Origin of the sequence: Ensifer sp. 1H6 (genome assembly GCF_001976035.1) — a bacterium.
GTDB classification, from domain to species: Bacteria; Pseudomonadota; Alphaproteobacteria; order Rhizobiales; family Rhizobiaceae; genus Ensifer; species Ensifer canadensis.
In genome coordinates this window covers 55,641-169,873 of record NZ_MOAI01000002.1, presented here as the reverse complement: position 1 = coordinate 169,873, position 114,233 = coordinate 55,641, and the positions used below count along the sequence as shown (strand labels likewise).

99 protein-coding genes, 7 pseudogenes and 1 riboswitch (2 of these 107 cut by a window edge) are annotated in these 114,233 nt (G+C 61.3%); of the genes and pseudogenes, 49 read left to right on the top strand and 57 right to left on the bottom strand.

All coding sequences use genetic code 11. The features are described from left to right. A protein-coding gene (locus BKP54_RS03680) for a PAS domain-containing sensor histidine kinase (protein WP_025427179.1) crosses the window boundary here: on the top strand, positions 1–1,567 show its 3' portion. The gene continues 1,058 nt to the left of window position 1, outside the view; the window shows 1,567 of its 2,625 coding nt (coding positions 1,059–2,625); its start codon lies off the left edge, out of view; the stop codon is at positions 1,565–1,567. Positions 1,568–1,709: 142 nt separating this feature from the next. On the opposite strand, the pseudogene BKP54_RS03675 reads toward BKP54_RS03680, so the two are convergent. Both BKP54_RS03675 and BKP54_RS03670 read right to left on the bottom strand, forming a co-directional pair. After that, positions 1,710–2,638 (bottom strand): annotated as a pseudogene (locus BKP54_RS03675) (pseudouridine-5'-phosphate glycosidase). A gap of 31 nt (positions 2,639–2,669) precedes the next feature. Then, the gene (locus tag BKP54_RS03670; RefSeq protein WP_057208681.1) at positions 2,670–3,617 is read right to left on the bottom strand and encodes a carbohydrate kinase family protein; all 948 of its coding nucleotides are present in this window, start codon (positions 3,615–3,617) and stop codon (positions 2,670–2,672) included. A 239-nt stretch (positions 3,618–3,856) separates the two neighbouring features. Here BKP54_RS03670 and recA point away from each other — a divergent pair, with 239 nt between their 5' ends. The 3 genes from recA to BKP54_RS03655 all read left to right on the top strand — a co-directional run bounded on the left by recA (position 3,857) and on the right by BKP54_RS03655 (position 8,954). Further along, a complete protein-coding gene (gene recA, locus BKP54_RS03665) occupies positions 3,857–4,945 on the top strand; it encodes a recombinase RecA (protein WP_025427176.1) in 1,089 nt (362 codons plus the stop codon). A gap of 229 nt (positions 4,946–5,174) precedes the next feature. Then, a complete protein-coding gene (alaS, locus tag BKP54_RS03660; protein WP_084814278.1) occupies positions 5,175–7,838 on the top strand; it encodes an alanine--tRNA ligase in 2,664 nt (887 codons plus the stop codon). A 264-nt stretch (positions 7,839–8,102) separates the two neighbouring features. After that, positions 8,103–8,954, top strand: a complete 852-nt coding sequence (locus BKP54_RS03655) for an AraC family transcriptional regulator (protein WP_025427174.1) — start codon at positions 8,103–8,105, stop codon at positions 8,952–8,954. 228 nt (positions 8,955–9,182) lie between these two features. Here BKP54_RS03655 and BKP54_RS03650 read toward each other — a convergent pair whose 3' ends face one another. Continuing rightward, positions 9,183–10,397 (bottom strand): NADP-dependent isocitrate dehydrogenase, encoded by a 1,215-nt coding sequence (locus BKP54_RS03650; RefSeq protein WP_084814277.1) that lies wholly within the window; start codon positions 10,395–10,397, stop codon positions 9,183–9,185. Between the two features lie 267 nt (positions 10,398–10,664). Between BKP54_RS03650 and BKP54_RS03645 the strand changes: the two genes are divergently transcribed. The 3 genes from BKP54_RS03645 to murI all read left to right on the top strand — a co-directional run bounded on the left by BKP54_RS03645 (position 10,665) and on the right by murI (position 14,420). Continuing rightward, the gene (locus tag BKP54_RS03645) at positions 10,665–12,653 is read left to right on the top strand and encodes an FUSC family protein (protein ID WP_057208679.1); all 1,989 of its coding nucleotides are present in this window, start codon (positions 10,665–10,667) and stop codon (positions 12,651–12,653) included. A gap of 89 nt (positions 12,654–12,742) precedes the next feature. Next, complete coding sequence (locus BKP54_RS03640; RefSeq protein ID WP_025427171.1) at positions 12,743–13,588, top strand: RNA methyltransferase; 846 nt, start codon at positions 12,743–12,745, stop codon at positions 13,586–13,588. Then, positions 13,575–14,420, top strand: a complete 846-nt coding sequence (gene murI / locus BKP54_RS03635) for a glutamate racemase (protein ID WP_025427170.1) — start codon at positions 13,575–13,577, stop codon at positions 14,418–14,420. The genes BKP54_RS03640 and murI overlap by 14 nt, the downstream gene beginning before the upstream one ends. On the opposite strand, the gene BKP54_RS35730 is transcribed toward murI, so the two are convergent. Next, on the bottom strand, positions 14,417–14,575 hold the full coding sequence (locus BKP54_RS35730; RefSeq protein WP_156407977.1) for a hypothetical protein: 159 nt from the start codon (positions 14,573–14,575) through the stop codon (positions 14,417–14,419). The two genes, murI and BKP54_RS35730, sit on opposite strands and share 4 nt — an antisense overlap. A 255-nt stretch (positions 14,576–14,830) precedes the next feature. On the opposite strand from BKP54_RS35730, the gene BKP54_RS03630 reads away from it, so the two are divergent. Next, complete coding sequence (locus BKP54_RS03630) at positions 14,831–16,345, top strand: ATP-binding protein (RefSeq protein ID WP_025427169.1); 1,515 nt, start codon at positions 14,831–14,833, stop codon at positions 16,343–16,345. A gap of 86 nt (positions 16,346–16,431) precedes the next feature. Here BKP54_RS03630 and BKP54_RS03625 read toward each other — a convergent pair whose 3' ends face one another. Continuing rightward, entirely contained in the window at positions 16,432–16,767 is a 336-nt protein-coding gene (locus BKP54_RS03625) for a cupin domain-containing protein (RefSeq protein WP_025427168.1), read from the bottom strand. Between the two features lie 113 nt (positions 16,768–16,880). Here BKP54_RS03625 and BKP54_RS03620 point away from each other — a divergent pair, with 113 nt between their 5' ends. The 5 genes from BKP54_RS03620 to BKP54_RS03600 all read left to right on the top strand — a co-directional run bounded on the left by BKP54_RS03620 (position 16,881) and on the right by BKP54_RS03600 (position 21,179). Next, the gene (locus BKP54_RS03620) at positions 16,881–17,408 is read left to right on the top strand and encodes a MarR family transcriptional regulator (protein ID WP_025427167.1); all 528 of its coding nucleotides are present in this window, start codon (positions 16,881–16,883) and stop codon (positions 17,406–17,408) included. 227 nt (positions 17,409–17,635) lie between these two features. Further along, positions 17,636–18,253 (top strand): 30S ribosomal protein S4, encoded by a 618-nt coding sequence (rpsD, locus tag BKP54_RS03615; RefSeq protein WP_025427166.1) that lies wholly within the window; start codon positions 17,636–17,638, stop codon positions 18,251–18,253. A gap of 161 nt (positions 18,254–18,414) precedes the next feature. Beyond that, the gene (locus BKP54_RS03610; protein ID WP_025427165.1) at positions 18,415–19,362 is read left to right on the top strand and encodes a glutaminase; all 948 of its coding nucleotides are present in this window, start codon (positions 18,415–18,417) and stop codon (positions 19,360–19,362) included. A 111-nt stretch (positions 19,363–19,473) separates the two neighbouring features. Next, on the top strand, positions 19,474–20,358 hold the full coding sequence (gene ttcA / locus BKP54_RS03605; protein WP_025427164.1) for a tRNA 2-thiocytidine(32) synthetase TtcA: 885 nt from the start codon (positions 19,474–19,476) through the stop codon (positions 20,356–20,358). Beyond that, positions 20,355–21,179: an inositol monophosphatase family protein gene (locus BKP54_RS03600; RefSeq protein WP_025427163.1), complete on the top strand. Its 825-nt coding sequence runs from the start codon at positions 20,355–20,357 to the stop codon at positions 21,177–21,179. Before ttcA ends, BKP54_RS03600 begins: the two co-directional genes overlap by 4 nt. A 72-nt stretch (positions 21,180–21,251) precedes the next feature. On the opposite strand, the gene BKP54_RS03595 is transcribed toward BKP54_RS03600, so the two are convergent. The 8 genes and pseudogenes from BKP54_RS03595 to BKP54_RS03560 form a co-directional block, all read right to left on the bottom strand. Next, the gene (locus BKP54_RS03595; RefSeq protein ID WP_025427162.1) at positions 21,252–22,544 is read right to left on the bottom strand and encodes a multidrug effflux MFS transporter; all 1,293 of its coding nucleotides are present in this window, start codon (positions 22,542–22,544) and stop codon (positions 21,252–21,254) included. A gap of 55 nt (positions 22,545–22,599) precedes the next feature. Beyond that, on the bottom strand, positions 22,600–23,835 hold the full coding sequence (locus BKP54_RS03590; RefSeq protein WP_025427161.1) for a multidrug effflux MFS transporter: 1,236 nt from the start codon (positions 23,833–23,835) through the stop codon (positions 22,600–22,602). Between the two features lie 392 nt (positions 23,836–24,227). Further along, the gene (grxD, locus tag BKP54_RS03585) at positions 24,228–24,566 is read right to left on the bottom strand and encodes a Grx4 family monothiol glutaredoxin (RefSeq protein WP_025427160.1); all 339 of its coding nucleotides are present in this window, start codon (positions 24,564–24,566) and stop codon (positions 24,228–24,230) included. A 135-nt stretch (positions 24,567–24,701) separates the two neighbouring features. Beyond that, positions 24,702–24,944 (bottom strand): hypothetical protein, encoded by a 243-nt coding sequence (locus tag BKP54_RS03580; protein WP_025427159.1) that lies wholly within the window; start codon positions 24,942–24,944, stop codon positions 24,702–24,704. Positions 24,945–24,951: 7 nt separating this feature from the next. Further along, positions 24,952–25,185: a BolA family transcriptional regulator gene (locus tag BKP54_RS03575; protein ID WP_025427158.1), complete on the bottom strand. Its 234-nt coding sequence runs from the start codon at positions 25,183–25,185 to the stop codon at positions 24,952–24,954. 19 nt (positions 25,186–25,204) lie between these two features. Further along, a complete protein-coding gene (purL, locus tag BKP54_RS03570; RefSeq protein ID WP_025427157.1) occupies positions 25,205–27,445 on the bottom strand; it encodes a phosphoribosylformylglycinamidine synthase subunit PurL in 2,241 nt (746 codons plus the stop codon). Between the two features lie 196 nt (positions 27,446–27,641). Continuing rightward, positions 27,642–27,782, bottom strand: a pseudogene (locus tag BKP54_RS36355) (acyloxyacyl hydrolase); the annotation flags it as partial. Positions 27,783–27,930: 148 nt separating this feature from the next. Then, positions 27,931–29,349, bottom strand: a complete 1,419-nt coding sequence (locus tag BKP54_RS03560) for a PLP-dependent aminotransferase family protein (protein WP_025427156.1) — start codon at positions 29,347–29,349, stop codon at positions 27,931–27,933. A gap of 31 nt (positions 29,350–29,380) precedes the next feature. On the opposite strand from BKP54_RS03560, the gene BKP54_RS03555 reads away from it, so the two are divergent. Further along, a complete protein-coding gene (locus BKP54_RS03555) occupies positions 29,381–29,686 on the top strand; it encodes a DUF1127 domain-containing protein (RefSeq protein WP_038576122.1) in 306 nt (101 codons plus the stop codon). 140 nt (positions 29,687–29,826) lie between these two features. On the opposite strand, the gene BKP54_RS03550 is transcribed toward BKP54_RS03555, so the two are convergent. The 4 genes from BKP54_RS03550 to purC all read right to left on the bottom strand — a co-directional run bounded on the left by BKP54_RS03550 (position 29,827) and on the right by purC (position 32,270). Next, entirely contained in the window at positions 29,827–30,234 is a 408-nt protein-coding gene (locus BKP54_RS03550; RefSeq protein ID WP_025427154.1) for a hypothetical protein, read from the bottom strand. A gap of 55 nt (positions 30,235–30,289) precedes the next feature. Next, complete coding sequence (gene purQ / locus BKP54_RS03545; RefSeq protein ID WP_025427153.1) at positions 30,290–30,961, bottom strand: phosphoribosylformylglycinamidine synthase subunit PurQ; 672 nt, start codon at positions 30,959–30,961, stop codon at positions 30,290–30,292. A gap of 269 nt (positions 30,962–31,230) precedes the next feature. After that, positions 31,231–31,473, bottom strand: a complete 243-nt coding sequence (gene purS / locus BKP54_RS03540; protein ID WP_025427152.1) for a phosphoribosylformylglycinamidine synthase subunit PurS — start codon at positions 31,471–31,473, stop codon at positions 31,231–31,233. Positions 31,474–31,505: 32 nt separating this feature from the next. Then, positions 31,506–32,270, bottom strand: coding sequence for a phosphoribosylaminoimidazolesuccinocarboxamide synthase (gene purC, locus BKP54_RS03535; RefSeq protein ID WP_025427151.1), 765 nt, complete (start codon positions 32,268–32,270; stop codon positions 31,506–31,508). A 335-nt stretch (positions 32,271–32,605) separates the two neighbouring features. Here purC and BKP54_RS03530 point away from each other — a divergent pair, with 335 nt between their 5' ends. After that, positions 32,606–32,920 (top strand): ATPase inhibitor subunit zeta, encoded by a 315-nt coding sequence (locus BKP54_RS03530; RefSeq protein ID WP_025427150.1) that lies wholly within the window; start codon positions 32,606–32,608, stop codon positions 32,918–32,920. Positions 32,921–32,977: 57 nt separating this feature from the next. Here BKP54_RS03530 and BKP54_RS03525 read toward each other — a convergent pair whose 3' ends face one another. Next, a complete protein-coding gene (locus BKP54_RS03525; RefSeq protein WP_051509167.1) occupies positions 32,978–35,530 on the bottom strand; it encodes an EAL domain-containing protein in 2,553 nt (850 codons plus the stop codon). A gap of 91 nt (positions 35,531–35,621) precedes the next feature. Next, positions 35,622–36,176 (bottom strand): alpha/beta hydrolase, encoded by a 555-nt coding sequence (locus BKP54_RS03520; RefSeq protein WP_025427148.1) that lies wholly within the window; start codon positions 36,174–36,176, stop codon positions 35,622–35,624. Positions 36,177–36,337: 161 nt separating this feature from the next. Here BKP54_RS03520 and BKP54_RS03515 point away from each other — a divergent pair, with 161 nt between their 5' ends. Next, on the top strand, positions 36,338–37,156 hold the full coding sequence (locus BKP54_RS03515; RefSeq protein WP_057208670.1) for a DUF2189 domain-containing protein: 819 nt from the start codon (positions 36,338–36,340) through the stop codon (positions 37,154–37,156). A 58-nt stretch (positions 37,157–37,214) separates the two neighbouring features. On the opposite strand, the gene BKP54_RS03510 is transcribed toward BKP54_RS03515, so the two are convergent. The 7 genes and pseudogenes from BKP54_RS03510 to BKP54_RS03480 form a co-directional block, all read right to left on the bottom strand. Then, positions 37,215–37,520, bottom strand: a complete 306-nt coding sequence (locus BKP54_RS03510; protein ID WP_025427146.1) for a PilZ domain-containing protein — start codon at positions 37,518–37,520, stop codon at positions 37,215–37,217. A 229-nt stretch (positions 37,521–37,749) separates the two neighbouring features. Further along, positions 37,750–39,050, bottom strand: a pseudogene (gene purB / locus BKP54_RS03505) (adenylosuccinate lyase). Positions 39,051–39,119: 69 nt separating this feature from the next. Continuing rightward, positions 39,120–39,674 carry a hypothetical protein gene (locus BKP54_RS03500; protein WP_051509166.1) on the bottom strand — a complete coding sequence of 185 codons (555 nt, stop codon included), beginning with the start codon at positions 39,672–39,674 and terminating at the stop codon, positions 39,120–39,122. Next, positions 39,671–40,414 (bottom strand): DUF2259 domain-containing protein, encoded by a 744-nt coding sequence (locus BKP54_RS03495; RefSeq protein WP_025427143.1) that lies wholly within the window; start codon positions 40,412–40,414, stop codon positions 39,671–39,673. The genes BKP54_RS03500 and BKP54_RS03495 overlap by 4 nt, the downstream gene beginning before the upstream one ends. Continuing rightward, entirely contained in the window at positions 40,414–41,088 is a 675-nt protein-coding gene (gene rpe / locus BKP54_RS03490) for a ribulose-phosphate 3-epimerase (RefSeq protein ID WP_025427142.1), read from the bottom strand. Before rpe ends, BKP54_RS03495 begins: the two co-directional genes overlap by 1 nt. A gap of 74 nt (positions 41,089–41,162) precedes the next feature. Beyond that, entirely contained in the window at positions 41,163–42,170 is a 1,008-nt protein-coding gene (locus BKP54_RS03485) for a P1 family peptidase (protein ID WP_084814276.1), read from the bottom strand. Further along, entirely contained in the window at positions 42,167–43,255 is a 1,089-nt protein-coding gene (locus BKP54_RS03480) for a branched-chain amino acid ABC transporter substrate-binding protein (RefSeq protein ID WP_057208667.1), read from the bottom strand. The genes BKP54_RS03485 and BKP54_RS03480 overlap by 4 nt, the downstream gene beginning before the upstream one ends. 339 nt (positions 43,256–43,594) lie before the next feature. Here BKP54_RS03480 and BKP54_RS03475 point away from each other — a divergent pair, with 339 nt between their 5' ends. The 7 genes from BKP54_RS03475 to BKP54_RS03445 all read left to right on the top strand — a co-directional run bounded on the left by BKP54_RS03475 (position 43,595) and on the right by BKP54_RS03445 (position 49,356). Next, positions 43,595–44,044 (top strand): flavin reductase family protein, encoded by a 450-nt coding sequence (locus BKP54_RS03475; protein WP_082523666.1) that lies wholly within the window; start codon positions 43,595–43,597, stop codon positions 44,042–44,044. Between the two features lie 122 nt (positions 44,045–44,166). Further along, positions 44,167–45,096: a MoxR family ATPase gene (locus tag BKP54_RS03470; RefSeq protein ID WP_057208662.1), complete on the top strand. Its 930-nt coding sequence runs from the start codon at positions 44,167–44,169 to the stop codon at positions 45,094–45,096. A gap of 2 nt (positions 45,097–45,098) precedes the next feature. Continuing rightward, positions 45,099–46,376, top strand: a complete 1,278-nt coding sequence (locus tag BKP54_RS03465) for a VWA domain-containing protein (protein ID WP_057208659.1) — start codon at positions 45,099–45,101, stop codon at positions 46,374–46,376. Between the two features lies 1 nt (position 46,377). Beyond that, positions 46,378–46,710, top strand: a complete 333-nt coding sequence (locus tag BKP54_RS03460) for an XdhC family protein (protein WP_057208657.1) — start codon at positions 46,378–46,380, stop codon at positions 46,708–46,710. A 3-nt stretch (positions 46,711–46,713) separates the two neighbouring features. After that, positions 46,714–47,421 carry an XdhC family protein gene (locus BKP54_RS03455; RefSeq protein ID WP_057208654.1) on the top strand — a complete coding sequence of 236 codons (708 nt, stop codon included), beginning with the start codon at positions 46,714–46,716 and terminating at the stop codon, positions 47,419–47,421. Then, complete coding sequence (locus BKP54_RS03450) at positions 47,418–49,034, top strand: NTP transferase domain-containing protein (protein ID WP_057208650.1); 1,617 nt, start codon at positions 47,418–47,420, stop codon at positions 49,032–49,034. The genes BKP54_RS03455 and BKP54_RS03450 overlap by 4 nt, the downstream gene beginning before the upstream one ends. Positions 49,035–49,038: 4 nt before the next feature. Further along, the gene (locus tag BKP54_RS03445) at positions 49,039–49,356 is read left to right on the top strand and encodes a TfoX/Sxy family protein (RefSeq protein ID WP_025427133.1); all 318 of its coding nucleotides are present in this window, start codon (positions 49,039–49,041) and stop codon (positions 49,354–49,356) included. Between the two features lie 15 nt (positions 49,357–49,371). Here BKP54_RS03445 and BKP54_RS03440 read toward each other — a convergent pair whose 3' ends face one another. The 5 genes from BKP54_RS03440 to BKP54_RS03420 form a co-directional block, all read right to left on the bottom strand. Then, entirely contained in the window at positions 49,372–49,809 is a 438-nt protein-coding gene (locus BKP54_RS03440; RefSeq protein ID WP_025427132.1) for an NUDIX domain-containing protein, read from the bottom strand. An 8-nt stretch (positions 49,810–49,817) separates the two neighbouring features. Continuing rightward, positions 49,818–51,329 (bottom strand): DEAD/DEAH box helicase, encoded by a 1,512-nt coding sequence (locus tag BKP54_RS03435; protein WP_025427131.1) that lies wholly within the window; start codon positions 51,327–51,329, stop codon positions 49,818–49,820. A gap of 198 nt (positions 51,330–51,527) precedes the next feature. Continuing rightward, positions 51,528–52,859: a M23 family metallopeptidase gene (locus tag BKP54_RS03430; RefSeq protein ID WP_245317791.1), complete on the bottom strand. Its 1,332-nt coding sequence runs from the start codon at positions 52,857–52,859 to the stop codon at positions 51,528–51,530. 48 nt (positions 52,860–52,907) lie between these two features. Continuing rightward, positions 52,908–53,777 carry a ferritin-like domain-containing protein gene (locus BKP54_RS03425; RefSeq protein WP_057208648.1) on the bottom strand — a complete coding sequence of 290 codons (870 nt, stop codon included), beginning with the start codon at positions 53,775–53,777 and terminating at the stop codon, positions 52,908–52,910. A 20-nt stretch (positions 53,778–53,797) separates the two neighbouring features. After that, positions 53,798–54,265, bottom strand: coding sequence for a peroxiredoxin (locus tag BKP54_RS03420; RefSeq protein ID WP_025427128.1), 468 nt, complete (start codon positions 54,263–54,265; stop codon positions 53,798–53,800). 320 nt (positions 54,266–54,585) lie between these two features. On the opposite strand from BKP54_RS03420, the gene BKP54_RS03415 reads away from it, so the two are divergent. Further along, a complete protein-coding gene (locus tag BKP54_RS03415) occupies positions 54,586–57,981 on the top strand; it encodes a DUF3971 domain-containing protein (RefSeq protein WP_084814275.1) in 3,396 nt (1,131 codons plus the stop codon). Positions 57,982–58,031: 50 nt separating this feature from the next. Here BKP54_RS03415 and tyrS read toward each other — a convergent pair whose 3' ends face one another. Further along, on the bottom strand, positions 58,032–59,285 hold the full coding sequence (gene tyrS / locus BKP54_RS03410; RefSeq protein WP_057208646.1) for a tyrosine--tRNA ligase: 1,254 nt from the start codon (positions 59,283–59,285) through the stop codon (positions 58,032–58,034). A 124-nt stretch (positions 59,286–59,409) separates the two neighbouring features. On the opposite strand from tyrS, the pseudogene BKP54_RS03405 reads away from it, so the two are divergent. After that, positions 59,410–60,545 (top strand): annotated as a pseudogene (locus BKP54_RS03405) (anhydro-N-acetylmuramic acid kinase). Positions 60,546–60,682: 137 nt separating this feature from the next. Then, positions 60,683–61,882: a GGDEF domain-containing protein gene (locus BKP54_RS03400; protein WP_057208642.1), complete on the top strand. Its 1,200-nt coding sequence runs from the start codon at positions 60,683–60,685 to the stop codon at positions 61,880–61,882. 18 nt (positions 61,883–61,900) lie between these two features. Here BKP54_RS03400 and BKP54_RS03395 read toward each other — a convergent pair whose 3' ends face one another. Continuing rightward, positions 61,901–62,578 (bottom strand): alpha/beta hydrolase, encoded by a 678-nt coding sequence (locus tag BKP54_RS03395; protein WP_025427123.1) that lies wholly within the window; start codon positions 62,576–62,578, stop codon positions 61,901–61,903. Between the two features lie 224 nt (positions 62,579–62,802). On the opposite strand from BKP54_RS03395, the gene BKP54_RS03390 reads away from it, so the two are divergent. The 9 genes from BKP54_RS03390 (at position 62,803) to BKP54_RS03350 (ending at position 71,973) form a co-directional block, all read left to right on the top strand. Further along, a complete protein-coding gene (locus BKP54_RS03390) occupies positions 62,803–63,969 on the top strand; it encodes a cysteine desulfurase family protein (RefSeq protein WP_084814274.1) in 1,167 nt (388 codons plus the stop codon). 152 nt (positions 63,970–64,121) lie between these two features. Continuing rightward, positions 64,122–65,591, top strand: a complete 1,470-nt coding sequence (gene sufB / locus BKP54_RS03385; RefSeq protein WP_025427121.1) for a Fe-S cluster assembly protein SufB — start codon at positions 64,122–64,124, stop codon at positions 65,589–65,591. Between the two features lie 77 nt (positions 65,592–65,668). Then, positions 65,669–66,424, top strand: coding sequence for a Fe-S cluster assembly ATPase SufC (sufC, locus tag BKP54_RS03380; protein WP_025427120.1), 756 nt, complete (start codon positions 65,669–65,671; stop codon positions 66,422–66,424). Between the two features lie 22 nt (positions 66,425–66,446). Then, entirely contained in the window at positions 66,447–67,724 is a 1,278-nt protein-coding gene (sufD, locus tag BKP54_RS03375) for a Fe-S cluster assembly protein SufD (protein ID WP_025427119.1), read from the top strand. Between the two features lie 27 nt (positions 67,725–67,751). After that, a complete protein-coding gene (locus BKP54_RS03370) occupies positions 67,752–68,993 on the top strand; it encodes a cysteine desulfurase (protein ID WP_057208634.1) in 1,242 nt (413 codons plus the stop codon). Between the two features lie 71 nt (positions 68,994–69,064). Further along, positions 69,065–69,445 carry an SUF system Fe-S cluster assembly protein gene (locus BKP54_RS03365; RefSeq protein WP_025427117.1) on the top strand — a complete coding sequence of 127 codons (381 nt, stop codon included), beginning with the start codon at positions 69,065–69,067 and terminating at the stop codon, positions 69,443–69,445. A 98-nt stretch (positions 69,446–69,543) separates the two neighbouring features. Next, a complete protein-coding gene (sufA, locus tag BKP54_RS03360; RefSeq protein WP_025427116.1) occupies positions 69,544–69,936 on the top strand; it encodes a Fe-S cluster assembly scaffold SufA in 393 nt (130 codons plus the stop codon). A 92-nt stretch (positions 69,937–70,028) separates the two neighbouring features. Then, a complete protein-coding gene (locus tag BKP54_RS03355) occupies positions 70,029–71,534 on the top strand; it encodes an ATP-binding protein (protein ID WP_158071672.1) in 1,506 nt (501 codons plus the stop codon). Between the two features lie 10 nt (positions 71,535–71,544). Then, on the top strand, positions 71,545–71,973 hold the full coding sequence (locus BKP54_RS03350) for a response regulator (RefSeq protein ID WP_025427114.1): 429 nt from the start codon (positions 71,545–71,547) through the stop codon (positions 71,971–71,973). 46 nt (positions 71,974–72,019) lie between these two features. Here BKP54_RS03350 and gcvP read toward each other — a convergent pair whose 3' ends face one another. Genes gcvP through gcvT form a run of 3 tightly spaced genes read right to left on the bottom strand, consistent with a single transcriptional unit; the run spans position 72,020 to position 76,402 of the window. Beyond that, the gene (gcvP, locus tag BKP54_RS03345) at positions 72,020–74,884 is read right to left on the bottom strand and encodes an aminomethyl-transferring glycine dehydrogenase (protein ID WP_025427113.1); all 2,865 of its coding nucleotides are present in this window, start codon (positions 74,882–74,884) and stop codon (positions 72,020–72,022) included. Continuing rightward, entirely contained in the window at positions 74,884–75,246 is a 363-nt protein-coding gene (gene gcvH / locus BKP54_RS03340) for a glycine cleavage system protein GcvH (RefSeq protein WP_025427112.1), read from the bottom strand. The genes gcvP and gcvH overlap by 1 nt, the downstream gene beginning before the upstream one ends. A 16-nt stretch (positions 75,247–75,262) precedes the next feature. Beyond that, entirely contained in the window at positions 75,263–76,402 is a 1,140-nt protein-coding gene (gene gcvT / locus BKP54_RS03335) for a glycine cleavage system aminomethyltransferase GcvT (RefSeq protein WP_025427111.1), read from the bottom strand. Positions 76,403–76,548: 146 nt separating this feature from the next. Beyond that, a riboswitch (glycine riboswitch) is annotated at positions 76,549–76,636 on the bottom strand. 161 nt (positions 76,637–76,797) lie between these two features. Between gcvT and BKP54_RS03330 the strand changes: the two genes are divergently transcribed. Together BKP54_RS03330 and BKP54_RS03325 are read left to right on the top strand one after the other, a co-directional pair. Then, complete coding sequence (locus tag BKP54_RS03330; protein ID WP_057208627.1) at positions 76,798–77,181, top strand: hypothetical protein; 384 nt, start codon at positions 76,798–76,800, stop codon at positions 77,179–77,181. A 95-nt stretch (positions 77,182–77,276) separates the two neighbouring features. Then, positions 77,277–78,263, top strand: coding sequence for a copper chaperone PCu(A)C (locus tag BKP54_RS03325; RefSeq protein ID WP_025427109.1), 987 nt, complete (start codon positions 77,277–77,279; stop codon positions 78,261–78,263). A 28-nt stretch (positions 78,264–78,291) separates the two neighbouring features. On the opposite strand, the gene BKP54_RS03320 is transcribed toward BKP54_RS03325, so the two are convergent. Continuing rightward, on the bottom strand, positions 78,292–78,648 hold the full coding sequence (locus BKP54_RS03320; protein WP_025427108.1) for a hypothetical protein: 357 nt from the start codon (positions 78,646–78,648) through the stop codon (positions 78,292–78,294). Between the two features lie 432 nt (positions 78,649–79,080). On the opposite strand from BKP54_RS03320, the gene BKP54_RS03315 reads away from it, so the two are divergent. After that, positions 79,081–79,548, top strand: a complete 468-nt coding sequence (locus BKP54_RS03315) for a nuclear transport factor 2 family protein (protein ID WP_025427107.1) — start codon at positions 79,081–79,083, stop codon at positions 79,546–79,548. Here BKP54_RS03315 and BKP54_RS03310 read toward each other — a convergent pair. Further along, the gene (locus tag BKP54_RS03310) at positions 79,512–79,826 is read right to left on the bottom strand and encodes a chaperone modulator CbpM (protein ID WP_057208621.1); all 315 of its coding nucleotides are present in this window, start codon (positions 79,824–79,826) and stop codon (positions 79,512–79,514) included. The genes BKP54_RS03315 and BKP54_RS03310 overlap by 37 nt on opposite strands. After that, a pseudogene (locus tag BKP54_RS03305) lies at positions 79,823–80,744 on the bottom strand (J domain-containing protein). Before BKP54_RS03305 ends, BKP54_RS03310 begins: the two are co-directional and overlap by 4 nt. A 253-nt stretch (positions 80,745–80,997) precedes the next feature. Between BKP54_RS03305 and BKP54_RS03300 the strand changes: the two are divergent. Both BKP54_RS03300 and BKP54_RS37070 read left to right on the top strand, forming a co-directional pair. Beyond that, the gene (locus BKP54_RS03300) at positions 80,998–81,240 is read left to right on the top strand and encodes a hypothetical protein (protein WP_025427105.1); all 243 of its coding nucleotides are present in this window, start codon (positions 80,998–81,000) and stop codon (positions 81,238–81,240) included. Between the two features lie 393 nt (positions 81,241–81,633). Continuing rightward, the gene (locus BKP54_RS37070; RefSeq protein ID WP_255569869.1) at positions 81,634–81,762 is read left to right on the top strand and encodes a hypothetical protein; all 129 of its coding nucleotides are present in this window, start codon (positions 81,634–81,636) and stop codon (positions 81,760–81,762) included. A 225-nt stretch (positions 81,763–81,987) separates the two neighbouring features. On the opposite strand, the gene BKP54_RS03295 is transcribed toward BKP54_RS37070, so the two are convergent. From BKP54_RS03295 to uvrA, 5 genes and pseudogenes are all read right to left on the bottom strand, one after another. Beyond that, the gene (locus BKP54_RS03295) at positions 81,988–82,422 is read right to left on the bottom strand and encodes a GNAT family N-acetyltransferase (protein WP_025427104.1); all 435 of its coding nucleotides are present in this window, start codon (positions 82,420–82,422) and stop codon (positions 81,988–81,990) included. A 716-nt stretch (positions 82,423–83,138) separates the two neighbouring features. After that, positions 83,139–86,941, bottom strand: a pseudogene (locus BKP54_RS03290) (vitamin B12-dependent ribonucleotide reductase). A 684-nt stretch (positions 86,942–87,625) separates the two neighbouring features. Continuing rightward, positions 87,626–88,429 (bottom strand): DUF72 domain-containing protein, encoded by an 804-nt coding sequence (locus tag BKP54_RS03285; RefSeq protein ID WP_025427102.1) that lies wholly within the window; start codon positions 88,427–88,429, stop codon positions 87,626–87,628. Positions 88,430–88,464: 35 nt separating this feature from the next. After that, positions 88,465–88,938, bottom strand: a complete 474-nt coding sequence (locus BKP54_RS03280) for a GNAT family N-acetyltransferase (protein WP_057208748.1) — start codon at positions 88,936–88,938, stop codon at positions 88,465–88,467. A 44-nt stretch (positions 88,939–88,982) separates the two neighbouring features. Further along, entirely contained in the window at positions 88,983–91,904 is a 2,922-nt protein-coding gene (uvrA, locus tag BKP54_RS03275; RefSeq protein ID WP_025427100.1) for an excinuclease ABC subunit UvrA, read from the bottom strand. A gap of 280 nt (positions 91,905–92,184) precedes the next feature. On the opposite strand from uvrA, the gene BKP54_RS03270 reads away from it, so the two are divergent. Next, positions 92,185–92,733 carry a single-stranded DNA-binding protein gene (locus BKP54_RS03270; RefSeq protein ID WP_025427099.1) on the top strand — a complete coding sequence of 183 codons (549 nt, stop codon included), beginning with the start codon at positions 92,185–92,187 and terminating at the stop codon, positions 92,731–92,733. A 261-nt stretch (positions 92,734–92,994) separates the two neighbouring features. On the opposite strand, the gene BKP54_RS03265 is transcribed toward BKP54_RS03270, so the two are convergent. Continuing rightward, positions 92,995–93,624, bottom strand: coding sequence for a MarC family protein (locus BKP54_RS03265; protein ID WP_025427098.1), 630 nt, complete (start codon positions 93,622–93,624; stop codon positions 92,995–92,997). A gap of 334 nt (positions 93,625–93,958) precedes the next feature. Here BKP54_RS03265 and gyrA point away from each other — a divergent pair. Further along, positions 93,959–96,731: pseudogene (gene gyrA / locus BKP54_RS03260) on the top strand (DNA gyrase subunit A). A gap of 46 nt (positions 96,732–96,777) precedes the next feature. On the opposite strand, the gene BKP54_RS03255 reads toward gyrA, so the two are convergent. Continuing rightward, the gene (locus BKP54_RS03255; protein WP_025427096.1) at positions 96,778–97,692 is read right to left on the bottom strand and encodes a LysR family transcriptional regulator; all 915 of its coding nucleotides are present in this window, start codon (positions 97,690–97,692) and stop codon (positions 96,778–96,780) included. A 94-nt stretch (positions 97,693–97,786) separates the two neighbouring features. On the opposite strand from BKP54_RS03255, the gene BKP54_RS03250 reads away from it, so the two are divergent. After that, a complete protein-coding gene (locus tag BKP54_RS03250) occupies positions 97,787–98,821 on the top strand; it encodes an NAD(P)H-binding protein (protein ID WP_025427095.1) in 1,035 nt (344 codons plus the stop codon). Here BKP54_RS03250 and BKP54_RS03245 read toward each other — a convergent pair. Together BKP54_RS03245 and BKP54_RS03240 are read right to left on the bottom strand one after the other, a co-directional pair. Further along, positions 98,811–99,692, bottom strand: a complete 882-nt coding sequence (locus tag BKP54_RS03245) for a lytic transglycosylase domain-containing protein (protein WP_234907880.1) — start codon at positions 99,690–99,692, stop codon at positions 98,811–98,813. The genes BKP54_RS03250 and BKP54_RS03245 overlap by 11 nt on opposite strands. 151 nt (positions 99,693–99,843) lie before the next feature. Next, positions 99,844–100,353 carry a GNAT family N-acetyltransferase gene (locus tag BKP54_RS03240; RefSeq protein ID WP_025427093.1) on the bottom strand — a complete coding sequence of 170 codons (510 nt, stop codon included), beginning with the start codon at positions 100,351–100,353 and terminating at the stop codon, positions 99,844–99,846. 36 nt (positions 100,354–100,389) lie between these two features. Here BKP54_RS03240 and BKP54_RS03235 point away from each other — a divergent pair, with 36 nt between their 5' ends. Further along, a complete protein-coding gene (locus tag BKP54_RS03235; RefSeq protein WP_025427092.1) occupies positions 100,390–100,959 on the top strand; it encodes an XRE family transcriptional regulator in 570 nt (189 codons plus the stop codon). 2 nt (positions 100,960–100,961) lie between these two features. Here BKP54_RS03235 and BKP54_RS03230 read toward each other — a convergent pair whose 3' ends face one another. The 5 genes from BKP54_RS03230 to trxB all read right to left on the bottom strand — a co-directional run bounded on the left by BKP54_RS03230 (position 100,962) and on the right by trxB (position 105,887). Continuing rightward, a complete protein-coding gene (locus BKP54_RS03230; RefSeq protein WP_025427091.1) occupies positions 100,962–101,762 on the bottom strand; it encodes an aminoglycoside phosphotransferase family protein in 801 nt (266 codons plus the stop codon). Between the two features lie 68 nt (positions 101,763–101,830). Further along, positions 101,831–102,952: an alkene reductase gene (locus tag BKP54_RS03225; protein WP_025427090.1), complete on the bottom strand. Its 1,122-nt coding sequence runs from the start codon at positions 102,950–102,952 to the stop codon at positions 101,831–101,833. A gap of 41 nt (positions 102,953–102,993) precedes the next feature. Further along, positions 102,994–103,284 (bottom strand): metalloregulator ArsR/SmtB family transcription factor, encoded by a 291-nt coding sequence (locus BKP54_RS03220; protein WP_025427089.1) that lies wholly within the window; start codon positions 103,282–103,284, stop codon positions 102,994–102,996. A gap of 616 nt (positions 103,285–103,900) precedes the next feature. Further along, on the bottom strand, positions 103,901–104,797 hold the full coding sequence (locus BKP54_RS03215) for a LysR family transcriptional regulator VtlR (RefSeq protein WP_038577011.1): 897 nt from the start codon (positions 104,795–104,797) through the stop codon (positions 103,901–103,903). A gap of 115 nt (positions 104,798–104,912) precedes the next feature. After that, on the bottom strand, positions 104,913–105,887 hold the full coding sequence (trxB, locus tag BKP54_RS03210; RefSeq protein ID WP_025427087.1) for a thioredoxin-disulfide reductase: 975 nt from the start codon (positions 105,885–105,887) through the stop codon (positions 104,913–104,915). Positions 105,888–106,732: 845 nt separating this feature from the next. On the opposite strand from trxB, the gene BKP54_RS03205 reads away from it, so the two are divergent. From BKP54_RS03205 to BKP54_RS03190, 4 genes are all read left to right on the top strand, one after another. Continuing rightward, positions 106,733–107,203 (top strand): Lrp/AsnC family transcriptional regulator, encoded by a 471-nt coding sequence (locus BKP54_RS03205; RefSeq protein ID WP_025427086.1) that lies wholly within the window; start codon positions 106,733–106,735, stop codon positions 107,201–107,203. Between the two features lie 83 nt (positions 107,204–107,286). Next, on the top strand, positions 107,287–108,096 hold the full coding sequence (locus BKP54_RS03200; protein ID WP_025427085.1) for a glycosyltransferase family 2 protein: 810 nt from the start codon (positions 107,287–107,289) through the stop codon (positions 108,094–108,096). Between the two features lie 18 nt (positions 108,097–108,114). Beyond that, on the top strand, positions 108,115–109,146 hold the full coding sequence (locus BKP54_RS03195) for a glycosyltransferase (RefSeq protein WP_025427084.1): 1,032 nt from the start codon (positions 108,115–108,117) through the stop codon (positions 109,144–109,146). After that, positions 109,143–110,165, top strand: a complete 1,023-nt coding sequence (locus BKP54_RS03190; protein ID WP_057214353.1) for a glycosyltransferase — start codon at positions 109,143–109,145, stop codon at positions 110,163–110,165. Before BKP54_RS03195 ends, BKP54_RS03190 begins: the two co-directional genes overlap by 4 nt. Positions 110,166–110,188: 23 nt before the next feature. Here the strand turns inward: BKP54_RS03190 and BKP54_RS03185 are convergent, their stop codons facing one another. Both BKP54_RS03185 and greA read right to left on the bottom strand, forming a co-directional pair. After that, on the bottom strand, positions 110,189–111,244 hold the full coding sequence (locus tag BKP54_RS03185; protein WP_025427082.1) for a glycosyltransferase family 4 protein: 1,056 nt from the start codon (positions 111,242–111,244) through the stop codon (positions 110,189–110,191). A gap of 87 nt (positions 111,245–111,331) precedes the next feature. Next, complete coding sequence (gene greA, locus BKP54_RS03180; RefSeq protein ID WP_025427081.1) at positions 111,332–111,808, bottom strand: transcription elongation factor GreA; 477 nt, start codon at positions 111,806–111,808, stop codon at positions 111,332–111,334. A 295-nt stretch (positions 111,809–112,103) separates the two neighbouring features. On the opposite strand from greA, the gene BKP54_RS03175 reads away from it, so the two are divergent. Beyond that, positions 112,104–113,594, top strand: a complete 1,491-nt coding sequence (locus BKP54_RS03175) for an MFS transporter (protein WP_084814273.1) — start codon at positions 112,104–112,106, stop codon at positions 113,592–113,594. On the opposite strand, the gene BKP54_RS03170 is transcribed toward BKP54_RS03175, so the two are convergent. Beyond that, positions 113,595–113,915 (bottom strand): hypothetical protein, encoded by a 321-nt coding sequence (locus BKP54_RS03170; RefSeq protein WP_038576103.1) that lies wholly within the window; start codon positions 113,913–113,915, stop codon positions 113,595–113,597. A 209-nt stretch (positions 113,916–114,124) separates the two neighbouring features. Further along, a protein-coding gene (carB, locus tag BKP54_RS03165; protein ID WP_025427078.1) for a carbamoyl-phosphate synthase large subunit crosses the window boundary here: on the bottom strand, positions 114,125–114,233 show its 3' portion. Its footprint extends 3,383 nt past the window's final position; 109 of the gene's 3,492 nt are visible here — the last part of the coding sequence; its start codon lies beyond the right edge, outside the window; it ends in the stop codon at positions 114,125–114,127.

The following is a 114,233-nucleotide window of genomic DNA, read 5'->3' as shown; positions in this document are numbered from 1 at the left end:
CTTCAACAATACGCCGATGGCCATCGCCTCGGTCGACGGCAACGGTCGCATCCTTCGCACCAATGCGCCGTTCCTCAAGCTGTTTTCCGGCCTTGTCTCCCAGGACGATGTCGAGCGTGGCGCGCTGATCGAAACGGTGGTGCATCCGACGGAAAAGGGCCGTCTGCATGAGGCGCTTGCCGCCGCCAAGGATCGCCAGGGCGATATCGCGCCGATCGACGCCTTGCACCCGGCCGATGGCGAGCGGCATTTCCGCTTCTATATCAATGCCGTCATCGACCAGAGCGATCAGGCTCCGGAAGAGGCAGCGATCATCTACGCGCTGGAGATTACCGAGCAGAAGGCGCTCGAAAACCAGATGGCGCAGACGCAGAAGATGAATGCGGTCGGCACGCTTGCGGGCGGCATCGCGCACGATTTCAACAACGTGCTGACGGCGATCCTGCTGTCCTCCGACCACCTGCTTTTGTCGGCGCGACCGGCCGATGCGAGCTTTGCCGATCTGATGGAGATCAAGCGCAACGCCAATCGTGCGGCGGTGCTCGTCAGGCAGTTGCTCGCCTTCTCGCGCAAGCAGACCATGCGGCCGACAGTGCTGAGCATGACCGACGTGATCGGCGACCTGCGCATGCTCGTCGATCGCATGACCGGGACCAACGTCAAGGTCGAAGTCGACTACGGGCGCGATCTCTGGCCGGTGCGCACGGATCTCGGCCAGTTCGAGCAGGTGCTGCTCAACCTTGCCGTCAATGCGCGCGATGCCATGCCGTCAGGCGGCATCATCACGCTTCGCACGCGCAATCTGCCGGCAACGGAAATCGCGGCCATTGGCCGGCGCGAACTGCCGGAGGAAGATTTCGTCATGGTGGAGGTTTCCGACCAGGGAACCGGTATTCCGCCAGAAATTCTCGACAAGATCTTCGAGCCCTTCTTCACCACCAAGGAAGTCGGCAAGGGCACGGGCCTTGGTCTTTCGATGGTCTACGGCATCGTCAAGCAATCCGGCGGCTACATCTATCCGGAATCCGAAGTCGGCAAGGGAACCACCTTCCGCATCCTGCTGCCGCGCCATATCGACATTCCGGAAGCCGCGGGTGAACCGACGCAGGGCGCATCCAATGGGGCGGTGACGCTGCCGCCGGCTGAAGCTGTCGCCAAGCCAGTCGCCAAGACCGAGGAACCGACCGATCTCACCGGTGATTCAGCCGTCGTCCTCCTGGTAGAGGACGAAGAAGCGGTCCGCCGCGGCGGCAAGCGCATGCTCGAGACCCGCGGCTATACCGTGCACGAGGCAGGCTCTGGCGTCGAAGCACTCGAGATCATGGAGGAGCTCGATGGCGCCGTCGATATCGTCGTTTCGGACGTGGTGATGCCGGAAATGGACGGGCCGACACTCTTGACGGAGCTGCGCAAGAAGTACCCGGACCTGAAGTTCATCTTCGTCTCGGGTTACGCGGAAGATGCCTTCGCCCGCAATCTTCCTGCCGACGCCAAATTCGGCTTCCTTCCGAAACCGTTCTCGCTGAAGCAACTGGCCGTGGCCGTGCGCGAGATGCTGGACTCCTGAGGCGTGCGCGAAACTGCGCAGTGCATTGAGCGAATCTGAGAAATCGCGGCGCGCATTTCGGCGCTCGCCAAGAATTGCAGTCCAACAAAAAGCCCGACGCTTTCGCGCCGGGCTTTTCTCTTATGATCTTAATGTCAGTCGACTACTTCGCGGTCAGCGCCACAGCGATTTCGCCGGCGAGGCGGGCATTGTTCTCGACCAGCGCTATGTTGGTTTCGAGGCTGCGGCCCTCGGTCATGTGGAAGAGGTTGTCGAGCAGGTACGGGGTGACCTCCTTGCCGGAAATCTCATCGCGTTCGGCGTTGTCGAGCGCGCGGCCGATGTAGATTTCCATCTCCTCGCGCGCGATCTCGCTTTCGGCCGGAACCGGGTTCGCGATCAGCATGCCGCCATCGACGCCGAGCAGTTCGCGCATGTTCTGGAAGTTGGCGATTGCCGCTGGGCTGTTGAGCATCAGCGGGCTCTTGAGGCCCGAATCGCGCGACCAGAAGGCCGGGAACACGTCGCTGTCATAGGTCACAACAGGCACGCCGCGGGTTTCGAGGACCTCGAGCGTCTTCGGAATGTCGAGGATGGCTTTCGCGCCGGCGCAAACGACGATGACGGCCGTGCGTGCCAGTTCGTCGAGGTCGGCGGAGATGTCGAAGCTCAGCTCGGCGCCGCGGTGCACGCCGCCGATGCCGCCGGTCGCAAAGACGCGGATGCCGGCGCGGCAGCGGCGATCATGGTGGCGGCAACGGTCGTCGCGCCGGTGCGGCGCTCGGCGATGGCAAAGGCGAGATCGGCGCGCGATACCTTCATCGCGCCTTCGGTCTTGGCCAGCTCTTCCAGCTTCGCATCGTCAAGGCCGATATGCAGAACGCCGTGAATGACGGCGATCGTCGCCGGAACGGCACCCTGGTCGCGGATGATCGCTTCGACGCTGCGGGCCATGTTGAGGTTGCCCGGATAGGGCATGCCATGGGTGATGATCGTCGATTCCAGTGCCACGATCGGCGCGCCGCGTGCCTTGGCGGCTGCAACCTCGTCGGAATATTCCATCGGCAGGAAGGGGGAAGCGGGTTTGGTCATGGTTTTTCCTTGGGAGTTCGGCTGGCGGCGTTCATGCCAGCATTTGAGGTGCCGGCACAAGGGCCAGTGCCTGTTCGAGGTTGGCCTGCGACATTTGTTCCGAGGCGGCCAAGGGAGAGCGAAGCGTAATGCCGGCGGCGGCAATGCCGCGCCGCAGGCATTCCGACAGATCATGGCCGGCAAGACGGGCGGTGAGGAAGCCTGATGCCAGGGCATCGCCGGCGCCGGTAACATCGGCGAGCTCCGGCAGGGCCGGCGGCGTCGCGACGCAGACGGTTTCGCGATCGAAGGCGACGACCGCTCTGCCGCCTCGGGTAACGACGCCGCCATTGAGCCCGGCGGCGCGCAAAAGCGGCGGCCAACCCTCAGCATCCGCCGCATCCTTGCCGGTGAGCGCCCGCGCCTCGGCCTCGTTCATGAACAGGAAGCTGAGCCTGACCAGGCTCGGCTGGAATCGGATCACCTTTGCCGGCGATACGGCGATACCGGCGACAATGCGCCCATCCGTCGACGCCGCCGCTACGAGGGCGGCGATGGTTTCTTCGGGCAGGTTCGCATCGGTCAGCACCAGCCGGCTGTCGGCGATGGCATCGCGCAATGCGCGCCGCTGCAACTGGCGCGGCGAGAACATCCGGTAGAGATCCATGTCGGCAAGGGCGATCACCAGGTTGCCGTCATTTTCAATGATCGCAGTGTAGCTCGGCGTCTGGCGGTCGAGAAAGGTGAGGGGATTGTCGATGACGCCGGCAGCCGCTGCGGCCGCCGTCACGATGTCGCCAGCAGCGTCACCACCGCGCGTGCTGATCATCCGGACGCTATGACCCAGTCGTGCCAGGTTGCGCGCAGCGTTGAAGCCGCCGCCACCTGCCTCTTCGAACCAGGTGCCGGGGTTGCTCGAACCGGGTGCGGTCGTGCCCGAGATGCGGCCGCGCCGATCGATATGAGCGCCGCCGAAGACGGCGATTTCGCCTTCCTTCATGAATGTTCCTCTGCTGTCTATCGGCCGAATCGGATCGGGAGGGTTCATCGTCTCAGGGTGCGCCTGGCGCTGCCAAAAAAATTACGCAGCAAAGCGTGAACATGAATCGAACACAATCCGAATAATTCCTATTTTTCAATGTCTTGTCCTGCTCTTGCAAAAACGGAACAAAACATGTACAAAAACTCGTGCGGCGGCTTCATTGCCTCGGTAGCTTCAATAACCTAAAGGTGGACCAAATGGCACAAAACTCTTTGCGGCTCGTAGAGGACAAATCGGTGGATAAAAGCAAGGCACTTGAAGCGGCACTTTCCCAGATCGAACGGTCGTTCGGCAAGGGATCGATCATGAAGCTCGGTGGGAAGGACAGCATCATCGAGATCGAGACGGTTTCGACCGGCTCTCTCAGCCTGGACATCGCACTCGGCATTGGTGGCTTGCCGAAGGGCCGCATCGTCGAAATCTATGGTCCGGAAAGCTCGGGCAAGACGACGCTGGCGCTGCAGACCATCGCAGAAGCACAGAAGAAGGGCGGCATCTGCGCCTTCGTCGACGCCGAACACGCACTCGACCCGGTTTATGCGCGCAAGCTGGGCGTCGATCTCGAAAACCTGCTGATCTCGCAGCCCGATACCGGCGAACAGGCGCTCGAAATCACCGATACGCTGGTACGCTCCGGGGCGATCGACGTTCTCGTCATCGACTCCGTCGCAGCGCTCGTGCCGCGCGCCGAAATCGAAGGCGAAATGGGCGACAGCCTGCCGGGCATGCAGGCCCGTCTGATGAGCCAGGCGCTGCGCAAGTTGACCGCCTCGATCTCGAAGTCGAACTGCATGGTGGTCTTCATCAACCAGATCCGCATGAAGATCGGCGTCATGTTCGGTTCGCCGGAAACGACGACGGGCGGCAATGCGCTGAAGTTCTACGCCTCCGTTCGCCTCGACATCCGCCGTATCGGTTCCGTCAAGGAGCGCGAAGAAGTCGTCGGCAACCAGACGCGCGTCAAGGTCGTCAAGAACAAGATGGCGCCTCCCTTCAAGCAGGTCGAATTCGACATCATGTATGGCGAAGGCGTCTCGAAAACCGGCGAACTCGTCGATCTCGGCGTCAAGGCTGGTATCGTCGAGAAGTCCGGTGCCTGGTTCTCCTATAACAGCCAGCGCCTCGGCCAGGGTCGCGAGAACGCCAAGTCGTTCCTCAGGGACAATCCGGACCTGTCGCGCGAGATCGAGACGGCTCTGCGTCAGAACGCCGGCCTGATCGCCGACCGGTTCCTCGAGAATGGTGGTCCGGAACCCGACGACGGCGACGACGCTGCCGAAGCATAAGCAGCGAGCCGAGCTTCAAGCTTTCAAAACCGGTCGCCTTCATCGGCGGCCGGTTTTTTGCTGCCGTCTGGACAGCATGATACGCGAACGATAAAAGCCTGTGGTTCCGGCGACCGAGGGCGTTGGAGGGCGCAGCCGTCAGCGATGGCCGCGGGGTCGAAGGATAACGGCGAGTGGCGCGGCAGATGCCGGGGCCTGGGCCTGAATTGGTGCACAGATAGGACGCAAGATGAGCGGCGTGAATGAAATCCGGTCGACGTTTCTCGACTATTTCCGCAGGAATGGTCATGAGGTGGTGTCGTCGAGCCCGTTGGTACCGCGCAACGACCCGACGCTGATGTTCACCAATGCCGGCATGGTCCAGTTCAAGAACGTCTTCACCGGGCTTGAGCAGCGTCCCTATTCGACGGCCGTGACGGCGCAGAAATGCGTGCGCGCCGGCGGCAAGCACAACGACCTCGACAATGTCGGCTACACCGCGCGCCACCACACCTTCTTCGAGATGCTCGGCAATTTCTCCTTTGGCGATTACTTCAAGGAAAACGCTATCGAGCTTGCCTGGAACCTGATCACCAGGGAATATGGCCTCGACGCCAAGCGCCTGCTGGTCACGGTCTATCACACCGACGACGAAGCCTTTGGCCTTTGGAAAAAGATCGCCGGCCTTTCCGACGACCGCATCATCCGCATCCCGACCAGCGACAATTTCTGGGCCATGGGCGATACCGGCCCTTGCGGTCCTTGCTCGGAAATCTTTTACGACCACGGCGACAAGATCTGGGGCGGGCCTCCTGGTTCTGCCGATGAGGACGGCGACCGCTTCATCGAGATCTGGAACCTCGTCTTCATGCAGTACGAGCAGATCACCAAGGAAGAGCGCGTCAACCTGCCGCGTCCGTCGATCGACACCGGCATGGGCCTCGAGCGCCTGGCAGCCGTGCTGCAGGGCCAGCACGACAACTACGAAATCGATCTCTTCCGCGCATTGATTGCCGCGTCTGAAGAAGCAACCGGCGTCAAGGCCGAAGGCGACCAGCGCGCCAGCCATCGCGTCATTGCCGACCACCTGCGTTCGTCCGCCTTCCTGATCGCCGATGGCGTGCTGCCGTCGAACGAGGGCCGTGGTTATGTGCTGCGCCGTATCATGCGCCGCGCCATGCGCCACGCGCAGCTGCTCGGTGCCCGCGATCCCTTGATGTGGAAGCTGCTGCCGGCGCTCGTCGGCCAGATGGGCCGCGCCTATCCGGAACTGATGCGCGCCGAGGCGCTGATCTCGGAGACGCTGAAGCTCGAGGAAACCCGCTTCCGCAAGACGCTGGAGCGTGGCTTGAACCTCCTGTCCGAAGCCTCGGCCGACCTTTCCGAAGGCGATCAGTTCAATGGCGAAACCGCCTTCAAGCTCTACGATACCTACGGCTTCCCCCTCGACCTGACCCAGGATGCGCTGCGCGCCAAGGGCATCAGCGTCGACACCGACGCCTTTACGACCGCCATGGAGCGGCAGAAGGCCGAAGCCCGCGCCAATTGGGCAGGCTCCGGCGAAGCGGCAACCGAAACCATCTGGTTCGAGCTGCGCGAAAAGCACGGCGCGACCGAGTTCCTCGGTTACGATACGGAAGTTGCCGAAGGCGTCGTCCAGGCGATCTTGCGCGATGGCGCTGTCGCTCAGTCGGCCACCAAGGGTGAAGCCGTCCAGATCGTCCTCAACCAGACGCCGTTCTACGGCGAATCGGGTGGACAGATGGGCGATACGGGGACGATCACCACCGACGGCGGCAAGCTTGTTGTGACCGACACGCAGAAGCGCGGCGAGGGCCTGTTCGTTCATTTCGGCGTCGTTGCCGAAGGCACGATCAAGACCGGCGACGCGGCCCAGCTCGAAGTCGATCATGCCCGCCGTTCGCGCCTTCGCGCCAACCATTCGGCCACCCATCTGCTGCATGAGGCGCTTCGCGAGGTGCTCGGCACCCATGTGGCGCAGAAGGGCTCGCTGGTTGCGCCCGAGCGCCTGCGCTTCGACGTATCGCATCCGAAGCCGATGACGGCCGAGGAGCTGAAGATCGTCGAGGAGATGGCAAACGAGATCATCGTTCAGAATACGCCGGTCACCACGCGCCTGATGAGCGTCGACGATGCGATTGCCGAAGGCGCCATGGCGCTCTTTGGCGAGAAATACGGTGACGAAGTGCGGGTCGTGTCCATGGGGCAGGGCATTCACGGCTCCAAGGCCAACCGTGCCTATTCGGTCGAACTCTGCGGCGGCACCCACGTTTCGGCAACCGGCGACATCGGTCTGGTGCGCGTCGTTTCCGAAAGTGCCGTTGGCGCCGGCGTGCGCCGCGTCGAGGCGCTGACGGGCGAGGCAGCCCGTGCCTATCTCAACGAGCAGGACGAGCGGGTGAAGACGCTTGCCAACACGCTCAAGGTTCAGCCGGGCGACGTGCTCGGCCGCGTCGAGGCACTGCTCGACGAGCGCCGCAAGCTGGAGCGCGAACTGACGGAAGCCAAGAAGAAGCTGGCGCTCGGTGGCGGCGGTCAGGCCGGATCGACCGATGCCGCGCGCGACATCGCCGGCATGCGTTTCCTCGGCAAGGTCGTTTCCGGTGTCGAACCAAAGGATCTGAAGAGCCTGGCCGATGACGGCAAGAAGAGCCTCGGCTCCGGCGTCGTCGCCTTCGTCGGCGTTTCCGGCGATGGCAAGGCAAGCGCAGTCGTGGCTGTCACCGACGATCTGACTTCCAAGGTCAGCGCAGTCGATCTCGTGCGTATCGCCTCGGCCGCCCTTGGCGGCAAGGGCGGCGGCGGCCGCCCTGATATGGCGCAGGCCGGCGGCCCTGACGGCGAGAAGGCAGCCGACGCGATCGAGGCCGTTGCCGTTGCATTGGCCGGCTAAGGACACTGCATAATTCCTCAAATCGGATGCGATTGGAGGATAAAATTATGCAGCAAGTTTAAGGTGTTACAGTGCCATTTGCGCGTCATACTTGATGCGCGGCGCTGTAGGCGCAGAAACGTGAAATTGAAAAGGGCGCCGGTTTCGGGCGTCCTTTTTTGTGATTGCGATTGCCCCCTCTGCATGCTCGCCGCAAAACTCCGCAGGATTTGTCAAAGTCGTCTATGGTCTACCGATCCGTGAGCAAAGCGCGAAGGGCTAGACATGGACGAGCGGGCGACCTGGGCAAGCTACGAAAGACGGCTGCACAGGGTGAGCGACTACATTTACGGCCATCTCAACGAGGAGCTCGATCTCGACCGTCTCGCTGAAATCGCCTGCCTGTCGCCACACCACTGGCACCGAATCTACAGGGCCGTCCACGGCGAGACGTTGGCGGCAACGGTCAAGCGGCTACGGCTGCAGAAGGCCGCCGCCGATCTCGTGCAGTCCGATCTTCCTGTCGAAGCGATCGCGCAGCGCTCTGGCTACCCCAATATTCAATCCTTCAACCGCACCTTCAAGGCCGTCTATGGACTGCCGCCGGCGCGGTATCGGAGGGAGGGCAGCCACAAAACCTTCGAAACCGCTTCATCGGAAGGAATTGCGGATATGTATGAAGTCACCCTCAAGGAGATCGACGGCTTCGATCTCGTCGGCGTCGCCCACTCCGGCTCTTATATGGGCATCGGCAAGGCATTCGAGACGCTCTACGGCACACTGATTTCGCGCAATCTTTATCGTCCGGACATGGAGATGATCGGCATCTATCTGGATGATCCGGAACTGGTGCCGGCGGACAGGCTGCGCTCCTTTGCCTGCGTCACCGCCAAGGAGACCCTGCCTGCCGATGCACCGCTGACACCCCAGACGCTCGAGGGCGGACGCTATGCCGTTCTGCGCCACAAAGGCCCCTATGCGGACATGCCCTTGGCCTATCAATGGCTTTACGGCACGTGGCTGCCGCAATCCGGCCGCGAGGTGCGCGACAGCCTGATGTTCGAGAAGTATCTCAACAATCCGCGCGACGTGCCGCCGACCGAGCTCTTGAGCGAGATCTATCTGCCGCTGAAATGACCCGCTCGACTTCTCTCGTCATCCTCGGGCTTGCCCCGAGGATCCACCTGAGCCGTCGCCAACGCACAGATGTCCTTGGGCTCAAGAGGCTTGGCCTGGATGCTCGGGTCAAGCCCGAGCATGACAGAGGGAATGGGTCGCCAGAGGTTCTTGGAACTGCGGCTATCCAACCAAAAAGAAACCCGGCACAAGGCCGGGTTTCGCATTCGGGTCGATGGCGTGTGCCGATCAGGCAGCCATTGCCTTCTTCAGGTTCTCGTCGATCTTGTCGAGGAAGCCGGTGGTCGAGAGCCACGGCTGGTCGGGGCCGATCAGGAGCGCCAGGTCCTTGGTCATGAAGCCGGCTTCGACGGTATCGACGCAGACCTTTTCCAGTGTTTCGGAGAAGCGGGCGAGTTCGGCATTGCCGTCGAGCTTGGCACGATGGGCAAGGCCACGGGTCCAGGCGAAGATCGAAGCGATCGAGTTGGTCGAGGTCTCTTCGCCCTTCTCGTGCTGGCGGTAGTGACGGGTCACGGTGCCGTGGGCCGCTTCTGCTTCGACCGTCTTGCCGTCCGGCGTCATCAGAACCGAGGTCATCAGGCCGAGCGAGCCGAAGCCCTGAGCCACGATGTCGGACTGGACGTCGCCGTCGTAGTTCTTGCACGCCCAGACGTAGCCGCCGGACCACTTCAGCGCCGAAGCGACCATGTCGTCGATCAGGCGGTGTTCGTACCAGATCTTCAGTTCCTTGAACTTCTCGGCGAATTCTTCCTCGAAGACCTTCTGGAAGATGTCCTTGAAGCGGCCGTCATAGACCTTGAGGATGGTGTTCTTGGTCGAGAGGTAGACCGGAACCTTACGCTGGATGCCGTAGTTGAACGAAGCGCGGGCGAATTCGGTGATCGAATCGTCGAGGTTGTACATGCCCATGGCAACACCGGCCGACGGTGCGTCGAAGACGTCGTATTCGATTTCCTTGCCGTCTTCGCCGACGAACTTCATCGTCAGCCTGCCCTTGCCGGGGAACTTGAAGTCGGTGGCGCGGTACTGGTCGCCGAAGGCGTGACGGCCGACGATGATCGGCTTGGTCCAGCCCGGAACCAGACGAGGCACGTTCTTGCAGATGATCGGCTCGCGGAAGATGACTCCGCCGAGGATGTTGCGGATGGTGCCGTTCGGCGACTTCCACATCTTCTTGAGCTTGAATTCTTCGACGCGGGCTTCGTCCGGGGTGATCGTGGCGCACTTGACGCCGACGCCGTGCTTCTTGATGGCGTTGGCTGCATCGATCGTCACCTGGTCGTCGGTGGCGTCGCGGTTTTCCATGCCGAGGTCATAATACTCAAGATCGACGTCGAGGTAGGGATGGATCAGCTTGTCCTTGATGAACTGCCAGATGATGCGGGTCATCTCATCGCCGTCGAGTTCGACGACCGGATTGGCGACCTTGATCTTTGCCATGAATATGCCTCGTAGCTTAGCGGGACAACGGGAGCGATGTCCCTTCCTCTTTAGAAAAATCCAGAGCCCTATAGCATTGTGAAACGGCAAGGCAAAGCATGCTTGGCTGAAACTTTGGGTGGAGACTCGATCGACCGGCGGGCAGGGGCCGAGGATGGGTTTTGGACTGGTTTAAGCCGGCCTGCGCCTTGAAAAGATCGGAGGCAGCGTTAATCAAGAAGAAGCGGTGACGCGTCGATGGTCACCGTAGCAGGCAAAAGGCATCCGATGGAAATTCGCTCCCGCGTGCGCGACTGGCTTCTCGCCAATGATCCTGCCTTTTCCCGGCTGCGCCAGGCGACGCGCATCACCGCGACGATCGTTTCGTCGGTTTGCCTGCTGATGGCCTTCCACTATCTCGTGGCGCCATTGCCGCCGGCAGCCTACGGCCTTGCCGTTTCGCTCTCGATCGAAGGCGGCCTTGCCGTCCGCGACCGCACGCACGGCGAACAGCTCGTGACCCGTATAATCGCCGTCATCGTTGGCGTCTCGATGGTCGCGCTGGCCTCGGTGCTGGAGAGCCACCGCTACGTCTCCGATGTCGTTTTCCTGTCGATCATCTTCCTGGCGGTCTATTGTCGCTCCTTCGGGCCGAGATGGTTTGCCGTCGGCATGTTCGCCTTCATGTCCTATTTCATCGGAGCTTATCTGCGTCCGACGATTGACCAGTTGCCCGCACTGGTCTTCGGTGCAGCGGTTTCGGCCATGGTCGCCCACCTGGTCCGCACCGTGCTTCTGCCCGACCACCGCTATCGCGACCTCATGCGCGCTGCGGCCAGCGTCCAGCAGCGCGTCGACCAGATGCTGGAGGAGCTGGTCGATGTCGCACGCAAACCGACCCTGATCGAGACGGATCGCACCCGGCTGCACCGGAGGGAAGAGCGCCTCAAGGAGGCGGTGCTGATGGCGGAAAGTTTCATTCCGACCGAGAACCGACGCCCGGAACCCGAGCCCGGCCTTGCCTCGTCGGATGTGGTGATCAACCTTTTCGACCTGCATCTGGCGGCAGAAAGCGTCATCGTGCTGAGCCTTCAGGCCATGCCTCCGGTCGCATTGGTCGAAGCGATGCTTACGCGCAACTCCGCCGAGATCGAAGCGGAGACGGCGCGCATCGACCGCACGAACGAGCGGCTTGTCGAGACCGTCAAGGCGCTCTCGTGGCTGCGCAATGTTCGCCAGCGCCTCGCCCATAGCCTGGAAAAACTCGACGCGCATGATCTCGAGGATCCGGTGGAGCGAGCCGTTGCCCCGGCGTCCACGCGTCCAAAGCTGACAGTGTCTAATCCGGCGCTCAAAACGGCCATCCAGATCACGCTCGCCGCCGGCATCGCCATGGTGTTCGGGCTGATGCTGTCGCGCGACCGATGGTTCTGGGCGGTGCTGGCTGCCTTTCTCGTTTTTACCAACACCCGCTCGCGCGGCGATACGGCGGTCAAGGCGCTACAGCGCTCGGCCGGTACGCTATTTGGCATCGTGGTCGGCATCGTCGCCGGCACGCTGGTTGCCGGAAACATCTATTTGGTGCTGCCGCTGAGTGCGCTCTGCATCTTTCTCGCGTTCTATTTCCTCGCAGTTTCCTATGCGTCGATGACCTTCTTCGTCTCTATCGTGCTGTCGCTGCTCTACAGCCTGATGGGCGTGCTGACCCCACAGCTGCTGCAGCTGCGGCTGGAGGAAACCCTGATCGGCTCCATCGCCGGTACTGTGGTTGCCTTCGTGGTTTTCCCGACCCGTACGCGAACATCGCTTGATCTCGCGATCAAGGCCTGGTGTGGCGAACTGACAGGACTGCTGCAAGCGGCGAAGGAGGGCGCCTCCGGCATGGCGCTGATTGCGCGGTCGCAGTCCGTCGACCGCGCCTACCGCGAGCTTGCCGCGGCGGCCAAGCCCCTTGGCGTTTCCTGGCAGCTTGTCACGCGCCCCGGCCACGTCAGGCAGACGCTGGCGATCTTCATGGGGTGCACCTATTGGGCGCGCGTGTTTGCCCGTCGCGTTGCCGACGAGGCCGACGCCGTCGGCTCCACGTTCCACACCGACATCGACGAAAATCTGACATTGGTTCGCTCGATCGCGGAGAAAGGGGCCGGCTATTTCTACGACGGCGGCCGCGTCGCCGGGCCAGTCAGCCGACATCTGCCGATATCGAAGGACGATGCGGAACTGGGGCTGGAGATGATCGGCATCTCCCTCAGCCGTCTGCATCCGGCAACACCGTGATGCCCGCAGTCCTCAGCATGTCGGCCGGACTTTAATTTTCCGGTCTTTTGTGCGAGGGAAGCGCCGAACAGAAGGCGAAGGCGAAAGACATGGCAGGCACCAACAGCGAACGAGAACTCCTGACCGAAGGACCGGCGATCATTCTCGCCTATCCGCAGCTCGGCGAGAATATCGGCATGGTTGCCCGCGCCATGGCCAATTTCGGCCTGTCTGAACTGCGCCTCGTCAACCCGCGCGATGGCTGGCCGAACGAAAAGGCGCAGTCTGCCGCCAGCCGCGCCGACCACGTCATCGAAGGCGCCAAGCTCTACGACACGCTGGAAGAGGCGATCGCCGACCTCAACTTCGTCTATGCGACAACGGCGCGCGACCGTTACGGCTACAAGCCGGTTCGCTCGCCGATAGTGGCGGCGCGCACGCTGAGACAGCGCTTCGTAGCCGGCGAGGCGACCGGCATCATCTTCGGCCGCGAGCGCACCGGATTGACGAACGAGGAAGTGGCGCTTGCCGACGAGATTGTGACGTTCCCCGTCAATCCGGCTTTCGCTTCGCTCAATCTCGCCCAGGCGGTGCTGCTAATGTCCTACGAGTGGCTGAAGACGGGCATGGAAAGCGAAGACCAGACGTCGTTCCAGGCACTGGAGCAGCGTCCGGCGAAGAAAGACGATCTGCAGGGCCTGTTCGATCACCTCGAGGATGCGCTGGAAGCGCGCAACTATTTCCGCTCCGCCGACAAAAAGCCGAAATTGGTCGAAAATCTGCGCACAGTTCTGACCAGACCAGCCTTTACCGAAACGGAAATCCGGGTGCTGCGCGGCGTGATTTCGTCGCTCGATCGGTTTTCGCGTGAACATCCCCGAGGTTCCGGCGCTCCCGTTGATCACAGCAGGGCCGAGCACAACAAGAAAGTATCAGACAGCGGTGACAGCGACTGAACTGAAACCCATTCTCGTCTTCGACAGCGGCATCGGCGGGCTCACGGTGCTGCGCGAGGCGAGGGTGCTGATGCCGGAGCGGCATTTCATCTATATCGCCGACGATGCCGGCTTCCCCTATGGCGGCTGGGAGGAAGAGGCCTTGCGCGCCCATGTCATCGCGCTCTTTGGCCGGCTGCTGGCCGAGCACGATCCCGAAATCTGCGTGATTGCCTGCAACACCGCATTCACCCTCGTCGGTGCCGATCTGCGCGCCGCCTTTCCGCAGATGACCTTCGTTGGCACCGTGCCGGCGATCAAGCCGGCGGCCGAGCGCACGCGCTCGGGGCTGGTTTCCGTGCTTGCGACACCAGGCACGGTCAAGCGCGCCTATACGCGCGACCTCATCCAGTCCTTCGCCAGCCAATGCCATGTCCGCCTGGTCGGATCGGAGAACCTCGCCAAGATGGCCGAGGCCTATATTCGCGGCGAAAAGCTCGATGATGCGGAGGTATTGGCCGAGATCACCCCGTGCTTCATCGAGATGGATGGCCGCAAGACCGATATCGTCGTTCTCGCCTGCACGCATTATCCCTTTCTGGCCAATCTGTTCCGCAAGCTGGCGCCCTGGCCGGTCGACTGGTTGGATCCAGCCGAGGCCATCGCCCGGCGGGCCCGCTCGCTCGTGCCGCTGCCCGACGGCTTTGAGCCGTTGAACGGCGAGGACCCGGCGATCTTCACTTCGGGAAATCCCGATTTTTCCACACGCCGGCTGATGCAGGGCTTCGGCCTGACCGTCATGTCGAACGTCACTACCCCCGAACAGACGGCCGCCAGCGAAACGATCGGCTAGAAGAAGATCGCCAGCAGGACGCCAATCGACGCGGCGAGCGCAATCGCAATCAGGAAGTTCGCGCGGCCTGATTGCGCGGATTCCTTTTTCGAGACGATGCGTTGACCATCCTCGTAGTTCATCTGGAAGTGGTTTTCGGTCTCGTTCTGATCCATTCGTGGCCCGGAAATCCCGGTCGCTCAAAGACGTATGGGCCGGGGCAGGCGCTTGTTAAAGATGTATCAATAGGTTTATTCAACGTTTCCGCGCAAACAACCGGGTGAACTGGCCGATCTTTCCATGGTCCACAACGCGGTATTCCCTGTGGGTTTTCTGCAGCGGTTGCATGACCGCCGGCAAAACCGTGCTAGGTGTCGCTCGTTTGGCGAACTCAGCATGGTCGCGAATCAATCCAAAATGAAGAGGTGGAAATGAAGGTCGGCATCGACATGGGAGCGACGTCCGAAGGGACCTCGGCCTCGCTCGATATCGAAGAGCTTCTGGCCACCCGTCTTCTGGTGCAGGGCAATTCCGGTTCGGGAAAATCGCACCTTCTAAGAAGGTTGCTGGAGCAGTCTGCGCCATGGGTGCAGCAATGCATCATCGACCCCGAGGGCGATTTCGTCACACTTGCCGACAAGTTCGGCCATGTGGTCGTCGAGGGTGAGCGCACGGACGCTGAGCTGATCGGCATTGCCACGCGCATTCGTCAGCACCGAGTTTCCTGCGTGCTTTCGCTCGAAGGTCTCGACATCGAACAGCAGATGCGCAGCGCCGGCGTCTTCTTGAACGCCATGTTCGATGCGGATCGGGAATACTGGTATCCCGTACTCGTGGTGGTCGACGAAGCGCAGATGTTTGCGCCGTCGGTCGCTGGTGACGTCACCGAAGAAGTCCGCAAGATCTCGCTCGGCGCGATGACCAACCTCATGTGCCGTGGCCGAAAGCGTGGACTTGCCGGCGTCATCGCCACGCAGCGCCTGGCAAAACTTGCCAAGAACGTGGCGGCGGAGGCGTCCAACTTCCTGATGGGCCGCACATTCCTTGATATCGACATGCTGCGCGCTGCCGACCTGCTCGGCATGGATCGCCGCACGGCCGAAATGTTCCGCGATCTGAAGCGCGGCTCCTTCGTCGCCCTTGGCCCGGCGCTGTCGCGCCGGCCGCTGAAGGTGACGATCGGTGCCGTCGAGACTTCAGCACGCTCGACGAGCCCGAAGCTGATGCCGCTGCCGGAAGCGCCGCAGGACGTGGAAGACCTGATCTTCACGCCTGACGCCGACGAACTGACGCGGCCGATCATGCGCCGTGCCGTACCGCCGCCGCGCCCGGCAACCGATATTCTCGCGGAGCTTTCCCGGCCGCGCCCCGAACCGGTCGCCCCGGTGGAAACCAGGCCAGCCCAGCCGGAAATGTCGGCGGAGGAGCGCGGTGCGCTGCTGGACGGTCTGTTTACCGAGATTCTCGCCAATCCCGATGCCGCGTTCCGGCCGGATGCCGAACTGTTCCAGGATTTCCTCGTGCGCTGCCGGATTCGCCGCGTGCCGGGAGCAGCCCTGTCCTTGAGCGCATTTCGGCGCAAGATGGCAATTGCCCGCTCCGGCGTCGACACTGAGACTGCGGCGACAGAGGCCTGGGCGTCGGCGCTCCGGCTTGCCGATCGCGTCACCGAGGACCTGCAGGGCGTGTTCCTGATGATGGCGCAGGCGGCCGTGCGCGGCCTTGCCTGTCCGTCGGACGCGATGATCGCGCGCGCCTACGGCACCCATTCCGCACGACGCGCCAGACGCCTGCTCGGCTATTTCGAGGAGAATGGGCTCGTTGTCGTCCATGCCGATTTCACCGGCAAGCGTATAGTCGCCTTTCCGGACCTCGGCCACGAAACGGCGCCGGGCGACGCCAACGGGCCGGATGCAATGGATCCGTCCGCCGCTGCAGCTGAATAGGCACGTCCTCCGCCCGAGGCTTCAATTCCAAGTATTTGAAGACGAGACGGTACCGATGCACAACGCCACCCGTCGCTTGCGGGGCGTCAAACCCACTCCTGAATCACGCGGTCGGACGCGTGGATGCAGGTCATCTCAAGCCGGGTGTTGCCGCTGTTGACGAAACGGTGCGGCGTGCTGGGATCGACGATGATGATGTCGCCGGCCTTGCCGATGAGCGTCTGCTCACCGACCGTGAACTCCGCCTCGCCCGAATGAATGAGCCAGGTCTCCGGATAGGGGTGAACGTGAAGCGCCGGCCCTTGGCCAGGCTCCGCATCCATCAGGAAAAGCGAAACCGGCGTGCCGTACTGCCCCCCTTCAAAGAGGATCGTCCGGTTGGGGCTCTGTTTCTGCTCTGCACGGGGAATGACATGAAACATGCTGGCCTCCATCGGGGTTGGTTTACCGGTTCGAATGAATTATCTTGACGAGAAGATATTATGTAAAAATATCTTCTCGTCAAGATATATTGCCAAACACCGCGGAGTTGATAATGCAGCATGAGCAAGAGGAGAGGGACCACGTCGACCGGTTGCGCGCGCAATGGGATCGCGAATTGCCGGATCTCGATACGGAGCCAATGACCATCCTCGGGCGGGCCTATCGGCTTTCTAATCTCGTGCGTCCGTCGATCGAGGAAACCTTTGCCTCCTTCGGTCTCGACCGCGGCGAATTCGACGTGATCTCAACACTCCGGCGCTCCGGCCCACCGTATCGCCTCACGCCGACCGACCTTTATACATTGCTGATGATTTCGTCAGGCGGACTGACACATCGACTCGATCGATTACAAAAGGCGGGGCTGATCCTGCGCGAGCGCTCGGTATCGGATGGACGCAGCAGCGTGGTTGGGTTGACGGAGAAGGGCATAGCGCTTGCCGAAGCCGCGTTTCGGGCTGACATGGCGAGCGAGGCGCGCTATATCGCAGGTCTGAAGCCGGAGGAACGCGCAGCACTGGCAGCGCTATTGAAAACGCTGCTTGTTTCCTTGGAAAACCAACAGGCTGGCGACCCTGCCTGAAATGGTGCCGAATACGGTGATTTCGTTTGACAATGGCGGCTGGAAGCCCTAAAGCCGCCCCAACGCCGGGCAGAAATGTCCGGTGTTTCATTTGACATGTCCCGTGGTTTCTCCGGCAGCGTGATCGTGAGAATCCTGTCAGAACTCTCAAAATGGGTTCAGAGGAGGGCGTGTTTCCTTGATCCGGTTTGGCAACAGACCGGTGTAACCGACTGAAAGGAAATGCGATGAGCAAGCGCGAATCGTCCAAGTACAAAATTGACCGCCGTATGGGCGAAAACATCTGGGGCCGTCCGAAGTCGCCGGTTAACCGCCGCGAATACGGCCCGGGCCAGCACGGCCAGCGTCGCAAGTCCAAGCTTTCGGACTTCGGTGTGCAGCTGCGCGCCAAGCAGAAGCTCAAGGGCTACTACGGCGACATCCGCGAAAAGCAGTTCCGTGCGATCTTCGCCGAAGCTGACCGCCGCAAGGGCGACACCCCGGAGAACCTGATCGGCCTGCTCGAATCGCGTCTCGACGCGATCGTCTACCGCGCAAAGTTCGTTCCGACCGTTTTCGCCGCACGTCAGTTCGTCAACCATGGCCACGTCAAGGTTAACGGCGTTCGCGTCAACATCGGTTCCTACCGTTGCAAGCCGGGCGACGTCATCGAAGTCAAGGAAAAGTCCAAGCAGCTCGTTACGGTTCTCGAAGCCGTTCAGCTCGCTGAGCGCGACGTTCCGGATTACATCGAAGTCGACCACAACAAGATGGTTGCAACCTTCGTCCGCGTTCCGGTTCTCTCCGACGTGCCTTACGCCGTCGTCATGGAACCGCACCTCGTCGTCGAATTCTATTCGCGTTAATCCGAGGCTCTGGCCTTGTGAACGATCGAAACCGCCCGGAAACGGGCGGTTTTTTTGTCTCTTCAGATACGTGGCTGTTTGATCTGCCGCGCGTCTTGTTCCGCGACGGGGACTTGGTCGCCTCGGCGGGACAATGGCTCGCGCGACGAAGGGGAAATCGCATGCCGGAGCAGAAGACGCCGCAGGACCTGCAGGCGATCATCGAGGACATTTACCGCGAGCTGACGCCACGGCTCGGCGAGGGCAAGGTCGCCGACTACATCCCACAGCTTGCGCGCGTTTCTCCGAAACACTTCGGAATGGCAATCGTCACCACCGACGGGCAGGTGCACCGGGTCGGCGACGCCGAGGTGCCGTTCTCCATCCAGAGCGTCTCCAAGGTATTCACCCTGACGCTGGCGCTCGGCAAGCACGGTGAGACCATCTGGCACCGCGTCGGCCGCGAACCTTCAGGCTCGGCCTTCAACTCGATCGTCCAGCTCGAGCAGGAAGGCGGCAAGCCGCGCAACCCGTTCATCAATGCCGGCGCGATCACCATCAGCGACCTGATCCTTGCCGGCCACACGCCGCGCGAACTGATCGGCGAGATCGTCCAGTTCGTTCGTTATCTCGCAGATGACGATGCCATCGTCATAGACCACGAGGTCGCGCGCTCCGAGACGGCGACCGGCTTCCGTAATTTCGCGCTTGCCAACTTCATGCGCTCCTTCGGCCGGCTCGATCACCCGGTCGAGCATGTGCTCGGCGTCTATTTCCACCATTGCGCTCTGGCAATGACCTGCAGCCAGCTCGCCAAGGCGGGCCTGTTTCTGGCAGCCGGCGGCACCAACCCGCTGACCGGCCATTCCGTCGTATCGCGCCAGCGGGCCCGACGTATCAACGCGCTGATGCTGACCTGCGGCCACTATGACGGCTCGGGCGATTTCGCCTATCGCGTCGGTCTGCCCGGCAAGAGCGGTGTTGGCGGCGGCATTCTCGCGGTCGCACCCGGCAAGGCCTCCGTCGCCGTCTGGTCGCCGGGCCTGAACGAGAACGGCAATTCGCTGTTGGGATCGCTGGCGCTGGAGATGTTGGCCGCCCGCACCGGTTGGTCGGTGTTTGGCTCCTGATTTCGGACGAAGGGCCGTTTTCCCTTGATCTTGCGGATGGAACGGGGCAAGTGCTGGCCGTGACGTGCCGTGCGCTCTCCTTCCCGAGCCGGCCATTCCAGGATCGTTGCCATGGATCATTCGCCAGCCCTTTCGCCTGACGCAATCGACAATGCCGTTGAAGACGGCGATATCGAGACGGGTCTTCATCCGATCTTCGAACGCATGCCGTCGTCGGTCTCCTTCAACAAGCTGCGCAAGCGGCTCTTGCGGCAGACGCGCCAGGCGCTCGACGATTTCGGCATGCTGAAGGGCGCCAAGCGCTGGCTGGTCGGGATTTCAGGCGGCAAGGACAGCTATAGCCTGCTGGCACTGCTGATGGACCTGCAATGGCGCGGGCTGCTGCCCGTCGAGCTTGTCGCCTGCAACCTCGATCAGGGGCAGCCGAATTTTCCGAAGCATATCCTGCCGGAATACCTGGCCTCGATCGGCGTTAAGCACCGTATCGAGTATCGCGACACCTATTCGATCGTGAAGGAAAAGGTGCCGACAGGCGCCACCTATTGCTCGCTCTGTTCGCGGCTGCGCCGCGGCAATCTTTACCGGATCGCGCGCGAAGAGGGCTGCGATGCGCTGGTGCTCGGCCATCACCGCGAGGATATTCTGGAGACGTTCTTCATGAATTTCTTCCACGGCGGCAGGCTCGCCTCGATGCCGGCGAAGCTTCTGAACGACGAAGGCGACCTGATGCTGCTGCGGCCGCTGGCCTATGCGGCAGAGGACGACTTGGCGAAATTTGCCACTGCCATGGAATTTCCGATCATTCCCTGCGACCTCTGCGGCTCGCAGGACGGCCTTGAGCGCAATGCCATGAAGGCAATGCTTGCCGACCTCGAACGACGCATGCCGGGCCGCAAGGACACGATGCTGCGGGCGCTCGGCCATGTGAACCCCTCGCATCTGCTCGACCCCAAGCTTTTCGACTTCCAGTCCCTCTCGCCGGAGCCCAAAGAATGAGCCATTCCGTCGACATCGCCGCCCTTGCCAATCTGCTGCAGGAGGCTGCGGTCAAAGAAATCCTGCCGCGGTTTCGTAATCTCGGCGCGGGCGATGTCCGGATGAAGTCGGAAGCGATCGATCTCGTCACCGAGGGCGACGAGGCAGCCGAGCGCCTGATCAAGGCACGCATGGATGAGATTGCGCCAGGCGCCGTGTTCATCGGCGAAGAATCCGTTGCTGCCGATCCGGCGCTGCTCGACAAGCTGGCAGACGCCGATCTCGCCGTCGTCGTCGATCCGATCGACGGCACCTTTAACTTCGCAGCCGGCCTGCCGCTGTTCGGCGTCATGGCGAGCGTCGTGTCCAAGGGCGAGACCGTTGCCGGCATCATCTACGACCCGCTTGGCAACGACTGGGTAATCGCCGAGAAGGGCTCCGGCGCCTGGATGTGCCGTCCTGACGGCTCGCAGGAGCGCATGTCGGTGACTGCAGGCGTTCCGCTTGAAAGCATGGTCGGCGGCGCCTCGACGGGCTTCTACAGCCAAGAGGCGCGGCGCGAAGTCATGGCCAACTTGGCCAAGGTCCGTATTGCGACCAGCTACCGGTGCGCCGCGCACGAGTATCGCATCCTTGCCGGCGGCTACATCCACTTCTTGATGTACCAGAAGCTGATGCCCTGGGATCATCTGGCCGGCACACTGATCGCGCAGGAGGCGGGTGCCTATGCCGCACGCTTCGACGGCGCGCCCTATCTGCCTGCCCACCTCAATGGCGGCCTGCTGCTGACGACCGACAAGGACAGCTGGGAAACGCTGCGTCGCGAAGTCTTCACCATCTAAACACCGACATCGTCGAAACAGAAAAGCCCGCCTGGAGCGATCCAGGCGGGCTTTTTGTTGGTGAGGTCGATATCACATATGGCCGCCGCCGTGGTCGAGCGAGACATCCTTGTCGCCGGGATGGGTGAAGAGCTTGCCCTTTTCGGCCCAAAGGGTGGCCAGGATCGTCACGAGCCCGAAGAGGGCAAAGCCCCCGAGCAACGGCTGCAGCGTGCCATTGAACAACTGGCCGACGGCGCCACCGAGCAGTGCGCCGCCGGTCGTCGAGACGAAACCGGTGATCGCGGTCGCCGTTCCGGCAAGGTGACCCATCGGCTCCAGGCTGATCGCGGTGAAGTTGGTGGCGATGACAGCGAAGAACATCAGAAGAACCGAGAACATCAGGTAGCTGATGACGAATGCCGGCGTGCCCCAGAGCGACATGGCAAAGCCGATCACGGAAATCAGCGTGAACAGGATCATCGACACGTGCGAGATGCGGCGCATGCCGAAGCTGCGCACGAAGAAGCCGTTGGCGAAATTGGCAACGGCGATGCCGCCGGCAGTGCCGGCAAAGGCGATCGGCAGCCACTCGCCGAGGCCATAGACCTCGCCGAAGATCTGCTGGACGGTGACGATGTAGGCGCAGATGACCGCGGTGAACATCGTCATGCCGATCATGTAGCCGCAGGTGATGCGGTTGGTCAGCACCGTCTTGAAGCCGGATGCGACCGATGAGACGGAAAGCGGCAGGCGCTCTTCCTTCGGCAGCGATTCCTTCATGCGGGCCAGTGCCCAGACGAAGAGGACAGCGCCGACGATGCCGATCAGGATGAAGATCCAGTGCCAGTTGGCGTAGAGGATGACGAGCTGACCGATCGACGGTGCGACGATCGGAACGATCATGAAAACGATCATGACGTAGGACATCACCCGCGCCATCTCGCGACCACCGAAGCAGTCACGCACGATCGCCATGGTGGTGATGCGCACGGCGGCAGCGCCGATGCCCTGGACGAAGCGCAGGACCAGCAGCATTTCGAAACTCTGGGTCAGGGCGGCGGCAAACATCGACACGGTGAAGAAGGCAAGGCCGCCGAGCAGCACGGCGCGACGTCCGAACGTATCGGAAAGGCTGCCGAAGAAGATCTGCGAAAGCCCGAAGCCAAGGAAGAACACGCCGATGACGAGCTGGGTGTCGTTGGAGTTGGCGACGCTCAGCGACTGGCCGATGCTCGGTAATGCCGGCAGCATGCTGTCGATGGCGATTGCCACGCTCGCCGTCATGACGGCAATGGTGATGATGAATTCGACGAGGCCCATATTGAGGCGGGCCGCGCCCGAAACCCCGTCGACATGTTCGGATTGTGTGGTGATCGTGGTCATTGTGCGAACCCGTGAAGAGCAGATCTGGGAGGAATAATCGGCCGGCAGGCTATCGTCAGCCTGCCGGATTGTGTGCCTTGAACAGCTTTCCGCGTTCGGCGATGAGGACGAAGACGACGCCGATCGCCGCGACGGTGAAGTAGCCGATCGCGAGCGGTGTCGCCGTCCCATCGAAAGCCTGGCCGATGAAGGCGCCGATGACGCCGCCGCCGATGGTCTGGGTGAAGCCGAGCACCGAGGAGGCCGTGCCGGCGACGTGGCCGAGCGGCTCCATCGCCATCGCATTGAAGTTCGACGCGATCAGCCCGAACTGGAACATGGCGGCGCCATAGAGCACCACGAACAGCGGGAAGGGCACCGGACCATAAAGCGACGCCGCCATCCAGAGGAAGCTCGCCAGCGTGAAGCCGAGTAGGGCAGCATGCGACAGCGCCCGCATGCCGAAGCGCCGAACGAGCTGCGAATTAGTGAAGGACGCGACCGCCATCATCCCGGCAAATGCCGCAAACACGACCGGAAACCACAGGCCCAGCCCATAGACCCCGACCAGGATCTGCTGGGCAGAGTTGATGAAGCCGAAGAGCGCCCCGAGGATAACGGATGTCGCCAGCGTATAGAACAGCGACAGCCGGTTCGTCAGGACGATCTTGAAGCCGCTGAGGATGACCGAAGGGGTAAAGGCGCGGCGATGATCCGGGTTCAGCGTTTCCTGAAGCCGGAACACCACAAGCGTTGCGATCGTGAAGGCAAAGAGCGCGATGACGACGAAGATCATGTGCCATTCGGCAAAGATCATGATCAACTGGCCGACGCTCGGCGCTATGACCGGCACGATCATGAACACCATCATGATCAGCGACATCACTTCAGCCATGCGACGGCCGCCATAGACGTCGCGAACGATCGACACGGTAATAACACGGGTCGCGGCTGCACCGATGCCCTGGACGAAGCGCAACGCCAGCAGCGCGCCGAAGGTCGGCACGATGACGATTGCGATCGCGCAGACACCATAAATGCCGAGGCCGACGAGCAGCGGCGCCTTGCGGCCGAATCGATCAGACAACGGGCCGAAGAAAAGCTGCGCCACGCCCATACCGATAAGATAGGCGGTGATGACATATTGCCGATGGTTTTCGTCGGTTACACCAAGGCTGGCGCCGATCTCCTGCAGGCCGGGCAACATGATATCGATCGACACGGCATTGACCGCCATCAGCATCGCCATCAAGGCGATGAACTGAAATTTGCTGAGGCCGGGAGCGGCCGCTTCGTCTGTCATGCTCGTCATAGGCAAAATCCTTGCGGCGCGCCGGACGCAACCGAAATAGGTCAAGACCGGAGTTTGTTCCGGAAAGAGGCGACGTCGGCTGGCAAAATGCCGGTCGGCATGTCGAGAACAGTTGAGGGGACGGGCCTGGTCCGGCGCAGCGGTGCAGGCGGCATCCGATGTGAAGCGAAAGGGACTATCGGCGATGGGCAGCCGGGCCAAGCCGGAGCATGGGAACGGGCGAACGCCCTTTCAGGCTGCTTATGCCGCTTTATCGCGACCACTTCATGACAGAGCGTGAGTGTGCTCCGCCTAGTAAAGAACAACGAAAATTAGACGATCCGGATTTAATTCCGGAATCAAAAAAGGCGGTCACCCGCCTTTTCCGACCAGATCGGAGTTGGCGGCCTGACTTAGGCAGCGGCGCCCTTGACCGAGATTCCCTGTTCCTGCAGGTGCGACTGGAGCTCGCCAGCCTGGAACATTTCGCGGACGATGTCGCAACCGCCGACGAATTCACCCTTCACGTAAAGCTGTGGGATGGTCGGCCAGCTCGAATAGTCCTTGATGCCCTGACGCAGGTCCGCGTCGGCAAGGACATTGATGCCCTTGTAGTCGACGCCGATGTAATCGAGAATCTGGACCACCTGGCCGGAGAACCCACACTGTGGGAACTGCGGCGTACCCTTCATGAAGAGCACCACGTCGTTGGTCTTGACTTCGTTCGCGATGAATTCGTGAATTCCGCTCATCTTTTCATCCTTCCTGCGCCCGGTTTCAAGGACCGGATATCGATTGGGCCTTAGATAGCATGCATATCGGTGATTTTCATCACCCAAGTGCAACAAATATTGATGGGCCTCAAGATGTGGTTTTAATACAACTGCTCAGGCCGAACGGCGACGGGTCTTGCTGCGTGCGCTGGCGGTTCGCCGCCGGCTCACCTGTTTCTTGGCCGGCTTTCCGATGGCGGCTTCCAGGATATCCCCTAGAATGCCACCCGTCGCCGCCTTGCGCGTCCGGCGCTTGGTCCGCTTCGTCGCGGTCCGCTTGACGCCGGTCTTCTTCAGGATTTCCTTCAGCGCGCTGTCGACAACGCCACTGACCAGTTCCTTGATCAGGTCGGCCATTCCAGCCTTACTCCGGCGCGCTGGTCTGAAGGGCAAGGGCGTGCAGAACGCCGCCCATGTTGCCCTTCAATGCGTTGTAGACCATCTGGTGCTGCTGCACGCGGGTCTTTCCGCGAAAGACTTCGGCCACGACTTCGGCGGCATAGTGGTCGCCGTCACCGGCCAAATCGCGGATCGTGACCTTGGCGCCGGGAATTCCTGCCTTGATCATGTCTTCGATGTCGCCTGGTGCCATGGGCATGATATGCCAACTCCCTTTATTATTCTGCGGCAGCAGCAGCGTTGCTGGAGCCGTCCATAAAGTCAGGGAACCACGATTCATGGGCCGAGCGCAATTGCTGAATTGCGACGGCGCGCGCTGCACCGAGCTTGACGGCATCGCCGCCGGTCTTGCCGATTTCCGGCAGGGCAACGCCTGCCTTTTCCGCACGGGCGCGAACGGCAGCGACGTTACCGGCCGCAACCGTCAGCACGTAGCGTCCCTGGTCTTCGCCATAGAAAACAGCAATCGGATCATGACCTTCGACCACATCCACGGTCGCGCCGATATCCGAAGCCATCGCCATTTCGGCAACGGCGAGAGCCAGGCCGCCGGACGAGCAGTCATGAACTGATGTCGCCAGACCGTCGACGATCAGCCCACGGACGAAGTCACCGACCTTGCGCTCATGTGCGAGGTCGACATGCGGCGCCGGACCGTCAGTGCGGCCATGGACGTCGCGCATGTAGACCGACTGGGCGATGTGCGAACCGAGGCCTTCCGGCGCGCCGGCAAGCAGGATCGTTTCGCCGGCAGCGGCAAACCGGATGCGCGCCATCTTCGACCAGTCCTTGATCAGGCCGACGCCGCCGATGGTGGGGGTCGGCAGGATTCCCTGGCCGTTGGTCTCGTTGTAGAGCGAGACGTTGCCGGAAACGATCGGGAAATCAAGCGCGGTGCAGGCCTCACCGATGCCCTTGATGGCATGGACCAGCTGGCTCATGATCTCAGGACGTTCCGGGTTGCCGAAATTGAGATTGTCGGTTGCTGCCAGCGGCAGCGCGCCGGTTGCCGTCAGGTTGCGCCAGCATTCGGCAACCGCCTGTTTGCCGCCTTCGAACGGATCCGCCTCGACATAACGCGGCGTCACGTCGGAGGAGAAGGCCAGCGCCTTGCTCTGGTGACCCTCGACGCGCACAACGCCGGCGTCGCCGCCCGGCAGCTGCAGCGAGTTGCCCTGGATCAGCGTGTCGTATTGTTCGTAGACCCAGCGGCGCGAGGAATTGTTGGCCGAACCGACCAATTGCACGAGCGCATCAGCAACGTCCGTCTGCGGGATGTCGTTGGTCGCAAGCGCGGTCGGGACCTTGGCCGGGGTCCAGGGACGGTCGTATTCCGGCGCTTCGTCGCCCAGTTCCTTGATCGGCAGGTTCGCCACTTCTTCGCCCTGATGCAGAATGCGGAAACGCAGGTCGTCCGTGGTCTTGCCGACGATCGCGAAATCGAGGCCCCACTTGACGAAGATCGCCTTGGCGACTTCTTCCTTGGCCGGCTCAAGCACCATGAGCATGCGCTCCTGGCTTTCCGAAAGCATCATTTCGTAAGCGGTCATGCGCTCTTCGCGCACCGGCACGGTGTCGAGGTTAAGCTCGATGCCGAGGTCGCCCTTGGCGCCCATTTCGACGGCCGAGCAGGTGAGGCCGGCTGCACCCATGTCCTGGATGGCGATGACGGCACCCGTCTGCATCAGCTCGAGGCAGGCTTCGAGCAGGCACTTTTCGGTGAAGGGGTCGCCGACCTGCACGGTCGGGCGCTTTTCCTCGATCGATTCGTCGAACTCGGCCGAGGCCATGGTCGCGCCGCCGACGCCGTCACGGCCGGTCTTGGCGCCGAGATAGACGACCGGGAGGCCGACGCCTTCGGCCTTGGAGTAGAAGATCGCATCGCTTTTGGCGAGACCGGCGGCAAAGGCGTTGACGAGGATGTTGCCGTTATAGCGGGCATCGAACTCGACTTCGCCGCCGACGGTCGGAACACCGAAGGAATTGCCGTAGCCGCCGACGCCGGCAACGACGCCGGAAACGAGGTGGCGGGTCTTCGGGTGATCCGGCGAGCCGAAGCGCAGGGCGTTCATCGCCGCAACCGGACGGGCGCCCATGGTGAAGACGTCGCGCAGGATGCCGCCGACGCCGGTCGCAGCACCCTGGTAGGGCTCGATATAGGACGGATGGTTGTGGCTCTCCATCTTGAAGACGACGCAGTCGCCATCATCGATGTCGACGACGCCGGCGTTTTCACCCGGACCCTGGATGACGCGCGGGCCCTTGGTCGGCAGCGTGCGAAGCCACTTCTTGGAAGACTTGTAGGAGCAGTGCTCGTTCCACATCGCCGAAAAAATGCCGAGCTCGGTAAAGGTCGGCTCGCGTCCGATCAGGCCGAGAATGCGCTCGTATTCGTCGGGCTTGAGCCCGTGCGAGGCGATGAGTTCCGGGGTGATGGGGCGGGTGTTGGAAATCGTCATCGTCGACCGTCAAATCCTTCGGGCGGCGCGCAATCCTTCCACGGGATATGGCGCGTGCGAACCGCAACAGACACAGGGGGCGCTTTGCCGCTTCTTTAGCGTATGCTGCGGCGCGGCGCGACAGAAAAATACGGGCGATCAACAACGGTTGCCGCCCTTTTTGATGCCCTCACGCGCCTCAGGTGGTGCCGACCTGTCAGAACTTGTAGCCGAGTGCGAGATCGGCACGGGTCGAGCCATCGTTGGGGCCGCCGCAAAGTTCGGCATGCGAGGCATGCGCCACCGTTGCCGACAGGTTCCAATGCTCGTTTAATCTGAATCCGGCTGCGGCATATTCGCAGGCGCTGTCGAAAGCAAACTGACGAGAACAAGCGACGATGTCGCGAGGCGGTGGGATGAACGAAGAAAAAGCAATGCTGGCATGCCGAATTGTTGAGGCGAATCGATCTACACAAGACTGCTAAAACATACGGGACACCGGGTTATCAGTCGAAACTGTCGTAACCCACTCGTCCGCTGTCGAGCAACCGCCGCAAAGTCTGGAAGCCGTTGCGCACTTCGGCACGGTCGGCCGGTGAGGAAAAGCCGATACGGATACGGTGAAAGACGCGGTCCGCCCGGCCGGCCTTGAATTCGTCCTCGTCGTCGACGAGCACGCCTTCCTGCAGTGCAGCCTGCTTGAATGTGCCGGAAAGCCACGGTTCCGGCAGCTTCATCCAGAGGAAGGGAACGCACGGATGCGAGCTGAACTCGATGCCATCGAACACTTCGCGGGCAATCGCCTCGCGCGCCCGGATCTCTTCGATACCCTTGCCGCGCAGAATAGTGGCCGCTCCGGAAAGCACCAGCCGCGAACACAGCTCCGCCAGGATGAACGGCAGGCCGCCACTGACCATCTTGTGGGCAATGCGAATGCGCTGGCTGAAATGGGGAGGGCAGGCAACCCAGCCGCCGCGCACACCGGCAGCAACAGACTTTGAAAGACCACCAACCAGGAAGGTCCGCTCAGGTGCAAGCTCCGCTAAAGGCGGCGTCGGATCGCCGGTCATGGCGCCGTAGAGATCGTCCTCCACCAGCCAGACACCGTACTTGCGGGCGATATCGGCAATCGCCTGACGCCGGGCGAGCGGCATGACGGCAACGGTCGGATTCTGCGCGCTTGGCATAAGGAAGGCGAGCTTGGGATGCTGCTGCGCGCAGACCCGCTCGAAATCCTCGGGAATCAGGCCGAATTCATCCGATTCCATCAGGGTCGTGCGGCGCCCGATCAAGCCGGCGCTGCGGCTGACCTGGGAATAGGTCAAGGTCTCGAAGGCGATACGATCGCCGGGCGAGGTGACTGCCGCGATCACGGCAATGACAGCCGCGTGCGCTCCGAGCGTCGGCACGATCGTTTCAGGCGAGGGACGAAAGCCGCCGCGCGCCAGCCATTGGCATCCGGCCTCAAACCAGTGATCCGGGAAATTGCGCGCGTAGCTGGCAATGTCGGCGTGGTGATCGCGGCTGATCTCGCTCAAGAGCTCACTCAGGACAAAGCCCTGGCCGATGTCCGGCGCCGCGGTGCTGTCGAAGCGCAATTTGCCGGCGGGTGCAATCAGCGGCCGGGTGCCGGCCAAGGATGTGGTCAGCGGATCGGCCTGCTCGGGCGGGCGGCTTTCCTGGTGATCGAGAACATAGGTTCCGCGCCCGACCTCGCCGCTGACGAGGCCGCGTTCGCGCACGATATTGTAGGCGCGTCCAATGGTACCAATGGTGACACCAATGTCATAGGCGAGATTGCGCTGCGGCGGCAATTTTGCGCCGACGGGCAGGGCGCCTTCGCCAATTGCCTGTTCGATCTGGTCGGCGATCCGCGCATAAAGCGGACCATGACCCTGCTGAATGTCCGGGAGCCAATTTGTCATAGTGACAATTACCTAGATTACACAGCGAAATATGTCAATTATCACCAATGCAATGATAGCAATCGATGCATTGGAGCCTACAATGAGTACAATTGATACAATTTGCTCGGCAGTCGTGAAAAAGGCCCCTCGCGCGCGTCGCAAGATCGGGTTTGATGTCGAAATCTCGGGGAGTGCTAAGAACGCGCTTCAACGTCTCTGGCGGCTCTATTGTTTCCTGGCCGCCAAGAGACGCAGCCGGTTAGCTCTCGAAGAGATGAGCGATTGGCAACTGATCGATATCGGGGTCTGCGAGAAGGATGCCCGGCGGGAATCGTCCGTGGCGTTCTGGCGTTAACGGGCATCACACAAAGCGTGCGGTGGTTTTGCGATAGCGGCATGCGAACAAAGCGCCGTATGCCCTAGAGATTGCGACGCGCATCAGCGAACGCTGAGGGCACCAGCCAACAGCGTCCGAACTCTCAACCGGTGCCTGGATTAATTGCAGCCCTGGCCGCCAGCGGCCCAACGCCGGATATCTGCACTCATGCGGGTGGCGACCGGTTCGCTCATGAGCGGTCCGAACGCCTGCAACCGCGCCGGCTGGCCTTCCGCCTGGATGACGGCAAGCGGCCGTGCTTCCGGCGACTTGCGCGGCACGATCAGGATGCGGGGACGTCCGGAGAAGGAATTGAGTTCAGGGGCAAGCCGGTAGTTCTTGAAGGCAGCATCGCCCGATTTGAACCAGCAGCTGTTGGCGCCGAGCGCCACGCGTTCCATTGTCGGCAGGGCTGCCGAGCTTGCCGTCGGCGCCGGCGGGCGCGATGTTTGGCAGGACGCCAGAAGCGTCAGGGCGAACGCCGCGCAAGCAGGGCCGGTCAGGCGTCTAGAAAACATGGAAGGCATCGACGGTCTCGCTTGCGTTACGGGGATGGTCGGATGCCTTCTATCAGCGCGACGGTTAAGCGGCGATTACTTCGAGAGCCGAAGCGAAGATGCCGCGACCATCGGCGCCGCCATGAGCCGCCTCGATCAGGTTTTCCGGATGCGGCATCATGCCGAGCACGTTGCCGGCCGTGTTCATCACGCCGGCAATATCGCCCATCGAGCCATTCGGATTGGTGCCTTCGGCGTAGCGGAACACGACCTGGCCGTTGCCTTCGATCGTCTTCAGGGTCTCCGCGTCGGCGAAGTAGTTGCCGTCGTGGTGCGCAACCGGGCTGCGGATGATCTGTCCCTTGGAATAGGCGCGGGTAAAGTCGGTGTCGGCGTTGACGACTTCGAGCTTGACCTCGCGGCAGACGAACTTGAGCGATGCGTTGCGCATCAGCGCGCCCGGGAGCAGACCGGCCTCGACCAGGATCTGGAAACCGTTGCAGACGCCGAGGACCTTCACGCCCTTTTCGGCCTTCGCCTTGATCGCCTGCATGACCGGCATGCGCGCGGCAATCGCGCCGCAGCGCAGATAGTCACCGTAGGAGAAACCGCCGGGGATGACGATCAGGTCGACATCAGGGATCTCCGTTTCGGTCTGCCAGACGGTTACGGGCGCCTTGCCGGAGATCTTGGTGAGGGCAGCGATCATGTCGCGATCGCGGTTGAGGCCTGGAAGCTGGACGACGGCTGACTTCATGGTGCGGTTCAAACCCTGCCTGCGCCTCTTGAAGCTCATGCAATTCGAGGCGGTTTCCGATGCGGCCGAAGCGCAATTTGACGCGCTCGGGCCGATATTGGATGCACTGCGCATCCTGCTATTTCGAAACCATCGAGCCGCGGACAGTATGCCCCTTCGATGTCGTTTCGGCTGATCTGCGTGAGGATGGCCCATGTCAGATGGGCCTCCTCATTATTTCCAGATCACGCCGGCCTTCACGTCAGGCCATCCGCGGCACTCCGCCGCCATCAGGCGAGGGAGATGGTGTAGTTTTCAATCACTGTGTTGGCGAGCAGCTTTTCGCACATCGCCTTGAGGTCGGCCTCGGCCTTGGCTTTGTCGCCGGTTTCGATCTGTAGATCGAAGACCTTGCCCTGGCGGACCTGGCCGATGCCGTCGAAGCCGAGTGCGCCGAGCGCACCTTCAATTGCCTTGCCCTGCGGATCGAGAACGCCATTCTTCAGCGTCACGGTTACACGTGCCTTGATCACTTTCACTTTCCCCGAACTAACTTGACCAGAAATTACTTGACCAGAACGGGGCCGGTGCCGCGCACAGGCTCGTTCTCGTTCATGATGCCGAGACGGCGAGCCACTTCCTGATAGGCCTCGACCAGCCCGCCCAAATCACGGCGGAAGCGGTCCTTGTCGAGCTTTTCCTTGGTCTCGATGTCCCACAGACGGCAGCTATCCGGCGAAATCTCGTCCGCCAGGATGATGCGCATCATGTCGCCTTCGAACAGGCGGCCACACTCGATCTTGAAATCGACGAGCTGGATGCCGACGCCGAGGAACAGGCCGGTCAGGAAGTCGTTGATGCGGATGGCAAGCGCCATGACGTCATCGAGTTCCTGCGGGCTTGCCCAACCGAATGCGGTGATGTGCTCTTCGGAGACCATCGGGTCATCAAGAGCATCGGCCTTGTAGTAGAATTCGATGATCGAGCGGGGGAGGACGGTGCCTTCCTCGATGCCGAGGCGCTTTGCCAGCGAGCCGGCAGCAACGTTGCGCACGACGATCTCAAGGGGGATGATCTCGACTTCCTTGATCAACTGCTCGCGCATGTTCAGGCGGCGAATGAAGTGCGTCGGAATGCCGATACGGTTCAGATGCGTGAAGATATACTCGGAAATCCGGTTGTTCAGCACACCCTTGCCGTCGATGACGTCATGCTTTTTCTTGTTGAAGGCGGTCGCGTCGTCCTTGAAAAACTGGATCAGCGTGCCCGGCTCGGGACCCTCATAGAGGATCTTTGCCTTGCCCTCGTAGATACGGCGGCGACGATTCATGGATATTGTCTCTGTGGTTGTTGGCGCACTTGGGTCGCGCTAGTGGAGTCTTCTCACGGCGTCCATAGCTGAAAAGAACGCGTTTCACAATCGGCGTATCTTCCCTTCCCCTGATTTACCTAAAGCGTGTCGCAACCTTTCAGATTCGCTCCTTGCGCATCCGTTCTTTGGTTTTTCGCATGCCGTTGTCGCAAAACCGCTGCGCACTTTTGCGCGACATGCTTACGGTACCACGAAAGTCACGAAACGAGAAAACTTCGCATTGCACTTTGACCACTGTTTTGGTTTATGGCCATAACTATTTCCGGCATGGAATTCTCACGGGAGATCAATTGATGACGACGATGCAGGATCGCGAAAAGGCCTTCGAAGCAAAGTTTGCGCTGGACGAGGAACTGAGGTTCAAGTCTGAGGCGCGCCGCAACAAGCTTCTTGGTCTCTGGGCTGCCGGCTTGCTCGGCAAGAGCGACCCAGAGGCCTATGCGAAGGAAGTCGTTGTGGCCGATTTCGAAGAGGCCGGCCACGAGGACGTTGTGCGCAAGATCAAGGCCGATTTCGACGCTGCCGGCGTTGCCCAGAGCGAAGAGCAGATCCGTGTGCGCATGCTCGAGCTTCTCGGCGTCGCCATCGAGCAAGTCCAGAGCAGCTGATCTTCGAGGCTATCATACGCCCATGATATCGCCGCTCGGCCTCAGGTCGGGCGGTTTTTATTTGACCGCCTTGTAGCGACGCCCTTTTTCCGGCGGCGCATCCGCGTTCGGTGACAGTTTCCAGCCGCTCTTGATGCGCTGTTCGAAATCGAGGCGGCTCATCGGCTTTGCCAGGGCGTAGCCCTGCAGAATATCACAGCCAAGCTCCCTCAGTATCGCCGCGTGCTCCCACGTTTCCACACCTTCGGCCACCACCTTGATATTGAGCGAATGCCCGATGTCGATGATGGCACGAACGAGCTTTGCCTGCTTGGCGCTTTCGTTGATCGGCCCCACCAGCGCCCGGTCGATCTTCAGGCGGGCCGGGTTCAGGTTGAGCAGGCCGATAATCGAGGCATGGCCGGTGCCGAAGTCGTCAATTTCGATCTCGATACCGAGCGTGTTGAGCGCGGCGATCGTCGCGGCAATCTCGTCTTCGAGATCGTCAAGAAAGATGGATTCCAAGAGCTCGAAAGACATGACACCAGGCGGGATGTTCATGGCGCGAAGGTCTGAAATCAGGCTCGGGTCCCGCAGTCTGCGCGAGGAGACATTGACCGAGATCTTGGGGACGGTCAGACCGGCACGCCCCCAGGCCGCAAAATCGGCATAGGCCATCTCGACGATGTTCCTGTCGATCGCGGGCAGGGCGTTGATCTCTTCAGCTACCTTCAGAAAGTGGCTCGGAGGAAGAATTCCGCGTTCCGGGTGGTCCCATCGCACCAGAGTTTCGACGCCGGTGAGCTCCAGCGAGTGGGCGTCGAACTGCGGCTGATAGTAGGGCACGAACTGGCCTTCTTCGATCGCCTGACGGATATCGTCGCCGGTGCGTTTGGCGCTGAGGATCTGGTTCTGGATCTGCTCGGAAAACACCTCGAAGCGATCGCGGCCGAGGCTCTTGGCCCGGTAGAGCGCGATATCTGCATTCATCAGCAGTTGCTTGGGATCCGTCTCGACCTCGCCCCTCCAGGCAATGCCGATGCTGGCCCCGAGCCGGCAAAGCTGGCCGTCATAGGGAATGGGCCGGCGGAAGGCATGGACGATGCGGGCGGCCAGATCTCCAAGCTCGTCCATCCCGCGGCCGCGCCGACAGAGGATCACGAATTCGTCGCCGCCGATGCGGGCGATGAAATCGTCCTGGTCGGCATGAGACCGCAGGATTGCGGCTGCATGGGTCAGCATCGCATCGCCGGCCTGATGCCCGAGCGTGTCGTTGATCTGCTTGAAGCGATCAAGATCGAGGTGGAGGATAGCGTTGAGCGTCGGATCGTCCGCCAGTATCTGGTCGAGATAGCGCCTGTTCGGCAGGTCCGTCAGGTAGTCGTGCAACGCGTTGTATTCGATACGGATGCGCGCTTCCTCAAGCTCGCGGTTGCGGGCCTCGGTTGCGGCCTTGGCCTTGCGCAGTTCCTCCTGCAGCGCGATGTCTTCGGTTACGTCCCAGTTCGCGCCGATCAGTTTGCGGGTGCCATCGCGGTCGACATAGAACGCCGTGTTGGCGCGAATGTGCCGGATTTCTCCATTCGCCAGGACGATGCGGAACGCATTGGTGAAGGGTGCACCCGCGGCGACGCCGTCATTGACGCGGGCGATCGCCTTTTCGCGGTCGTCGGGGTGGAGCATATCTTCCCAACTGCGGCCGCTGGGCGCGCCGGCTTTGGGGTCAAGCCCATAAATACCGAGGATACGTTCGTCCCAAAGCGTCTCCTGGGTTTCAAGGTTATGGTCGAAGACCCCGATCTTCGATACGTCGAGGGCAAGTCTCAGGCGCCGCGAGATTTCCTCCAGCCGCGCCTCGGCCTCCTTGCGCGGCGTAATGTCGGTGTCGGTGCCGATGATGCGAGTGGGCTTGCCGTCCGGCCCATAGGCGACGGATGCGCCGCGGCTTTCGATCCAGACCCAGTGTCCGTCCGCATGGCGTTCGCGGTACTGGAAGGTGTTGTACGTGACCTCTCCAGAATCCTGGCGTCCGATCGAGGCCATGACATGCGCGCGGTCGTCCGGATGCACATTCTCGATCCAGCGATCGAGCGCGCCATCGACCTCGGCGTCATCAGCCAGACCACGCAGGCGCTTCCAGGTGGCGGAATAGAAGAGGTTTCCGGTCGAAAAATCGTGATCCCAGACGCCTTCAAGTGCGCTTTCCAGCGCATACTTCCACCGCGTCTCGTCGTTGCGAAGCCCCGCGATCTCGGCGATCAAGTGGTCGACCGGCAGCATCAGCAGCATGCGACCGTCCGCCATTGCATAGGAAGTGCAGACCACCGAAACGATATCGGCTGCTCCATGCAAGCGGATCGTCTGGGCGGACGCGGAAGATCGCACCGTCCCGGTCGGCCTCAGCAGGTGATGGTCGTCGGGGTGAACAAGGTCACGAAGAGAACGGTTGAGCAACTCTGCCGGCGGAAGACGCAGAAGCTCGCTGGCATAGGGGTTTACCGAAACGATTGACGCTTGTTCATTGAAAACGAGCGCCGCCACCGGCAGCTGGTCCAGCGCCGCTTGCGTCACGATATTCAGCTTCGCCGGCGCGCGGCGTTCGCTCCTGATGGGATCTTTCGGTCCGGTCACGTATCCCACGATCCAGCATTTGTTGCCGGCAGATGATGATCGCGGACCATGAACTTCGGATTAATGCCGAGTCGTCTTATTCGCAGTGCGATCAGGGTTGGAGGCGGCTGAGGAACTGCGCAAAGACCATCGTGCCTTCCGGCCAGGGGCCATGCCCGGACTCGGTGTTGAGGTGGCCGGATTCCCCCGCATCCACCAACAGCGAGCCCCAGGACTTGGCGATTTCGTCGGCATGCTCATAGGAGCCGAACGGATCGTTGCGGCTTGCGATCAACAGCGACGGGAACGGCAGCGGATCGCGGGGATAGGGGCCGAATGTCATGAGATGCTTCGGACGGATCGCGGCATTGGCCACGTCAGGCGGAGCCACCAGGAAGGCGCCGGCGATCTTCTTTTCGATGTGGGGCAGGGCATGGACCGCGGTCGCGACGCCGAGGGAGTGGGCGACGATGACCACCGGCTTTTCAGCGGCATTGACCTCCTCGACCATGCGCGCCACCCAATCCTCGCGCACGGGCTTGGCCCATTCGGCCTGCTCCACGCGGCGGGCGGTGGACATTTTTCTCTCCCAGCGTGACTGCCAATGGTCAGGGCCGGAGTTGGTGTAGCCGGGAACGATGAGGATATGGGCGTCGGAAAGTTTCATAATGGCCGCGATGTGGCGTCGAAAATCGTCGAAGTCAAGGCGTAGGCGACAGAGGCATCATTTTATGTATAATCGACACTGCAGGTCGCGGTCGATGCGGCTCGAGTTTTGCCGTTGTCGCTGGTCCGGGACCGCTCTGTAGTGGTTGAGGAGTGTGAGCCATGACAACATTCCATGTTCTGTCGGGACCGGACGCCAGCGTCGCCCATCCCGGAATAAAAAAGATCGGCCTGGCTGACGTGATGGACGCGTTGCGCCTCGGGTTCAACGACTTTCGCGAAAAGCCGTCTCACTATGTTTTTCTCTGCTTGATCTACCCCATCGCCGGTGCCGTGCTCATGACGTGGAGCGCGGGCGCCAACATGCTGCCGCTGCTCTATCCGCTCGCGTCCGGCTTTGCCCTTATCGGGCCGGTCGCCGCCATCGGACTCTATGAAATCAGCAGGCGCCGCGAACTTGGCATGGACACGTCCTGGCCTCACGCCTTCCGCCTGCATCGATCTCCGGCACTGCCCTCGATCGTGGCTGTCGCAGCGATGCTATTCGTCATCTTCATTGCCTGGCTCCTGGTGGCACAGGCGCTCTATATCAGGATCTTCGGCGCCGAACCGCCGGCATCGATCGCCGCCTTCTGGAACGGCATCGTCAACACGGAGCAGGGCTGGAACCTGATCCTGGTCGGCAACGCCGTCGGGTTCGTCTTCGCCGCGATCGTGCTGTCGATCAGCGTAGTGTCGTTCCCGTTGCTGATCGATCGTGACGTCGGTGCTGTGGCTGCCGTCGAAACCTCGATACGCGCAACTCTCGTCAATCCCATCCCGGTTGCCTTCTGGGGGCTGATCGTTGCGGCCGGCCTGCTGATCGGGTCGATCCCGGTCTTCGTCGGCCTTGCCGTCATCATGCCGATCCTCGGTCACGCGACATGGCACATGTATCGCAAGATGGTTGAGCCCGGTGCTCGCAGCAGCCGTATGCGATAACGACAAAACGGCCAGCCTCCCGGAGGCTGGCCGCTTCCTCCTGTGAGGATCGTCCGACCTACTTGAAAAATTTGTAGTAGGACGAAATCTGGGCGGCGGTGTTGGACGAAAGATTGAGCTTGATGCCGATCTTGTCACCGCGATACCAGCGGACCATGCCGGTCAGAAATCCGAGTTCTTCGCTGCGGATCGTCACTTCCTGTCCGGTGCGTGCATTGATGTCGAAATAGAGCTGAAAGCAGATGCCTTCTGCGGAAAGATCCGTAACGATGCCGTTGCTCGCACCCGTCTTGCAGGTCACCGTTCCGGTAATCTTCGTCTGCGTGCGCGCTGCCGTGCGCTGAACACTGTCCTTGTAGGCCATGTGAACCCTCGATCTGAATTGATCAGCCTCGATCATCTCACGCAAAGATTGAATTCCTCGCTAACAAAAATGCCCGCATTCGAGCAAACTGCATCAAATGCGGGCATAATAGCGCAATACCACAGAAACGTGCTTCGCTCTGACACGAACCGGGCGGCTATCGCGCCCGGCCCTTATTGCTTGCGCATGTCGTTATCGCAAAAGCGCTACGCACTTTTGCGCGGCGGCGTCAGCCAAAGACCCGGCCGAAAATCGTGTCGACGTGCTTGGTGTGGTAGCCGAGATCGAACTTTTCGCGGATGTCGGCTTCCGACAGGGCCGCGCGAACCTCCGTGTCGGCAAGCAACTCCTCAAGGAAGTCCTTGCCCTCTTCCCAGACCTTCATCGCATTGCGCTGAACGAGGCGATAGGCGTCCTCACGCGAAACACCGGCCTGCGTCAGAGCGAGCAGGACACGCTGCGAGTGAACGAGACCGCGGAACTTGTTCATGTTCTTGGTCATGTTGTCGGGATAGACGAGCAACTTGTCGATCACGTTGGTCAGGCGGGCAAGCGCGAAGTCGAGCGTCACCGTCGCATCAGGGCCGATCATGCGCTCGACCGAGGAATGCGAGATATCGCGCTCGTGCCAGAGGGCTACGTTCTCCATCGCCGGAATGGCGAAGGCGCGAACCATGCGGGCAAGACCCGTGAGGTTCTCCGTCAGCACCGGGTTGCGCTTGTGCGGCATGGCCGACGAGCCCTTCTGTCCCGGCGAGAAGTATTCTTCCGCTTCCAGGACTTCGGTGCGCTGTAGGTGGCGGATTTCGGTTGCCAGCCGCTCGATCGACGAGGCGACGACGCCAAGAGTGGCGAAATACATCGCATGGCGGTCGCGCGGAATGACCTGGGTGGAAACCGGCTCCGGCTTCAGGCCAAGCGCCTTGGCGACGTGTTCCTCGACGCGCGGGTCGATATTGGCGAAGGTGCCGACGGCGCCGGAGATGGCGCAGGTCGCGACTTCTTCACGGGCCGCGATAAGGCGCTGCTTGCAGCGATCGAACTCGGCATAGGCAAGCGCCAGCTTGACGCCGAAGGTCGTCGGTTCGGCATGAATGCCGTGCGAGCGGCCGATCGTCACCGTATCCTTGTGCTCAAAGGCGCGGCGCTTCAGTGCTTCGAGCAGCTTGTCGATATCAGCAAGCAAAAGGTCGGTTGCGCGCACGAGCTGTACGTTGAAGCAGGTGTCGAGCACGTCGGAGGATGTCATGCCCTGGTGGATGAAGCGGCTGTCGGGGCCGACGAACTCTGCCAGATGCGTCAGGAACGCGATGACGTCATGCTTTGTGACGGCCTCGATTTCGTCGATCCGGTCGACGTCGAATTTGGCGGCGCGCCTTTTTCCCAGATCGTCTTTGCGGCATCCTTCGGGATCACGCCGATTTCGGCCAGCGCATCGCAGGCATGGGCCTCGATCTCGAACCAGATGCGGAACTTGGTTTCCGGCGACCAGATGGCCACCATTTCCGGTCGGGAATAACGGGGGATCATGGGCTCTCAGCTTTCGTCATCAGTGGAGGATGGCTGTGCCTCTAGCAAAGATGCCCGACAAGCTCAACGTTATTGACGGCCTCGCGAACCTGCAAGCCACAGGCTGGCGGCCAGAAGTGCGGCGCCGCCAACCGGAAGATAGAGCCGAACGCCCAGCACAAGGAACTGGTAGAAGGCGACAAGCGAGGTAAAGGCGAACTGGTAGAACCAGGTCCGGGTACCGGTATTGGCATGCCAGCGGGCGTAAAAGACGCGATAGTCGAGTGCGAAGAGCATTGCCGTCACGGCGATCGTGCCGAGCGAAAGGCAGAGCAGATAGGCCGCAAACCGCGTCTCGGCAGGGCGGCCAAGCGTAGAAAACCGTGCGAGGAACAGGGCAGCTGGCCAGGCCAGCATGCCGCCCAGACCATACATCACCAGCAGTTCCACCAGGTGGAAGGTCAGGGCGCCCTCGCGCAGCCAGAGCGCGACCCAGGCGGAAGCGACCATCACCAGCCCCCAGGCTGGCGTGCCGAAGACAAGTTCCGCCGCGGACGGAAACGCCCGCAGGAATCGCGAGCGCTTGAGGGAGGGCGCGGAAGCATATGCTGATTTCACTTCCGCCCCGGCGCCCGTTTCGTTCATTTTGCGATCCGCGTCGGAACCGCAATCCATCGTCCGTCAGTCGTGCCCTCGAACCCGAGCGATTTGACGAGCACCATCACAACGTGGGTTTGCGTGCCGTCGTCATTCATGTGCGTTACCGCACCGCCGATGCGATAGCCCGTCGGGCAACGGCGGCTTTCCGGCACACGGGTATCGTCCTGCAGCACGTCGCTTGCAGGCTTGCCCGCCTTCATCGTCATCGACAGGCGGAAGCCTTTGACCTCCTTCAGGAAGTCCTTGCAGAGCCCACCTGGTTCGAAGCTCTTTTCTTCGAGCGTCAGGCCGTAGGTCTGGCGGAAGGCATCGTCGGCGGCAAAGGCATCGTAAGTGAGGGCCAATGGCGTTGCATTGGCTTCGGTAATCGGATTGTAGGCCGCCAGCAATCCCGGCGCCTCGGCAAGCCTGTAGGCGTCGATCAGCGGAGCGGCGCGCCGATGCGCCTCATGTCTCATCCGGTGCAGGGGGGCGCCATCTTCGCGACCGACTGCGCGCACCGGCGCACCCGGCAGAAAAGTGTCGTTGCGGGTATCGATGACGTAGATCGTGGAATAGGGAAAACCCGAGCCGTCCTGGACACCGTATTCCTCGAACGCAAAGACATATCCATCGGAGGAAAAGCCGATCGGCTGGAATGCGGCATAGTCACCCGCCGATGCCTGCGAGGCGACAAATGTCACCGCCAGGAGGAGGAGCCCTGGCGCTGCCGGGCGCGAGATCATCAGCGGGCCTGTTCGGCAGGCGCTCGGATCGCCTGGATGGCGGAGCGATAGGCATCGACCCAACCACCCTTGAAGATCGCCGAACCGGCGACCAGCACGTTTGCGCCGGCGCCGGCTGCAATCGCCGCCGTTTCAGGCGCAATGCCGCCGTCGACTTCGATCTCGATCGGCCGGTCGCCGATCATCGCCTTGATCCGGCGGATCTTTTCCGCGGTCGCGTCGATGAACTTCTGGCCGCCGAAGCCCGGGTTGACCGTCATCACCAGCACCAGATCGACGGTGTCGAGCACATATTCGATGGCGCTTTCGGGTGTTGCCGGGTTGAGCGAGACGCCGGCCTTCTTGCCGAGCGACCGGACAGTCTGCAGCGAGCGGTGCAGGTGCGGCCCGGCTTCGGCGTGAACCGTCAGGATATCGCAGCCGGCCTTTGCGAAGGCTTCGAGAAAGCCGTCGGCGGGCGAGATCATCAGATGGCAGTCGAAGGTCGCTTCGGTGTAGGGGCGCAGCGACTTGATCACGTCGGGCCCAAACGTGATGTTCGGGACGAAATGGCCGTCCATGACATCGAGATGGATCCAATCCGCGCCGGCATCGACGACATCGCGGACTTCCTGTCCGAGCTTCGAGAAATCGGCCGCCAGGATCGACGGGGCAATGCGGATGGGATGGGTCATGAGAGGCTCCGGCTGTTTCCCGCGCAATAGCACTCCGCAGCCGCGCAAACAACATGCGCGGTGCTAATCGCGCTTTAGTCGCGGCTCGACCATGACGGCACGGGATCGTTTTCGGCAGGTGTGGCGTCGTGGACGCCGCGGGCGATCGCGCGCGCCATCGTCGCGGCGGCGGCAGCACCCAGCTCGAGGAAGTCTGCGAGCTCCAGCGTCCGGCCGCTTGCGCCGGTGGCAAGGGCGAAAATGAGGTCGCCGTCGAGCGGCGTGTGCGCCGGCCATATTGCCCGCGAGAAGCCATCATGCGCGGCGATCGCCAGGCGCTTGGCCTCGGCCTTGGTCAACACCGCATCTGTGGCGATGACCGCAATCGTGGTGTTGGCGGCGGCCGACAAGTTTGCGCCCATTTTCGTGCGGACCTCGGATGCATTCGCCGGCATGGGGTGGGGAAGGCCGAGCCCACCGAACTCGTCCTGTTTCTCGTGAGGGGCGGCCCAGAAGTGCCGGGTGCTGCCGACAGTCGCAGAACCCAAAGCATTGACGGCCACGAGCGCGCCGACGGTAATGCCGTTCGGCAGCACGATTGAGGCGGAGCCAAGGCCACCCTTGAAGGTCGCGGTCAAGGCGCCAGTGCCGGCACCGACCGAGCCGGTGGCAAAATCAGCGTCAGCCTTTTGTACAGCCTCATACCCAAGTTCGCGGTAGGGCGGAAACTGCCCCCAATCCTTGTCGCCGCCATTGATCAGGTCGAACAGGATGGCGGTCGGGACGATCGGCACACGGTGCGGGCCGATCACAAACCCACGTCCCATTTCCCTGAGCGCCGCCTGCGCCCCGGAGGCGGCATCCAGCCCAAACGCTGACCCGCCGGACAGAATGATACCATCGACTGTCTGCACGGTGTTGTGCGGTTCGAGAAGATCCGTTTCGCGCGTGCCGGGCGCGCCGCCGAGCACCTGGACGGCGGCCGTTGCCGGCGGATCGCAGACGATGGCAGTCACGCCCGATTTCAAGCGATGATCTTCGGCATTGCCGACGGAAAGGCCGGCGACGTCGGTGATAAGGTTGCGTGGACCAGGCAGCATCATTGCACTCCGGCGGCGTCGGCAACCGGCACGAAGCGGCCGCTCTGCCATTGCATCAAGCGATAGGGGTTGTCGGCGCGTTCATGCCCCGCATTGAAAGCAATCGGCCCAAGAACCGTCTGGTATGGCCCCTTGAGCAGGGCCTCTGTCAACGGCTTTTCATCCTTCTCGGCCTGGTCCTTGGCCTGCTCGAGAACAGACATGGCGCCGAAGGCCTGAAGCACATAGCCATCGGGCTCGATGCCGGCGGCACGCATCGCCTCGGCTATGGGCTTTCCTTCGGGCGACCGCGCCGCATCGGGCAACGTCAGCGCCAGGACACCATCGGTGAGCGGCTCGGCCACGTCGGCTGCATTCAGCGTGTCACCGCCGAGCAAGGTGAGGTTCGCGCCTTCCTCCTGCGCGTCGCGCGCGATCACGGCAGTATCCTGCCGGTCGCCGCCGGTGAAAACGTGGGTGGCGCCGCTCTTGACGAGCCGCCGTACAAGATTGATCTGCTGTTCCTGGGCCGGCCGATAGGTGTCGGTAAAGACCGGGGTCAATCCGATTTCGCCGAGCGCTGCGCGCACGCTCTCGACCAGTTCGCGGCTATGGATCGTGCCGTCGTCGATCAAGGCGATCGGCTTGTCCTTCCAACGCGCGGTGATCGCAGCAACGACGGCTGCCGATTCGGCCTTGCCACTCGGCGCCAGGCGGAACAGCGGCCAATGCTTCTTGAGTACGTCTTCCATCAGGATGTCGGACCGTACGCTCAACGTCACCGCCGGTATATTGGCCTCGGCGAGGGCGGGCAGTGTCGCGTCGAGGCTCTCGACGCAGAGGAAGCCGATGGCCGCCTCTGCAGCTGCTGCCACAAGCGCCTTGGTCAGCGCTTCTGCACCGGCCGCGTCGCATGTTTCCGGGATGACGACGATTTCGCTGCCGCGATCGCCGGCCTGGAAAGAGGCGCCATCGATGATCTGTTTGCCGAGAAGGGCAAATGGCCCTTCAACGGGGGCAACGACCGCGACCTTGACGCCGGCAGCGGCGGCAGGTGCGGCTTGCGCCATTCCCGCTACGATGAGGCTCAAAACGATCGATCGAAGCATGCAATTCCCCGCTACTGCATAATTCCCAAGCTCGGATTGGTTTCAAGGAAAGATTATGCAGCGAGTCCAAAAATGCTACCGCAATCCTTGGCATGAACTCAATCACCCGCAGCGCTGTAGTGGCCGCATGTTTTAAGGATGTGGCCACCGGCGTCAAAGGAAAAGATGCGAGTGGAAACAACGGGCATCCGATCCGCGCCATGGCCATGTCGCGGATCTGCAAGAATCTCCAGCCGGCGGGTTTCATAATTTACGCCAGCGTCTATATGTGCCTGACCTCGCCCGGAGAGAGATGTGTTGGAGAGAACCCGACTGGACCCGATAAGTTATCGCGACGCCATGAGCCGCCTGGCCGGCCACGTGCAGCTCATCACCGCTGCCAGTGGCGGCGAGCGCCGCGGCGTCACGGTCACTGCTTCCTGCTCGGTTTCCGACAGTCCGCCGACCGTTCTCGTTTGCCTGAACGGCGCCAACCCGCGCAACGACATCTTCGTGCGCGGCGACAGCTTTGCGCTGAACCTGCTCGGTGACGAACACCGTGCGCTCGCCCACGCCTTTTCCGGCCGTGACCAGCTCGACATGGATCGTCGCTTTGCGCTTGGCCAATGGAGGCAGCTGGCAACCGGTTCGCCGATCCTCGTCAATGCGACGGCCGCGTTCGATTGCCGGCTGATCGAGGTCAAGACCATTGCGACCCATCTGGTGCTGTTCGGCGAGGTCGTGGACGTCGCGCTTGGCCCGCCGCGCCCGCCGCTCATTTATGTAGACCGCGGATATCACTCGCTGTAGGTTTTCACGAGGCGTAATTCACTCTCTGCGCTTGATTGAGAAAACGCCTGCAACTTGCTGATATAAAGGCATTACTTCAACCGAAATAGCTTACAACTGAAACTGGCCGTGGCGGAGGATGCATGACGGCACCGGCGACAGGCGTATTGCCCCAATCCATCGATGAAACGATGGCGATGCTGGAGGCACAGGATTATCTCGCCGGCACGGCGCTTGCGACCGTGCTGTTTCTCGCGTTGCGGATGAAACGCCCGCTCTTTCTCGAGGGCGAGGCCGGTGTCGGCAAGACCGAGATTGCCAAGGTGCTGGCTCGTGCCCTCGATCGGCCTTTGATCCGCCTGCAGTGCTACGAGGGGCTCGACGTCGCCTCCGCCGTCTATGAGTGGAACTACCCTGCGCAGATGCTGGAGATCCGGTTGTCGGAAGCGGCCGGAGCGGTCGACCGACGCAGGGTCGAAAGCGACATCTTCTCCGAACGATTTCTCATTCGACGCCCGGTACTTCAGGCGATTTCCGCTGAGAACGGGCGGGCGCCGGTGTTCCTGATCGACGAACTCGATCGCACGGATGAAGCCTTCGAAGCGTTCCTGCTCGAAGTCCTCTCGGATTTCCAGGTCACCATTCCTGAACTCGGCACCATCCGTGCCATTGAGCCGCCTATCGTCATCATCACCACCAATCGCACGCGCGAGATCCACGACGCCTTGAAGCGGCGCTGCCTCTATCATTGGGTCGACTATCCGAAGGCAACACAGGAACTCGAAATCATCCGCCGCAAGGTTCCGGGCTGCAACGCCGCCCTGTCGCGCGAAATCATCGCCTATGTGCAGCGGCTTCGCACCATCGCTCTCTTCAAGAACCCGGGTGTCGCCGAGACGATTGACTGGGCAACGGCCCTGACCGAGCTCGACCGGCTCGCGCTCGACCCCGAAACGATCGCCGATACGCTCGGCACCTTGCTCAAATACCAGGACGACATCGCCAGGATCGACGGAGCCGAGGGGCGCAAGCTGCTCGCCGAGGTCAAGGCCGAATTGCTGGCGGCCGGTTGACGATGGAGCCGGGAGAACATTCGCCTGACGGTGCCATTCTCCCGCCGATCCCGCCCGGTGACGGAAAGCTCGCCGACAACATCGTGTACTTTGCCCGCGCCCTGCGACGCGCCGGGATAAAGATCGGACCCGGGGCGGTGGCCGACGCCATCGACGCGGTGACCCTGATCGGCATCGGCGCCCGCGAGGAATTCTACGCCGCCCTTCAGTGCATCTTCGTCAAGCGCCACGAGGACCAGCCCGTGTTCGACGAGGCGTTTCGCCTGTTCTGGCGCTCGCGCGGCCTCGTCGAGAAAATGATTGCGATGATGTCTCCGCTCGCGCCGCAACGCGAGAGCGAGCGCCAGCGCCGACAGGCCGGCGAGACGCGCGTCAGCGACGCACTGATGTCCGGCCACGATGACACCCGGCCGCCACGTGACGAACCCGAGATCGAGGTCGATGCGCGCTATACGGTTTCGGGGCGGGAGCTGTTCCGCAAAGCCGATTTCGCCCAGATGACGGCTGCCGAGATTACCGAAGCAAGGCGGGCGCTATCGTCTTTGGTGCTGCCGCTCGATCGGGTTCGTACGCGTCGGTACCGCGCTTCGGCGCGGCAAATCCGGATCGACCCGCGCGCGACGATGCGCGATGCGATGCGCTTCGGCGGCGAACTGATCTTGCCGCGCTTTCGCGAACGGCGTCTCGTTCATCCGCCGCTGGTCGTGCTTGCCGATATTTCCGGCTCGATGAGCCAATACACCCGCATCTTCCTACACTTTCTCCATGCCCTGAGCGAAAAGCGCCAGCGCGTTCACACCTTCCTCTTCGGCACGCGGCTGACCAATGTTTCGCGACCGATGCGAAACCGCGACCCGGATGTCGCGCTCGACGAATGCATCTCCGCGGTCAAGGACTGGTCGGGTGGCACGCGCATCGGCGAAACCCTGCATGAGTTCAACCGACGCTGGTCGCGGCGCGTCCTGGGGCAGGGCGCCATCGTGCTCTTGATTACTGACGGGCTCGAGCGGGACGATACAACTGAGCTTGAGCAGGAGATCGATCGCCTGCATCGATCCTGCCGTCGGTTGATCTGGCTTAATCCGCTGTTGCGGTTCGACGGCTTCGAGGCGCGGGCGCGCGGCGTCAAGGCGATGCTGCCGCATGTTGACGAATTCCGTGCCGTGCACAATCTTGAGTCCGTGGGCGAGCTGGTCAGATCGCTGTCGGGTCAAAGGTCCGGAGAGGCCGACCCTCGACGGTTCATGAGCGAGCATCGCGCCTTGCTGGGAGGCAAGTAAAATGCAGGTATCAGCTGACGTCCTCGATCCGCTCGCCGTCGCCGAAGTCTGGGCTGGCGAGGGCCGCCAAGTAGCGATTGCAACGGTGATCGAAACCTGGGGGTCTGCGCCGCGGCCGGTCGGCAGTCATCTGGTGATTGACGGTGCCGGCAATTTCGAAGGTTCCGTTTCCGGCGGATGCGTCGAAGGTGCTGTCATCAGCGAAGCCGCTGATATCATTGAGACGGGAAATCCGAGGATCCTGGAATTCGGCGTAGCCGACGAGACGGCATGGCGTGTCGGTCTTTCCTGTGGCGGCCGGATCCGGGTGCTTGTCGAGCGGGTTGACGGCTGAGCCATGGACCTCACAACCCTTCAGGCATTGAATGCAGCCCGGACGCGGCGGCAAGCGGCTGTTGTCTTCAGCGATCTCGAGACCGGCCAAAGCGTGCTCTGCGTCGCAGGCGAGCGCTGTCCGGCCGAATGGACCGAGGCGATGGCGGCAGCACTTCGCTCCGGCAAGCCCGGAATGATCGTCGTAGGTGAGCGGTCCTTTTTCCTCAATGTCTACCTGCCGCCACCGCGCATCCTGGTTGTCGGCGCCGTCCATATCTCCCAGGCGCTCGCGCGCATGGCGCCCATCGCAGGCTTCGACCTTACTATCATCGATCCACGCACGGCCTTTGCGACGGCCGAGCGCTTTGCTGGCGTAGAGCTGATAGCGGAGTGGCCCGAAGATGTTCTCAACGTCCGGCCGCTTGATCGGTTCACGGCCATGGTCGCCCTCACGCATGATCCGAAGATCGATGACGAACCGATCCGGGCGGCCCTTGATGCCGGCTGTTTCTATGTCGGTGCGCTTGGCAGCAGAAAGACCCATGCAGGCCGCGTCGAACGCCTGCGTCGCCTGGGGCTAACCGACGATGCGATCGCGCGGATCAGGGCGCCAATCGGCCTCGACATCGGCGCGGCGAGCCCAGCGGAGATCGCCCTTGCTATCCTTGCCGAAATCATCGAAGCGCTCAGGCGCCGGGATATCATGCCCGGCAGCGAGGAGCATCGATGAGATTTGGGAGCCTCAGTGTTTCAGCGGCCGAAGGCACCGTGCTTGCGCACGCGGTCAAGATTGGCGATCTTCGATTGCCGAAGGGGCACGTCCTGACCTCAGCCGATATTGCTGCATTGGTTCAGGCGGGCACCGACGAAGTTATCGTCGCCCAGCCGGATCGGGGCGATCTGCTGGAGGATGAAGCGGCGGCCCGGATCGCTGCGGCGATCGCGCCCGACCATCTGCGGTTCTCGGCAGCGGCAACCGGCCGCGTAAACATCTATTCCCGCGTACACGGACTGTTCGTCGCCACCCGCGACACCGTCGACCGGTTGAACCGCATCGACCCGGCCATCACGCTCGCCTGTCTTGCAGATCATGTGCCGGTGCAGCCCGGCGACATGGTGGCGACGATCAAGATCATCCCGCTTGCGGTGGCAGGCTCGCTCGTGGCGAAGGCGGAAACGCTGCTACGCCAACACACAACCTTCGAGGTCAAACCCTTCGCCCCGCGCGACGCGGCACTAATAGCAACCGAGTTGCCATCGCTGAAGCGCCAGGTCATGGACAAGACCCATGCCGTGCTGGCTGCGCGCCTGCGGCAATCCGCAAGCCGGCTAACGACCGAGCGGCGCGTCGCCCATACGGAAGACGCCGTGGCTGCAGCCATCGGCGATTTGAAGGCAGACCACGACCTCATCGTCGTCTTCGGCGCGTCGGCGGTTGCCGATTCGGATGATGTCATTCCGGCCGCCATCCGCCTTGCGGGCGGCACTGTCGATCATGTCGGCATGCCCGTTGATCCCGGCAATCTCATCGTGCTCGGCCGCGTCGGCACGGTGCCGGTGGTCGGAGCGCCCGGCTGTGCGCGGAGCCCGCGTGAAAACGGCTTCGATTGGGTGCTCGATCGCATCCTCGCCGGCGAATGGCCAAGCCCGCATGACATTACCGGGCTCGGCGTCGGCGGCCTGCTGAAGGAGATACCCACCCGCCCGCAGCCGCGAGAGCCCGTTGCCTCCAAAGCTCTGGGCCCGGTGGAAACCGTCGTGCTGGCAGCGGGTCGTGCAAGCCGCATGGGGCCGGAGGGCGGCCACAAGCTGCTCGCGACCTTCGGTGGCGTGCCCCTCATCCGTCGCACCGTCGTCAGCGCGCTTGCAGCCGATATCGGCCGGGTGATCGTTGTCACCGGCCATCGGGAGGCCGAAATCCGCGCTGCACTCGGCGATTTGCCGGTGACGCTCGTTTCCAATCCCGATTACATGTCCGGTATGGCATCGTCGCTGACATCAGGGCTTTCGGCACTCGATCAAGGAGCGGGCGGCATGCTGGTGATGCTCGCCGACATGCCCGGGATAACGGCAGGCGATCTGCGCCGGCTCGTCGATACATTTACCGCTGAAGGCGGGCGGGCAGTGATTCGAGCAACGGCCGATGGCCAGCGCGGCAACCCGGTTATCCTGCCGCGCCAGACATTTGCTGCCATCAGCCAGCTGGTTGGCGATGTCGGCGCAAGGCATATCGTCGAGAGATGTGGCCTGCCGGTGGTCGACGTCGAGCTTGGAGCAGCTGCGCGTCTCGACCTCGACACACCGGAGCAGATCATCGCTGCCGGCGGCATATTGGAGGAGTGACAGCATGGACAATGCGGCAATCGAAGAGATGTTCGAAACGCTTGGGGCCGTGACCATCAAACGCATGTTCGGCGGCAAGGGCGTCTATTTCGAAGGCATCATCTTCGCGCTTGAAGTCGATGGCGAAATATTGCTGAAGGGCGACGACAGGACAGGCCCGACCTTCGAAGCGGCCGGATCCAGACAATGGGCCTATGACGGCAAGGGGAAAACGGTGAAGATGCCCTATTGGAGCATCCCGGAAGAAGCGTACGACGATCCGGACGAAATGGCGCGGTGGGTCAGGCTTGCCTATGAGGCGTCGCTGCGGGCCAAAAAATAGAATCGACGACGGAGTTTAATTGGCGTCAACCAGCGCCTTCGTCTGCACGCGAATGGCACGGACGGCGTCGGCGGCAAACCGCGAAAGCGGCTGGGGCAGGGCATCGAGATCGTACCAGCCGATGTCGGAAAGCTTGTCCGGTTCGGTCAGTTGCGGTTCGCCCGAAAAGTCGTCGGTCACGTAGATCATCGAGATCCAGTGCTGACGATCTGCTTCGATCAGTTGTTCGCTGAGGCAGAGAAAGCGGGTCGAGCGGATAGACAGGCCGCTTTCCTCTTCCGCCTCACGGCGCGCAGCAAGCTCGCTGCGCTCCATGTGATCGACCTTGCCGCCCACGATATTCCAGTGGCCGGCCTCGGGCGCCTTCAAACGCTTGCACAACAACAGCTTGCCATCGCGCATGATCGCTAGTCCGCAACCGAAGCCCGGAAAGTCGATGCCTGGCCGACCCATTGATAGGATCAGGCCTTGCCGGCGATCAGCATGAATGCGGGGATTTCGTCGCCGAAACCGACAGGTGTCGGGCCGTCGTCGTGATCGCGACGGTGGCGGCTGCGGCGATCGCGGTTGTCGTCATTGGCAGGGTTTGCCGCGCGGACCGGACGTTCCGGACGGTGGCCGTTGCTCTGCTTCGTCTCTGCGTTGCGTGCCGGTTTCACCGATTCTACCCTTTCCACGACTGCTTCAATTTCGGCCTCACTATCGGCACGAACCGTATCGGTTTTGTGATCGGAACGGCCACGTGGCGCCCGGTCCCCATCTTTTTTATTACGGTCCCTGCGACCGTCACGACCGCGTTCACGGCGACCGGTGTCGTGGCTTTCCATCGGCTCGGGAAGGTTCGACAGATCACCGTTCAGCCACTCGACCTTCTGGCCGATCAGCTTCTCGATGGCGTCGGAGAACTTCGTGTCGCGCTTGGTCACCAGCGTGAAGGACGCGCCGGAGCGGCCAGCACGGCCGGTACGGCCGATGCGGTGAACATAGTCTTCCGCATGGATCGGCACGTCGAAATTGAAGACATGGCTGACATCGGGGATGTCGAGGCCGCGGGCAGCAACATCGGATGCGACCAGCAATGTGATGTTGTTGTCCTTGAAGCCGGCAAGCATGGCCATGCGCGAGCGCTGGTCCATGTCGCCATGCAGAGCACCAACCGAGAAGCCATGACGCTCGAGCGACCGGAAGAGGTCGGCGACATCCTTCTTGCGATTGCAAAAGATGATGGCGTTCTTCAGCTCGTCCTGGGCGCGGATCAGATCGCGCAGCACGGCGCGCTTCTCGTAATCCTTCGCGTGCGTCGCGACGAAGCGCTGCGTCACCGTCTGTGCCGTCGATGCCGGACGGGCAACTTCGACCCGTTCCGGGTTCTGCAGGAAGCGGTCGGCAAGCTTCTGGATCTCCGGCGGCATGGTTGCCGAGAAGAACAGCGTCTGGCGCGTGAACGGGATCATCTTGGCGATGCGCTCGATATCAGGAATGAAGCCCATGTCGAGCATGCGGTCAGCTTCGTCGATGACCAGGATTTCGACGCCGCTCATCAAAAGCTTGCCACGCTCGAAATGGTCGAGCAGGCGGCCGGGCGTGCAGATCAGCACATCGGCGCCGCGCTCCAGCTTGCGGTCCTGTTCGTCGAACGAGACGCCGCCGATCAGAAGTGCGATGTTGAGCTTGTGGTTCTTGCCGTACTTGTCGAAGTTCTCTGCAACCTGGGCCGCCAGTTCGCGCGTCGGCTCCAGAATCAGCGTGCGCGGCATGCGCGCACGTGCACGACCCTTTTCGAGCAGGGTCAGCATCGGCAACACGAAGGATGCCGTCTTGCCTGTTCCCGTCTGCGCGATGCCGAGGATATCACGGCGCTGCAGTGCCGGGGGAATGGCACCAGCCTGGATCGGGGTCGGGATTGTGTAGCCCGCATCGGTAACTGCGGAGAGAACTTTTTGGCTAAGGCCAAGGTCAGCAAAATTGGTCAAAGGGAAATCTGTTTCCGTTCCGGTTCGGGAAGAACACTGCTCGATCGGTGGAAAACACACCACCGCGTGGCCGGGCTCTTAAGCCGAATGCCGTCGAAAGTCAAGAAATCCAGCACGTTGAAGCTGGAAAAGGTTGATGGCAACGAATCTGTTGCGTTTCTTGTCAAGTAGCACGGGCCGAGCGGGTCGGCATGATGCTCATTTCATGTAGCTCGCGAGCTTGCTGCTGGCGTTGAGAAACCGCATGGGGTCGACTGCCTGACCGTTCAGCCTGACCTCATAGTGCAGGTGCGGGCCTGTCGAACGACCGGTGTTGCCGGACTTGGCAACGACATCACCGGCCTTGATCCGGTCGCCGACCTTGACGAGCACCGTCGAGAGATGGGCATAGCGACTGGAAACGCCATTGCCATGATCGATCTCGACCATGTTTCCATAGCCACCCGTCAGCCCGGCAGTCGTCACGGTGCCCGGAGCCGTCGCGCGGATGCGGGTGCCGACGGTGGCGCGAAAGTCTATGCCCGCATGCAGCGCCAACCGCCCGAGAAAGGGATCGAGCCTGTTGCCGAAGTCGCTGGTGATATCACTTGCGGGCGACGGGTTGCCGAATGGCAACTCCCGGACCTGTGCGCGCGTCCGCTCGAGCTCGACAAGCGCCGAGTCAAGCGCGGCAAGCGATCGACCGAAGCCATCGTTATTGACGGGCTCTACGAAAGGTCCGCCGATCGCGCTATCTATGGAACCGGTGGTTTCATCTGAGGGCGGCAATTCGGCGACGTCATTTTCTGGTAGGGCAACACCTGTGCGACCGACGATCTTGCGGATCGCCTCGGACGTTTTGGCGGCTCCGTCGGTCAGTTGCTCAAGCCGCAACATCTGGTCGCGCTCAACATCCTTCAGCGAGAGCGTCACTTTCGAAAAAAGCCGATCGGCGCGATCGGAGGTGCTTTCAACCGTGGCAGGCCGGGCATAGGCGAGGGCCGCAACTCGGGCGGGCGCGGCACCCTGTGTGCCGCTCAGCCCCATCAGTTTTTCGATTGCCTGCACACCGCCCGTGGCATCGGCACGTTCTTCGTAGGCGAGGGGTTCGACCGGTGCAGGTTGGGTGAAATCGGTCGACAGACCAGAATTTTCAGCCCGTTCGATCAGCGCGCCGAGTTTGCCGTTTCGAGAAGAAAGCGCCTGCTGCTGCTGAAGCAGCTTTTCGACTTTCTCTTCGACCACCTGTTGATCGAGTAACTGCCGGCTCGTAACGCGATCGACCTGCGCTCGCAACGCGGTGATTCGATCTTCGTATTCGTGCTGCATGCGCGCTTGGCGGGCGATCGTGCCACCGATGAGGTCGTCGCGAAGAACAAGGTAGGATGTGGCGGCGAGGTAACCGATGCTGAACACACCGGCTGCAGAAACGGCAAGGGCCGCCATCCAAGGACGCACGGTCATGTGACGAACCTTGTCGCCGCTCGCCAGGATCAGGACGTGATTCTGCGCGCGATTTCCGAAGGTGCGATTTGCCGAACGTTCAGACACTCCACCGCTCCCGCCATGTGCGAATTGTCTCGCATTGCTTGACGGGCATTACACTTCGTTAGGGTTAATATTTGGTTGAGTGCTCGCGCTACGAGAGGTTGTGGAAGCCGTCATCGAGCGATAGAACGATGGCGTCAACCCGGCTTCGGCGCGGGCGATATCGTTGAATGGCGCCTTGAGGGGACCTCGAAAATTGGCGCGAACGAGCTGCTGGAAAGTCGCTGCCGGATCTTTCCGCTCCCGCGCGCACAGGAAACGAAACCATTTGGCACCGACGGCCACATGGCCTTTCTCGTCTTCGTAGATGACGTCGAGTACCGCGGCAGTCTCGAAGTCTCCGGTCTCGCGCATGCGCGCCTGCAGCGCCGGCGTCACGTCGAGCCCGCGCGCCTCGAGGATAAGCGGGACGACGGCCAGCCTGGCGGTCAGATCGTTGCGGGTGTCGTGCGCCGCCTGCCAGAGCCCGTCATGCGCGGGCAGGTCGCCATAGTCGGCGCCAAGGTCGTTCAGGCGCTGCCGAACCATGCGGAAATGCTTGGCCTCCTCGAATGCAACCTTCATCCAGCCGTCGAAAAACGAATTCGGCACCGATTCGGACGCAAAGCGGGCGACGATATCGAGCGCGAGATCGACGGCGTTGAGTTCGATATGGGCGATCGAATGCAAGAGCGCGATCCGGCCCTTGAGCGAGCCGAGCGAGCGCTTCTTCACCTGCGTGGGTGGCGTCAGAACAGGCCTTTCCGGCCGACCCGGACGCAGAGGAACGGGGCGATCCAGCGGCGAACGCAGCGACAGCGCACGGCGCTGCCAGCGCCGTGCCGCTTCCTGGGCCAGTTCCGTCTTGACGGTCAGGTCGGCAGCACTGATCGCCTCAACGGCAGCGCCGCGTAGACTGTGAAAGTTGGGAAGCGTCTTCATTGCGGCCTCGTCGTTTTGACTTAGAGCGCCTTGGCGGCCTCGAGCACTTCATTGGCGTGGCCATTGACCTTGACCTTCTCCCAAACGCGCGCAATCCGGCCGTCGGCGGCAATCAGGAAGGTGGTGCGTTCGACGCCCATATATTTGCGCCCGTAGAGGCTCTTTTCCACCCATAGACCATAGGCGTTGACGACGGATCTTTCCTCGTCGGCAGCAAGCGTGACTGCCAGATCATATTTCTTCGCAAAGCGATCGTGACGTTTCACCGAATCGGGCGAGAGCCCGATCAACTCAACGCCTGCAGCGGCAAACTCGGAGGCGAGTTCGGTGAAGGAAATCGCTTCCAAGGTGCAACTTTTCGTGTCGTCCTTGGGGTAGAAGAACAAGACGACCGGACGCCCGCGCAAGGCAGAAAGCGAAATCGTGCCGCCGCCGTCACGGGGAAGCGTGAAGTCGGGAGCGAGATCTCCGGGGGTGAGGCTTGCCATGAATAAACCTTCCTTGCGCCAAGTTTTGTGAACAATCGCCGGCTAGGGCATATCGAGAATCGGCGACCGCAGTCCAGCGGATTTGTGCTAGATTTGACAGGTTCCGGACGGGTTGCGTCGATAGGACCCTTTGCCCGGCATTCGCGCACACGAAACCCACGGATGTGTGAATGCTTTCCACAGCATGGTCGGCCAGACGTGATGACACCGTCCGGCCAGATGTGGTCTACGTGACGGCAATGATCCGTCGACCCGCTGCCGCATGATGCGTCGACGGGAGAGGCGGGCTTTCCCGTATGAACTGGAGGGCGTCCGCGCCGATGAGTGAGATCCGCGGCGAAAAAGTCGGCTTTCGCAAGAAAGACATCGTCGCGTTGCATGCGTTGCCCTCGGCGCAGGCACACGAACCCGTCATCGTGCATGCCCCGCACAAACGCGGGCTCTTGCGCTTTCTCAGCAAGATTGCCCTTTGCGGCTTACTGCTCGCCTTCATCACTGCGGCCAGCCTCATCGCCGTCGTCGAGAGCGGGGCGATCGACAGCACACTGAACGCGCGCGCCCGCACGGCGCTGAACGCGGCACTCGGCGGCGCCTATCGCGCTGAGGTCGGTAGCACCGTCGTTCGCATGACCTCGAACGGCGCGCTGGCGCTCAAGGCGCGGGAAGTGGCGCTGAGCGAAGCCACGTCCGGCCAACCTGTCGCAAAGTTGAGTTCGATATCCATTGCCCTCGACCCTCTGGCGCTGTTGACGGGCAGGATTTCGGTTTCACGTCTTGAAGCCGAAGGTGGCGACTTCGACACCGGCCTCCTGCCACGCGGCGAGCCGGTCGATCTGACGAAGATCAAGATCGCCGATGTCGGCGACGCACTGGAGCAGCTTTTTGCCCATGTCGACCGCATGTCGAAGATGGCGGCAGGGCGTGGCGACCAGACGGTGTTGCTTTCCAACTTTTCTTTCACAGTCGCCGGTGCACGTAACCGTGTCGTGCCGGTCGATGCCAAGGAGCTGGAGTTCAATCGTGATGCCGATGGCTCCATGCACGTCAAAGGCAGCGTGACCGTCGATGGAGTCGATGTCGATCTCAGCGCCAACGCTCTTGGTGCAAAGGGTCATATGTCCGGCTTCGAAGCGGCAATCTCGAACATTCCGCTGAAGCCCTTCTTCTATCACGGCCCCTTCGGCAAGGAGGCCGCCTTCGGCATCGATGCGACCGCGGGGCTGACCCTCACGGCGACACGCGCCGCCGAAGGCGCCAAGCCCGACCTTCGCGTGGCCGTCAGGACGTCGGAAGGTGCATTCCACGCCGGTGGGCTGGTTTCGACGATCAATCCCTCCCAGATGGATATCGCCTATGACTTTGAGCGGGCTGCCGTCGAGGTGCTGCCGTCGACGGTCAATATCGGTCGCTCGATCTTCCCGTTTACCGGTGCAGTGAAAGACCTCGACAGAACAGCAGGCGCAACCGATCAGGGTTTTGCCATCGATCTTTTGTTCAGGAATGCAAGTTCCGCGCCGGAGGACATTACCGAACGTCCCTTGATCTTCGATGCGAAGGCAAGCGGCCGCTTCACCTCGGATGCGCGCCACCGCCTGATCTTCGATCAGCTCGCCGTTTCCAGCCCGCTCGGCTCGATGTTCGGTTCGCTTTCGGTCGCCTTCGGCAAGACTTCGCCGCAGGTCAGCTTTGCCGCCGTCAGCGACCAGATGCAACCGACGGCCGTCAAGCAGCTTTGGCCCTGGTGGATCGCCAAGGGCGCGCGCCGCTGGGCGATCCGCAATCTCTTCGGCGGCACGGTCACTGATGCGCGCATCGAGGTTTCGGTGGCAGAGGGGCGGATCGCCCAGAACGAAGGCGAGCTGAAGCTCGACGAGAAAGAACTGAACATCACGTTCAACATCGACGAAACGCGGATCAACATTGCTGGTGAGATACCGCCGTTGCGCGACACATCGGGCACGTTCAAGCTGAGCGGCCAGCGCATGGAAGTGGGCGTAAAGCAGGGGGCGGCCTTTTTTCCCTCCGGCCGGTCCGTCGCGCTCAATGGCGGCGATTTCATCATTCCCGATGTCTACACCAAGCCGTTGATCGCGGAAATGAAGATCGAAGTTGGCGGCGAGGCAGACGCGATCGCCGAGCTCGTCACCTACAAGCCGATTCAGGCGCTGCAAAAGACACCGTTTGTCCCAGGCGACTTTACCGGCCCGCTAACCGCACAGGTCGGAGCGCGGTTTGGCCTTGTCACCGACCAGCACCCGCCACCGCCGCTCTGGCAAGTGGAGATGCAGCTTGAGGACGTCACCGTCACGCGCCCGATCGCCGGACGCGGCGTCTCCAATCTTTCCGGCACGTTCCGGGTCGACAACGAGCAAGCGGTTCTCGATGCCGATGCGGTTGTTGAAGGCGCAAAGGTCAAGATCGCGCTCACCGAACCGGTCGACAGCAAATCGAAGGTCAAACGCAAACGCGAAATCAGCGGCACACTCGATGCGGCAGCCCGGGAGAAGCTGACCCCCGGCCTGTCGAAGATCATCTTCGGGCCGATGGACGTCGATCTGGTGATCGACGAGGCTGATGTTCAGCACGTTACCGTCGATCTGACCAAGGCCAGGCTCTCGCTTCCCTGGATCGGCTGGAACAAAGGTGCAGGCATACCAGCCGAGGTGCGCTTCACATCCGACATCAACGACAGCGTTACAACCATCAAGGACTTTGCAATCGCCGGTGACGGTTTCGGCGCACGCGGTAATCTGCAGGTCGATGGCGCCGGCATCGTTAATGCAAAGCTCAGCAATGTCCGTCTGGCGCAGGGCGACGATTTCAACGTTGCCATCGATCGCCGCAAAGGCATCCATGTCGTGACGCTGAGCGGTGCCGCGGCAGACATTCGTCCGATCCTTGCCCAGATGAAGAGCGGCTCGAACGGCGACGGTGGCGCCGGTGACGACATCACCATCCAGGGTCAGCTCGGTCGCGTCGCCGGCTTCAACGGCGAAGTGCTTTCGAATGTGAACCTGGTCTATTCGGAGCGTGGCCAACAGATCGAAGACATCAATCTGTCGGCAGTCACCGGAAGCGGCCAGGCAGTAGTGGCGCGGCTCGCCAAATCCGGTGCCGACAACATTCTTGAACTGACCACCGGCGACGCCGGCTCGCTTGCTCGGTTCGCCGACATCTATAGCAACATGCGCGGTGGTCTGTTGAACATGAAGTTGCGTGATCGTGGCGGCCGGTCATGGCGCGGCTCGATCGACATCCGCAAGTTCCAGCTGGTCGGCGAGCAACGGCTGCAGTCGATGGTGTCGACGCCGGCTGGACAGGACGGACGGAGCCTCAACCAGGCGGTAAAGCGCGACATCGATGTCAGCACGGCGCGATTCGAGCGCGGTTTTGCCCAGCTTGCCCTCGACCGCAGCGCCATTCGGGTCGATGGCGGCGTCCTCAGGGGAACCGATGTCGGCGCGACTTTCCAGGGAACAGTGCGTGACGGCAACGGCATCATGGATATGACGGGTACCTTCATGCCCGCCTACGGTTTGAACCGAATTTTTGGCGAACTGCCGTTGATCGGCGTCTTGCTCGGCAATGGCCGCGACCGTGGCCTGCTCGGTATCACCTTCAAACTCAATGGCCCATTCAACCAGCCGAAGCTGACGATCAACCCGCTTTCGATCATCGCGCCCGGCGTCTTCCGCAGCATCTTCGAGTTTCAATAATAAGGCCGGCACAATGGCCGGCCTTCGAGATTCTCTAGGAGTGCACCGGCTTATGCGGGGCGAACGAGGATATGCTTCTTCTTGCCGAGCGACAGCTTGACGATGCCATCCGAGGTCACATCGCCACTGCCGATCAGGCGGCGCTCATCGCTGACGGCCTCGTCATTGATGCGCACGGCGCCGCCCTGAACGTGACGGCGGGCTTCGCCGTTGGACGAGGCAAGCCCCGCACGTACGACAAGCGTCAGCAGGCCGATGCCGGCTTCGAGTTCCGACGCAGGCACGTCGACCGACGGCAGGTTTTCGGAGACTGCCCCTTCCTCGAAGGTCTTGCGGGCGGTCTCAGCAGCTTCCTCCGCTGCCTGCCGTCCGTGCAAGATTGCGGTCACTTCCGTTGCCAGAATCTTCTTGGCATCGTTGATCTCCGATCCGCCTAAGGCAGCGAGACGATTTATTTCGGCCATGGGAAGAGTGGTGAACAATTTCATGAAGCGGATGACATCGGCATCCTCGGTATTGCGCCAATACTGCCAGAAGTCATAGATCGGCAGCAGGTCCTTGTTGAGCCAAACAGCGCCATTGACCGACTTGCCCATCTTCGCACCGGACGACGTCGTCAGAAGCGGCGAGGTGAGGGCGTAAAGCTGGGTCGTTCCCATGCGGTGGCCCAGGTCGATACCATTGATGATGTTGCCCCACTGATCCGAGCCGCCCATCTGCAATCGGCAGCCGGTGCGCTTGTGCAGTTCGACGAAGTCGTAGGCCTGCAGGATCATGTAGTTGAACTCGAGAAACGACAGCGACTGCTCGCGATCAAGCCGGGTCTTGACGCTGTCGAACGACAGCATGCGGTTGACCGAGAAATGGCGGCCAACGTCACGCAGGAATTCAAGGTAGTTAAGCCCGCGCAACCACTCAGCATTGTTGATCATCAGTGCCGGGGTCTCGGACTTGTCGTAGTCGAGGTAGTTGGCGAAGACATGCTTGAGAGAGGCAATATTGTCCTCAATTATCTCAACGGTCATCAGCTTGCGCGCCTCTTCCTTAAAGGAAGGGTCGCCAACCATGCCTGTACCGCCGCCCATCAGCGAAATCGGCTGATGGCCGGTTGCCTGGAACCAGTGCAGCAACATGATCTGTGTCAGGTGGCCAACATGCAGGCTCGAAGCGGTCGGATCGTAGCCGATATAGGCAGTCACGGTTTCCTTGCGCAGCAGTTCGTCCAAACCAGATTCGTCGGAAATCTGATGAATGAAACCGCGCTCGCTGAGGGTGTGGAGGAAATCGGACTTGAACTCGGACATGACCTGTCTCTTTCGGCTGGGTAGAACGTCTGCGCGCGGCGTTTAGCACTGTTTGGGCAAAAGTGCACGTCTTTGCTTGGCCGATGTTTTTGCTATGTAGATGGGCAACGCCTTGGAGGAATGCATGGGCAAGATCATGACCGCGATCGGCTTGATGAGCGGGACAAGCATGGACGGGATCGACGTGGCGCTGCTGCGCACCGACGGCGATGCGATCGTCGAGCAGGGACCTTCGGCGGGATACGCCTATGAGGCACGCTTCCGCGACCGGCTGAAACAGGGTCTCGAAGACGCAAAGTCGATCGCCAGCCGCGAGGAACGGCCAGGAATTTTGGCCGATCTCGAGCGGGAACTGACGCTCAGGCATGTCGAAGCGGTTCAGGCATTTCTCCGGCAGAACAACATCTTGCGCGAAAGTGTTGATGTTATCGGGTTTCACGGCCAGACCGTGCTTCACCGGCCAGACGATGCCCTGACCGTCCAGATCGGCGACGGGGCGCTGCTTGCCCGCGAAACGGGCATCGATGTCGTCTATGACATGCGCGCCAACGACATGGAGCATGGTGGCCAGGGCGCACCGCTCATTCCGGCCTATCATGCAGCACTCGCCCGGAACGCCGCAGCGAATGGCGAACTGGTTCAGCCGGTCGTTTTCGTCAACATCGGCGGCATCTCCAATCTGACATTCATCGGCGCGACGTCGGACTGGTTGCCTACGACAGCGGGCCCGGCAACACGCTGATCGATCAATGGGTGGAGGCACATGCCGGCATTCCCTTTGACCAGGGCGGCATGATTGCCAGCGAAGGCAGCGTGCTGCCGGATCTTGCCGAACGCTATCTGCTCAATCCCTTCTTCTCCTCGGACAGGCGCCGTTCGCTCGATCGCAACGATTTCGCACCGCCAAAGGGAAAGGACGCCAATCTCGAAGACGGAGCGCGAACGCTCGCCTATGTGACGGCGGCTGCGATCATCAAATCGGCCAGTCATCTGCCAGCAGCGCCCCGAACCTACATCGTGTGCGGCGGCGGCCGGCTCAATCCGGTGATCATGCGGGATCTGGCATCGGAGGCGACAGCCCATGGTGCAAACGTGCTTGCGGCCGAAGCGGTCGGCTTCAACGGTGATTCGATGGAGGCAGAGGCCTGGGCCTATCTCGCGGTGCGTGCGCAGCGGGGGTTGCCGCTCACCTATCCCGGCACAACCGGGGTGCGCCAACCGGTCACCGGCGGCAAATTCGCATCCCGCACCGCAGGCTGACGGCAGGTACCGCCTGCCGCGATTCCCTTTGCCCGATTAATCAAATTTTCGCCTGCCACCGATAGTATCGTCCGGTGCTGCCACATGAGGTGGCACAAAGCGGCCCTGCCGTGGCAACAGACAATTCGGGTTCGTCGATGGGTGGTGCGATTTCTCTGCTGGCTGTGAACTTCGTTATCGCCCAGATATTCACTGCAGCATTTCTTGTCATTGCCGCCAAGAGCCGGTCCAGAAGGGCCGCGCTCTTTTGCGCCGGCGGCTTTGCCGTTGCCTCGCTCGCGGCGGTATTCGAAACCGTCGTGCCCTTCACATCCTTTCCCCGTTTTTTTGCCATCGGTGCATTTGCGAGCGTGCTTGCCGGTTTCTGTCTGCTGCGCTTCGGCCTTGGTCTGTTCTATCGCGTGCCAGCCAACTGGCAGGTGCTTGTCGCCTTCTTCCTGGCCTCGGTGACGCTCGACCTCGCGATCTATGATCTTCCTAGGGGAACGCTGCAGCATGCCGCCCCCTACCAGTTGCCATTCTTTGTCATCCAGGCGTGGTCGGCCTCCGTCGTCATCCGCTCCAAACGGCGCTCGGCGGCGGACTGGATCCTGCTCTCGCTGCTGGTACTGACCTCTGGCTACTATCTCCTGAAAATCTACGCGGCCGTCGCGGCCGGTTCCGGGGCAACCGCGCAGGATTATGTATCGAGCCCGTTCGCGCTGATTTCCCAGGCGCTTGGCGCCGTGCTGATCGTCAGCACCGGTCTTGCGATGCTCGGCGTCATGGTCAAGGAGATCGTCGATGATGCCCGCGCACGCTCGGAAATAGACCTCTTGTCCGGGCTCTATAACAGGCGTGGCTTCACCGAACGCGTCATCCCTATGCTCCAGCTGCGCGAGGGCCGTCAGCCGGGCACCTTGATTCTGGCCGACCTCGACCGTTTCAAACTGGTGAATGACAGCTACGGACACCACACAGGTGACGAGGTGATCCGCCAGTTTGCGCGCGTCCTGAAAGATGTCATGCCCAACCGCGCAGTTGCCGGTCGTCTTGGCGGCGAGGAGTTTGTGGTTTTCCTGCCCTCCACAGATCTGGAGGAGGCGCGGGTGGTGGCGCACGGAATGCGCGCTGCGATGATGTCGCAAAAGATCGACGGTCTTGCGGAGCAGGCGAGAGTGACGTCAAGCTTCGGCGTTGCGGCGATTGCCAAGGGTGAACCGCTCGAACAGGCGATGCAGCGGGCCGACAAGGCTCTCTATGCGGCAAAAGAAAACGGGCGCAATCGTGTGGAATGCGCCGAGGCGCTACAAAATGTGGTCAACCCATTGCCCCCACAATGGATCGGGCGGCCTTAAGAGCCGCCCGCATCGGTATCAGCGGATGCGCTTGGCAGCCGGCTCCGGCGTCAGTTCGCCGTTGAGGCGGCGGTCGAGATAATCCTCGCATTCCGCCATCAGGCCTTCGACCTGGCCGTTGAAGAAGTGGTTGGCTCCCGGCACGGTCTTGTGGGTGATGAGAATACCCTTCTGCGCCTTCAGCTTTTCGACAAGTCCGTTCACGTCCTTCTCGGGTGCCACCTTGTCCGAATCACCATTGATGATGAGGCCGGAGGACGGGCAGGGCGCCAGGAACGAGAAGTCATAGGTGTTCGGCTGCGGGGCGACGGCCATGAAGCCTTCGATTTCCGGACGGCGCATCAGGAGCTGCATGCCGATCCAGGCGCCGAAGGAATAACCGGCAACCCAACAGCTCTTCGAATCGGGATGCAGGCTCTGCACCCAGTCGAGCGCAGATGCGGCATCCGAAAGCTCGCCGGCGCCATGGTCGAACTCGCCCTGGCTACGGCCGATGCCCCGGAAGTTGAAACGCAGCGTCGTAAAGCCGCGCTTCTGGAACATGTAGAAAAGCTGGTAGACGATCTGGTTGTTCATCGTGCCGCCGAACTGTGGGTGCGGGTGCAGGATGATGGCGATCGGGGCGCTCTTCTGCTTCGAAGGCTGATAGCGGCCTTCGAGGCGGCCGGCAGGTCCGTTGAAGATAATTTCGGGCATTGGCTCTCCGGGGGTGTTCCTGGTTCGAATCTTGGTTTCGGATCGCGATGAGTCTTGACGAAAGCACTCAGCTTTTCTAAAACCTAGTTTAGAACCGTTCAAAACTTCTGTGCGGGCATTCCGCCGTGTGCTTCGTCTCATAAGGCAAGCGGTGCGGAAAATTCAAGGAAAATGCATCGTCGGTGGTTGTCGGCGGTGAGCCTATTGTTCTAGCGAAGGAAATTATGTCGACCTCGCGCATCTATATGGACTGGAACGCCACGGCGCCGCTTCTTGCCGAAGCGCGCGACGCGTGCCTGTCTGCGCTCGATCTGGTCGGCAATCCTTCCTCCGTCCATGGCGAGGGCCGGACGATCCGCACGCTGATCGAAAATGCCCGCCGCGGCGTGGGCGCGCTTTGCGGCGCCAAGGCGGCAAGCGTGATCTTCACCAGCGGCGCGACCGAAGCGGCCAACATGGTGCTGACGCCCGATTTCCGCATGGGCCGCACGCCGCTGAAGATTGGCCGACTCTATGCCTCGGCGATCGAGCATCCTGCATTGCGCGAAGGCGGGCGGTTTGCGCGCGAGAACGTTTCGGAAATCCCGGTGACGACCGCCGGTGTCGTCGATCTCGAGGCCCTGCGTGCGCTTCTCGACACCCACGACCGCGAAAGCGGCCTGCCGATGGTCGCGGTGATGCTGGTCAACAACGAAACCGGCATCATTCAGCCGATCTCCGAGATTGCCGCGATCGTTCGCACCCATGGCGGTATTCTCCTCGTCGACGCCGTACAGGCGGCCGGTCGGCTGCCGCTATCTATCGAAGAACTGGGTGCGGATTTTCTCATCATCTCCTCGCACAAGATCGGCGGCCCCAAGGGCGCTGGCGCGCTTGTCGCCCGGGGTGAGATCATGATGCCGGCACCGTTGATCCGGGGCGGCGGCCAGGAAAAGGGCCATCGCTCAGGTACCGAGAACGCGGTTGCGATCGCAGGCTTTGCTGCAGCGGCGCGCAAGGCTGCCGACAACCTCGATGATCGCATGGCATCGGTCGCAGCGCTTCGCGATCGGCTGGAACAGGATATGCAGACCTCGGCGCCGGATGTGGTGATCCATGGCCGCGACGTTTCGCGCGTTGGCAACACCATCTTCTTCACGCTTCCTGGCATGAAAGCGGAAACCGGACAGATCGCCTTCGACCTCGAGGGTGTCGCACTTTCGGCGGGTTCCGCCTGCTCATCCGGCAAGGTCGGTCAGAGCCACGTGCTGACTGCAATGGGTTACGACCCCCGTCAGGGGGCACTGCGCATCTCGATCGGCCCGGCCACCACGGAGGCCGAGATCGAGCGTTGCGCGGCGGTGTTCGCCAAGGTCGCCGCAAGGCGCCGAACGACAGGTCAGGCCGCGTGAGAACGCGCGGTTGAACGAAATTGCGGAAAAGCAATTTTCCGCTTGGCAAACGGGGTGAAAAGCGCCTTTTAGCCATTACATAAGCGGTGCGCCAAGTTCGCATCGTGTTGACAAGCTACCGGACCTTGGATCCGGCAAGATTGGAGAACGACATGCCTGCCGTGCAGGAGACCATTGATCAGGTCCGTCAGATCGACGTGGACCAGTACAAATACGGGTTTGAAACCACCATCGAAGTCGAAAAGGCGCCGAAGGGCCTTTCCGAAGATATCATCCGTTTCATCTCTGCCAAGAAGAGCGAGCCGGAATGGATGCTGGAATGGCGTCTTGAGGCCTATCGCCGTTGGCTGACGATGGACGAGCCGACTTGGGCGCGCGTCAACTATCCGAAAATCGACTTCAACGACATCTATTACTACGCCGCGCCGAAGGGCACGACGGGTCCGAAGTCGCTCGACGAAGTCGACCCGGAAATTCTGAAGGTTTACGAAAAGCTCGGCATCCCGCTGAAGGAACAGGAAATCCTCGCCGGCGTGCAGAAGTCCAAGATCGCCGTCGACGCCGTCTTTGACAGCGTTTCGGTGGTGACGACCTTCAAGGAAGAGCTGAAGAAGGCCGGCGTGATCTTCATGTCGATCTCCGAGGCGATCCGCGAGCATCCCGATCTGATCAAGAAGTATCTCGGAACTGTCGTTCCGCCGACCGACAACTACTATGCGACGCTCAACTCCGCCGTCTTCACCGATGGTTCGTTCGTCTACGTGCCGAAGGGCGTTCGCTGCCCGATGGAGCTGTCGACCTACTTCCGCATCAACGAGAAGAACACCGGCCAGTTCGAGCGCACGCTGATCATCGCCGAAGAAAGCGCCTACGTTTCCTACCTCGAAGGCTGCACGGCGCCGCAGCGCGACGAAAACCAGCTGCACGCAGCTGTCGTCGAACTCGTGGCCCTCGATGAAGCCGAGATCAAGTATTCGACGGTCCAGAACTGGTACCCTGGCGACAAGCACGGCAAGGGCGGTATCTACAACTTCGTCACCAAGCGTGGCGATTGCCGCGGCAAGAACTCCAAGATCTCCTGGACCCAGGTGGAAACCGGCTCAGCGATCACCTGGAAGTATCCATCCTGCATCCTGCGCGGCGACGGTTCGCGCGGCGAGTTCTATTCGATCGCCGTATCGAACGGCCATCAGCAGATCGACAGTGGCACCAAGATGATCCACCTCGGCAAGAACACGTCGAGCCGCATCGTCTCCAAGGGCATCGCTGCCGGCGTTTCGGAAAACACCTATCGCGGCCAGGTTTCGGCCCACCGCAAGGCCGAGAACGCCCGCAACTTCACCCAGTGCGATTCGCTTTTGATCGGCGACAAATGCGGCGCGCACACCGTGCCCTACATCGAGGCAAAGAACTCGACGGCACAGTTCGAGCACGAAGCGACGACCTCGAAGATCTCCGAGGACCAGTTGTTCTACTGCCTGCAGCGCGGCATCCCGACTGAAGCGGCGATCGCGCTGATCGTCAACGGCTTCGTCAAGGAAGTGATCCAGGAACTGCCGATGGAGTTTGCCGTCGAAGCGCAGAAGCTGATCGGCATCTCGCTCGAAGGCTCGGTCGGCTGAGGCCTTGAACTGATTATTGAATGGCGCGCATCCGCTTTGCGCGCAAACAGACGTTCGTTTCCCAAGAGGACGATATAATGCTTGAAATCAAGAACCTGCACGCCCGCATCGCCGAAGACGGCACTGAAATCATCCGTGGCCTGAACCTGACGGTGAAGGCCGGCGAAGTCGCCGCCATCATGGGGCCGAACGGCTCCGGCAAGTCGACGCTGTCCTACATCCTGTCGGGCCGCGAAGACTACGAAGTGACCGAAGGCGAGATCCTTTACAACGGCGAGAACATCCTTGAGCTGGAGGCTTCCGAGCGCGCCGCCAAGGGCATCTTCCTTGCCTTCCAGTACCCGGTCGAAATCCCGGGTGTTGCCACCATGCAGTTCCTGAAGGTGGCGATGAACGAGCAGCGCAAGTATCGCGGCGAAGACGAGCTGACGACACCGGAATTCATGCGCCGTGTCAAGGAAGCCGCTGCCGAGCTCAAGATCGCTCCGGAAATGCTGCGTCGCCCGCTCAACGTCGGCTTCTCCGGCGGTGAGAAGAAGCGCGCCGAGATCCTGCAGATGGCGTTGCTCGAGCCGAAGCTGTGCGTGCTTGATGAAACCGACTCCGGCCTCGACATCGATGCGCTGAAGATCGTCGCCGACGGCGTCAACGCACTGCGTTCGCCCGACCGCGCCGTCATCGTCATCACCCACTACCAGCGCCTGCTCGACTACATCGTTCCGGACACGGTGCACGTGCTCTACAAGGGCCAGGTCATCAAGTCGGGCGACAAGGCGCTTGCACACGAACTCGAAGCCAACGGCTACGCTGATATCATCGAGGCTGCAGCCTAGGGCCTGTTGAAGGAGTGTTCGAATGAATATGCAACAGGCAATCAAGATGACGGCAGCCGAAACGGCGCTCGTCGATGCCTATACCGCGCAGATCGGCGATCTACCCGGCGACGGCTCGGTGCTGTCGGTTCGTGACACCTTGGTGCACGAACTGCGGACATCAGGCCTGCCGACGCGCCGCGTCGAGTCCTGGCACTATACCGATCTTCGCACGCTGCTGCGTGCGGTACCTGCCGCCGACCCGACGGCTTTTGCTGATCGCGTCGAGGCGCTTGTCGCCGGCTCGACAGTACTTGCGGTGCGCAACGGCCATGCCGACCTCAAGGGCAATGCGCCCGAGGGCGTGACGATGCGCTCCTACACCGACAGCCTGCTCGACGGGTCGGCTGCTGCCGGCCTTGCGGTGCTCGGCTCGGACGACGCAATCGGCCGCATCAACGGCGGCCTCGTGCGCGGTGGTATCGAGCTTGCGATCGCAGACGGAACCGAGCTGGAAGACCCGCTTGAAATTCAGTTGGTGCAGAGCATCGGCCAGTCGCACACGCGCTTCCCGGTTTCCTTCGGTGCGAACACCAAGGCGACTGTGATCGAACGTCACCTGTCAACCGATGCCGGCGAGAGCCTGGTCTCAACGGTCAGCGACGTTGCGGTTGGCGAGGGTGCCGACATCATCTGGATCATCCTGCAGCAGCAGGGAGCCGCAGACACCCATCTCGGGCAGATGCGCTTCGATCTCGCCAAGGACGCCAAGCTGTATCTTTTCGTCATCAATGCCGGCGGCAAGCTGGTGCGACAGGAGATCCACGGCAAGACGAGCGGCGAAGGCGCTGATTTCAAGCTACGCGGCATCAACCTGCTCGGCGGCGAAAGCCACACGGACGTCACCTTCACGCTTGGCCATAACGTGCCGCACACCACATCGACGGAAATCATCCGCAACGTGGTCTTCGATCGCGCCAAAGGCGTCTTCCAGGGCAAGATCCTGGTTGCCAAGGACGCGCAGAAGACTGACGCGCGGATGGCGTGCAACACGCTGCTTCTTTCGGACGATGCCGACCTTTCGTCCAAGCCCGAGTTGGAGATCTTTGCGGACGACGTGCAGTGCGGTCACGGCGCGACGGTTACTGACATCGACCACACGCAGCTCTTCTATCTGCTTGCGCGCGGTATTCCGGAAAACAAGGCGCGGGCGATGCTCGTCAACGCCTTCGTCGCCGAAATCGTCGAGGAACTCGACGACGAGCCGCTGGTCGAGGCGCTGGAAGGCGTAATCTCGGCCTGGCTCGTGAAGCATGCCTGACAGGCGCGACTGATTGGATTGAAAGACATGGAACACACTGTGCCGGTGCCAGCCTATGACGTCGAAGCGATCCGCAAGGATTTTCCGATCCTGTCCCGGACTGTCTATGGCAAACCGCTTGTCTATCTCGACAACGGCGCATCGGCGCAGAAGCCGCAGTCAGTCATCGACGCGGTGAGCCATGCCTACGCCAACGAATACGCCAACGTGCATCGGGGCCTGCATTTCCTCTCGAATGCCGCCACCGAGGCCTATGAAGCGTCGCGCGAGAAAGTGCGCCGCTTCCTGAACGCGCCATCGGCCGACAACATCATCTTCACAAAATCCTCCACCGAGGCGATCAATACAGTCGCCTATGGCTACGGTATGCCGAAGCTTAGCGAGGGCGACGAGATCGTGCTGTCGATCATGGAGCACCACTCTAACATCGTGCCTTGGCATTTCATCCGCGAACGCCAGGGCGCCAAGCTGGTCTGGGCGCCGATCGACGACGATGGCGTGTTCCACATCGAAGATTTCGTCAAGTGCCTGACGGAGCGCACCAAGCTCATCGCCATTACCCACATGTCGAATGCTCTGGGCACCGTTGTACCGGTCAAGGAGATCTGCCGGATTGCCCGCGAGCGCGGCATTCCGGTGCTGGTCGACGGCAGCCAGGGCGCAGTCCACATGCCTGTCGACGTGCAGGACATCGACTGCGACTGGTACGTGATGACCGGCCACAAGCTCTACGGTCCCTCGGGGATCGGCGTGCTTTACGGCAAGATGGACCGCCTGAAGGAAATGCGCCCGTTCATGGGTGGCGGTGAAATGATCGAGGAAGTGACCGAAGACCGCGTCACCTACAACGATCCGCCGCATCGTTTCGAAGCCGGAACGCCGCCGATCGTCCAGGCGATCGGGCTTGGCTACGCGCTCGACTACATGGAAAAGATCGGCCGGGCGGCGATCACCAGGCACGAAGCCGACCTGACCGCCTATGCGCGCGAGCGCCTGTCGAGGATCAACTCGCTGAAAGTGTTCGGCAATGCGCCTGATAAGGGCAGCATCTTTTCCTTCGAGATCGCAGGCGTTCACGCCCATGACATCTCGACGGTGATCGACCGCGCCGGCGTCGCAGTTCGCGCGGGCACCCATTGTGCGCAGCCGCTCTTGAAACGCTTCGGCGTCACCTCCACATGCCGCGCATCCTTCGGCCTCTACAATACGCGGGCTGAAGTGGACGCATTGGCTGACGCGCTTGAGTACGCGCGCAAGTTCTTCGCCTGATCGGGTTTGGAAAATGGTTCAGAGTTTCAACTCAAGCATCTGAACTGAAAGAGAAAGTCTAGGAGGCCGACATGAGCCTGGATGCAACGGAAGACAAGATCGACGTGCGCGAGGGCATCGTGCATTCGGAAATCCCGTCCGAAGAACTGGCACGTCTGAGCGACGATATCATCAGCGCGCTGAAGACCGTCTACGACCCGGAAATCCCCGCCGACATCTTCGAGCTCGGCCTGATCTACAAGATCGACATCGAAGATGACCGCATGGTCAAGATCGACATGACGTTGACCGCGCCGGGCTGCCCCGTCGCCGGCGAGATGCCCGGCTGGGTCGAAAATGCGGTGGGCGCCGTCGAAGGCGTGTCGGGAGTCGAGGTCTCTATGACCTTCGATCCGCCGTGGACGCCTGACCGCATGTCGGAAGAGGCACAGGTGGCCATCGGTTGGTACTGACCGCAAGGCGCCATATTGATCCGTTAAGCTGCGGACACTACATTTGATTCTGGAAGGCGCCGGGCCTTTACCCCGGTGACGACAAGGAGAAAAGGCCGATGGGCTTTGCCGTGATGAGCTTGACCGATGCAGCCGCCGGGCGCGTCAAGTCGATCGTTGAAAATGCAGGTGGCGATGCCCTGGGCATCCGCGTCGGCATCAAGAAGGGCGGCTGTGCCGGCATGGAGTATGCCGTGGATCTCGTCACCGAGCCCAATCCAAAGGACGATCTGATCGAGCACGCTGGTGCCAAAGTCTGGGTTGCGCCGGAGGCGGTGCTTTACCTGCTCGGCACCCAGATGGATTTCGAGGTGACGACGCTTCGCTCCGGCTTCACCTTCCACAACCCCAACCAGACGTCAGCTTGCGGATGCGGCGAATCGGTCGAGCTGAAGCCGGCCGATCTGGCAGCGCTTGCGGAGCGCGGCGACGCCGTGGTGCGCGCGAACTGATACGCTCCTTGTGTTTCGAGAGATGGCAGGCCCGGGTTTTCGCCGGGCCTTTTTTCTGCTGATATGCGGTCGCGTAACTGGGGGAGATGGGCGTGACGGCGTTCGACGAGGAACTTGTCTTCAATGCGCTCTATGAGACCTTTCCGGATCCGGTGATCATCCTCGACGCTGAGCGCATCATTCGCTCCGCCAACCCAGCTGCACTCACGCAATTCGGCTATGCGGCCGACGCGTTCATCGGCCAACCGGCGCGCCTTATCTATGCTGACGACGACGAATACTTGAGGCGGCTGCGCAATCGCGCGGCAAGGGTCGACGAGACGATCGCGCGCACCTCGACCTACAGCTATATCCGGCGCGACGGCTCGACATTCTCGGGCCATCTGCGCACCACGCCGCTGATCGATGCCGCCGGACGGGAACTGGCCCTGATCGGCATCATCCGCGACGTCTCAGATCTCGCCAAGGCCGTGCTTGAGAGACAGCGGGCGTCCGACATGCTCGACGCAGCATTCGACGTTATGCCGGAAGGTTTCGCAATCTTCGATGCCGAGGAAAGGTTGCTGGTCTACAATCGCGCCTATGTGACGATCTGCGGCCCAGCCGGCCCCTTGCTTCACCCTGGCATGACCGCCGAAGAGATCCTTCTGCTTGCGCAGAAGGAGGGGCACTATCCCGAAGCCTTGCCCGGTAACCCGGATTGGCCCGCCTGGGTGGCGCATCGGCTGCAGGACTTTCGTCAACCGGACAACAGGGCGAAGATCTACCGCTACGCCGGCGACCGCTGGCTGAGGGTTGAAAATATCAAGACCAAGGACGGAAACACCGTCGTCCTGCGCGTCGATGTGACCGAACTGAAGCGCGCGGAACTGACGCTCGAGCGCCAGCGACAGGAGCTCGAGCACAAGAACGAGGCCCTCGATCAGTTCACGGCAACGGTCTCCCATGACCTGAAGGCACCCTTGCGGCACATTTCGATGTTCTCCGAGATGATCGAGGATGAATTGGCCGCCGGCAATCAGGATGAGGTTTCGGCCAGCGCCCGCCATCTGCGCGACAGCGCAAGGCGGATGAACCGGGTGATCGACAGCCTGCTCGATTATTCGCAGATTGCCTATCAGATCAGCACATGGTCCGATGTCGACCTCGGCGACATCGTCGCCGATACTCTGGGCGTTCTCGGCGGTCACGCGCGCGAGGCGAATGTGGCCTTCGAGATCGGTCCGCTGCCGAAGGTCCAGGGCGATCCGGAACTGTTGCGCCGGCTGGTGCAAAACCTTGTTGGCAATGCCATCAAGTATCGACATCCGGATCGCGGGCCTATCGTGCGCGTCAACGGCCGCGCCGTCGGCCAGCAGGTGGAGCTTGCGGTCGAGGACAATGGCATCGGCATCGACCCGCGATTCGCCACGCGCATCTTCGAAGTGTTCCAGCGCTTGCACCACGACGAAAGCACCTATGGCGGCACGGGCATCGGCCTTGCGCTTGCCAAGCGGATCGCCGAAAGCCACAACGGATCGATCCATCTTGACACGAGCTTCACCGAAGGCGCACGATTTGTGGTGACGCTTCCCAAGCGCATGCGGAAGACCAAGTAAGGCGACAAGATTGGCCAAGTCACCGAAGCGATTGCTTGTGGTGGAGGACAACGTGCACGACGCGCGTTTCGTCACGCGTGCCCTTTCACAGACCGACGACACGCTCGACATCGTCCATGTCACCCACGCCGACGAGGCCGTGGCGCGCCTCGGGCACGAGCACTTCGACTATGTGCTTCTGGATATCAAGATGCCCGGTGTCGACGGGATGGAACTCTTGGAGCGCATTCGCAGCAATGAGGGCACATCGGTGGTGCCGGTCATCGTGCTGACGTCGTCCACCAATCCGAGCGACGTTTTCCGGTCCTACAAGGCCGGTGCAAACGCCTATGCGGCCAAGCCGTCGTCGCTTTCGGGCTACAGGCAATTCGCCGAGGCCTTCGTCCGCTTCTGGATAGAAAACACCCTGCCGCCGCGCGGCGTCGTGCTTGATCAGTAGGGTAAGATCGGGGCGCACCATCGGGCGCGCCCCGCTTGTCATCGGTTTATTCCGCTGCTTCCGCGTAGCTTTCCAGCGGCGGGCAGGTGCAGACCAGGTTTCGGTCACCGAAGACGTTGTCGACCCGGTTGACCGGCGACCAGTACTTGTCGACCCGGAAAGCGCCTGGCGGGTAGCAGGCCTGTTCGCGCGAGTAGGGACGATCCCAATCGCCGACCAGGTCTTCGACCGTGTGCGGAGCGTTCTTCAGCGGGTTGTTGACCTTGTCCATCCGGCCTTCCTCGATGGCGCGGGCTTCCTCGCGGATTGCCAGCATTGCCTCGCAGAAGCGGTCGATCTCAGCCTTGGTCTCCGATTCCGTCGGCTCGATCATCAGCGTGCCGGCAACCGGCCAGCTCATGGTCGGAGCGTGGAAACCGCAGTCGATCAGGCGCTTGGCCACGTCGTCGACGGTCACGCCGGCGCTTTCGACCAGCGGGCGGGTGTCGATGATGCACTCATGCGCGACACGACCCTTGGACGACTTGTAGAGCACTTCGTAGGCGCCCTTCAGCCGAGCAGCGATGTAGTTGGCGCTGAGGATCGCCACCTTCGTCGCCTGGGTCAGGCCTTCTCCGCCCATCATCAGGCAGTAGCTCCAGGAGATCGGCAGGATCGAGGCCGAGCCGAAAGGAGCAGCCGAAACCGCACCGTCATTGCCATCCGTTTCCGGGTGACCCGGCAGGTAGGGTGCCAGATGCGCCTTGACGCCGATCGGGCCCATGCCAGGACCGCCGCCGCCATGCGGGATGCAGAAGGTCTTGTGCAGGTTCAGGTGGCTGACGTCGGAGCCAATGTCGCCGGGGCGGGCAAGGCCGACCATGGCGTTCATGTTTGCACCGTCCATGTAGACCTGGCCGCCGTGCTTGTGCACGATCTCGCAGACCTCACGGACGTTCTCTTCGAACACGCCGTGCGTCGAGGGATAGGTGATCATGCAGCACGAGAGGTTTTCCGCGTACTGCTCGGCTTTTGCACGGAAATCATCCATATCGATGTCGCCGTTGTCGCTCACCTTGATGACGACGACCTTCATGCCGGCCATCTGGGCGGACGCCGGGTTCGTGCCGTGCGCCGAAGTCGGGATCAGGCAGACGTCGCGATGGTCGTTGCCCTGTGCCAGGTGGTATGCGCGGATCGTCAACAGACCGGCATATTCGCCCTGTGCGCCGGAGTTCGGCTGCATGGAAATCGCGTCATAGCCAGTGACGGCGCAGAGCTTATCCGACAGGTCTTCGATCATGTGCTGGTAGCCGGCCGCCTGATCCTTCGGAACGAAAGGATGGATTTCGGCGAATTCGGGCCAGGTGATCGGCAGCATTTCCGCCGTAGCGTTGAGCTTCATCGTGCAGGAACCGAGCGGAATCATCGCCCGGTCGAGCGCCAGGTCGCGGTCCGAAAGACGGCGGATGTAACGCGTCATTTCGCTTTCGGCGCGGTTCATGTGGAAGATCGGATGCGTCAGGTATTCGCTGGTGCGCAGCAGCGGCTGCGGCAGGCGATAGCCCGGCTCGAACTCTTCTACCTTGAAGTCACCACCAAAGGCGCGCCAGACGGCTTCGAGCGTGACGGGGCGCGAGCGCTCGTCGAGGCTGATGCCGATCTTGGTTTCGCCGATCTTACGCAAGTTCACTTCCTCGGCGACGGCAGTCTTGAGGATGATGCCCTGCAGCTTGCCGACATCGACGGTGATCGTGTCGAAAAACACGTCCGGTTCGACAGTGTAGCCAAGCTTTTCGAGGCCCATGGCGAGGCGAACGGTCTTCTGGTGAACGCTCTGAGCGATCGCCTTGATGCCCTTCGGTCCATGGAAAACAGCGTACATCGAGGCCATGACGGCCAGCAGCACCTGCGCGGTGCAGATGTTCGACGTCGCCTTTTCGCGGCGGATATGCTGTTCGCGGGTCTGCAGCGAAAGGCGATAGGCGCGGTTGCCGCGTGCATCGACCGAGACGCCGACGAGACGGCCGGGCATCGAGCGCTTGTGCGCGTCCTTGACGGCCATGTAGGCAGCGTGCGGACCACCGTAGCCGACCGGAACGCCAAAGCGCTGGGTGCAGCCGATGGCGATATCGGCACCCATTTCGCCGGGCGACTTCAAGAGGGCAAGCGCCAGCGGGTCGGCCGCGACCGTCGCGATCGCGCCGGCCTGGTGCAGGCGGGCGATCAGGCCGGTAAAGTCATGCACGTGGCCGTAGGTGCCCGGATACTGGAAGATGGCGCCGAAGACGTCGACCGGATCGAGATCGGTGAACGGATTGCCGATGACGATCTGCCAGCCGAGCGGCTCGGCACGGGTCTTCAACAGAGCAATCGTCTGCGGGTGGCAGCTCTCGTCGACGAAGAAGGCCTTCGCCTTGGACTTCGACACACGTTCGGCCATCGCCATGGCTTCGGCGGCAGCCGTCGCTTCGTCAAGCAGCGAAGCGTTGGCAACGTCGAGGCCGGTCAGGTCGCAGACCATCGTCTGGTAGTTGAGCAGCGCCTCGAGACGACCCTGGCTGATTTCCGGCTGATAGGGCGTATAGGCCGTGTACCAGGCCGGATTTTCCAGGATGTTGCGCTGGATGACCGGCGGCGTGATCGTGCCGTAATAGCCCTGGCCGATCAGCGACACGAGCTTCTGGTTGCGGTTGGCCGTTTCGCGCATCTTGTCGAGCGCTTCACGCTCGGTCATCGGCGCGCCCCAGGCCAAAGGCGTCTTCTGACGGATCGACGGCGGCACGGTGTCATCGATGAGCGCGTCGAGCGACGGATAACCGACGACCTTCAGCATCTCATCCATTTCCGCCGGCGACGGGCCGATATGACGCCGGTTGGCAAAGTCATACGGCTTGTAGTCGGTAAAGGTGAAGTCCTTGGGCATGCTCATCAGGCGACGAGCTCCTTGTAGGCCGCTTCGTCGAGAAGGGCGTCGGCTGCGTTCGGATCGGCGAGTTTCAGCTTGAAGAACCAGGCAGCGCCCTGCGGATCGCTGTTGACCAGCGACGGGTCGTCGACGATCGCCTGGTTGACTTCGACGATTTCGCCATCAAGTGGACAATAGACGTCGGATGCCGCCTTGACGGATTCAACCGTTGCCGCCGTGTCGCCCTTGGCAAAGGTGGAGCCAGTTTCCGGCAGTTCCACAAAAACGAGGTCGCCGAGCTGGCCGGCCGCGTGTTCGGTGATGCCGACCGTTGCTACGCCAGCTTCGACCTTCAGCCACTCGTGTTCGTCGGTGAACTTCAACATTTGCGCTCTCTCCTGATCAGCGTTTGTAGGTTTGTTTGACAAAGGGCAGGGCGGCGACGACGACCGGCAGATATTTGCCGCGCACCTCCGCATAAACCGTCGTGCCGTTGTCGGTATGGGTGGCGTCGACATAGCCCATGGCAATCGGGCCATCGACGGTGGGGCCGAAGCCGCCCGAAGTCACCTTGCCGACGAGCGTCTTGCCCTCGGTGTCGGCAAAAAGATTGGCACCACCGCGCACGGGCGCGCGGCCCTCTGGCTTCAGGCCGACGCGACGGCGCTTGGCGCCGTCTGCGAACTGGCCAAGAATCCGGTCCGCACCGGGAAAGCCGCCCTCGCGGGCACCGCCGGCGCGCCGCGCCTTCTGCATCGCCCACTCGATCGCGCCCTCGACCGGTGTGGTCGAAGTATCGATATCGTTGCCATAGAGACAAAGTCCGGCTTCGAGACGCAGCGAATCGCGCGCGCCAAGGCCAATCGGCTTGACATCAGGGTGTTCGAGCAACCGCTGCGTGACGTCGGCGGCCGATACCGAGGGAATGGAAATCTCGAAACCGTCTTCGCCGGTATAGCCGGACCGGGAGATGATGCAGGCTACATCGTGCAGGTCGGCTTCGGCGACATCCATGAAGCGCATGGCCGAAACATCGGCCCACAATTCGCCAAGAACTGCTTCTGCGTGGGGGCCCTGCAGCGCGATCAACGCACGGTCGTCGAGCATCGTGACTTCACAGGTGTCGGCGAGGCCCTTCTTCAGGTGCTCGAAATCGGCATCCTTGCAAGCGGCGTTGACCACCAGGAAGAGGTGGTCGCCGCGGTTGGCGATCATCAGGTCGTCGAGAATGCCGCCTTCGGCATTGGTGAAGATCGCATAGCGCTGCCGGCCTTCACCAAGGCCGAGCACATCGACGGGCACCAGCTTTTCCAGCGCCAGCGCTGCGTCCTCAATCTTGCCGGACTTTGGCCGAACGATGACCTGGCCCATGTGAGAAACGTCGAACAGACCTGCCGCGGTGCGCGTATGCAGGTGCTCCTTCATCACGCCGTCAGGGTACTGGACCGGCATGTCGTAGCCGGCAAAGGGCACCATGCGGGCACCCAGCGACAGATGCAACGCATGCAGCGGCGTATGTTTCAAATGGGAAATCTCTTCCAACTCCGGCCTCCAGGTCTGGCGCGCACGCGCGCCGGCTCACACTTCCGGCGTCAAACGCCGTCAAATTCGAGCCCCCTCTGTCCCTTTGCCTGAGATTGTTATCCCTTCGGCGAGCGCAAAAAAACGCTTCTCTCCAGAGTCCTACCGGCACCTTGCTGGTCCTTTGGCCTGAGAGTTTCCGGGGCGGTTGCTCCTTCGGCACCGGAACGAACCGGTTTCTCCCAACAAGATCGCCTCCAAATAACGGCGAACCTGTGAACTTGGCAAGGGGGCGGTGTCGCGGTCAAACACATTTTTGTCGCAGCACTTCCCATCGCCGGACTGGGGGTGCGTCAATTCTGTCTTTGCATTCTCCTCCGCTTGAGGATAACTCAGGATCGATACCGGGGACGACAATGACTAGGTGTAAGGGACATTTGCGGATCGCTGTGCGCATCGTCGCCGCTTTCGCGCTTGTTTTCCTGTCCTTCGCCCACAAGCCGGCGATGGCAAAAAGCCTGACGCCTGCAGAGATCGCAGCCTATCAGCTACCCGATGGCACCATCGCCGATATCTGCTTCGGCATGGATGGCATCGACAACGGCAAATCGCCATCGATGGCGCCGGTCTGCGAGGCCTGCCGGCTTGCGGTGGCTGCCCTGCTGCCGACGCCGCCGCAACATAGCGAACGCGCCGAGACCGGCAACTGGCTTGCCGATTTGCACCGCGCGCAAGACGAAATTACCGTCCGGCATCTGCGCCTTCTGCCGCCGCCGCGCGGACCTCCCCACCAGTCGTAACGCTTCCCCACGCATTCAATTTCAATGCGCCGCGATGGCGGCATCGACCACGACAGAACCGGGCTCTGACCGGCACGTGGTCAGGAGTGTACGACATGAACAAGACCGCACTGACTATATTTTCCCTCGGCCTGGCGCTTTCAACCGCTGGCGTCGCCCACGCCCATGCGACGTTCGAAACCGACAGCGCGCAATCCGAAAAGAGCTTCAAGGCGGTGCTGCAGGTTCCGCACGGTTGCGATGGCAAGGCAACGACCGAGGTGCAGATGAAGCTGCCGGAAGGCTTCGTCTTCGCCAAGCCGCAGCCGAAACCGGGTTGGGAGCTGGAGATCATCAAGGGCGACTACCAGAAGACCTATGACAATCACGGCGAGAAGGTCTCTTCCGGCCCAATCGAGATCCGCTGGAAGGGCGGCAATCTGCCCGAAGAGTTCTACGATACCTTCGTCGTCAAAGGTAAGATCTCGGGCTTCGACAAGGAAACCGTGCTTGCCTTCCCGACGGTTCAGCTGTGCGGCACGGACGGCAAGGTGGTGTGGGACGAGGTAGCAGCCGAGGGGCAGAGCGCCCATGACCTGAAGAGCCCGGCGCCCACGGTGACGGTGACGCTTGCCGCCGGTGGCGACGAGCATGCCGGACACGGCGGGCAGATGGCCACGGACGGCCCGGTCAAGCTGGGCGACCTTGAAATCTTTGGCGGCGCGGCCAAGGCGATGCTGCCGGGCGCCAAGGTTGGCGGCGGCTTCCTGACGATCAAGAACGGCGGCAGCGCCGACGATCGCCTGGTCGCAGTCGAGAGCCCGGTCGCGGGTCGCGTCGAGATCCACGAAATGGCGATGCAAAACGACGTGATGAAGATGCGCAAGCTCGATGACGGCGTTGCCATCCCGGCCGGCGAGACCGTCGAGCTCAAGTCCGGCGGCCTGCATCTGATGTTCATGCAGGTGTCGAAGCCGTTTGCCGAGGGTGAAACCGTGCCGGTTACGCTGGTCTTCGAGAAGGCTGGCAAGGTCGATGCCACGCTTGCCGTGGGAACGGCGGCCGGCGGCGCTGCGGCAACCGGCGGGCACAAGCACCACTGAAGGACCTGATGAGACGAAGGGCTTTGCCTCAGGCGGCGCCGTTCTCATCCTCTTGGCCGGCGGGATCTTCCTGCCGGCTTTCGTTTTCGCGCCATTCTGGCATGTCCCCGTCGTCGCGCATGTATTCGAGATATCGGCGTAGCGTTTCCGCCTCGCTCTGCTGCGGCAGGCGGCCATCGGCGCTCATCAGCATCAACGACAGGGGCAGGGCGCCCTTCATCTTGGGAATAGATGCCTGGGTGATCGTCGGCTCGCTGGAACGGCGGGTCGAAAGCAAGGTGATCGCCTCATCGGCCGGGCCATCGCCGGACACGCGCGCCTTCGGCTTGACGGCTTCCGCCGCATAAGCCGCTGTGGTCGCGGATACCGTGACGACCTGTACCACCTTGTTCCCCTGCCTTCCTTGCTATTAATCCTTTCCTTTTTGCGCTGTTTCGCTTGAAGCTGGGTGAAAATTGGCGGTCGCCTTTTAGTCGAATCCTAACGATTGCTTCTAAGGGCGGTGCGGATCGGTTTTCGAAGAGTCTATGTCGGGATGCGCCCATGCGATCCATCCCTCGGGCATGAAGGCCGGACACTTCGGGCATCCCCGACGGGGGAACGCACAGGTTGAAGACCACCCTGATTGCTCTCTTTGCCTCGACGCTTGGGTCAGTCGCCCGGGCGACGGCAGGCGTTGCCACCACAGGCCAGCAAAGACGAACGCCAGGCTGAGGTTGTACTGCAGCCTTCGCATATACTTGCGACATGCCTTAAATACGCGCACACTCACCCCGGATACAAAAGGCGTGCCCAGATTTCACAAGGGAGCAATTTGATGCCAGATCGCACCGCGCTCGAGCAAACCGTGCACTCGCTCTATGCAGCGCGCGATGCCAACGACCTTGAGGCCATGCTGGCCTGTCTGCATCCAACCTTCAGCTTCCGTATCGTCGGTAGCGGCCGTCTTGGGGCCATGACCCAGAAGGTCAGCAATCCGGAAGCAGTGCGCTCCGCTTTTCGCGGCCTGGTCGACGCCTGGGATTTGAGCCAGATGAAGACGGTTCAGCTCGACGTCGACGGTAACACGGTTTACGCCCATCGGGTTGGGCCCATCCGCTTCGTTCCTTCCGACACATGGTTCGATACGGAAATCCTGGACAGGTTCAGCTTCAGCGACGACCGGATGGCTGACCTGACGGAATTCGTCGACACCTTGCTTGTTGCCGAAACCGTCGGTCTTGTCGCGATGCCGGCGATCGCGGTGGATTATTCGTCGTCCACACGAGACAGTATCAGCCTCTGAATATCCGGATCCTGGCTGCGGATTGCCGTCATCAACGCACTCAACCGGCCGCGTAGGCCGTGAATCTGATCGAGCAGTTGCATGGCGACGTCGACGCCGTCGTCGTTGACGCCCATGGGGCCAGTCAGGTCCTGGATCAGGCGGGCGCGGGCAAGATCATCGTCTTCGAATATCCAACCTCTGTCGGCATGGCGCGGCACAAGCCAGCGCTGCTCGACCCAGACCCGTAGCACCGTGACCTCGATTTCGAGGTGTTCGCAAAACTCGCTGTCGTTCATGCGTTGCCTCCCAGGTTCTTGCGTGGATCCTCCGCCTTTCCGGCTGCCCAGCCCTCGACGAAGGCGGCGAGCGCCGGATCGGCCTGCGGCGCAAGCGTGATCTTCAGCGTCACATAGGCATCGCCGTGGCCACCGCCCGGCTTGCGCATGCCCTTACCCTTCAACCGCAAGACCTTGCCGGTGTTGGAGTTCGGCGGGATCGTGACGTTGACGGCGCCATCCATGGTCGGAACGCGGATCTTGCCGCCAAGCACGGCTTCGCTCAGCGAAATCGGGATCTCATAGCGCACATCCTCACCATCCACCTGGAACAGCGGATGCGGCCGCACACGGATGTCGATCAGCGCGTCACCGGCAGCCGCGCCGTTGGAGCCGGGCTCTCCCTTGCCGCGCAGGCGCAACGTCTGGCCGTCGCGTGTGCCCGGCGGAATCGTCAGATCAAGGGCCGGCCCGCCCCCCCGGCAGGCTGATCTGCTTCTTGGCACCATTGACCGCCTCGAGCAGACTGATCTCCATCGAGAAATGTGCATCGCGCCCGCGCATCGATTGTTGGCCCCGACCACGACGAGAAAAGAAGTTGGAGAAAATATCGTCCGAATCGCCGAAATCCGAAAAGCCGTGAGCGCTTTCGTAGCGACCGGCGGTGTCGTTGGCGCCGGCATAATCGCGGTAGAAGTTCCGAGGCGCCGTTTCCGCGCCGGTTTCGTCGATCTCGCCGCGATCGTATTTGCCGCGCTTCTCCTCGTCGCTTAAGAGCGCATAAGCGGCCGAAACTGACTTGAAGCGATCCTCGGCTCCCTTGTCCCCGGGGTTGAGATCGGGATGTAGTTTCTTGGCAAGCTTGCGGTAGGCGCTCTGAATATCTTTCTGCTTGGCGTCCCGGCTGACGCCCAGGGTTTCGTATGGACTGCTCGGCATGGGTCTCCCTCAAACTGAAGCGATCGGCAGTGGATCGGGCTGTGCGGTACAGCTCACATATCCCAATCCAATCGGGTGATCGGTCGCTTGACTACAAGCATAGGGCACCCGTGCGGAAACGACAGGGAGAAAACGAACCGCGGCCGGTTTGTGCTCTCATTTCGCGAGTAGGCCGTTTCTGCTACAATCGGGATTTCGGAACCATTCGAAAAAGGCAGCGTTCCCATTGGGTGGTTTTTCAACGGAGGCCGACATGTCCGTGCGCCTGCAACTTGCCATCATGGTTGGACTGATGATCAACGCCGTGCTCTTCGGCATCGGTGCGGTGATCGTGCTTTCCATCCCGGTGCTCGCCGACAACGCCAAGTATTCTCTGCCAGTCGTGGTCGTCACATGTTTCATCCTCACGCCTTTCATCGCCTGGCTGATGGCTCCACGCCTCAGGCTGCGTTACTGGCGGGAGCGCGAGCAGCCGGGCAAACACCTGTCGACGTGAACCTTCGCCTCGGCTTTTCCCAGGGGCAGGCGGCTGAGTTCTACTGCATGTTTCCTTAAATCCTATTCGTTTTAAGGATAAAAACCTGCAGCAATTCAAAGTGCTACAGCGACCTTTGCGCGTCTAAGACGCGCGGCGCTGTAGAAGCTGAAAGAAGCGTGCTGCTGTTTGCCCCGCTCACCCTTGTGAGTGCAAAAGCGCCAACGATTTGCCGCGCCCAATATGCGCGCAGACGTTGAACACATCACAGGCAAGCACAAATTAGCTTTAAACAATCAATGCCCTTGATAGATGCCCGGTTGAGTATCATAGAATTGGCGGGTCAAATCGTCATGCGTCGCTTCGGCGTAGCGCACGGCCGAAGATCAAACGACGCTGAAGGAGCAAATGCCTATGAAAACTGCGATGTTGCTACTCGTTCTCTCCACCTTGGCGGCCTGTGCGCAAACCACGGGCGGCGGTGGTGTGAATTATGTCAGCGGCGACGGCGACTATTACCAGGGCATCGTTACACCGAAATAATCCGGTGAAGGCAGCCTGAAATCCCATGGAAGTGGGCTTTTCACCAAAAAGGCTTCGGTTGCACGGTTGCGCTCTCCCACGCACCGATCAACCGAAGCAACACTCGCACCAAGAACGGCAGAACTCTTGTCGACGCGCCACAACTCTGCGGCGCTCTCCGTAACTGATCCATCCCGCATTGATCATACGCAGCGAAGCTGCATGCCACCTGTCTTTGGCTGTCGGCTAATTCTCAAACCGCTTCTTCAGGAAGTAACGCGCTATTGCGCCCGGCGCGCCCTCCAGCTGGCCGAAAACCACAAAACCCAGCTTTTCGTAAAAAGGCCGCGCCTGGAATTCGAACGTATCGAGCCATAGGCCGATGTAGCCGCGATCCCGCGCGATCTTCTCCGCCTCGGCGATCAGTCGCTGTCCCAGACCTTGGCCGCGAAGGTTTTCCGGTATGGCGAGATAGCGGATGAAAGCCCAGCCATAGCCATCGGTCGCATAGAGCCCGCCGATTGCCGCCTTCGTTTCGGGATCCCGAATGAAGACGGCAAAACCGGGCTGATCGACCATGCCGCTATGCGCATCGTTATAGGCGTCAAGCGTCGTGACGATCGCACGCAGATCATCCTTGCTCGGATCTTCGAGGGTGATGTCGATGATGGGGGCTGTCATTTGGAACGAGCCAGATAAGCGGGGCGAATGGGTAAAGACTGCGGATGCACAATTGCGACGGTCGGCGGTGCCTCTCTAGCCGCAACAGATACATAATCTGTGCTGGCTGCCAAGTGTTTCATCCCGACGGCTCTGGCGCCTTACACGGTTGCGATACGCCTTCTCGTAGGACGATCGGCGATTTGGTGCTGAGCCACTCATCGTAACTGAGATGGCGCGTCTCGTAGCCGGGTTTGGCGACACACCACCGCCAAGAGAACACGTCGTAGCCATGCACGACCAGCGCCTCAACACGCCATTCACCTTCTTATGAAAGCGTGCGATTCCTGATGCGTCCGTCTCCGTCACCTCGGCAAGTCCGCGGCGATTATGAGGATGAACAATTGTCCAAAGATGCACCTTCGCGCCCGCAATCGGGACCTCGCTGGTGTCGTGGACGGAGACACGAGCTGCCGGCTTCAGTTGCTTGCAAATCGGGTAGGCGCAGCTAGCCGGCAAGACAAGCGGCAGCAGTAGCAATAGACGGAATGCACTCATTACACCTGCCTCTCCTGTCAGAGAGAAACCAAATCCGTAACGTTTCAAATGCGGGAAGCAAGGTCAGGCAGAAATCCGGAGCCTGCCCCAACACAAAAGGCGCTCTAAGGAGCGCCTTTTGTTTCTTCAATGTCTCACTGCACGCATCTTACACCACGTGGCTTCAGTGTCGTAGCTGATCAGCTGCAGCCGCTGGTGGCGCCGCAGGTGTCGCACTTCTCGCAGGTGCCGTTGCGCACCATTGTGAAGTTCTGGCACTCGGAGCACATGTTGCCGGTGTAACCCTGCATGATCGAGCGGGCGCGGCGTTCGGCTTCGAGCTTCTTGGCGTCCGACTTGGCCGATGCCGCTTCTGCGGCCGCCTTGTCGGAGAACAGAGCCGTCACTTCCGTTACCGTCTCGACTGTTTCCTCGGGGATCTCTTCGGCAAGTTCGGCGGCGCGCTCTTCGTAGTCGCGCTTGAAGGCAACGATTTCAGAAGTTGCGATCGACGTTGTCTGTTCGATCTTGCGGACGGTGTTGCCGGCAATCGAGGTTACCGTTGCACTGGAGGAGGCGCGGGCAGGGGCTGCTGTCGCCGAACCCTTCGGCTCACTGGTGCGATCAGCCGTGCCGCCGACGATGGTCGGCTTGTAGCCGCGGGTCCAGCCGGTGGAGATCAGGTTCGTCTTGCCTTCCTGGATACCCTTGCCGAGCGCCGTGTTGCTGAAGTCGGACGTGTCGACATGGGCCAGATCGTGACGGCCGAGGTAGGACACGGCCAGTTCGCGGAAGACGTAGTCTAGGATCGACGTCGCGTTCTTGATCGCGTCGTTGCCCTGCACCATGCCGGCCGGCTCGAACTTGGTGAAGGTGAAGGCCTCCACATATTCTTCGAGCGGAACGCCATATTGTAGGCCGAGCGAGATGGCGATGGCGAAGTTGTTCATCATCGCCCGGAAGGCAGCGCCTTCCTTGTGCATGTCGATGAAGATCTCGCCGATGCGGCCATCGCCGAATTCGCCGGTGCGCAGGTAGACCTTGTGACCGCCGACGACAGCCTTCTGGGTGTAACCCTGGCGGCGGTTCGGCAGCTTTTCGCGGGCGCGGATCACCTTCTCGATGACGCGCTCGACGATCTTCTCCGTGATGGTCACGGCCTGGGCAGCGGCCGGCGCCTGGATCAGATCCTCCAGCGCATCCTCGTCATTCTCGTCTTCGATCAGCGAGGCATTGAGCGGCTGCGACAGCTTGGAACCATCGCGATAGAGCGCATTGGCCTTCAGCGCCAGCTTCCACGACAGCATGTAGGCGTTCTTGCAATCCTCGACGGTCGCCTCGTTCGGCATGTTGATCGTCTTGGAGATGGCGCCCGAGATGAACGGCTGGGCGGCAGCCATCATGCGGATGTGGCTTTCGACCGAGAGGTAACGCTTGCCGATCTTGCCGCAGGGGTTGGCGCAATCGAAGACAGGCAGGTGTTCGTTCTTGAGGAACGGCGCACCTTCGAGCGTCATCGCACCGCAGACGTGGATGTTGGCCGCTTCTATGTCCTTCTTCGAGAAGCCCATGTGCTCCAGGAGGTTGAAGTCCATCTGGGCGAGCTGCTCGTCGGTAACCTTCAGCGCACCCTTGAGGAAGTCCGCACCGAGCGTCCACTGGTTGAAGACGAACTTGATATCGAAGGCCGACTTCAGGGCAGCGTTGACGGCCTCGACCTTCTCATCGGTGAAGCCCTTGGCCTTCAGCGTCGAGGGATTGATGGCAGGCGCCTGGTTGAGGTTGCCATGGCCGACGGCATAGGCCTCCATCTCGGCAAGCTGGCTCTCGGAGTAACCGAGCGAACGCAGAGCCTCGGGAACGGCGCGGTTGATGATCTTGAAGTAGCCGCCACCGGCGAGCTTCTTGAACTTCACCAGCGCGAAATCGGGCTCGATTCCAGTCGTGTCGCAGTCCATGACAAGACCGATCGTGCCGGTCGGCGCGATGACGGTTGCCTGGGCATTGCGGTAGCCGTGCTTCTCGCCGAGTTCCAGCGCCTTGTCCCAGGCGCTCATGGCGTGAATGACGAGGTCCTGGTCGGGGTTTTCGCCATGGATCAGCGCAACCGGGTTGACCGAGAGGCCTTCATAGCCCGTCGTCTCGCCGTAAGCGGCGCGGCGGTGGTTGCGGATGACGCGCAGCATGTTGTCGCGGTTCGGCGCGAAGCCCGGGAACGGACCGAGCTTGGCCGCCATTTCCGCCGACGTGGCGTAGGAAACGCCGGTCATGATCGCCGTCAACGCACCGGCAATGGCGCGGCCCTCGGTCGAGTCATAGGGAATGCCCGACGACATCAGAAGGCCGCCGATATTGGCATAGCCAAGGCCGAGCGTGCGGTATTCGTAGGACAGTTCGGCAATCTCGCGGGACGGGAACTGCGCCATCATCACCGAAACTTCGAGAACGACGGTCCACAGACGCACGGCGTGCTCGTAATCGGCGATGTTGATGCGCTTCGTCGCCGCGTCCTTGAACATCATCAGGTTCAGCGAGGCGAGGTTGCAGGCGGTGTCGTCGAGGAACATGTATTCCGAGCACGGGTTCGACGCGCGGATCGGACCGGCGGCGGGGCTGGTGTGCCAGTCGTTCATCGTCGTGTTGAAGTGCAGGCCCGGATCGGCCGACGCCCATGCGGCGTAGGAAATCGACTCCCAGAGGTCGCGTGCCTTCAGCGTCTTCATCACCCGGCCGTCCTTGCGGGCGGTCAGGTGCCAGTCGCCATCAGCTTCGACGGCGCGCAGGAAGTCGTCCTTGATCGAGACGGAGTTGTTCGAGTTCTGGCCCGAAACCGTGAGATAGGCTTCCGAATCCCAGTCGGTGTCGTAGGTCTTGAACTCAAGGTCCTTGTAACCCTGCTTGGCGAACTGGATGACGCGCTGGACGTAGTTTTCAGGCACCAGCGACTGCTTGGCAGCGCGGATCTCGCGCTTGAGCGCCGGGTTCTGCTTCGGGTCGTAGCAGGCGTCGTCCGTGCCGTCGCAGTTGACGCAGGCCTTCATGATCGCCTTCAGATGCTTGGCGACGACCTTCGAGCCGGTGACGAGCGCTGCAACCTTCTGCTCTTCCTTGACCTTCCAGTTGATGTATTCCTCGATATCCGGGTGATCGATATCGACAACGACCATCTTGGCGGCGCGACGGGTGGTGCCGCCCGACTTGATGGCGCCGGCTGCGCGGTCGCCGATCTTCAGGAAGGACATCAGGCCCGAGGACTTGCCGCCGCCCGAGAGCTTTTCGCCTTCGCTGCGCAGATGCGAGAAGTTGGAGCCGGTGCCGGAGCCATACTTGAACAGGCGCGCTTCACGCACCCACAGGTCCATGATGCCGCCCTCGTTGACGAGGTCGTCGGCAACCGACTGGATGAAGCAGGCGTGCGGCTGCGGGTGTTCGTAAGCCGACTTGGACTTGGTCAGCTTGCCGGTAAAGGGATCGACATAGAAGTGGCCCTGGCCGGGGCGTCGATGCCATAGGCCCAATGCAGGCCGGTGTTGAACCATTGCGGGGAGTTCGGCGCAACGCGCTGGGTGGCGAGCATATAAGCAAGTTCGTCACGGAAGGCGGAGGCGTCTTCTTCGCTGGCGAAATAGCCGCCCTTCCAGCCCCAGTAGGCCCAGGTACCGGCCAGGCGATCGAAAACCTGACGGGCATCGGTTTCGGAACCGTACTGTTCGTCCTTCGGCAGCGCCTTCAGCGCATCCGTGTCGGGAACCGAGCGCCAGAGGAAGGAGGGGACATCATTCTCCTCGACGCGCTTCAGCTTCGCCGGCACGCCGGCCTTGCGGAAATACTTCTGGGCAAGGATATCGGCGGCAACCTGGCTGAACTGGGCCGGCACGTCGATATCGGCCAGACGGAACACGATCGAGCCGTCGGGATTCTTGATTTCACTCGTAGCCTTGCGGAATTCGATCTCCGCATAGGCGGATTGCCCAGCCTTGGTGAAACGACGTTCGATCAGCATTATCCCGTGTCCTTCGTGTTGCGAGCGCCCGCCACAGGCGCAAGTGTCCCCGCCCGACCGCGGAGGCATTCCGCAGCCAGTCTCAGCTTCCATCCATGAAGGGAAACCCAGATCTGGGTGACCCTGTATCTTGTGAGATAGGCTGCCTGCAAACACTAAATATAGTATCAACAGCTTCTTTATGCCAGCCAAAAGTTGCTCAAGCGGGCCCGAAAAAGCGCACAGGATTCCTCACTGCGGCTCAAGCGGGGAACCCGCGTTTGCCGCATGTCAGAACCGACGATTTCGTGAAATGAACCGGGCTCAAAACAATCCGGTCCGCCGCCGTCGCAACGTGAAATCCATTAACCGTGAATCGTCCCAAGGCGTCAAGGGGTGGTTTGTGACGGAAGTTTGAGCGCTAGATGTTGTGTGGATCGGCTGTGGAAAACGGGGACAGCGGCCAATGCCTTGTAAATCAGGCACTTCGGCAGGTTGCCTGTGACACTGCCGCAGCGGCAGGCGAAAAATCAAATTTTTGAAGGGTAAAAAAGCACATAAATAGCATCCCCAGGGGCAACCGCGATTGCACAACCAACGCCGATGTGAGGGGCACTACAAATTGATTCGTTTTCAGGTTTTGGGGGTGAGCAATTAGGGTCGCGTGGAGAGGCGCGGGAAGGTCCCCCGCGCCTGAACTTGACATCAATCAACGCGCTTTTGCAGCTCACGCGCGCCATTCGGCGCGTTCACCTTGCCCTCGGTGATGAAGAAGGCAAAGACATCGCGCGGCTCCTTCTTTGCCTTGCGATCGGGCGCGTTCTTGGCGAGATCACCCGGCTCCCCGCCGGCGGCAAAGGTTTTCGCGCGATCCGCCCAGAGATCAAGCTTGTCGGCGGCATAGCAGGTCTTGATATCGTCGCTGCCCTTCTGCAGGCGCAGATAGACGAAATCGGCAGTGACATCGGCGATCATCGGATAGTCCGCATGTTCTGCCAGAACGATGGCCACCTTGTATTTTTCCAGCAGGTCGACGAACTCGGGCGCCTGGAACGTTGGATTGCGCACTTCGACGACGTGGCGCAGCGGCAGACCGTCCTGCTTTTCCGGCAAAAGTTTGAGGAAGCCTTCGAAATCTTCCGGCTCGAACTTCTTCGTCGGCGCGAACTGCCACAGGATCGGCCCGAGATGGGGTCCTAATTCTGTCAGCCCCTGCGTCAGGAATTTCTGCATGGATTCACCAGCTTCGGCCAGAACCTTGCGATTGGTGACGAAGCGGCTGGCCTTCAGCGAGAAGATGAAATCATCAGGGACTTCGGCTGCCCACCTGGCGAAAGTTTCCGGCTTCTGCGATGAATAATAGGTGCCGTTGACCTCGATCGCTCGCAACTCCTTGCCGGCAAATTCGAGCTGGCGCTTCTTCGACAGGCTGTCGGGATAAAACGTGCCCTCCCAAGGCTCGAAGGTCCAACCGCCGATACCAACGCGGATCTTTCCGGATTTCGTCATCCCATCCTCCTCATGGCGGCGAATTCAAGCCGCAACTAGTTTCGTTCGGACGCCATCTGCCCCGCGGGCTTGGCCATATCCACCAGCGTCCACCCTGGCCGATAGGGGTTCGGGCGGCGACCCGTTTCTTGAAAACCATAGGCACGATAAAGCGCGATGTTTCGCTCCATCCGCGCATTGGTATAGAGCCGCACGTCTGCCACGCCGCATTCCTCCGCCTGTGCATCAACAAACCGCAACAGCTCGCTCCCTAGCCCCTGACGCTGGAAGGAGGGCGCAACGGCAATGCTGAAGATCAAAAGATGATCCGCATGCCGTTCGAAAACGGCAATCGCAGAAACCGCATCGCCATCGTCACGGATCCAGACCTCTTCGCGGGCGATGCGAGGCACGTAATCTTCGGTAACCGGCAAAGGCAGTCCACCGAGCAGGTCGGTATAAGGCGCGTAGGCGGCAACGGTGATATCCCGCACGGCGGGCAGGTCATCTAGCGTCGCCGGCCGCATCATCGCGAAGCCGGCGACGGTGTCGCTCCGCCTATTGCCCGAGACGCTCACTCGGCCGCCTCAACCTTTTTCATCGGACGACGCTCCAAAAGCTCCTTCAGGAACTGGCCGGTATAGGAACGCGGCTCCTTGACGACATCCTCCGGCGTGCCCTTGGCGATGACTTCGCCGCCGCCGTCGCCACCTTCGGGACCGAAGTCGATGACCCAATCGGCCGTCTTGATCACCTCGAGATTGTGCTCGATGACCACGACCGAATTGCCCTGGTTGACGAGTTCATGCAGAACTTCAAGAAGCTTTGCCACATCGTGGAAATGCAAGCCGGTTGTCGGTTCGTCGAGAATATAGAGCGTGCGTCCGGTGGAGCGCTTCGACAGTTCCTTGGCGAGCTTGACGCGCTGGGCTTCGCCGCCCGAGAGCGTGTTTGCCTGCTGACCGACCTTGATATAGCCAAGCCCCACCTGGTTCAGCGTCACCAGCTTGTCGCGCACTGCGGGAACGGCAGCAAAGAACTCCACGCCTTCCTCGACGGTCATGTCGAGCACATCGGCGATCGACTTGCCCTTGAAATGCACGTCCAGCGTTTCGCGGTTGTAGCGCTTGCCGTGGCAGACGTCGCAGGTGACGTAGACATCCGGCAGGAAGTGCATCTCGATCTTGATGACGCCGTCGCCCTGGCAGGCTTCGCAGCGCCCACCCTTGACGTTGAACGAGAAGCGACCGGGCTGGTAACCGCGGGCCTTGGCTTCCGGCAAACCGGCAAACCAGTCGCGGATCGGGGTGAAGGCACCGGTGTAGGTCGCCGGGTTTGAGCGCGGCGTGCGGCCAATCGGCGACTGGTCGATGTCGATCACCTTGTCGATGTGCTCGAAGCCGTCGATGCGATCGTGTTCGGCCGGGTTTTCGCGCGCGCCCATGATACGGCGGGCGGCGGCCTTGTAGAGCGTCTCGATCAGGAAGGTGGACTTGCCGCCACCGGACACGCCCGTAACCGCGGTGAAAATGCCGAGCGGAATGGACGCCGTGACGTTCTTCAGGTTGTTGGCGCGTGCACCGACGACGGTGATTTCCTTTTTCTTTTTCGCCTTGCGGCGTTCGCTCGGGACGGCAACCGACAGTTCACCGGAGAGATACTTGCCGGTCAGCGACTTCGGATTGGACATCACGTCGGCAGGCGAACCCTGGGCGATGACCTCGCCGCCATGGATGCCGGCGGCCGGGCCGATGTCGACGACATAGTCGGCCGTCAGGATAGCGTCCTCGTCATGCTCGACGACGATGACCGTGTTGCCGATGTCGCGCAAATGGCGCAGCGTCTCGAGCAGGCGGGCGTTGTCGCGCTGGTGCAGGCCGATCGACGGTTCGTCGAGCACGTAGAGCACGCCCGTCAGACCAGAGCCGATCTGCGATGCCAAGCGAATACGCTGGCTTTCACCACCCGACAGCGTGCCGGAGTTGCGCGACAGGCTGAGATATTCGAGACCGACATCGTTGAGGAACCGCAGGCGGTCGCGGATCTCCTTGAGGATGCGAACGGCGATCTCGTTCTGCTTGGTGTTGAGATGTCCCGGCAATGCCTCGAACCAGTCCCGTGCGATGCGGATCGACATCTCGGTGACCTGGCCGATATGCAGCGTGTCGATCTTGACGGCGAGCGCCTCCGGCTTCAGGCGGAAGCCAGCGCAGGCCGGGCAGGGGGCAGCCGACATATAGCGCTCGATCTCCTCGCGCGCCCAGGCGCTGTCGGTTTCCTTCCAGCGGCGCTCGAGGTTGGGCACGATGCCTTCGAAATTCTTGGTGGTGTTGTAGGAGCGAGCGCCGTCTTCATAATGAAAGACGATCTTCTCTTCGGTGCCGTGCAGGATGGCTTTCTGCGCGTCGACGGACAGTTCGCTCCAGCGATTGCCGAGCTTGAATCCGAAAACCTTGCCGAGCGCTTCCAGCGTCTGGTTGTAATAGGGCGACGACGATTTGGCCCAAGGCGCGATCGCGCCATCACGCAGCGTCCTGTTATGCTCTGGTACGATCAGCGCCTCGTCGATCTTCTGCTGGCTGCCGAGGCCATCGCAGGTCGGGCAGGCACCGAAGGGATTGTTGAATGAGAACAGGCGCGGCTCGATCTCGGAAATCGTAAAGCCGGAGACCGGGCAGGCGAACTTTTCCGAAAACAGCACGCGCTCATGGGTTTCGTTGAGCGACTTGTTGGCCGAGCCACCGGCCGCGGTTTCTTCCGGCGGCAGCGGCTTGTCGGCGAATTCGGCAACGGCGAGACCGTCGGCCAGCGTCAGGCATGTTTCCAAGCTGTCAGCAAGCCGCGAGGCGAGATCGGGCCGCACGACGACACGGTCGACGACGACGTCGATGTCATGCTTGTACTTCTTGTCGAGGGCAGGAACCTCGGCGATCTCGTAGAAGGTGCCGTCGACCTTAACGCGCTGAAAGCCCTTCTTCATCAGTTCGGCGAGTTCCTTCTTGTACTCGCCCTTACGGCCGCGCACGAGCGGCGCAAGAATATAAAGACGCGTGCCTTCGCCGAAGGCGAGCACACGGTCGACCATCTGGCTGACTGTCTGGCTTTCGATCGGCAGGCCGGTCGCCGGCGAATAGGGCACACCGACGCGCGCAAACAGCAGGCGCATGTAGTCGTAGATCTCGGTCACGGTGCCGACCGTCGAGCGCGGGTTGCGCGAGGTCGTCTTCTGCTCGATCGAGATTGCCGGCGACAGGCCGTCGATCTGGTCGACATCCGGCTTCTGCATCATCTCGAGGAACTGGCGCGCATAGGCAGACAGGCTCTCAACGTAGCGACGCTGGCCTTCGGCATAGATCGTATCGAAGGCGAGCGACGACTTGCCGGAGCCGGAAAGCCCTGTCATCACGATCAGCTTGTTGCGCGGCAGATCGAGATCGATGCCCTTGAGATTGTGCTCGCGCGCGCCACGAATGGAGATGGTCTTGAGTTCGCTCATCGGAAGCCAGCTTTTGCATGTCGGTTGAAAGCCCCCTATGTAATGACGCTAACGCCCATGTCGAGGCGCAATCGGCAAAACTGGTGGCCATTTCGATTCGGTTGACAGGATCATAGGGAAATATTAGAACAAAGAAAGAACAAACAACACGCAAATCGACTAAATCTGTTGTGGATTATGTATGATGCGGGGCGTATCCGCGGCAGCGGACCGCTAAGATACGCGTTCTTGAAATTCGAAAGCCGTGCCGGCGGCGCGGCAAAACCACGGGAAAAGCAATATGGCTGGTAGCGTCAACAAGGTGATCTTGGTCGGAAACGTCGGGGCGGACCCGGAAATCCGGCGCACGCAGGACGGCCGGCCGATCGCCAACCTGCGCATTGCCACATCGGAAACCTGGCGTGACCGCAACAGCGGCGAGCGCAAGGAAAAGACCGAATGGCACACCGTCGTCGTCTTCAACGAAGGCCTGTGCAAGGTCGTCGAGCAATACGTCAAGAAGGGCGCGAAGCTCTATATCGAAGGCGCGCTGCAGACCCGCAAATGGCAGGACCAGACGGGCAATGATCGTTACTCGACCGAAATCGTGCTGCAGGGCTTCAACTCGACGCTGACCATGCTTGATGGTCGCGGCGAGGGCGGCGGCTCCGGCGCCGGCCGTGGCGGCTCCAGCGATTTCGGTGGCGGCGCTGGCGGCGGCTACGACGACTACGATCAGCAGCCGCGCCAGTCCTCCGGCGGCGGTCGCTCCGGCGGCGGCCAGGGTGGTCAGGGCAGCCAGAGTGGCGGCAACTTCTCGCGCGATCTCGACGACGACATCCCGTTCTGAGCCACGCGAACACGGCGATTTTCAGTTGCGGACGCCCTTTGGTGAGCAGACTGGAACGGCACGGGCCTTTAATGGCAATATCGTGACATTGAAAAAGGGCCGGGAAACCGGCCCTTTTTGCGTTCGAATGAACGTTTCTGTCGGTTGGAGCATTTCCAGGAAAAGTGCGAAGCGGTTTTCGTCCGGAAGTGCGTATGACCAGGAGACGGGACGCTTCCGCAACTCTATCCAAAGCGGAAGCGCTCAAACGTCCCGATGGCCTCAGACCGCCATTGCCGATTTCACGCCGTCGACGACGAACTGGACTGCAAGTGCCGCCAGGATGACCCCAAGCAGGCGCGTGAGGATTGCCCGGCCGGTGACGCCGAGAAAACGGTCGATGCGTTCGGCGATGACAAGCGCCAGGAAAAGACTGACCATCGACAGCGCGATGACGATCAACAGCTGCGTGCGCTCGACCGCCGTCGGGAACGAGCCGGCAAGCAGGATCGTCGCGGAGATCGCGCCCGGCCCGGCAATCAGCGGCAGGGCAAGCGGGAACACCGCGATATTGTGGATGTGGTCCTTGGTGGTGGCGTTTTCGCCGGTCTTTTCCTTTCGCTCCTGACGCTTCTCGAAGATCATCTCGAAGGAAATCCAGAACAGCAGCAGACCGCCGGCGATGCGGAAGGCACCGATGGATATGCCGAGCAGGCCGAGAATGCCGTTACCGAAGACGGCGAAGGCAGCAAGGATGAAGAAGGCGATCAGCGAGCCGCGTGTGGCGACCTGAAAGCGTTCCTGCCGGCTGAGGCCGACGGTGAGGCTCAGGAAGATCGGGGCGAGCCCCGGCGGATCGAGCGTGACGAGCAGGGTGGTGAGTGCGTTGACCAGGAGGTCGACATTGAACATCCGTTTCCCCTTCCGGATTGTCGCGTGCGTGCGCGCGCGCCCCGAGTTTTCCCGGTGGCAGATCGGCATTGTTAGGCAAGCGGAGGGGGCTTGGGAAGGGGTCGGTGGCCAAAGCTTGAGCAATAGCTTAATGAGGATGTGACGGAACCTTCTCACAGCCGTTCAGGCCGGGCAGCCGACTTTGTCGCCAGCACTTCCGATTTCCGCTGCAATGCCCTAGAAAAGCCTGTTCCGACGGCAAAAGACTGTTCACAACCACGGGCCAAAATTGGCGCTTCCAGGCGCATTCGGCTATAAATATCCGACTGATTCTGAACAAAGATCGTGATCACAATTGACTGAGCAAAGCACTCCCGGCGGCGGAAAGACTCCGCCAGGCATCGAGCCGATTTCCATCATCGAGGAAATGCAGCGGTCCTATCTCGATTACGCCATGAGCGTCATCGTCAGCCGCGCGCTTCCAGACGTGCGTGACGGCCTGAAACCCGTTCATCGCCGCATCCTCTACGGGATGAGCGAACTCGGCATCGACTGGAACAAGAAGTACGTCAAATGCGCCCGTGTCACCGGGGACGTGATGGGCAAATACCACCCGCACGGCAATTCGGCGATCTACGATGCGCTGGCACGTATGGCCCAGGATTGGTCGCTGCGGCTGCCGCTGATCGACGGCCAGGGCAACTTCGGCTCGGTCGACGGCGACCGCCGGCGGCAGAACGCTACACCGAGTGCCGCCTGCAGAAGGCAGCGCACTCGCTGCTCGACGACCTCGACAAGGAAACGGTCGATTTCCGCGACAACTACGACGGCACGATGAGCGAGCCGGTGGTGGTGCCCGCGAAGTTCCCGAACCTGCTCGTCAACGGCGCCGGCGGCATCGCGGTCGGCATGGCGACCAACATTCCGCCGCACAACCTCGTCGAAGTCATCAACGGCTGTATGGCGCTGATCGACAACCCGGCGATCGAATTGCCGGAGCTGATGGAAATCATCCCGGGGCCGGACTTCCCGACCGGTGCGCTCATCCTCGGCCGCTCGGGTATCCGCTCGGCCTACGAGACCGGCCGCGGTTCGGTCATCATGCGCGGTCGTGCCCATATCGAACCGATGCGCGGTGACCGCGAGCAGATCATCATCACCGAGATTCCCTTCCAGGTGAACAAGGCGACGATGATCGAGAAGATGGCCGAACTGGTGCGCGATAAGCGCATCGAAGGCATCTCGGATCTGCGCGACGAATCGGACCGTCAGGGCTACCGCGTCGTCGTCGAACTCAAGCGCGACGCCAATGCCGACGTCATCCTGAACCAGCTTTACCGTTACACGCCGCTGCAGTCGTCTTTCGGCTGCAACATGGTGGCGCTCAACGGCGGCAAGCCGGAGCAGATGACGCTGCTCGACATGCTGCGCGCCTTCGTCTCGTTCCGCGAGGAAGTCGTTAGCCGGAGAACGAAGTACCTGCTGCGCAAGGCGCGCGACCGTGCGCATGTCCTGGTCGGTCTCGCCATCGCGGTTGCCAACATCGACGAAGTGATCAAGCTGATCCGGCATGCGCCCGATCCGCAGACCGCGCGCGAACAGTTGATGGAGCGCCGTTGGCCGGCGCATGACGTCGACAGCCTCATCCGGCTGATCGACGACCCGCGTCACCGGATCAACGAAGACAATACCTACAACCTGTCGGAAGAGCAGGCGCGCGCCATTCTCGACCTGCGCCTGCAGCGCCTGACTGCGCTTGGTCGTGACGAAATCGGCGACGAACTCAACAAGATCGGCGAGGAAATCAAGGATTACCTCGATATCCTGTCGTCGCGTCTCCGCATCATGACCATCGTCAAGGACGAACTCACCGCCGTTCGCGAGGAGTTCGGCACGCCGCGTCGCAGCGAGATCGCCGAAGGCGGTCCCGACATGGACGACGAGGACCTGATCGCCCGCGAAGACATGGTCGTGACCGTCTCGCATCTCGGCTACATCAAGCGCGTGCCGCTGACCACCTATCGCGCGCAGCGCCGCGGCGGCAAGGGCCGCTCCGGCATGGCAACCAGGGACGAGGATTTCGTTACCCGGCTATTTGTTGCCAACACTCATACGCCGGTTCTGTTCTTCTCCTCCCGTGGCATCGTCTACAAGGAGAAGGTCTGGCGCCTGCCTATCGGCACGCCGCAATCGCGCGGCAAGGCACTGATCAACATGCTGCCGCTTGAACCCGGCGAACGCATCACGACGATCATGCCGCTGCCCGAGGACGAAACGACGTGGGAAAACCTCGACGTCATGTTCTCGACGACGCGCGGCACGGTGCGCCGTAACAAACTGTCCGACTTCGTCCAGGTCAACCGCAACGGCAAGATCGCGATGAAACTGGAGGAGGATGGCGACGAGATCCTCTCGGTCGACACCTGCACCGAGCATGACGACGTCATGCTGACGACGGCGCTCGGCCAGTGCATTCGCTTCCCGGTCGACGACGTGCGCGTTTTTGCCGGCCGCAACTCGATCGGCGTCCGCGGCATCAACCTTGGTGACGGCGACCGCATCATCTCGATGGCGATCCTCGGCCATGTGGATGCTGAGCCATGGGAACGGGCGGCCTACCTGAAGCGCGCAGCCGCCGAGCGGCGCACGAACGGCGAGGAAGAAGAAATCGCTCTGGTCGGCGAGGAAGTCACCGAAGGTGGCGAACTCACCAACGAGCGCTACGAAGAGCTGAAGGCGCGCGAACAGTTCGTTCTGACGGTTTCGGAGAAGGGCTTTGGCAAACGTTCGTCGTCCTACGATTCCGCACCTCGGGTCGTGGCGGCAAGGGCATCCGCGCCACCGACACCTCGAAGACGACGGAGATCGGCGTACTCGTCGCGGCCTTCCCAATCGAAGACAACGATCAGATCATGCTCGTTTCCGATGGCGGCCAGTTGATCCGCGTGCCGATCAATGGCGTCCGGCTTGCCAGCCGCGCCACCAAGGGCGTGACGATCTTCTCGACGGCCAAGGACGAAAAGGTCGTCTCGGTCGAGCGCATCAGCGAACCGGAAGGTGACGAAGAAGGCGAGGACCTGGTGGCAGCCGAAAACGGCGCACCGGAAACGCCGGAAGCCGAAGCCTGATAGGCGGCTCCAACCGACTGAAAAGCCCGCCGATCGGCGGGCTTTTTTATTGGGCAGCCATGATTTCCGGCGGGCGAATGTAGGTTCTCAGGCCCTTGGCCAGCGCATCGAAGACCACCCGGCAACGCGGCGCCGCCTTCAGGTTTTCGTGCATGACGAGCCATGTCTCGAGCTTCATTACGAACCCGTCTGCCAGTACCGGGAGAATATCGGGGTCGCGGGCAGCAAGCGCATTCTGACAGATACCGATGCCGAAACCGGCGCGAATGGCGGCAAGCTGCGCGAGGTTGCTGTCTGCCTTCAGCGCAAAGCGCACGTCCGGCAGGCCGGGTGTGCGGGCGATGATTGCCCGGATCGCCGCCGTCTCGCGGTCATAGCCGATCAGGCTGTGGCGGCTCAGATCGGCAAGCGTGGCCGGGGTGCCGCGCCGGTCGAGGTATCGCCGGTGGGCGTGAAAACCGAGCGGCACCGCGCCGATATGAAGCGCCACCAGCGCATCCTGACTGGGCACCGCCATGCGCACGGCGATGTCCGCCTCCTGCCGCAGGATGTCCTCGATCGCATCGGAAGCCGACAGCTCGATGGTCAGATCCGGATATTGCACATGCAGCTCGGCAAGGATCGGCGGCAACACCTCGATACCGATCACTTCGCTGGCACTGATGCGCACCGTTCCGCTGACCGTATCCTGCTGGCCGGAGGCAGCGCGAAGCAGGGCCGCTGATGTTGCTGCGAGCGCTTCGGCATAGGGTTGAAGCGCGCGGGCGGCATCGGTCGGCAACAGTCCCTGCGGCGAGCGAGTGAAGAGCGGAAAGCCGAGCATCTCCTCCATTGCATCGACATGGCGCCCGACCGTCGGTTGCGTCAGGCCGAGCTCGCGCGCCGCCGCCGACAGCGAGCCTTCTTTCAGCACCTTCAGGAAAGTCCGGTAGTAGTCCCAGCTCGGCTCGATCTTGCTCATACATAAAAGTATAGCAATGAAACAGAAAACGACAATTCCGTTTATCCCGGAATTGCACGACATTTCCTCCATCAGAACCGATGGAGCAGACGCAATGACCGACAATCTGGAAAAGGCAAGAACAGTCCTGGTATTGGGCGCGACCGGCGGCATCGGTGGTGCCGTCGCCCGCGGCCTCAGCCAGCGGGGATGGAAAGTGCGCGCACTCAATCGCAATATCGCCAAGGCCGCGCAGAAGGCGCCCGCGTACGAATGGGTGGAGGGCGATGCGATGAAGCGGCTGGACGTTCGCGCCGCCGCAGAAGGCGTCGAACTGATCGTTCATGCCGTCAATCCGCCCGGTTACCGCAACTGGGGCAAGCTGGTACTGCCGATGCTCGACAACACCATTGCCGCCGCGAAAGCGGAAGGCGCGCGCATTTTGCTGCCGGGCACGATCTACAATTTCGGTCAGGATGCCTTCCCGCTTCTGACCGAAGACAGCCCGCAGAACCCGCATACGGACAAGGGCATGATCCGCAAGGAGATGGAACTTCGATTGAAAGCTGCGTCAGACGCCGGTGTCGGCGTGATCATCCTGCGGGCTGGAGATTTCTTCGGCCCCGATGCCGCCAACAACTGGTTTTCGCAAGGGCTGGTCAAGCCGGGCAAGCCGCTGACCGCGATCAGCTATCCCGGAAAGAAGGGCGTCGCCCACCAATGGGCCTATCTGCCCGATGTGGCCGAGACGATGATCCGTCTGGTCGAGCGTGCCGAGGATCTGCCGGCCTTTGCCGTCTACCATATGGGCGGTTTCGTCGATGATGACGGCACGAAGATGATCGCCGCCATCCGGCGCGCAGCGGGACAGCAAAGGCTTCCGGCACGTGCCTTTCCATGGTGGCTGGTGACGCTGGCTTCCCCCTTCGTCCCGCTCTTTCGGGAGTTGCGCAAGATGCGCTACCTCTGGCGCCAACCGCTACGGATGCCGAACAATCGATTGCTGGACTTGCTCGGCGAGGAGCCGCGTACACCGATCGATGAAGCGGTGGCCAAAACCCTCAAGGCGCTCGGCTGCTTGCCGCAGAGTGCCGGACAAATCGGCGCCGGCGAGGGACTCACCCCAGCCAAAATGGCGATCAGTTCCTGAAGACCAAGCAAGCGCCACCATTTTTCCGAATGGTGGCGCAAAGCGCATTGGCTTCCACCTGGCTATCGCGGCCGATTCGGGCGGCATAACGAATGCGGCGGCCGAAGCTGGCATTGCGTTCGCGCAGGAGCAGGGCCTTCTCGCTACGGATCGGGGCCGGCAGACGTTTGACAGCGTTGACGAAGAGCCGCTGCGCCACCGATTTCTGAAAATGCGCCGCAAGCTGTACGCCCCAGGGCGCCCACTCCGCCTCATCGATCACGTCGATCTCGCGCAGTTGGCGGGTGCTGGCCAGCGCCACGCAGCCGTCGAGAAAATTCTTGCTCTTGTCGAGCGTCAGATCGAGTGTCTTTGGCGGATTGTCCCGCCAGTCCTCGACGCTGTAGGCGGTGATCGCCAGCACATAGTTGCGTGTCTCCGTCGGCAGCCAGTCCACTTCGAGGAAACGCTCCAGCCCATTTTCACCGGCATTGTAGGCGGCGGCGGCAAAACCGAGATTGCCGTAGCGCGACTTCAGCTCACCAAGATATTCGGCTGATTTTCCCAGAGCGGCAACGACATCGAAACTGTTGGAAAGGCCACGCATTTTCGCCGTTCCCGGCATGAACTGCGCGATGCCTTCCGCCCCTTTCGGGCTGACCGCATTCGGCCGAAACAGGCTTTCGCGCCAGATAAGGCGCGCAAAGAAGGCTGAAGGCAAGTCATTGGCGGCGGCATAATGATCGATGACGCCGCAAACATCGCGCTCGAAGCTTTCCTTGCTGATGCACAGCGATTTAACCGGGTCCGTCACCGACCGGCCGACATAGATGCACTTGGCGCGCACCGGCAGCTCGTCGATGCGAGCCTGAGCGATATCCGGCGACCCCATGCTCACGGCCATCAAAAGCGCCAGCAGCCCTCTGGCGGCAAACGCAAGACCTTTTGAGCTGCCGTTCCCCATGCCGTACCGCCCGCAATGCCTCATCGAAACAGACCGGCTTTATACATAGCATCTCGCGAGGTCAGGAAAAACAGGTCCTTCAGGCGGGTGAGCCGGTGGAGAGCACCAGTTGCATGAAGGTCAAGTCGAGCCAACGGCCGAACTTCGTTCCAACTTCGCGCATTCGACCGGTCTCTGTGAAACCCAGCCGTTGGTGAAGCCGGATCGAGGCGGCATTCTCCGACTCGATCCCCGCCACCATCACATGCTTGTTGAGACGTTCGGCCTCGGCGATCAAGGCAACCATCAGCTCGCGGCCGATGCCGCCGCCACGGCTTTTGCGGTGGACATACACGGAATGCTCGACCGTGTGCCGGTAACCGTCAAACGCACGCCAGTCGCCGAAGGAGGCATAGCCGACGATATCGCCGCTGTCTGCCACCGCGACCAGGACCGGGTATCCGGCATCGCTTCGCGCCCTGAGCCAGGCAGCTCGATTGGCGACATCGACGATCGTGTCGTTCCAGATGGCGGTCGTATTGGCCACCGCGTCGTTGTAGATGTCGCAGATGACCGGCAGGTCATCTTTCGTTGCTTGCCTGGTCAGCATGTTGCCCCGCATGTTCGTACACCATATGACTACGTCATGGATACTAAAGTGTACAGCCTTGATCAACGCATCAGTGATCGCATTCGTCTCGAGCGGGAAATCCGCGGCTGGTCACTGAGCGAGCTTGCGGAACGCTCCGGCGTCTCCCGCACGATGATCCACAAGATCGAGCGCGCAGATAGCAGTCCGACGGCAACATTGCTTGCGCGGCTTTCCGGTGCCTTCGGCCTGACCATGTCGACGCTGATCGCCCGCGCGGAAATTCAGGAGGGTCGCCTGTCGCGGCGCGAGCACCAGCCGGTCTGGCGCGATCCGCAAAGCGGATATCTCAGGCGGCATGTCTCACCGAACTCCGAGCTGCCGCTGGAACTGATCGAGGTCGAACTGCCAGCGGGTGCGGACGTGCCTATGCCGGCGGCCGCCTATGCAATGTTTCGCCAGTTGATCTGGGTGAAGCAGGGCGCCTTGACCTTCACGGAAGGCGAGGAGACGCATGCGCTGGCAGCAGGCGATTGCCTTGAGCTCGGACCACCCACGGACTGCATCTTCCGCAATGGCAACGATACGTTATGTGTCTATGCGGTGATCCTCTTAAGCAGCCGCTGACGCTACCTGTCGATTTCGGCTGCAGCGATCCGCGCGACCAGCATTTCGCCCTCGACATCGAAGTCGTCATCATCCTCCAGAAACCATGCGGCAGAGAGACCCGCATAGGCCAGAATCCAGGAAAGGATACGGCGCGGCGCCAGTCGAGTCGCCTCTGCGACAATAGCGAGATGGCGTTGCAGGCGACCGGGCTCGCTCACCACAGCCAGTTCCGGATTGCAGAAGAGATTGGCATAGTCGTAACCCGGATCGCCATAGACCGGCTTCGGGTCGATCGCCAACCAGCCACGGGCACTGAAGTCGAGAATGTTGCCGTGGTGAACATCGCCATGCAGCACGACCGGCGGATGCGGATCGGAAAACAAGGCCTCGGCCGCCGCAAGCGAACGCGCCAGCACGCCGCCATGGGTTCGTGCTGCCGGCGCCAGTGCCGCAAACCATCTCTCAAGCGGGACGAGATCGGGAATGGCCGCATCGCGGGGCGCATGGAGCGCAGCCACCGTCCCGCAGATGATCCGTGTCGCCACCTCGTCGCTTCCCGTCATCGCCATATGAAACAGCGATCGCCGGCTGTCGGTACGCTCCATCACAAGCGCATCCTCGTCGTCGGCATAGACTTCGGCAGCACCCTGGCCGGCCCACCAGAGCATCGGCAACCGGCCGAGCTTCTCTTCCACCTCGTGAGCGACCTTCAGCATTGCCGGCAGGCCGCGCCAGCGCACCGGCAGCAGTTGGCTCGATCGCGTTGAGACCCGGTCACCGTCCGGCTGCAGCGACCATTTTTCGAGGTAGGGAGCAAACATACAAGGAGGGATGGTCCGTTGGCGATCAAGCCCCCGCCGACCGGCGGGGCTTGAGGGATGTGGTGGTATCAGGCGACCTGTTCAAGAGACGGGTAGTCGGTATAGCCCTTTGCGCCGCCGCCATAGAACGTCGCTTGATCCGGCGCATTCAACGGAGCGTTCTCCTGCAGGCGCTCGACAAGGTCAGGATTGGCAATGAACGGCTTACCGAAGGCGACCAGATCGGCCTCGCGACTTTCAACTGTCTTTGCCGCCAGATCGCGATCATATCCGTTGTTGGTCATCCAGGCAGCCTTGCCGCCGGCAGCGGCATAGACGGCGCGTAGAGCGTGGTAGTCGAACGGACGCTCGCCCTGTTGGTGATCGCGCGGACCGCCGGTCGCACCCTCGATGATGTGGAGATAGGCGAGGGGATAACGGGCCAGGTTCTTGACGACATAGCTGAACAGCGCCTGCGGCTCCGGATCGAAGGCGTCGTTGGCGGGCGTCACCGGCGAGAGACGGATGCCGACACGGCCGGCGCCGATCTCCGAGGTGATGGCATCAACTACCTGGAACAGGAAGCGGGCGCGGTTCTCGATCGAACCGCCATAGGCGTCGGTGCGCTGGTTCGAACCGGAGCGCAGGAACTGATCGATGAGATAGCCATTGGCGGCGTGGATCTCGACACCGTCGAAGCCGGCATCGATCGCGGCGCGGGCAGCCTTGCGATAGTCCTCAACGATCCCGTCGAGTTCGCTGATGTCGAGCGCACGCGGTTCGGAGGTTTCGGCAAACGAACCCGTGCCATCGGGATTGATCAGATAGGTCTTGGACTTTGCCCTTATCGCTGAAGGTGCAACCGGCTTGCCACCGTCCGGCTGCAGCGAATCATGTGAGATCCGGCCGACATGCCACATCTGTACGACAATCCGGCCACCCCTGGCATGCACGGCATCGGTGACCTTGCGCCAGCCCTCGAGGGCTTCGGATGTGTAGAGCCCGGGCACATCGGCATAACCCTGGCCCTGCTGGGTGATCGCAGTTGCCTCGGTGATCAGCAGGCCAGCCGATGCGCGCTGTTCGTAATAGGTGGCGTTGAGTGTGTTCGGCACGGCCTTCGGCGAACGATTGCGCGTCAACGGCGCCATGACGATGCGGTTCTTCAGGGTGATGTCACCAATGGTGATGGGATCGAATAGGGTAGCCATTGCAGGTCCTTTCGGTTTCAGTTTGGTCTTGGGGGGGGGTGTCAGAGACTGCCGATGTCCTTCAGGAACGCGGCAATCGTCTCTTCGTTGCGCCTGTAGAAAACCCATTGGCCGAGACGGCGGGTTGTCACCAGGCCAGCGCGCTGGAGAATGGCGAGATGGGAGGATACGGTCGATTGCGACAGGCCGCAGCGCTCGAACTGCCCCGCGCAAACGCCCATCTCAAACGGATGCTCCTGGGTCGGAAAGTGCACCTCGGGCTCCTTCAACCAAGCAAGGATGCTCACTCTTGCCGGGTGTGCCAGGGCCTTGAAGATTTCGTCTCGATCCATCGTCTATCGCCATATCGTGTTTTATCGATAGATGTATCGGCTACACTCGATATTCAAATCACAAGAGCGTGAGGAGGAAATGAGCAAAAAAAGAGGGCCGCAAGAAAACTTGGGCCCTTGTAGTTGTGAAGGTAATTAGAACCTCCAGAGGGGAACAGCTGCTGCGGTGGCGGGGAGGAGAAAGCCACCAAGAATGCATCAGCTACATTTTGATATGGGAAGCGAAGTACCAGCTTTCAATAGCCGGCTGTGAATTTCGTCACGGCTCGCCCGTGTCCACACAGTAGACAAAAAAAGAGGGCCACAAGATGACTTGGGCCCTTATAGTTGTGAAGGTAATTAAACCTCCAGAGGGGAACAGCTGCTGCGGTGGCACTGGGAGGAGAAGCCACCAAAGATGCATCAGCTGAGGGTGGTATGCTGCTTTTTTGGGCGAGCAGCAATCATTTAATATGCATGTCAGCCATGCCATGTGCGCATCACTGCTCATTTTTGCACCGCACAAACAAAATGCGGCGCACCAAATGCGCCGCACGATCTAAATTACGATTATAAAACAACGAGCTAATCAGCCATCCGGCAAATGCTCACAAATCGAGCAATGGCGCCTTTGGCGTCAGAAGCTCCAGTTCCTGGCCTTGGCGACGATGTAATCGCGGAAGACCTTGAGCTTGGCAGCATTCTTCATCTCGTCGGGATAGCAGAAGTAGGTGTCGAACGACGGAATGTCGGCACTGATCGGAAGTTGTATCAGGCCTGGATCGCGGCCGACGATATAGTCAGGCAGCATCGCTATGCCGATGCCGAGCAGGCAGGCGCGCTTGATCGAGGTCTGGCTGTTGATCTGCAGATGCGAGGTCCGCGGGTTGTCGGAATCGCGGCCGGCGATTTCGAGCCAGTTGACGTCGAGCAGGTAGTTTGGCGCAGGTTCGCCGAAGGTAATGATGCGGTGGTTGTCGAGATCGTCGAGCGACTGCGGTTCGCCGTGCTTGTTGATGTAGGAGGGCGCCGCATAGACGTGCATATGCACGGTGAAGAGCTTGCGCTGGATCAGGTCGGATTGCTGCGGCTGGCGCAGGCGTATGGCGCAGTCGGCATGGCGCATGTTCACGTCGAGCTCCTCGTTATCGAGGATCAACTGTACCTGGACATCAGGGTGCAGCGACATGAACTCCTGGATCTTGTCGGTCAGCCAGCCCTGGCCAAGGCCTACGGTCGTCGTGATGCGCAGCTTGCCGCTCGGCTTGTCGGTCGTCTCGCTCAGCTGAACCTTGACGCTTTCGAGCTTCATCAGCACTTCGTGCGCAGTCCGGTAGAGGATCTCGCCCTGCTCGGTCAGGATCAGGCCGCGCGCGTGGCGGTGGAACAGCTTGATGCCGACATCCTGCTCAAGCGAGCTCACCTGACGGCTGATCGCCGACTGAGAGAGATGGAGCTTGTCTGCCGCATGCGTGAACGACCCAGCCTCGGCCGCCGCGTGAAAAATGCGCAGTTTGTCCCAATCCAGCGACATGAAGTCCCCCATATGAAACCACCCCGGGGGACGGGATCATGTCCTCCGCGTGCGGCTGATGCATCTGTTCCCATACGGGAAGGCTCCTTGCCTGGAGCTTCCCGATTCGCAGCTTCTATTCGGCTGCAATTGCGACGGGCATATGACCCGCCAGGTATTTCTCGGCCTCGAGCGCCGCCATGCATCCCATGCCTGCAGCCGTCACGGCCTGGCGGTAGATGTCGTCGGTGACGTCACCTGCGGCAAAAACGCCGGGTATATCGGTCGCCGTCGAATCAGCGGCCGTCCAGAGATAGCCATTGGACTTCTGCCGGAGCTTGCCCTTGAACAGTTCGACAGCCGGCGCATGACCGATTGCGACGAAGACGCCGTCGGTCACCATGTCGCTCGTTTCGCCCGTCTTGGTGTTGCGCAGCTTCACGCCATTGACCGATGCAGGCATCGGCGGCTTGGGGGCGGCACCAAGATATTCGACGACCTCGTGGTCCCAGATGATCTTGACGTTGGGCTTGGCGAACAGGCGCTCCTGCAGGATCTTTTCGGCGCGGAACGAATCGCGGCGATGAACGACGGTGACGGTCTTTGCGAGATTGGAGAGGTAAAGAGCCTCTTCAACGGCCGAATTGCCGCCGCCGACGACGATGACGTCCTTGTTGCGATAGAAGAACCCGTCGCAGGTGGCGCAGGCCGAAACGCCGAAGCCCATGAAAGTCGGCTCGGTTTCGATGCCGAGCCACTTTGCCTTGGCGCCGGTGGCAATGATCAAGGCGTCAGCCGTCCAATCGTTGCCGCTGTCGGTCTTGACGCGGAAGGGGCGAACGGAAAGGTCAACATCCGTGACCAGATCATTGACGATCTCGGCGCCAACATGCGTCGCCTGCTTCAGCATCTGCTCCATCATCCACGGACCCTGAACCGGATCGGCATAGCCCGGATAGTTCTCCACATCGGTGGTGATCATCAACTGGCCGCCTTGTTCCATGCCGGCGATCAGGACCGGTTCCAGCATCGCGCGCGCCGTGTAGATGGCGGCGGTATAACCGGCCGGGCCGGAGCCGATGATCAGCGCTTTTACGTGGCGGGCAGTCATGGTCTTGTCCTTCGCTCACCGAATGGCCGAAGGGCCCTGTCCGGTTCCGTTACATCACAGGCAAATAGTGCCATACTTTAGGTATTCCCCCCCGGGACTTTCAAGGGCGGTCGCGGTGATACACACAAGTGCTTGAGCCCAAGGCGCCGATTTGACACCAGATCAGGCATTTTTGCACCGCTTGCGTCCCCCTTCTTCACGTCACAAGCCCGTGATGACATCGCATGAGAACCGGATCCAGCGAACGGAACATGAGATACAGGGATCGAGGGCAACACGACTGCCCCCTTACACGCCTGACGGAAGACCTAGGACGGGCGCGAAGGCGTGGATCGCCACAGGTTTTTCGACGAACGCCCCCAAAAGAATCGACGTCAACCGGGCGCGACCGCCTCTGAACGCCGGTTTTCCCGCGAATAGTCGGCGCAGATGCTTGTTGTCGGATCGGTTTGGCGATATTTCACGCGGATTCACTTTGCTGGAGAGGCATATGGGGTTGAATGCAAGCCGCGTTTGGCTCGACCGCGAACTCGCCGCGTTCGGCAATTCACGACCGGAGAGTAGCCTCGCCTTCAGTGCGGGAACCGGATCGCAAACATACGCCTCCACGCCTCCAAGATCGCCCGCCGATAACACAAGGCTCACGCGCTACGAGCGAGAACTGCACACGCAGGGTCCGTCACTACGTGCAGGTCGAACGGACGGTCGACTGTCGATCAATTCTCTATGGCCAACCTGATAAAATCGGCTCGGTGACGACAACCTACCGGGCAATCCAAGCAAAGATACTCCTCTTCGGCTTTGCCCCATGCATCAAAGTCGCTTTGTGAAAAGGACGAACCTTCATGACGAAACAAGTCGAGCTCGACGCAATCGATCTCAAGATCCTTCGCGAGCTCCAGCGTGACGGCAGGATGACCAATGTGGATCTCGCCCAGCGTGTTGGCATTTCGGCGCCCCCCTGTCTGCGACGGGTGCGCAAACTCGAGGAAACCGGCGTTATCAAGGGCTACCACGCGCTGCTGAACGCACCGGCGCTCGGCTTCGATCTGGTGGGTTTCTGCATGGTGGGTCTCAAGCGGCAGTCGGAGGCGGATCTCAAGGCATTCGCCGCGGCAACCGCGGAATGGCAGATCGTGCGCCAGGCATGGACAGTCTCGGGCGAAAGCGACTTTCTGCTTCATTGCGTCGCCGAGAACCTGACCGCGTTCCAGGATTTCGTCATCGAGGTTTTGACCGCCAACGAGCGCGTCGATACGGTTCGCACGATGTTGACCATTCGTCAGGTCAAGGATATCGGGCTGGTCCAGATCTAGGATCCGGAACACTTGCGGATCCGCAACGGCAGCGAGGCTCCCTTGGAGAACGCAGACACGACCGAAGTTGAGTGGCGTCATCCATGAGCAAACTTCCGCTTTCCGCCTTCATCATTTGCCAGAATGAAGAGGCCTACCTCGGCAACTGCATCGAGAGCCTCGAGCAGTGCGCCGAGATCGTCATCGTCGATTCGGGATCGACGGATGGCACTGCCGCGCTCGTGCAATCCTTCATCGATAATGGATGGCCGATCCGCTTCATGCACGAGCCCTGGCGGGGCTATGCGGGCCAGAAACAGTTCGCGCTGGACCAGTGCACGCAACCCTGGTGCTTCAACATCGACTCCGACGAACGCCTTGATGAACCGCTGAAGGCGCTTCTGCCGTCGCTGCTTGACGGGCCGGCCGAGACGGTCGGCTGGCGCGTGGCGCGCCGCCCCTATTTGATCGGTTACGGTTATACGCCGGTGCGCGTGCATGAGAGGCGAAATCTGCGCCTGATCCGCAAGGGCAGGGGACGCTACGACCTCAGTCAGAAAGTGCACGAGGGTATCGTACCCGATGGTCATGTTGGCGCCGCCAGCAAAGGCAGCCTGCTTCATTATCGTCCGCTTGTTATCGACGAACAGATCCTGAAGGAAAACAAGTACTCCACGCTGAAGGCGGATCAGCAGGCAGCGGCCGGAAAACCACCGCGGCCATACAAGATGCTGTTCAGCCCACCGCTTTACTTTTATCGTCTCTATTTCCGAAACGGGCTTTGGCGCTGTGGCTTTCCGGGCTTCATCGAAGCCATGACGGGCGCCGTATACGCATTCTTGACCGCCGCAAAAATCTATCAGAGGCACGCACTCAGTAAGCGTCCCAACAACGATGATGCCGCTCTGCATTGAAAGCATCCAGGTGATTTTATGAAAGTGATGCATATCCATTTTGGCAAGGACGGTGGAGCGGAACGGTTCTTCGTCAATCTCGTCAACGCATTGCATGATCGTGGTGTCGAGCAGCGCATGCTGATCAGGCCCGACAGAAGCTGGCGTCAAGAGCTGGAGCATTGCGGCAAGATCTACGAAGGCGTCTTTCGCCGAATTTCGCTCTCGCGCTTTGTCCTTCAGGCACGCATGCAGCGGATATTGCGGGAGTTCCAACCCGACGTGATCATGGCCTGGCAGCTTCGCGCAAGCCGTTTCATGCCTGTCTACAACAAGGCCTTCCGCATTTCCCGACTTGGCGATTATCCGGAGCACCTCGGTTACTACACGAATGTCGAGACGCTCGTCTGCATAACACCCGATATCGCCGATCGCGTCAGAAAGCTCGGCTGGAAGCGTGGGGTCGAAGTGATCGCCAACTTCACACGGGCAACGCCGGCGGCCGCGATAGAGCGCCGAGACCTCGAAACGCCGGAGGATGCCTTTGTCGTCGTCGGCATGGGGCGGTTCGTGCCGCGAAAGGGCTTCGATCATCTGCTGCGCGCCGTCGCCAAGGTCAATGGCGCCTATCTTTGGCTGCTGGGCGATGGTCCCGAACGCGCCAACCTCGAACGGCTTGCAGAAGAACTCGGCATAAGGGACCGTGTGCGCTTTCCTGGCTGGAAGACGAACGCCTATGGCTACCTGTCGGCGGGCGATGCCTTCGCGATCACATCATTGCATGAGCCTTTGGGCAACGTCTGCTTTGAGGGGTGGGGTGCGGGAGTAGCCACTATTGCGTCTCGCGCCGAGGGGCCGTCCTGGGTCATGACGGATGGCCAGGACGCACTGATGGTTGATTGTGCCGATGCGGAGGGTCTGGCAATCGCTATCGAACGGCTGCGCGACGACCCGGCGCTTCGCACGCGCCTCTGCGAAGGTGGGCGCGATACGCTTGCCAAGCGTTTTTCGGAGCAGGTGATCTCAGAGACCTACCTCGAGCTGTTTGCCCGGGGTTCGAAGCAAACATGAAACTCGTCCATTTTCACTTCGGCAAGGATGGTGGCGCCGAGCGTTTCTTCGTCCATCTCGTCAATGCCTTTGCCGAGCGCGGCGTTGAACAGAAGGCGATCATTCGACCGGATCGGATCTGGCGCAAGGACATCAGCCCTTCCGTCGGAATCAAAGAGAGCCATTTCCGGAACCTGTCGGTCGACCGCATCCTTCTTCCATGGAAGACAGCACGGCTCGCCAAGACGTGGAAGCCGGATGCTCTTATGGCATGGGCGCCCCGTGCCAGCGAATTGATGCCGAACTACAAGGGTTGCATCAAGATCTCGCGGCTCGGCGACTACCCGCCGCGGCTCGACTACTTCCGCAACACCGACTGCCTCGTCTGCAACACTCCTGGCATCGCCGCGCATGTGCGCGAAATCGGTTGGAAGCGCGACGTCGAGGTTATCTCCAATTTCACCAATACCGAACGCGTCGCTGCCGTCAGCCGCGCCACGCTGGATACGCCGAACGACGCGCCGGTCGTCATGTCGATGGGCCGCTTCGTTGAGCGCAAGGGCTTCCATACGCTGATCGAAGCGATCGCCAAGGTGCCGGGTGCGTATCTCTGGCTTGTCGGAGATGGGGAAGAGCGCGAAAACCTCGAAAAGCTTGCCATCGATCTCGGTGTTTCGGGCCGGGTGCGATTTGCCGGCTGGCAAAAGGACACGCGTGCGTTCCTGGCCGCCGCAGACATCTTCGTCATGGCGTCAAGCCATGAACCACTCGGCAACGTTATTCTCGAATCCTGGGCGCAGGGCACGCCAGTCGTTTCAAGCCGCTCTGAAGGACCGCAATGGTTCATGCGCGACGGTGAAAACGGCCTGATGGTCGATATCGGCGATGCCGAGGGTTTCGGCCACGCCATCGAGCGCATAGCAAACGACCGACAGATCGGGTCGCGTTTGGCAGAACGCGGCTACGAAACGCTGATGAACCAGTTTTCCAAACAGGCCATCACCAACGCCTATTTGAAGCTGTTCGCCTCGAAGAAATAGGCGGCAGTCGGCCACTAGGCCGGTCAGCGCATCAGCCGTTCGTACACTGAATTGATGGCGGCCGCTTCGCCTTCGATCGCAAACGAAGTGGCGGTGCGGACAAGGCCATTCGCACCCGCTGCTGTGCGCCGCCGGTCACCATCCATGAACGCGGCCGTCGCCTCGACCATGGCTTGAAGGTTATCGGCCGGGACGATCGTCCCGGTTTCGCCTGCACCGCTCACAACCAGTTCGGAAAATGCGCCGACATCGGTCGCCACGACGGGAACGCCCGTTGCCATGGCTTCGAGCGGTGTCAGACCGAATCCTTCCCAGCGCTGCGGCGCGACGAAAAGATCGAGCGCCCGGTACCAGTCGGGAATGTTGGTGTGTTCACCGACAAACAGGATACGCTCGGCAAGCCCGGCTTTGGCGACGCGCTCCTTGAGCTCGTTTTCAAATGCCACATGCGGACCCGTCGCCCGACCGGCAACGATCGCGCTCCAGCTTGGACGGCAGGGCAGGAGGGCGATCATGCTATCAACGAAGAGATCGGTGCCCTTCTGACGGCGGACCCGCCCGAAGCAGCCGACGAATTTCTGGGCCGGATCGACGCCAAGTGCGGCCTTCGCCTGATGCTGATCGACGGGCGGCTGGAACCGTATGGTATCGATCCCGTGCAGGATGACGTCGTTCGGCACTTCGAGATAGGCGGCTGTCTTGCCGCTTGTCGCGATCACCGCATCCATACGGCCGATCAGAAATTTACTCCAGCCCGTATGGCGGCGCTGGGATGCCGAGGTGAAGGCAATCTTCAACTTCATGCGCAGGAGATCGCGCAGGATGATCGCCGGCAACATCTCGACGTTGCGCCGAGCGTGCCAGACGCGGCAGCGCCGGCCGTCGGGCGCTTTCCAGAGATGCAGGAGATCGAGAAACCTGATCGAAGGCAGACTGTCGGGAAGACCCGGACCGAGCACCGCGATCTTCTGACCCAGCGCGCGCTGGATCGGGATGAGTTGGATGATTGTCGAGGTAACGCCCGAGAGGCGCCGCTTGAAATTGGGAGCGATCACCTCGACGTCCCGGATGTCAGCCACGGAATCGCTCTCCTTGCGCATGCGACAGTCAATGTCTTGGAGGCAGGGGGATCGGGGCGAAGCGGAACCGTCGCCCCAAAGGGGCGATCAGCCCCAGTTTACCGCGAGGATTTCGTAGGCCTTGGAACCGCCGGGTGCGTTCACTTCGATGGAATCGCCGACTTCCTTGCCGATCAGCGCGCGGGCGATCGGCGACGAGATGGAGATGCGTCCAGCCTTAACGTCCGCTTCCTGATCGCCAACGATCTGGTAGGTTTTTTCTTCCTCGGTGTCCTCGTCGACGAGCTTCACCTTGGCACCGAACTTGATCTTGGAGCCGGACATCTTCGACAGGTCGATGACTTCGGCGCGCGCGATCAGGTCTTCGAGTTCGCCGACGCGACCCTCGTTGTGGCTCTGAGCCTCTTTGGCGGCATGGTACTCGGCATTTTCCGACAAGTCGCCATGCGCGCGTGCTTCGGCGATGGCCTCGATGATTCGTGGTCGCTCTTCCTGCTGGCGCCAGCGCAGCTCCTCCTGCAGGTTGACGAATCCACCCTGTGTCATCGGCACTTTGTCGACCATTTCAATGTCCTTCATCAAGCACGAGGCGCCGCTTGGGGGCGGCGCCAACGCAAAAGAAAACGGTCTCCGGCGCGCAAGCACCGGAACCGTCCGAAATATCCGAACCGTTCTTATAGCAGAAAGGAAACTGCCAATGCCAGATTTTTCGCCATGATCCACCGCGTCCTTCACTTGGGGGGCGCAACTTGCAGACGCTCCTACCAATTTGACATCCTCGATAATGGGCTTTACCTCAACCGCGGTTGAGGTCGTAACAGTTCTGTTTCCGAAACGACGAACACACGGAAATGACAGGATGAGCACGACAAAAGACGACCGCGACGCAGGGAAAGCCGAGGGCCATTCAGAAGCGGAAGGGCGTTGGGTCGAGTTGTTGCAACCCAACCATCTGGCGGCGACCGTGACGCTTTGCCTCGGTGTCGCGCTCTTTGCCTTCAACGAGTTCTTCATCTCGACCGCGCTCCCGACGGCAGTCGAGGAATTTGGCGGTGCGGCACTGCTCTCCTGGGCCTTCACCCTCTATCTCGTCTTTGCAATCATCGGCGGGGCATTGGCTGCCAATCTCAAGGCGCGCTTCGGCGCCCGCAATGCGTTGATCGCAGCAGCGCTTGTCTTCGTCACCGGCACAGTGATTGCGACGCTGGCGACGAGCATGCCGCAGGTCCTGGTCGGAAGGCTGTTTCAAGGGCTGGGCGAGGGCATCATTGCCGCTATTTGCTATGCACTGATCCCGGAGCTTTTCCCGCCTCGGCTCGTGCCGAAGGTCTTCGGTGCAGAGGCCATCGTCTGGGCAAGTGCTGCCTTTGCCGGTCCGCTCATTTCAGGATTTCTCACCGAACACTGGTCATGGCGTGCGGCCTTCTTCGTCAACATTCCCGCCGCCGCCATCTTTATTGCGCTGGTCCTTGCCATCGTACCCAGACGGTCGGCTTCGGCGCAGATCGTGCAACCCATTCCGCTTTTTCGCCTGATCGCATTTGGCCTGGGCATACTGCTGATCTCGGTTTCGAATATGCTCCAGAACGGATTTGCCATGGCGGCGCTCGTGGTCGTAGCGATCGCCGTTCTCGTCAACACTGTGCATCTCGACCGTCGCTCCAGGCACTCAATTCTCCCGCTTGGCGCATTTTCGATCGGGCGCCCGCTCGGCACCGGCCTCTGGATCATTCTGCTGATGCCGTTGGCGCAGGCTTCCGGCTCCGTCTATCTCGTCTACGGCTTGCAACACCTCTGGAATTTCGGCCCGACGGCCGCCGGATTCTCGAGCGCGCTGATGGCGATGTCGTGGAGCTTGACCGCCATTCTGGTGGCGAGCCTGCGCTCGCATGATCTGCGTGTACGATTGATCTGGGTCGGGCCACTGCTGCTTTGCCTCGGGCTCATCGGCCTGACGGTCGCGATCGCGACAGCGGAGTTTCGGTTGGTTTTCGCAGGTCAAATTGCCATTGGTGCCGGCTTCGGCGTCTGCTGGGGCACGCTCAGCCAATTGCTGATGGATGTGTCGCCGCCCCCTGAGCGAGACAAGACTTCGGCACTGCTGCCGACGCTGCAATCCGCAGGTTACGCAGTCGGCGCAGCCGTCTTCGGGCTGACCGCCAACATACGCGGCTTCGATGAAGGCGCACGGTTGGCCGTCATGCGCGACGCGCTGTTAGCGGTGTTTGCCTTGAGTTGCGTGATCTCGGTTGCGTCGTTGTTCTTCGGCATCAGGACTGTCCGGCTTGCGCGCAGCCGAAGGCCAACACGCAGCGAGGCTCGGGCACAGCGGCCCGTGACGGTCGATTGATCACCAGGCCGTGGGCAGGGCGGCGGCGGTTTCGGTGGGGCGGCGGAATACGCCAAGGCTGCCTCGACCGATCAAAGCGTCCTGTTCACGGCCACGACCGTCTGACGGCGCAATCGTCGCCAGAATCTCGCCGCTGCCCGAGCGCACATGGACCCTCAGCGATCCATAGTCGGCATCGCGGCCAATCTTGTCGGCAATTCGCTGGCCGTAATACAGGGCGGAACCTTCGTCGAAGTGGCTGATGCCGTCCTCGTCGACAAAGCGCTCGTCGCCCCAATACAAATCGAAGAAATAGACCTGCACGATGTTGCCCCATCCCATGCGCAGTGCCGGATCTTTCCGACTTGGGAGCGCATGTGGGCATGTAAGCACCCGGCGACCGAACCTAGGCTGAACCCGGCGTTCAGGTGGCGTTCACAACAATGAGGGGGAGATTGCGCACTCGTAGAGCGATTTCGGCTGAGCATCGAGCCGCCGCTCGTCAGCGGCCCAACTGCGCGCACCCAAAGATGCGCGCAGCCGTCGTTCGATCAGGCCTTGAAGTAGCTCTGGAGCGGGCGAACCTCGAGGTTGCCGGCCTTGAGCGCCTTGATCGCGCGCGCTGCCGCCTCTGCACCTGCCATGGTGGTGTAGTAGGGC

What these genes read in the sequence shown, in the direction of transcription:
- BKP54_RS03670 (WP_057208681.1), bottom strand. Translation starts at nt 3,617, where the DNA reads ATGAAGGAAGGCGAAATCGCCGTCTTCGGCGGCGCTCATATCGATCGG.
- recA (WP_025427176.1), top strand. Translation starts at nt 3,857, where the DNA reads ATGGCACAAAACTCTTTGCGGCTCGTAGAGGACAAATCGGTGGATAAA.
- alaS (WP_084814278.1), top strand. Translation starts at nt 5,175, where the DNA reads ATGAGCGGCGTGAATGAAATCCGGTCGACGTTTCTCGACTATTTCCGC.
- BKP54_RS03655 (WP_025427174.1), top strand. Translation starts at nt 8,103, where the DNA reads ATGGACGAGCGGGCGACCTGGGCAAGCTACGAAAGACGGCTGCACAGG.
- BKP54_RS03650 (WP_084814277.1), bottom strand. Translation starts at nt 10,397, where the DNA reads ATGGCAAAGATCAAGGTCGCCAATCCGGTCGTCGAACTCGACGGCGAT.
- BKP54_RS03645 (WP_057208679.1), top strand. Translation starts at nt 10,665, where the DNA reads ATGGAAATTCGCTCCCGCGTGCGCGACTGGCTTCTCGCCAATGATCCT.
- BKP54_RS03640 (WP_025427171.1), top strand. Translation starts at nt 12,743, where the DNA reads ATGGCAGGCACCAACAGCGAACGAGAACTCCTGACCGAAGGACCGGCG.
- BKP54_RS35730 (WP_156407977.1), bottom strand. Translation starts at nt 14,575, where the DNA reads ATGGATCAGAACGAGACCGAAAACCACTTCCAGATGAACTACGAGGAT.
- BKP54_RS03630 (WP_025427169.1), top strand. Translation starts at nt 14,831, where the DNA reads ATGAAGGTCGGCATCGACATGGGAGCGACGTCCGAAGGGACCTCGGCC.
- BKP54_RS03625 (WP_025427168.1), bottom strand. Translation starts at nt 16,767, where the DNA reads ATGTTTCATGTCATTCCCCGTGCAGAGCAGAAACAGAGCCCCAACCGG.
- BKP54_RS03620 (WP_025427167.1), top strand. Translation starts at nt 16,881, where the DNA reads ATGCAGCATGAGCAAGAGGAGAGGGACCACGTCGACCGGTTGCGCGCG.
- rpsD (WP_025427166.1), top strand. Translation starts at nt 17,636, where the DNA reads ATGAGCAAGCGCGAATCGTCCAAGTACAAAATTGACCGCCGTATGGGC.
- BKP54_RS03610 (WP_025427165.1), top strand. Translation starts at nt 18,415, where the DNA reads ATGCCGGAGCAGAAGACGCCGCAGGACCTGCAGGCGATCATCGAGGAC.
- ttcA (WP_025427164.1), top strand. Translation starts at nt 19,474, where the DNA reads ATGGATCATTCGCCAGCCCTTTCGCCTGACGCAATCGACAATGCCGTT.
- BKP54_RS03600 (WP_025427163.1), top strand. Translation starts at nt 20,355, where the DNA reads ATGAGCCATTCCGTCGACATCGCCGCCCTTGCCAATCTGCTGCAGGAG.
- BKP54_RS03595 (WP_025427162.1), bottom strand. Translation starts at nt 22,544, where the DNA reads ATGACCACGATCACCACACAATCCGAACATGTCGACGGGGTTTCGGGC.
- BKP54_RS03590 (WP_025427161.1), bottom strand. Translation starts at nt 23,835, where the DNA reads ATGACGAGCATGACAGACGAAGCGGCCGCTCCCGGCCTCAGCAAATTT.
- grxD (WP_025427160.1), bottom strand. Translation starts at nt 24,566, where the DNA reads ATGAGCGGAATTCACGAATTCATCGCGAACGAAGTCAAGACCAACGAC.
- BKP54_RS03580 (WP_025427159.1), bottom strand. Translation starts at nt 24,944, where the DNA reads ATGGCCGACCTGATCAAGGAACTGGTCAGTGGCGTTGTCGACAGCGCG.
- BKP54_RS03575 (WP_025427158.1), bottom strand. Translation starts at nt 25,185, where the DNA reads ATGCCCATGGCACCAGGCGACATCGAAGACATGATCAAGGCAGGAATT.
- purL (WP_025427157.1), bottom strand. Translation starts at nt 27,445, where the DNA reads ATGACGATTTCCAACACCCGCCCCATCACCCCGGAACTCATCGCCTCG.
- BKP54_RS03560 (WP_025427156.1), bottom strand. Translation starts at nt 29,349, where the DNA reads ATGACAAATTGGCTCCCGGACATTCAGCAGGGTCATGGTCCGCTTTAT.
- BKP54_RS03555 (WP_038576122.1), top strand. Translation starts at nt 29,381, where the DNA reads ATGTCAATTATCACCAATGCAATGATAGCAATCGATGCATTGGAGCCT.
- BKP54_RS03550 (WP_025427154.1), bottom strand. Translation starts at nt 30,234, where the DNA reads ATGCCTTCCATGTTTTCTAGACGCCTGACCGGCCCTGCTTGCGCGGCG.
- purQ (WP_025427153.1), bottom strand. Translation starts at nt 30,961, where the DNA reads ATGAAGTCAGCCGTCGTCCAGCTTCCAGGCCTCAACCGCGATCGCGAC.
- purC (WP_025427151.1), bottom strand. Translation starts at nt 32,270, where the DNA reads ATGAATCGTCGCCGCCGTATCTACGAGGGCAAGGCAAAGATCCTCTAT.
- BKP54_RS03530 (WP_025427150.1), top strand. Translation starts at nt 32,606, where the DNA reads ATGACGACGATGCAGGATCGCGAAAAGGCCTTCGAAGCAAAGTTTGCG.
- BKP54_RS03520 (WP_025427148.1), bottom strand. Translation starts at nt 36,176, where the DNA reads ATGAAACTTTCCGACGCCCATATCCTCATCGTTCCCGGCTACACCAAC.
- BKP54_RS03515 (WP_057208670.1), top strand. Translation starts at nt 36,338, where the DNA reads ATGACAACATTCCATGTTCTGTCGGGACCGGACGCCAGCGTCGCCCAT.
- BKP54_RS03510 (WP_025427146.1), bottom strand. Translation starts at nt 37,520, where the DNA reads ATGGCCTACAAGGACAGTGTTCAGCGCACGGCAGCGCGCACGCAGACG.
- BKP54_RS03500 (WP_051509166.1), bottom strand. Translation starts at nt 39,674, where the DNA reads ATGAACGAAACGGGCGCCGGGGCGGAAGTGAAATCAGCATATGCTTCC.
- BKP54_RS03495 (WP_025427143.1), bottom strand. Translation starts at nt 40,414, where the DNA reads ATGATCTCGCGCCCGGCAGCGCCAGGGCTCCTCCTCCTGGCGGTGACA.
- rpe (WP_025427142.1), bottom strand. Translation starts at nt 41,088, where the DNA reads ATGACCCATCCCATCCGCATTGCCCCGTCGATCCTGGCGGCCGATTTC.
- BKP54_RS03485 (WP_084814276.1), bottom strand. Translation starts at nt 42,170, where the DNA reads ATGATGCTGCCTGGTCCACGCAACCTTATCACCGACGTCGCCGGCCTT.
- BKP54_RS03480 (WP_057208667.1), bottom strand. Translation starts at nt 43,255, where the DNA reads ATGCTTCGATCGATCGTTTTGAGCCTCATCGTAGCGGGAATGGCGCAA.
- BKP54_RS03475 (WP_082523666.1), top strand. Translation starts at nt 43,595, where the DNA reads ATGAGCCGCCTGGCCGGCCACGTGCAGCTCATCACCGCTGCCAGTGGC.
- BKP54_RS03470 (WP_057208662.1), top strand. Translation starts at nt 44,167, where the DNA reads ATGACGGCACCGGCGACAGGCGTATTGCCCCAATCCATCGATGAAACG.
- BKP54_RS03465 (WP_057208659.1), top strand. Translation starts at nt 45,099, where the DNA reads ATGGAGCCGGGAGAACATTCGCCTGACGGTGCCATTCTCCCGCCGATC.
- BKP54_RS03460 (WP_057208657.1), top strand. Translation starts at nt 46,378, where the DNA reads ATGCAGGTATCAGCTGACGTCCTCGATCCGCTCGCCGTCGCCGAAGTC.
- BKP54_RS03455 (WP_057208654.1), top strand. Translation starts at nt 46,714, where the DNA reads ATGGACCTCACAACCCTTCAGGCATTGAATGCAGCCCGGACGCGGCGG.
- BKP54_RS03450 (WP_057208650.1), top strand. Translation starts at nt 47,418, where the DNA reads ATGAGATTTGGGAGCCTCAGTGTTTCAGCGGCCGAAGGCACCGTGCTT.
- BKP54_RS03445 (WP_025427133.1), top strand. Translation starts at nt 49,039, where the DNA reads ATGGACAATGCGGCAATCGAAGAGATGTTCGAAACGCTTGGGGCCGTG.
- BKP54_RS03440 (WP_025427132.1), bottom strand. Translation starts at nt 49,809, where the DNA reads ATGGGTCGGCCAGGCATCGACTTTCCGGGCTTCGGTTGCGGACTAGCG.
- BKP54_RS03425 (WP_057208648.1), bottom strand. Translation starts at nt 53,777, where the DNA reads ATGAAGACGCTTCCCAACTTTCACAGTCTACGCGGCGCTGCCGTTGAG.
- BKP54_RS03420 (WP_025427128.1), bottom strand. Translation starts at nt 54,265, where the DNA reads ATGGCAAGCCTCACCCCCGGAGATCTCGCTCCCGACTTCACGCTTCCC.
- BKP54_RS03415 (WP_084814275.1), top strand. Translation starts at nt 54,586, where the DNA reads ATGAGTGAGATCCGCGGCGAAAAAGTCGGCTTTCGCAAGAAAGACATC.
- tyrS (WP_057208646.1), bottom strand. Translation starts at nt 59,285, where the DNA reads ATGTCCGAGTTCAAGTCCGATTTCCTCCACACCCTCAGCGAGCGCGGT.
- BKP54_RS03400 (WP_057208642.1), top strand. Translation starts at nt 60,683, where the DNA reads ATGGGTGGTGCGATTTCTCTGCTGGCTGTGAACTTCGTTATCGCCCAG.
- BKP54_RS03395 (WP_025427123.1), bottom strand. Translation starts at nt 62,578, where the DNA reads ATGCCCGAAATTATCTTCAACGGACCTGCCGGCCGCCTCGAAGGCCGC.
- BKP54_RS03390 (WP_084814274.1), top strand. Translation starts at nt 62,803, where the DNA reads ATGTCGACCTCGCGCATCTATATGGACTGGAACGCCACGGCGCCGCTT.
- sufB (WP_025427121.1), top strand. Translation starts at nt 64,122, where the DNA reads ATGCCTGCCGTGCAGGAGACCATTGATCAGGTCCGTCAGATCGACGTG.
- sufC (WP_025427120.1), top strand. Translation starts at nt 65,669, where the DNA reads ATGCTTGAAATCAAGAACCTGCACGCCCGCATCGCCGAAGACGGCACT.
- sufD (WP_025427119.1), top strand. Translation starts at nt 66,447, where the DNA reads ATGAATATGCAACAGGCAATCAAGATGACGGCAGCCGAAACGGCGCTC.
- BKP54_RS03370 (WP_057208634.1), top strand. Translation starts at nt 67,752, where the DNA reads ATGGAACACACTGTGCCGGTGCCAGCCTATGACGTCGAAGCGATCCGC.
- BKP54_RS03365 (WP_025427117.1), top strand. Translation starts at nt 69,065, where the DNA reads ATGAGCCTGGATGCAACGGAAGACAAGATCGACGTGCGCGAGGGCATC.
- sufA (WP_025427116.1), top strand. Translation starts at nt 69,544, where the DNA reads ATGGGCTTTGCCGTGATGAGCTTGACCGATGCAGCCGCCGGGCGCGTC.
- gcvP (WP_025427113.1), bottom strand. Translation starts at nt 74,884, where the DNA reads ATGAGCATGCCCAAGGACTTCACCTTTACCGACTACAAGCCGTATGAC.
- gcvH (WP_025427112.1), bottom strand. Translation starts at nt 75,246, where the DNA reads ATGTTGAAGTTCACCGACGAACACGAGTGGCTGAAGGTCGAAGCTGGC.
- BKP54_RS03330 (WP_057208627.1), top strand. Translation starts at nt 76,798, where the DNA reads ATGACTAGGTGTAAGGGACATTTGCGGATCGCTGTGCGCATCGTCGCC.
- BKP54_RS03325 (WP_025427109.1), top strand. Translation starts at nt 77,277, where the DNA reads ATGAACAAGACCGCACTGACTATATTTTCCCTCGGCCTGGCGCTTTCA.
- BKP54_RS03315 (WP_025427107.1), top strand. Translation starts at nt 79,081, where the DNA reads ATGCCAGATCGCACCGCGCTCGAGCAAACCGTGCACTCGCTCTATGCA.
- BKP54_RS03310 (WP_057208621.1), bottom strand. Translation starts at nt 79,826, where the DNA reads ATGAACGACAGCGAGTTTTGCGAACACCTCGAAATCGAGGTCACGGTG.
- BKP54_RS03300 (WP_025427105.1), top strand. Translation starts at nt 80,998, where the DNA reads ATGTCCGTGCGCCTGCAACTTGCCATCATGGTTGGACTGATGATCAAC.
- BKP54_RS37070 (WP_255569869.1), top strand. Translation starts at nt 81,634, where the DNA reads ATGAAAACTGCGATGTTGCTACTCGTTCTCTCCACCTTGGCGGCCTGT.
- BKP54_RS03295 (WP_025427104.1), bottom strand. Translation starts at nt 82,422, where the DNA reads ATGACAGCCCCCATCATCGACATCACCCTCGAAGATCCGAGCAAGGAT.
- BKP54_RS03285 (WP_025427102.1), bottom strand. Translation starts at nt 88,429, where the DNA reads ATGACGAAATCCGGAAAGATCCGCGTTGGTATCGGCGGTTGGACCTTC.
- BKP54_RS03280 (WP_057208748.1), bottom strand. Translation starts at nt 88,938, where the DNA reads ATGATGCGGCCGGCGACGCTAGATGACCTGCCCGCCGTGCGGGATATC.
- uvrA (WP_025427100.1), bottom strand. Translation starts at nt 91,904, where the DNA reads ATGAGCGAACTCAAGACCATCTCCATTCGTGGCGCGCGCGAGCACAAT.
- BKP54_RS03270 (WP_025427099.1), top strand. Translation starts at nt 92,185, where the DNA reads ATGGCTGGTAGCGTCAACAAGGTGATCTTGGTCGGAAACGTCGGGGCG.
- BKP54_RS03265 (WP_025427098.1), bottom strand. Translation starts at nt 93,624, where the DNA reads ATGTTCAATGTCGACCTCCTGGTCAACGCACTCACCACCCTGCTCGTC.
- BKP54_RS03255 (WP_025427096.1), bottom strand. Translation starts at nt 97,692, where the DNA reads ATGAGCAAGATCGAGCCGAGCTGGGACTACTACCGGACTTTCCTGAAG.
- BKP54_RS03250 (WP_025427095.1), top strand. Translation starts at nt 97,787, where the DNA reads ATGACCGACAATCTGGAAAAGGCAAGAACAGTCCTGGTATTGGGCGCG.
- BKP54_RS03245 (WP_234907880.1), bottom strand. Translation starts at nt 99,692, where the DNA reads ATGGGGTCGCCGGATATCGCTCAGGCTCGCATCGACGAGCTGCCGGTG.
- BKP54_RS03240 (WP_025427093.1), bottom strand. Translation starts at nt 100,353, where the DNA reads ATGCTGACCAGGCAAGCAACGAAAGATGACCTGCCGGTCATCTGCGAC.
- BKP54_RS03235 (WP_025427092.1), top strand. Translation starts at nt 100,390, where the DNA reads ATGGATACTAAAGTGTACAGCCTTGATCAACGCATCAGTGATCGCATT.
- BKP54_RS03230 (WP_025427091.1), bottom strand. Translation starts at nt 101,762, where the DNA reads ATGTTTGCTCCCTACCTCGAAAAATGGTCGCTGCAGCCGGACGGTGAC.
- BKP54_RS03225 (WP_025427090.1), bottom strand. Translation starts at nt 102,952, where the DNA reads ATGGCTACCCTATTCGATCCCATCACCATTGGTGACATCACCCTGAAG.
- BKP54_RS03220 (WP_025427089.1), bottom strand. Translation starts at nt 103,284, where the DNA reads ATGGATCGAGACGAAATCTTCAAGGCCCTGGCACACCCGGCAAGAGTG.
- BKP54_RS03215 (WP_038577011.1), bottom strand. Translation starts at nt 104,797, where the DNA reads ATGTCGCTGGATTGGGACAAACTGCGCATTTTTCACGCGGCGGCCGAG.
- trxB (WP_025427087.1), bottom strand. Translation starts at nt 105,887, where the DNA reads ATGACTGCCCGCCACGTAAAAGCGCTGATCATCGGCTCCGGCCCGGCC.
- BKP54_RS03205 (WP_025427086.1), top strand. Translation starts at nt 106,733, where the DNA reads ATGACGAAACAAGTCGAGCTCGACGCAATCGATCTCAAGATCCTTCGC.
- BKP54_RS03200 (WP_025427085.1), top strand. Translation starts at nt 107,287, where the DNA reads ATGAGCAAACTTCCGCTTTCCGCCTTCATCATTTGCCAGAATGAAGAG.
- BKP54_RS03195 (WP_025427084.1), top strand. Translation starts at nt 108,115, where the DNA reads ATGAAAGTGATGCATATCCATTTTGGCAAGGACGGTGGAGCGGAACGG.
- BKP54_RS03190 (WP_057214353.1), top strand. Translation starts at nt 109,143, where the DNA reads ATGAAACTCGTCCATTTTCACTTCGGCAAGGATGGTGGCGCCGAGCGT.
- greA (WP_025427081.1), bottom strand. Translation starts at nt 111,808, where the DNA reads ATGGTCGACAAAGTGCCGATGACACAGGGTGGATTCGTCAACCTGCAG.
- BKP54_RS03175 (WP_084814273.1), top strand. Translation starts at nt 112,104, where the DNA reads ATGAGCACGACAAAAGACGACCGCGACGCAGGGAAAGCCGAGGGCCAT.
- BKP54_RS03170 (WP_038576103.1), bottom strand. Translation starts at nt 113,915, where the DNA reads ATGGGATGGGGCAACATCGTGCAGGTCTATTTCTTCGATTTGTATTGG.